This is a genomic window from Candidatus Galacturonatibacter soehngenii, from assembly GCF_008830185.1.
Lineage (GTDB): Bacteria > Bacillota > Clostridia > Lachnospirales > Lachnospiraceae > Lachnotalea > Lachnotalea soehngenii.
The window spans coordinates 403,701-518,072 of sequence record NZ_WAGX01000007.1; the positions used below are offsets into that span (position 1 = coordinate 403,701).

104 protein-coding genes, 4 pseudogenes and 1 riboswitch (1 of these 109 cut by a window edge) are annotated in these 114,372 nt (G+C 35.3%); of the genes and pseudogenes, 92 read left to right on the forward strand and 16 right to left on the reverse strand.

From position 1 onward, the window contains the following. On the reverse strand, nucleotides 1-568 hold the 5' portion of the coding sequence (locus F7O84_RS16615; RefSeq protein WP_151147856.1) for a ClC family H(+)/Cl(-) exchange transporter. It extends 977 nt beyond the left edge of the window; the window shows 568 of its 1,545 coding nt (coding positions 1-568); its start codon is at nucleotides 566-568; its stop codon lies beyond the left edge, outside the window. 237 nt (nucleotides 569-805) lie between these two features. On the opposite strand from F7O84_RS16615, the gene F7O84_RS16620 reads away from it, so the two are divergent. The 12 genes from F7O84_RS16620 (at nucleotide 806) to F7O84_RS16675 (ending at nucleotide 12,481) form a co-directional block, all read left to right on the forward strand. Next, nucleotides 806-1,264: a spore coat protein CotJB gene (locus F7O84_RS16620; protein ID WP_151148120.1), complete on the forward strand. Its 459-nt coding sequence runs from the start codon at nucleotides 806-808 to the stop codon at nucleotides 1,262-1,264. Beyond that, nucleotides 1,265-1,882 (forward strand): manganese catalase family protein, encoded by a 618-nt coding sequence (locus F7O84_RS16625; RefSeq protein WP_151147858.1) that lies wholly within the window; start codon nucleotides 1,265-1,267, stop codon nucleotides 1,880-1,882. A 196-nt stretch (nucleotides 1,883-2,078) separates the two neighbouring features. Continuing rightward, nucleotides 2,079-2,639: a hypothetical protein gene (locus F7O84_RS16630; RefSeq protein ID WP_151147861.1), complete on the forward strand. Its 561-nt coding sequence runs from the start codon at nucleotides 2,079-2,081 to the stop codon at nucleotides 2,637-2,639. A gap of 20 nt (nucleotides 2,640-2,659) precedes the next feature. After that, on the forward strand, nucleotides 2,660-2,881 hold the full coding sequence (locus F7O84_RS16635; protein ID WP_151147863.1) for a (2Fe-2S)-binding protein: 222 nt from the start codon (nucleotides 2,660-2,662) through the stop codon (nucleotides 2,879-2,881). Between the two features lie 149 nt (nucleotides 2,882-3,030). Beyond that, a complete protein-coding gene (locus tag F7O84_RS16640) occupies nucleotides 3,031-3,468 on the forward strand; it encodes a MarR family winged helix-turn-helix transcriptional regulator (protein WP_192451804.1) in 438 nt (145 codons plus the stop codon). Continuing rightward, nucleotides 3,465-3,737 carry a transporter suffix domain-containing protein gene (locus F7O84_RS16645; protein ID WP_151147869.1) on the forward strand — a complete coding sequence of 91 codons (273 nt, stop codon included), beginning with the start codon at nucleotides 3,465-3,467 and terminating at the stop codon, nucleotides 3,735-3,737. The genes F7O84_RS16640 and F7O84_RS16645 overlap by 4 nt, the downstream gene beginning before the upstream one ends. Before the next feature lies 1 nt (nucleotide 3,738). Continuing rightward, a complete protein-coding gene (locus tag F7O84_RS16650) occupies nucleotides 3,739-4,497 on the forward strand; it encodes an EFR1 family ferrodoxin (RefSeq protein ID WP_151147871.1) in 759 nt (252 codons plus the stop codon). 148 nt (nucleotides 4,498-4,645) lie between these two features. After that, nucleotides 4,646-5,347, forward strand: a complete 702-nt coding sequence (locus tag F7O84_RS16655; RefSeq protein ID WP_151147873.1) for a response regulator transcription factor — start codon at nucleotides 4,646-4,648, stop codon at nucleotides 5,345-5,347. Beyond that, on the forward strand, nucleotides 5,344-6,567 hold the full coding sequence (locus tag F7O84_RS16660; protein WP_151147875.1) for a sensor histidine kinase: 1,224 nt from the start codon (nucleotides 5,344-5,346) through the stop codon (nucleotides 6,565-6,567). Before F7O84_RS16655 ends, F7O84_RS16660 begins: the two co-directional genes overlap by 4 nt. A gap of 70 nt (nucleotides 6,568-6,637) precedes the next feature. Next, nucleotides 6,638-7,333 carry an ABC transporter ATP-binding protein gene (locus tag F7O84_RS16665; protein WP_151147877.1) on the forward strand — a complete coding sequence of 232 codons (696 nt, stop codon included), beginning with the start codon at nucleotides 6,638-6,640 and terminating at the stop codon, nucleotides 7,331-7,333. After that, nucleotides 7,317-9,674, forward strand: a complete 2,358-nt coding sequence (locus F7O84_RS16670; RefSeq protein ID WP_151147879.1) for an ABC transporter permease — start codon at nucleotides 7,317-7,319, stop codon at nucleotides 9,672-9,674. The genes F7O84_RS16665 and F7O84_RS16670 overlap by 17 nt, the downstream gene beginning before the upstream one ends. Nucleotides 9,675-9,814: 140 nt before the next feature. Further along, nucleotides 9,815-12,481: a MerR family transcriptional regulator gene (locus F7O84_RS16675; protein WP_151147881.1), complete on the forward strand. Its 2,667-nt coding sequence runs from the start codon at nucleotides 9,815-9,817 to the stop codon at nucleotides 12,479-12,481. 81 nt (nucleotides 12,482-12,562) lie between these two features. On the opposite strand, the gene F7O84_RS16680 is transcribed toward F7O84_RS16675, so the two are convergent. Beyond that, nucleotides 12,563-13,267: a formate/nitrite transporter family protein gene (locus F7O84_RS16680; RefSeq protein WP_151147883.1), complete on the reverse strand. Its 705-nt coding sequence runs from the start codon at nucleotides 13,265-13,267 to the stop codon at nucleotides 12,563-12,565. A gap of 359 nt (nucleotides 13,268-13,626) precedes the next feature. On the opposite strand from F7O84_RS16680, the gene F7O84_RS16685 reads away from it, so the two are divergent. Continuing rightward, nucleotides 13,627-15,042: a family 4 glycosyl hydrolase gene (locus F7O84_RS16685; protein ID WP_151147885.1), complete on the forward strand. Its 1,416-nt coding sequence runs from the start codon at nucleotides 13,627-13,629 to the stop codon at nucleotides 15,040-15,042. 26 nt (nucleotides 15,043-15,068) lie between these two features. Here F7O84_RS16685 and F7O84_RS16690 read toward each other — a convergent pair whose 3' ends face one another. Beyond that, nucleotides 15,069-15,932, reverse strand: a complete 864-nt coding sequence (locus F7O84_RS16690; protein ID WP_192451806.1) for an AraC family transcriptional regulator — start codon at nucleotides 15,930-15,932, stop codon at nucleotides 15,069-15,071. A gap of 280 nt (nucleotides 15,933-16,212) precedes the next feature. Between F7O84_RS16690 and F7O84_RS16695 the strand changes: the two genes are divergently transcribed. Together F7O84_RS16695 and F7O84_RS16700 are read left to right on the forward strand one after the other, a co-directional pair. Continuing rightward, on the forward strand, nucleotides 16,213-16,824 hold the full coding sequence (locus tag F7O84_RS16695) for a hypothetical protein (protein WP_192451807.1): 612 nt from the start codon (nucleotides 16,213-16,215) through the stop codon (nucleotides 16,822-16,824). A gap of 3 nt (nucleotides 16,825-16,827) precedes the next feature. Beyond that, nucleotides 16,828-17,385, forward strand: coding sequence for a hemerythrin domain-containing protein (locus tag F7O84_RS16700; RefSeq protein ID WP_151147888.1), 558 nt, complete (start codon nucleotides 16,828-16,830; stop codon nucleotides 17,383-17,385). Nucleotides 17,386-17,460: 75 nt separating this feature from the next. Here F7O84_RS16700 and F7O84_RS16705 read toward each other — a convergent pair whose 3' ends face one another. Together F7O84_RS16705 and F7O84_RS16710 are read right to left on the reverse strand one after the other, a co-directional pair. Then, nucleotides 17,461-18,636, reverse strand: coding sequence for a M28 family metallopeptidase (locus tag F7O84_RS16705; protein WP_151147890.1), 1,176 nt, complete (start codon nucleotides 18,634-18,636; stop codon nucleotides 17,461-17,463). 103 nt (nucleotides 18,637-18,739) lie between these two features. Beyond that, nucleotides 18,740-19,489 (reverse strand): MerR family transcriptional regulator, encoded by a 750-nt coding sequence (locus F7O84_RS16710; RefSeq protein WP_151147892.1) that lies wholly within the window; start codon nucleotides 19,487-19,489, stop codon nucleotides 18,740-18,742. Nucleotides 19,490-19,660: 171 nt separating this feature from the next. Between F7O84_RS16710 and yaaA the strand changes: the two genes are divergently transcribed. From yaaA to F7O84_RS16735, 5 genes are all read left to right on the forward strand, one after another. Continuing rightward, nucleotides 19,661-20,407, forward strand: a complete 747-nt coding sequence (gene yaaA, locus F7O84_RS16715) for a peroxide stress protein YaaA (RefSeq protein ID WP_151147894.1) — start codon at nucleotides 19,661-19,663, stop codon at nucleotides 20,405-20,407. A gap of 280 nt (nucleotides 20,408-20,687) precedes the next feature. Then, the gene (locus F7O84_RS16720; protein WP_151147896.1) at nucleotides 20,688-22,058 is read left to right on the forward strand and encodes an ABC transporter substrate-binding protein; all 1,371 of its coding nucleotides are present in this window, start codon (nucleotides 20,688-20,690) and stop codon (nucleotides 22,056-22,058) included. Between the two features lie 78 nt (nucleotides 22,059-22,136). After that, nucleotides 22,137-23,039: a carbohydrate ABC transporter permease gene (locus F7O84_RS16725; RefSeq protein ID WP_151147898.1), complete on the forward strand. Its 903-nt coding sequence runs from the start codon at nucleotides 22,137-22,139 to the stop codon at nucleotides 23,037-23,039. Between the two features lie 11 nt (nucleotides 23,040-23,050). After that, the gene (locus F7O84_RS16730) at nucleotides 23,051-23,902 is read left to right on the forward strand and encodes a carbohydrate ABC transporter permease (protein ID WP_151147900.1); all 852 of its coding nucleotides are present in this window, start codon (nucleotides 23,051-23,053) and stop codon (nucleotides 23,900-23,902) included. Between the two features lie 12 nt (nucleotides 23,903-23,914). After that, nucleotides 23,915-25,444, forward strand: a complete 1,530-nt coding sequence (locus F7O84_RS16735) for a glycoside hydrolase family 43 protein (protein WP_151147902.1) — start codon at nucleotides 23,915-23,917, stop codon at nucleotides 25,442-25,444. Between the two features lie 35 nt (nucleotides 25,445-25,479). Here the strand turns inward: F7O84_RS16735 and F7O84_RS16740 are convergent, their stop codons facing one another. Beyond that, nucleotides 25,480-27,243 carry a sensor histidine kinase gene (locus F7O84_RS16740; RefSeq protein ID WP_151147904.1) on the reverse strand — a complete coding sequence of 588 codons (1,764 nt, stop codon included), beginning with the start codon at nucleotides 27,241-27,243 and terminating at the stop codon, nucleotides 25,480-25,482. Further along, nucleotides 27,240-28,013 carry a response regulator transcription factor gene (locus tag F7O84_RS16745; protein ID WP_151147906.1) on the reverse strand — a complete coding sequence of 258 codons (774 nt, stop codon included), beginning with the start codon at nucleotides 28,011-28,013 and terminating at the stop codon, nucleotides 27,240-27,242. The genes F7O84_RS16740 and F7O84_RS16745 overlap by 4 nt, the downstream gene beginning before the upstream one ends. A gap of 230 nt (nucleotides 28,014-28,243) precedes the next feature. Here F7O84_RS16745 and F7O84_RS16750 point away from each other — a divergent pair, with 230 nt between their 5' ends. Then, nucleotides 28,244-28,948, forward strand: a complete 705-nt coding sequence (locus F7O84_RS16750) for a rhamnogalacturonan acetylesterase (protein WP_151147908.1) — start codon at nucleotides 28,244-28,246, stop codon at nucleotides 28,946-28,948. A gap of 74 nt (nucleotides 28,949-29,022) precedes the next feature. Here F7O84_RS16750 and F7O84_RS16755 read toward each other — a convergent pair whose 3' ends face one another. After that, on the reverse strand, nucleotides 29,023-29,661 hold the full coding sequence (locus F7O84_RS16755; RefSeq protein WP_151147909.1) for an ECF transporter S component: 639 nt from the start codon (nucleotides 29,659-29,661) through the stop codon (nucleotides 29,023-29,025). A 248-nt stretch (nucleotides 29,662-29,909) separates the two neighbouring features. Between F7O84_RS16755 and F7O84_RS16760 the strand changes: the two genes are divergently transcribed. The 5 genes from F7O84_RS16760 to F7O84_RS16780 all read left to right on the forward strand — a co-directional run bounded on the left by F7O84_RS16760 (nucleotide 29,910) and on the right by F7O84_RS16780 (nucleotide 36,662). After that, nucleotides 29,910-32,096 (forward strand): penicillin-binding transpeptidase domain-containing protein, encoded by a 2,187-nt coding sequence (locus tag F7O84_RS16760; protein ID WP_151147911.1) that lies wholly within the window; start codon nucleotides 29,910-29,912, stop codon nucleotides 32,094-32,096. Nucleotides 32,097-32,314: 218 nt separating this feature from the next. Beyond that, nucleotides 32,315-33,148, forward strand: coding sequence for a PRD domain-containing protein (locus F7O84_RS16765; protein WP_151147913.1), 834 nt, complete (start codon nucleotides 32,315-32,317; stop codon nucleotides 33,146-33,148). Nucleotides 33,149-33,304: 156 nt separating this feature from the next. After that, nucleotides 33,305-34,690 carry a PTS transporter subunit EIIC gene (locus F7O84_RS16770; protein ID WP_151147915.1) on the forward strand — a complete coding sequence of 462 codons (1,386 nt, stop codon included), beginning with the start codon at nucleotides 33,305-33,307 and terminating at the stop codon, nucleotides 34,688-34,690. A gap of 14 nt (nucleotides 34,691-34,704) precedes the next feature. Further along, nucleotides 34,705-36,147, forward strand: coding sequence for a glycoside hydrolase family 1 protein (locus tag F7O84_RS16775; protein WP_192451808.1), 1,443 nt, complete (start codon nucleotides 34,705-34,707; stop codon nucleotides 36,145-36,147). A gap of 26 nt (nucleotides 36,148-36,173) precedes the next feature. Next, nucleotides 36,174-36,662, forward strand: coding sequence for a PTS sugar transporter subunit IIA (locus F7O84_RS16780; RefSeq protein WP_151147919.1), 489 nt, complete (start codon nucleotides 36,174-36,176; stop codon nucleotides 36,660-36,662). A gap of 133 nt (nucleotides 36,663-36,795) precedes the next feature. Here F7O84_RS16780 and F7O84_RS16785 read toward each other — a convergent pair whose 3' ends face one another. Both F7O84_RS16785 and F7O84_RS16790 read right to left on the reverse strand, forming a co-directional pair. After that, on the reverse strand, nucleotides 36,796-37,398 hold the full coding sequence (locus F7O84_RS16785) for a hypothetical protein (RefSeq protein WP_151147921.1): 603 nt from the start codon (nucleotides 37,396-37,398) through the stop codon (nucleotides 36,796-36,798). A 111-nt stretch (nucleotides 37,399-37,509) separates the two neighbouring features. Continuing rightward, the gene (locus F7O84_RS16790; protein ID WP_151147923.1) at nucleotides 37,510-37,875 is read right to left on the reverse strand and encodes a helix-turn-helix domain-containing protein; all 366 of its coding nucleotides are present in this window, start codon (nucleotides 37,873-37,875) and stop codon (nucleotides 37,510-37,512) included. A gap of 385 nt (nucleotides 37,876-38,260) precedes the next feature. Between F7O84_RS16790 and F7O84_RS16795 the strand changes: the two genes are divergently transcribed. From F7O84_RS16795 to aspS, 33 genes are all read left to right on the forward strand, one after another. Further along, nucleotides 38,261-39,115, forward strand: coding sequence for a GGDEF domain-containing protein (locus F7O84_RS16795; RefSeq protein ID WP_151147925.1), 855 nt, complete (start codon nucleotides 38,261-38,263; stop codon nucleotides 39,113-39,115). 180 nt (nucleotides 39,116-39,295) lie between these two features. Further along, nucleotides 39,296-39,823 (forward strand): winged helix DNA-binding protein, encoded by a 528-nt coding sequence (locus tag F7O84_RS16800; protein WP_151147927.1) that lies wholly within the window; start codon nucleotides 39,296-39,298, stop codon nucleotides 39,821-39,823. Continuing rightward, entirely contained in the window at nucleotides 39,805-40,545 is a 741-nt protein-coding gene (sufC, locus tag F7O84_RS16805; protein WP_151147929.1) for a Fe-S cluster assembly ATPase SufC, read from the forward strand. The genes F7O84_RS16800 and sufC overlap by 19 nt, the downstream gene beginning before the upstream one ends. Before the next feature lie 22 nt (nucleotides 40,546-40,567). After that, nucleotides 40,568-41,974 (forward strand): Fe-S cluster assembly protein SufB, encoded by a 1,407-nt coding sequence (gene sufB / locus F7O84_RS16810; RefSeq protein ID WP_151147931.1) that lies wholly within the window; start codon nucleotides 40,568-40,570, stop codon nucleotides 41,972-41,974. A gap of 11 nt (nucleotides 41,975-41,985) precedes the next feature. Continuing rightward, a complete protein-coding gene (locus F7O84_RS16815) occupies nucleotides 41,986-43,095 on the forward strand; it encodes a SufD family Fe-S cluster assembly protein (RefSeq protein WP_151147933.1) in 1,110 nt (369 codons plus the stop codon). Continuing rightward, a complete protein-coding gene (locus F7O84_RS16820) occupies nucleotides 43,082-44,308 on the forward strand; it encodes a cysteine desulfurase (RefSeq protein ID WP_151147935.1) in 1,227 nt (408 codons plus the stop codon). Before F7O84_RS16815 ends, F7O84_RS16820 begins: the two co-directional genes overlap by 14 nt. Continuing rightward, entirely contained in the window at nucleotides 44,298-44,726 is a 429-nt protein-coding gene (gene sufU / locus F7O84_RS16825; RefSeq protein ID WP_151147937.1) for a Fe-S cluster assembly sulfur transfer protein SufU, read from the forward strand. Before F7O84_RS16820 ends, sufU begins: the two co-directional genes overlap by 11 nt. Before the next feature lie 30 nt (nucleotides 44,727-44,756). Further along, on the forward strand, nucleotides 44,757-45,209 hold the full coding sequence (gene bcp / locus F7O84_RS16830) for a thioredoxin-dependent thiol peroxidase (protein ID WP_151147939.1): 453 nt from the start codon (nucleotides 44,757-44,759) through the stop codon (nucleotides 45,207-45,209). A gap of 186 nt (nucleotides 45,210-45,395) precedes the next feature. Further along, nucleotides 45,396-45,635, forward strand: coding sequence for a single-stranded DNA-binding protein (locus tag F7O84_RS16835; protein WP_151147940.1), 240 nt, complete (start codon nucleotides 45,396-45,398; stop codon nucleotides 45,633-45,635). Nucleotides 45,636-45,674: 39 nt separating this feature from the next. Then, nucleotides 45,675-47,165: a DUF1538 domain-containing protein gene (locus F7O84_RS16840; protein WP_151147941.1), complete on the forward strand. Its 1,491-nt coding sequence runs from the start codon at nucleotides 45,675-45,677 to the stop codon at nucleotides 47,163-47,165. Next, on the forward strand, nucleotides 47,158-47,826 hold the full coding sequence (locus F7O84_RS16845) for a P-II family nitrogen regulator (protein ID WP_151147944.1): 669 nt from the start codon (nucleotides 47,158-47,160) through the stop codon (nucleotides 47,824-47,826). Before F7O84_RS16840 ends, F7O84_RS16845 begins: the two co-directional genes overlap by 8 nt. 248 nt (nucleotides 47,827-48,074) lie before the next feature. Continuing rightward, nucleotides 48,075-49,094, forward strand: a complete 1,020-nt coding sequence (locus F7O84_RS16850; protein WP_151147946.1) for a glutathione S-transferase family protein — start codon at nucleotides 48,075-48,077, stop codon at nucleotides 49,092-49,094. A gap of 16 nt (nucleotides 49,095-49,110) precedes the next feature. Then, nucleotides 49,111-50,055: a transporter substrate-binding domain-containing protein gene (locus F7O84_RS16855; protein WP_192451809.1), complete on the forward strand. Its 945-nt coding sequence runs from the start codon at nucleotides 49,111-49,113 to the stop codon at nucleotides 50,053-50,055. Between the two features lie 15 nt (nucleotides 50,056-50,070). Then, nucleotides 50,071-50,823, forward strand: a complete 753-nt coding sequence (locus F7O84_RS16860) for an amino acid ABC transporter permease (RefSeq protein WP_151147950.1) — start codon at nucleotides 50,071-50,073, stop codon at nucleotides 50,821-50,823. After that, the gene (locus F7O84_RS16865; protein ID WP_151147953.1) at nucleotides 50,820-51,584 is read left to right on the forward strand and encodes an amino acid ABC transporter ATP-binding protein; all 765 of its coding nucleotides are present in this window, start codon (nucleotides 50,820-50,822) and stop codon (nucleotides 51,582-51,584) included. The genes F7O84_RS16860 and F7O84_RS16865 overlap by 4 nt, the downstream gene beginning before the upstream one ends. Nucleotides 51,585-51,619: 35 nt before the next feature. Further along, complete coding sequence (locus tag F7O84_RS16870) at nucleotides 51,620-52,126, forward strand: GNAT family N-acetyltransferase (RefSeq protein ID WP_151147954.1); 507 nt, start codon at nucleotides 51,620-51,622, stop codon at nucleotides 52,124-52,126. Between the two features lie 20 nt (nucleotides 52,127-52,146). Next, on the forward strand, nucleotides 52,147-53,106 hold the full coding sequence (locus tag F7O84_RS16875) for a glutathione S-transferase family protein (protein WP_151147956.1): 960 nt from the start codon (nucleotides 52,147-52,149) through the stop codon (nucleotides 53,104-53,106). A 111-nt stretch (nucleotides 53,107-53,217) separates the two neighbouring features. Continuing rightward, nucleotides 53,218-54,231 carry a glutathione S-transferase C-terminal domain-containing protein gene (locus tag F7O84_RS16880; RefSeq protein WP_151147957.1) on the forward strand — a complete coding sequence of 338 codons (1,014 nt, stop codon included), beginning with the start codon at nucleotides 53,218-53,220 and terminating at the stop codon, nucleotides 54,229-54,231. A 25-nt stretch (nucleotides 54,232-54,256) separates the two neighbouring features. Then, nucleotides 54,257-55,405, forward strand: coding sequence for a trans-sulfuration enzyme family protein (locus F7O84_RS16885; protein ID WP_151147959.1), 1,149 nt, complete (start codon nucleotides 54,257-54,259; stop codon nucleotides 55,403-55,405). 51 nt (nucleotides 55,406-55,456) lie between these two features. Then, nucleotides 55,457-56,635: a MalY/PatB family protein gene (locus F7O84_RS16890; RefSeq protein WP_151147960.1), complete on the forward strand. Its 1,179-nt coding sequence runs from the start codon at nucleotides 55,457-55,459 to the stop codon at nucleotides 56,633-56,635. Nucleotides 56,636-56,879: 244 nt separating this feature from the next. Next, nucleotides 56,880-58,229: a citrate transporter gene (locus F7O84_RS16895; protein ID WP_151147961.1), complete on the forward strand. Its 1,350-nt coding sequence runs from the start codon at nucleotides 56,880-56,882 to the stop codon at nucleotides 58,227-58,229. A 121-nt stretch (nucleotides 58,230-58,350) separates the two neighbouring features. Beyond that, nucleotides 58,351-60,483 carry a hydantoinase/oxoprolinase family protein gene (locus F7O84_RS16900; protein ID WP_151147962.1) on the forward strand — a complete coding sequence of 711 codons (2,133 nt, stop codon included), beginning with the start codon at nucleotides 58,351-58,353 and terminating at the stop codon, nucleotides 60,481-60,483. Between the two features lie 45 nt (nucleotides 60,484-60,528). Continuing rightward, nucleotides 60,529-61,206, forward strand: coding sequence for a hypothetical protein (locus F7O84_RS16905; RefSeq protein WP_151147963.1), 678 nt, complete (start codon nucleotides 60,529-60,531; stop codon nucleotides 61,204-61,206). 218 nt (nucleotides 61,207-61,424) lie between these two features. Continuing rightward, nucleotides 61,425-62,330: a LysR family transcriptional regulator gene (locus F7O84_RS16910; RefSeq protein WP_151147964.1), complete on the forward strand. Its 906-nt coding sequence runs from the start codon at nucleotides 61,425-61,427 to the stop codon at nucleotides 62,328-62,330. Nucleotides 62,331-62,674: 344 nt separating this feature from the next. Beyond that, nucleotides 62,675-63,676: a methionine ABC transporter ATP-binding protein gene (locus F7O84_RS16915; RefSeq protein ID WP_151147966.1), complete on the forward strand. Its 1,002-nt coding sequence runs from the start codon at nucleotides 62,675-62,677 to the stop codon at nucleotides 63,674-63,676. After that, nucleotides 63,666-64,334 carry a methionine ABC transporter permease gene (locus F7O84_RS16920; RefSeq protein WP_151147968.1) on the forward strand — a complete coding sequence of 223 codons (669 nt, stop codon included), beginning with the start codon at nucleotides 63,666-63,668 and terminating at the stop codon, nucleotides 64,332-64,334. The genes F7O84_RS16915 and F7O84_RS16920 overlap by 11 nt, the downstream gene beginning before the upstream one ends. Nucleotides 64,335-64,390: 56 nt before the next feature. Then, complete coding sequence (locus F7O84_RS16925) at nucleotides 64,391-65,302, forward strand: MetQ/NlpA family ABC transporter substrate-binding protein (protein ID WP_151147970.1); 912 nt, start codon at nucleotides 64,391-64,393, stop codon at nucleotides 65,300-65,302. A gap of 128 nt (nucleotides 65,303-65,430) precedes the next feature. Next, nucleotides 65,431-65,976, forward strand: a complete 546-nt coding sequence (locus F7O84_RS16930; protein ID WP_151147972.1) for a hydrolase — start codon at nucleotides 65,431-65,433, stop codon at nucleotides 65,974-65,976. A 101-nt stretch (nucleotides 65,977-66,077) separates the two neighbouring features. Further along, nucleotides 66,078-67,238 (forward strand): PP-loop family protein, encoded by a 1,161-nt coding sequence (locus F7O84_RS16935; protein ID WP_151147974.1) that lies wholly within the window; start codon nucleotides 66,078-66,080, stop codon nucleotides 67,236-67,238. Between the two features lie 229 nt (nucleotides 67,239-67,467). Next, nucleotides 67,468-68,049: a manganese efflux pump gene (locus tag F7O84_RS16940; RefSeq protein WP_151147976.1), complete on the forward strand. Its 582-nt coding sequence runs from the start codon at nucleotides 67,468-67,470 to the stop codon at nucleotides 68,047-68,049. A gap of 94 nt (nucleotides 68,050-68,143) precedes the next feature. Then, nucleotides 68,144-68,947: a hypothetical protein gene (locus tag F7O84_RS16945; protein ID WP_151147978.1), complete on the forward strand. Its 804-nt coding sequence runs from the start codon at nucleotides 68,144-68,146 to the stop codon at nucleotides 68,945-68,947. 159 nt (nucleotides 68,948-69,106) lie between these two features. Then, complete coding sequence (locus F7O84_RS16950; RefSeq protein WP_151147980.1) at nucleotides 69,107-69,877, forward strand: hypothetical protein; 771 nt, start codon at nucleotides 69,107-69,109, stop codon at nucleotides 69,875-69,877. A 557-nt stretch (nucleotides 69,878-70,434) separates the two neighbouring features. Continuing rightward, nucleotides 70,435-72,186 carry an aspartate--tRNA ligase gene (gene aspS / locus F7O84_RS16955; RefSeq protein WP_151147982.1) on the forward strand — a complete coding sequence of 584 codons (1,752 nt, stop codon included), beginning with the start codon at nucleotides 70,435-70,437 and terminating at the stop codon, nucleotides 72,184-72,186. 82 nt (nucleotides 72,187-72,268) lie between these two features. Here aspS and F7O84_RS16960 read toward each other — a convergent pair whose 3' ends face one another. The 4 genes from F7O84_RS16960 to F7O84_RS16975 form a co-directional block, all read right to left on the reverse strand. Beyond that, nucleotides 72,269-74,932: an ABC transporter permease gene (locus F7O84_RS16960; protein WP_243140925.1), complete on the reverse strand. Its 2,664-nt coding sequence runs from the start codon at nucleotides 74,930-74,932 to the stop codon at nucleotides 72,269-72,271. After that, a complete protein-coding gene (locus tag F7O84_RS16965; RefSeq protein WP_151147984.1) occupies nucleotides 74,929-75,606 on the reverse strand; it encodes an ABC transporter ATP-binding protein in 678 nt (225 codons plus the stop codon). Before F7O84_RS16965 ends, F7O84_RS16960 begins: the two co-directional genes overlap by 4 nt. A 142-nt stretch (nucleotides 75,607-75,748) precedes the next feature. Beyond that, entirely contained in the window at nucleotides 75,749-76,669 is a 921-nt protein-coding gene (locus F7O84_RS16970) for a sensor histidine kinase (RefSeq protein ID WP_151147986.1), read from the reverse strand. Continuing rightward, on the reverse strand, nucleotides 76,666-77,349 hold the full coding sequence (locus tag F7O84_RS16975) for a response regulator transcription factor (RefSeq protein ID WP_151147988.1): 684 nt from the start codon (nucleotides 77,347-77,349) through the stop codon (nucleotides 76,666-76,668). The genes F7O84_RS16970 and F7O84_RS16975 overlap by 4 nt, the downstream gene beginning before the upstream one ends. Nucleotides 77,350-77,407: 58 nt before the next feature. Here F7O84_RS16975 and F7O84_RS19410 point away from each other — a divergent pair, with 58 nt between their 5' ends. The 13 genes from F7O84_RS19410 to F7O84_RS17035 all read left to right on the forward strand — a co-directional run bounded on the left by F7O84_RS19410 (nucleotide 77,408) and on the right by F7O84_RS17035 (nucleotide 92,267). Further along, a complete protein-coding gene (locus tag F7O84_RS19410) occupies nucleotides 77,408-77,536 on the forward strand; it encodes a hypothetical protein (protein ID WP_279238013.1) in 129 nt (42 codons plus the stop codon). Next, nucleotides 77,529-77,632: riboswitch (TPP riboswitch) on the forward strand. It overlaps the preceding gene by 8 nt. Nucleotides 77,633-77,744: 112 nt before the next feature. Then, complete coding sequence (thiW, locus tag F7O84_RS16980; protein WP_151147990.1) at nucleotides 77,745-78,245, forward strand: energy coupling factor transporter S component ThiW; 501 nt, start codon at nucleotides 77,745-77,747, stop codon at nucleotides 78,243-78,245. 208 nt (nucleotides 78,246-78,453) lie between these two features. Continuing rightward, complete coding sequence (locus F7O84_RS16985; RefSeq protein ID WP_151147991.1) at nucleotides 78,454-79,506, forward strand: C4-dicarboxylate TRAP transporter substrate-binding protein; 1,053 nt, start codon at nucleotides 78,454-78,456, stop codon at nucleotides 79,504-79,506. 17 nt (nucleotides 79,507-79,523) lie between these two features. After that, nucleotides 79,524-80,033 carry a TRAP transporter small permease gene (locus F7O84_RS16990; protein ID WP_151147993.1) on the forward strand — a complete coding sequence of 170 codons (510 nt, stop codon included), beginning with the start codon at nucleotides 79,524-79,526 and terminating at the stop codon, nucleotides 80,031-80,033. Then, nucleotides 80,030-81,310 (forward strand): TRAP transporter large permease, encoded by a 1,281-nt coding sequence (locus F7O84_RS16995; RefSeq protein WP_151147995.1) that lies wholly within the window; start codon nucleotides 80,030-80,032, stop codon nucleotides 81,308-81,310. Before F7O84_RS16990 ends, F7O84_RS16995 begins: the two co-directional genes overlap by 4 nt. Nucleotides 81,311-81,334: 24 nt before the next feature. Then, the gene (gene yiaK / locus F7O84_RS17000; protein WP_151147997.1) at nucleotides 81,335-82,345 is read left to right on the forward strand and encodes a 3-dehydro-L-gulonate 2-dehydrogenase; all 1,011 of its coding nucleotides are present in this window, start codon (nucleotides 81,335-81,337) and stop codon (nucleotides 82,343-82,345) included. Between the two features lie 29 nt (nucleotides 82,346-82,374). Next, the gene (locus F7O84_RS17005) at nucleotides 82,375-82,839 is read left to right on the forward strand and encodes a NanQ anomerase/TabA/YiaL family protein (protein ID WP_151147999.1); all 465 of its coding nucleotides are present in this window, start codon (nucleotides 82,375-82,377) and stop codon (nucleotides 82,837-82,839) included. A gap of 16 nt (nucleotides 82,840-82,855) precedes the next feature. Beyond that, entirely contained in the window at nucleotides 82,856-83,878 is a 1,023-nt protein-coding gene (locus F7O84_RS17010; RefSeq protein WP_151148001.1) for a zinc-binding alcohol dehydrogenase family protein, read from the forward strand. A gap of 97 nt (nucleotides 83,879-83,975) precedes the next feature. After that, nucleotides 83,976-84,668 carry a GntR family transcriptional regulator gene (locus F7O84_RS17015; protein ID WP_151148004.1) on the forward strand — a complete coding sequence of 231 codons (693 nt, stop codon included), beginning with the start codon at nucleotides 83,976-83,978 and terminating at the stop codon, nucleotides 84,666-84,668. A 131-nt stretch (nucleotides 84,669-84,799) separates the two neighbouring features. Then, nucleotides 84,800-85,807 (forward strand): patatin-like phospholipase family protein, encoded by a 1,008-nt coding sequence (locus F7O84_RS17020; protein ID WP_151148007.1) that lies wholly within the window; start codon nucleotides 84,800-84,802, stop codon nucleotides 85,805-85,807. A gap of 255 nt (nucleotides 85,808-86,062) precedes the next feature. Beyond that, nucleotides 86,063-89,155, forward strand: coding sequence for an EAL domain-containing protein (locus F7O84_RS17025; RefSeq protein ID WP_192451810.1), 3,093 nt, complete (start codon nucleotides 86,063-86,065; stop codon nucleotides 89,153-89,155). 97 nt (nucleotides 89,156-89,252) lie between these two features. Then, on the forward strand, nucleotides 89,253-91,229 hold the full coding sequence (locus tag F7O84_RS17030) for a methyl-accepting chemotaxis protein (protein ID WP_151148013.1): 1,977 nt from the start codon (nucleotides 89,253-89,255) through the stop codon (nucleotides 91,227-91,229). A 21-nt stretch (nucleotides 91,230-91,250) separates the two neighbouring features. Further along, nucleotides 91,251-92,267, forward strand: coding sequence for an asparaginase (locus F7O84_RS17035; RefSeq protein WP_151148016.1), 1,017 nt, complete (start codon nucleotides 91,251-91,253; stop codon nucleotides 92,265-92,267). Here the strand turns inward: F7O84_RS17035 and F7O84_RS17040 are convergent. Both F7O84_RS17040 and F7O84_RS17045 read right to left on the reverse strand, forming a co-directional pair. Then, nucleotides 92,242-93,147, reverse strand: a complete 906-nt coding sequence (locus F7O84_RS17040; protein WP_151148020.1) for a hypothetical protein — start codon at nucleotides 93,145-93,147, stop codon at nucleotides 92,242-92,244. The genes F7O84_RS17035 and F7O84_RS17040 overlap by 26 nt on opposite strands. Nucleotides 93,148-93,202: 55 nt before the next feature. Next, complete coding sequence (locus F7O84_RS17045) at nucleotides 93,203-94,096, reverse strand: metallophosphoesterase family protein (RefSeq protein WP_151148023.1); 894 nt, start codon at nucleotides 94,094-94,096, stop codon at nucleotides 93,203-93,205. Between the two features lie 215 nt (nucleotides 94,097-94,311). On the opposite strand from F7O84_RS17045, the gene F7O84_RS17050 reads away from it, so the two are divergent. From F7O84_RS17050 to F7O84_RS19075, 20 genes and pseudogenes are all read left to right on the forward strand, one after another. Next, the gene (locus F7O84_RS17050) at nucleotides 94,312-95,157 is read left to right on the forward strand and encodes a DUF368 domain-containing protein (protein WP_151148026.1); all 846 of its coding nucleotides are present in this window, start codon (nucleotides 94,312-94,314) and stop codon (nucleotides 95,155-95,157) included. A gap of 275 nt (nucleotides 95,158-95,432) precedes the next feature. Further along, nucleotides 95,433-95,567 (forward strand): annotated as a pseudogene (locus tag F7O84_RS19440) (LacI family DNA-binding transcriptional regulator); the annotation flags it as partial. Nucleotides 95,568-95,639: 72 nt separating this feature from the next. After that, on the forward strand, nucleotides 95,640-96,482 hold the full coding sequence (locus F7O84_RS17055) for a substrate-binding domain-containing protein (protein WP_320411235.1): 843 nt from the start codon (nucleotides 95,640-95,642) through the stop codon (nucleotides 96,480-96,482). 418 nt (nucleotides 96,483-96,900) lie between these two features. Beyond that, a complete protein-coding gene (locus tag F7O84_RS17060; RefSeq protein WP_320411233.1) occupies nucleotides 96,901-98,283 on the forward strand; it encodes an ABC transporter substrate-binding protein in 1,383 nt (460 codons plus the stop codon). 108 nt (nucleotides 98,284-98,391) lie between these two features. Further along, a complete protein-coding gene (locus tag F7O84_RS17065) occupies nucleotides 98,392-99,279 on the forward strand; it encodes a carbohydrate ABC transporter permease (RefSeq protein WP_151148032.1) in 888 nt (295 codons plus the stop codon). Next, a complete protein-coding gene (locus tag F7O84_RS17070) occupies nucleotides 99,280-100,125 on the forward strand; it encodes a carbohydrate ABC transporter permease (RefSeq protein ID WP_151148035.1) in 846 nt (281 codons plus the stop codon). A 125-nt stretch (nucleotides 100,126-100,250) separates the two neighbouring features. Continuing rightward, the gene (arfA, locus tag F7O84_RS17075; protein WP_243140926.1) at nucleotides 100,251-101,768 is read left to right on the forward strand and encodes an arabinosylfuranosidase ArfA; all 1,518 of its coding nucleotides are present in this window, start codon (nucleotides 100,251-100,253) and stop codon (nucleotides 101,766-101,768) included. 503 nt (nucleotides 101,769-102,271) lie between these two features. Then, the gene (locus tag F7O84_RS17080) at nucleotides 102,272-104,365 is read left to right on the forward strand and encodes an NAD(P)/FAD-dependent oxidoreductase (protein ID WP_151148038.1); all 2,094 of its coding nucleotides are present in this window, start codon (nucleotides 102,272-102,274) and stop codon (nucleotides 104,363-104,365) included. Next, on the forward strand, nucleotides 104,358-105,332 hold the full coding sequence (locus F7O84_RS17085; RefSeq protein WP_151148042.1) for a polyprenyl synthetase family protein: 975 nt from the start codon (nucleotides 104,358-104,360) through the stop codon (nucleotides 105,330-105,332). Before F7O84_RS17080 ends, F7O84_RS17085 begins: the two co-directional genes overlap by 8 nt. 51 nt (nucleotides 105,333-105,383) lie before the next feature. Beyond that, nucleotides 105,384-106,283, forward strand: a complete 900-nt coding sequence (locus tag F7O84_RS17090; RefSeq protein WP_151148044.1) for a UbiA family prenyltransferase — start codon at nucleotides 105,384-105,386, stop codon at nucleotides 106,281-106,283. 113 nt (nucleotides 106,284-106,396) lie between these two features. Beyond that, the gene (locus tag F7O84_RS17095) at nucleotides 106,397-107,515 is read left to right on the forward strand and encodes a hypothetical protein (RefSeq protein ID WP_151148047.1); all 1,119 of its coding nucleotides are present in this window, start codon (nucleotides 106,397-106,399) and stop codon (nucleotides 107,513-107,515) included. Between the two features lie 141 nt (nucleotides 107,516-107,656). Next, nucleotides 107,657-108,721 carry an FAD:protein FMN transferase gene (locus tag F7O84_RS17100; protein ID WP_151148050.1) on the forward strand — a complete coding sequence of 355 codons (1,065 nt, stop codon included), beginning with the start codon at nucleotides 107,657-107,659 and terminating at the stop codon, nucleotides 108,719-108,721. Between the two features lie 47 nt (nucleotides 108,722-108,768). Next, nucleotides 108,769-109,281, forward strand: coding sequence for a Gx transporter family protein (locus F7O84_RS17105; RefSeq protein WP_151148052.1), 513 nt, complete (start codon nucleotides 108,769-108,771; stop codon nucleotides 109,279-109,281). 319 nt (nucleotides 109,282-109,600) lie between these two features. Then, nucleotides 109,601-110,020 (forward strand): hypothetical protein, encoded by a 420-nt coding sequence (locus F7O84_RS19070; RefSeq protein WP_192451811.1) that lies wholly within the window; start codon nucleotides 109,601-109,603, stop codon nucleotides 110,018-110,020. An 86-nt stretch (nucleotides 110,021-110,106) separates the two neighbouring features. After that, entirely contained in the window at nucleotides 110,107-111,600 is a 1,494-nt protein-coding gene (locus F7O84_RS17115; protein WP_151148054.1) for a ParB/RepB/Spo0J family partition protein, read from the forward strand. Further along, nucleotides 111,578-113,023: pseudogene (locus F7O84_RS17120) on the forward strand (VirD4-like conjugal transfer protein, CD1115 family); the annotation flags it as partial. The gene F7O84_RS17115 and the pseudogene F7O84_RS17120, both read left to right, overlap by 23 nt. An 89-nt stretch (nucleotides 113,024-113,112) precedes the next feature. After that, nucleotides 113,113-113,325, forward strand: coding sequence for a Maff2 family mobile element protein (locus tag F7O84_RS17125; protein ID WP_151148057.1), 213 nt, complete (start codon nucleotides 113,113-113,115; stop codon nucleotides 113,323-113,325). Nucleotides 113,326-113,336: 11 nt separating this feature from the next. Continuing rightward, a pseudogene (locus F7O84_RS19670) lies at nucleotides 113,337-113,486 on the forward strand (VirB6/TrbL-like conjugal transfer protein, CD1112 family); the annotation flags it as partial. A gap of 81 nt (nucleotides 113,487-113,567) precedes the next feature. Then, a complete protein-coding gene (locus F7O84_RS17130; RefSeq protein ID WP_151148060.1) occupies nucleotides 113,568-113,861 on the forward strand; it encodes a transposase in 294 nt (97 codons plus the stop codon). A 158-nt stretch (nucleotides 113,862-114,019) separates the two neighbouring features. Continuing rightward, nucleotides 114,020-114,372: pseudogene (locus tag F7O84_RS19075) on the forward strand (IS3-like element ISRgn1 family transposase); the annotation flags it as partial.

Sequence of the window (114,372 nt, forward strand, 5' to 3'; positions counted from 1 at the left end):
AGGATCTGTGAACTTCTTCCAATGCAAATATTATACCAGATAAAGGAGCATTGAAAGCTGCAGAAAGTCCTGCAGAAGCACCTGCCGTAATTAAATAGTTTTTTTCGAGTTTATTACGACTTAACACTCCAGTTACTGTTTGACTTCCACAGGCACCAATTTGTATGGAAGGGCCTTCTCTTCCAAGAGAAACTCCAAAGAAGGAAGTTATGATACCAGCTACAAAACGAACAAAAAGGATAGTATACCACTTCATTTTCATTCCAAATAGAATAATTCCTTCCACTTGTGGAATACCACTTCCTTTTGCATAAGGTTCTAGCCTAATTAATTGGTGAATAAGAAAACCTACAATAGCGATTAGGAATAGCCATGGTAGGATATAGGTAGGATGATGTCTTAAAAAAGCGTATGCTTTTTTTGCAATTTCAGTTCCGTATTCAATTCCATATCGATAAATGGTTACTAAGATACCTGAAATAAAACCAATTATAATTCCTTTATAGACAACCTTCCATTTTAATTGATTTAAGTCTGAAAGTAGCTTTGATGTTCTAGAGTTTGACATTTTATGCCTCCGATAAATCATATTATAAGTATAACTAATATCGTTATCTTAATGTTTCGCTTCTTATTATTATAGCATAAAATGCGTTTACTCAATGTTTTTTAGAAAAACAATTGTATTAATTCAAGTCATTTCCAAAGTAGAAACTGTTTTTTTGCTAATACTAAAAATGTAACCTTTTATCGAAATAACTCGAATTTGATTACAAAAATAGTATTTACAAGAAAGGAGATTTTTATGTCGGGAAATCATTTAGCAATTTCAAATGTGCCTATCCAACAATGGGGTGAATTGTATTCGCAAGAAGAAGCGTTAAATATTGGTACAATATTTCATGATTTAAACATGCCTTTTTTTGCCACTGAATCTGTCTTAGGTACCACGAATCCGATTGCGAGTAATGTGGTTGATACCAATGTATCAAATGAACAAGCACAAAGAGAACAATTACTGACAAAAATCAATCAGGTCAGTTTTTTTCTCGATGACTTAACTCTTTATTTAGACACGCATGAAACAGACACACAGGCCCTTAAACTATTTCATGAAAAATCTTTAGAGTGTGCAGAGTTAAGAAAACAGTTTGCGGAGGAATTTTATCCATTAACGAAGCTATGTGTCCCAATGCGGGGAACTGGTGAAGCTAGTTTTTGTTTACAGGATGGTCCAATTCCTTGGGAAGGAGCGTGTGTATAAATGTGGATTTATGAAAAACGTCTACAATATCCAGTCAAAATTAATAAAACTTGTCCAAAGACAGCAAAATTGATTATCAGCCAATATGGTGGGCCAGACGGAGAATTATCGGCTTCTATGAGATATCTGTCGCAACGCTACACCATGCCAGTCAAAGAAGTTGGAGGTCTTCTTACCGATATTGGTACAGAAGAATTGGCGCATATGGAGATTATATGTGCAATGGTGTACCAGCTAACTAAAAATTTGACTATTGAACAAGCAAAGACGGAAGGATTTGATGCTTATTATATCGATCATACCACCGCTCTTTGGCCACAAGCAGCGGCAGGATTACCATTTACAGCAATTGAATTTCAGTCAAAAGGAGATGCCATTACAGATTTAACAGAGGATTTGGCAGCAGAGCAAAAAGCAAGAACGGTGTATGATAACTTGCTTCGTATGATTCCAGATCCAGAAGTTAGAGAACCACTTAAATTCCTTCGAGCAAGAGAAGTTGTTCATTTTCAGCGATTTGGAGAGGCGCTTGAAAAGACGAAGGATAAGTTAGATAGTAAGAATTTTTATTATTTTAATCCAGAGTTTGATAAAGATATGTTCCATGGTAAATTATAACAAGTCTAAAAAATTCATTTTTCTATCTTAAAGTAGTCACCCATAAGGTAAGATAAGAACTCTTATTTTTATGGGTGACGATTCATTTATTTATTGCGAAAAGAATCCAAACTATAGTAATATAAAATAGAATAGTACATAATTTGCAATCGTAAATAACTGACTTTACATACATTTGATAAATCAAGGTGATTAGATGAAAAAAGATAGTTTTATAGAGGATTATTGTCCATATTGTAAAAGGCATTGTTCACTCAATAATCCTCATTGCAATAAGGGGAAAAACCTAGCTAAGAAAAAGAGTGAATTAAAAAAGAAGGAAAATAAAAAGGATAAATTTGAAAATAAGAAAAAAGTAGGCCCCGCTGTGAGCGATGAGAAGTTATTATTCTTATTTTTGCAATGTTTAAACTATATAGAACCAAAGAAAGGGAGGAAAAAGAGAAAAAAGAGATATCGTATCATATCTTTATTATTGGAAAAGGGTTATATGACAAAAGAGGAATTAAAAGAAAAGACTGCATATGATGAAAAAGAGTTGGATAAAATATTGCATAAAATGAAAAAAAAGGGGTATATCAACTGGGAACAAGAAGAGTTAAGTGATAAGATATCAATTACAGATAGTGCTTTGTTGTCATGGCAATTAAAGCAAAGTAAACAAGATAACGTAAGCTTTTTGGGATTAGACCAAGGGGAAAAAGAATACTTAGAGAAGTTATTGAGTAAGCTATATACAAGCTGGAAACAAAATTAGAGGAAAGGAAGAAAGAAACAATGAGTGATATAAATCAAGATATAATAGACAAACATACCAAAGTTTGCATCTGCAAGGCAATCAATAAAAGTACGATGAAAAAGACAATTGCAGGCGGTGCTGATACGTTAGAGAAAGTTCAAAAAGCAACTGGTGCAGGAAGTGGTAGCTGTGGTGGTAGACGCTGTACTCCAAGGATTATAGAGCTTTTGGAGGAATTCCATAATCAAAAGGAAGAATAAACTAAATTATCTGAGACGACAGAAAGTACATCTGTCGTCTTTTTCTTGGAGTAAAATGACAGTGCCGATTGACAAAGACTTTAGTTTATGATATAAAATGGTTAAATAAATTTAATTAAATTATTTTAACAAATGAAAGAAGGTACATGATGGAAGAAAAATTCTCGATACTAATTAACTTATTATGGGAAAGATGCATAAAGAATTTAAATAATATCCTAACGGAAGACGAAGCCAATAAATTTTCCAACAATGATTATTATTATCTTCTAGTGATTCAGTCTTTACAAAAGCCCAATTTATCATTGATAGCGGAAAAATTATCCTTAACAAAGCCAGCTGTTTCAGTCATTGTAAGAAAGCTGATGAATATGAATCTGATTACTAAAGTTCAATCCGTTGAGGATAAGAGAGTGTTTATTGTTGAACTGACTGAAAAAGGAAGTAATATTTTAAGCGGTGATCGATCCATCTATAAATGGGTTACAGATAACATGGCAGATATTGTTGATAAGGAGGAGGATCTAAAGATAATCGAGAAAATAATCTTTGGACTTGTTGAACGATTGGAGGGAATGAACGAATGAAATGTATCAATTTTGATATGAAATTAAGCAGAAGTATTGCCATAGGTCTTATCATTTTATCCTTTGTACTTTATGCAATTATGCCATTTAATGTATGTTTGCCATTTTCTACATGCATTATAGTTGGTATTACTGGCTCTATGATGGTTCTAAGTGAAATTGTTTTTTGGATAGGAAGTCTTATGATTGGCAAAGAAGTAGCTACAAAATTTCGTAAAAAATTTAACATTTGTAATTTTATGAATAAAATAAAAAAGAAGGGGGATTAGAATGATTTTTTATTTTAGTGGTACGGGTAATTCTAGCCATGTAGCAAAAAGTATTGCAAGCATAACAGATGACAAGCTTATATCTATCTCCAAAGATTTGATAGAAGCAAAGGAAAGATATCAAATGGATGAAGGAGAGAATCTAGGTTTTGTTTTTCCTGTATATTGGTATAGCCTTCCAAGCATAGTAGAAAAGTTTCTTAAGCAGTTAAACATAGAAGGGTATCAAAATCAGTACGTGTATGCGATAGCAACCTATGGATTTGCTGGAGGAAATGTAATGAAACAATTAACTGGTATCTTAAAAGAACATAAGATACCGTTAAAAGGGAAATTCGGTGTAAAAATGGTTGATAATTATGTTGTTGGGTATTCTTTGGCAAACAGGAAAAAGCAAGAAATAATAAAAAAAGAAGCAAATGTAATGATAGAGGAGATTGGAAGAATCATTACAAAGAAAACACAAGCAGAAATGATACATAAGGGCAAGCTTGCTTTTGTATCCCCATTAACAGGATATGCCTATAAAAATGCAAAGCATACCCATAAATTTTATACTACAAAGGATTGTAATAGCTGTGGGCTATGCGAAAAAAACTGTCCTTGTAATGTGATACATTTGGTGGATGGAAAACCAAGCTGGGAGGGGGATTGTACATTCTGCTTAAGATGCCTTCATAGCTGTAACAAGACTGCGATACAGTATGGAAAGGCTACCTTAAAAAGAGAAAGATATACATACTCCTTGCCAATTAAGTAACTACTTATCTTTTGACTAGATATACAAACTTGTACATTTTGAAAAAAAGAAATATAATAAGAGCATTCCAGTTACTAGCTTATTATTGGGATTATAAAAAAATAAATCTCTTCACAGGAATACCTGAATAAGAAAAGGAAGATGAATAATGAATAACAAAATTTTACTTTTAGAAGATGATATTAGTTTAGTGGATGGATTGAAATACTCCTTAGAACGTAACGGCTTTGACGTTGATATAGCCCGTACCATTAAAGAAGCAATGAGTCTTATACCTAAAATCAGCACATATGACTTGTTAATTCTTGATGTAACTTTGCCAGATGGGACGGGATTTGAAGTCTGTGAAAAAGTGAGGAAACAAGGTAAGGAGATTCCTATTATATTTCTAACAGCTTCGGATGAAGAAGTAAATATCATTCGAGGGTTAGATAGTGGTGGAGATGATTATGTGACAAAGCCATTTAAACTAGGAGAACTATGCTCTAGAATTCGGGCTTTACTGCGTCGAACTAGCATATCAAATCCGAATCATAACACCGTTATTGAGTGTGGCGATGTTTCAATCGATCTTTTGGGAAGCCGTGTACAATTGCAAGGAAGAACACTTGAGTTAACAAGTGCAGAATATCGTCTACTATGCTTATTAGTAAGGAATGCTAACAAAGTAACAACGAGAAGTAGTATCTTAAATGAGCTATGGGATAGCATCGGCGACTATGTCGATGATAATACACTTTCCGTCTATGTACGGCGGCTTCGGGAAAAAGTTGAAGAGGATGCGTCTAACCCGAAGCATTTAATAACCATTCGTGGATTCGGATATCAATGGAATGAGGTATCGATATGAATTTCTTTGACGATAAACAGGTCAGATATTTTAGTGTTTTTCTTTTCTCTTTTTCTTTGCTGATTTTTCTTTCAGGTATGGGATTACATGTAATACAAAAAAAAGCAATACAGAATTTATTCTTATCACATGATAGTGCTGTCGTGACTTCTCTTTTTGAGCAGGGTGTATCAAAAGATGTGATTGCCAAAGCAATTACGAATACCTCTATTAGCCAAGAGGGAAGCAATTTGCTTGATAGTATTGGTATAACAGAGCATACTTCTATAAGATTTCTTCCTTTTCTTGCAAAGTTTCAGCGTATTTCAGTATACTACATGCTTTTGATAGGTGTATTTCTATCATTATTACTTTTGAGTGGGGCGTTTATTTTCATATGGAAAAGGGAGCAACTTTATCGGCAAGCTGCAAAGGTAATTACATGTTTTACGAAAGGCGATTTCTCCTGCCACATGCCTCAAGTAAGTGAGGGTACAATTTATTGCCTCTTTGCATCAATCGACCGACTTGCTACAATACTTCAGTCAAAAAATGAAGCCAGTCAGAAAACGAAGGAGTTCTTAAAAAGTACAATATCAGATATATCACATCAGTTAAAAACTCCACTTGCTGCGCTTACAATGTATCATGAAATTATTTCTGATGAGCCAGAGCATGTTGAAACTGTAATAGAATATTCAAAAAAGACAGGTTTGGCCTTAAAACGTATGGAGCAACTGATTCAAGCTATGCTTAAAATTACACGTTTGGATGCAGGTAGCATTGTCTTTGAAAAGGAAAGTTGTCATGTAGTAGAATTGATTGCAAGATCCACTCGTGAATTAACTACACGGGCTTTAAGTGAAGGAAAAAAAATCATAATAGAGGATTTAGCGGATGAAACAATTATCTGCGATATGCAATGGACGTGCGAAGCCATTGGAAATATTGTAAAAAATGCTTTGGATCATACAGACAGGGGAGGAGAAGTCCGCATCTCTTGGGAAAAAACACCAGCGATGCTTCGAATCTTGATATCGGATAATGGGAAAGGAATTCATCCTGAGGATTTGCATCATGTCTTTAAGCGTTTTTATCGTAGTAAAGGATCTTCGGATACGCAGGGAGTAGGGCTTGGACTGTCACTGACAAAATCCATTGTTGAAGGACAAGGTGGAAGTATTTGCGTACAAAGTACCTTGCATGAGGGAGCTTTATTTACTCTTTCCTTCCTTACATAATTGTAAGCTTTGATTCACCTGTTTGTAAGGTACATCTGTTATTCTTTACGTGAAGGGAGGTACTTAAATAATGGAAATTCTAAAGGTACAACATTTGTCTAAAACTTATGGAAACGGTGAAAATCAAGTAAATGCCCTAAAGGATGTTTCGTTTACATTAGAACAGGGAGAGTTTGCGGCTGTAGTTGGAGAATCTGGTTCGGGGAAAAGTACGCTATTAAATTGTATCGGAGCCTTGGATACACCAACCCTAGGAAACATCTATATTGATGGAAACGATTTGTTTTCTATGAAAGAGGAGCAACGCACTATTTTTAGGAGGCGTAATATTGGCTTTGTGTTTCAGTCTTTTCAGTTAGTTGCTGAGTTAAGCGTAGAACAAAATATCATGTTTCCAATTCTATTGGATTACAGACAGCCAGAGCAATCGGCGGTCAATGAGATTTTAGAAGTGCTAGGGCTAACAGATCGCCGTCACCACTTGCCAAGCCAATTATCGGGTGGACAGCAACAGCGTGTTGCAATTGGGCGCGCACTTATTACAAGGCCTAAATTAATACTAGCAGATGAACCGACGGGTAATCTAGACAGTAAAAACAGTCAAGATGTAATAGATTTACTGGTTAAGGCATCGCGCCACTACCAACAGACCATTTTAATGATTACGCATAATAATAATTTGACCACTTTTGTAGACCGTGTACTTCGTGTTTCGGACGGTGTGCTGACGAATTTGGGAGGGGAAGTAAATGAAAAGTTATCTTGACTTAGTTCCCATCTCTTTAAAAGTTCATAAGAGACAAAGTAGAATGTCTGTATTTTGTATCGTATTGGCAGTGTTTTTGGTTACCGCAATTTTTGGAATGGCAGATATGTTTATACGAAGTCAGATTCTCCAAGCCCGTATGGAGGATGGAAATTGGCATGTAGCAATGAGAGATATCAGTAACGAAGAGGCAAATCTTATTTCTGTACGTCCAGAAATAACGGCTTTTTCTTGGTATGGTGTTCTTAACTTTAGAGGAGATCAAGGTTATACGTTATCGGGTAAGAATGTGGGCATTTTTGGAACGGATAAAGACTTTATTACGAAAATCCAATCAAAAGAGATACAAGAGGGGGCTTTTCCTCAAAATGATAATGAGGCATTAATAACTGAAAACGCAAAAACAATGCTTGGGTTACAAATCGGTGATCAGATATCAGTAGATACGCCTGATAGAACAAGTCTTACCTATACAATTTCTGGCTTTATAAAGAATGTATCTAAAACAATGAGAGAAGATTCCTATGCTCTATGTTTGACAACCAAGGAATTTCGCTCCATTTATCCTGGAGTTACAAATGGAGAACCTGCCGATTACAACAGTATCTTTTATGTGCAGTTTTCATCCCAATGTAATATACAAAATACAATCAATGATATAAAGTTAAAGTTTGGATTATCAGATCAACAAGTTTCAGAAAACACGAAGCTTTTGGGCTTACTTGGTCAAAGTGGAAATTCTTTTATGCTTCAAATATATGGAGTTGCTGCAATTTTGTTTCTAATGGTTTTACTGGCGGGCATTATGATGATTACAAGTAGTCTAAACAGTAATGTCGCTTCGCGTACTGAATTTTTTGGTATGATGCGCTGTATTGGTGCAACTCCTAAGCAGATTATGCGATACGTTAGAAAGGAAGCTCTTACTTGGTGCAAATTTGCAATTTTAATAGGAATCTCAATCGGAATTGTTGTAATTTGGATTTTGTGTGCTTTATTACGTTTTTTAAGTCCTGAATACTTTATGGGGATGCCGATCTTTGGAATAAGTCTGCCAAGTATCATAGCTGGTATTGTAGTAGGCATCTTGACCGTTTTGCTTGCTGCTCGTTCTCCTGCAAAAAAAGCAGCCAAGGTTTCTGCGTTAGTAGCCGTATCAGGAAATGCAAATTCCATGCAGCCTGTCCGAAAAGCCGCTAATACTACATTACTTAAAATAGATACCGCCCTTGGTTTTCATCATGCAAAAGCAAGCAAAAAGAATTTTATTTTGATGGTAGGTTCTTTTTCCCTAAGTATTATACTTTTTCTTTCTTTTTCAGTCACGATTGATTTTATGAACCATACGCTTACACCTTTAAAGCCGTGGACACCAGATATATCCATTGTAAGTACTGATAACACTTGTTCTATTAGCAACGACTTGTTACAACAATTTGTGGAAAATCCAGTTGTAAAACAAGCATATGGACGAATGTTTGCTTATGGCGTGCCAATTACGGTAAACGGGGAAGAAAAGAAAGTTGATTTGATTTCTTATGAGGAAAAGCAATTCGAGTGGTCAAAGGACTATTTGCTAGAGGGTTCTTTGGATACAGTTCAAACAGAAAACAACACAGCACTGATTGTTTTTGAACAACAAAATACAATAAAAGTGGGAGATAGCGTCACGTTACACACGAAGAATTCTTCTGATATAAAAATTGTTGGTTCTCTTTCTTCCAGCCCTTTTAACAATGCCTATGATGTTGGAACCATTATTTGCTCGGAAGCGACCTTTCGAAAACTAACAGGTGAATCAGATTATACAATTATAGACTTGCAGTTATCAAAGAATGCGAGTGATGCTGACGTTGATGCAATTCATAGATTGGTTGGTACAAAGGTTACCTTTTCGGATGTGCGCTTAGGCAATCGTAGCGTAAAAGGTTCTTATTACTCCTTTGGATTGTTTATCTATGGCTTTATGGCATTGATTGCCTTGATTACTATATTTAATATCGTAAATAGCATTGCAATGAGCGTTGCAGCTCGTATGAAACAGTATGGTACATTTCGAGCTATTGGTTTAAGCAATCGTCAGCTAATAAAAATGATTATTGCAGAAGCTTGCACCTATGCAATTTGTGGAAGCATATGCGGTGTTGTTGTTGGCTTATTACTGAATAAATTTTTGTATGCAAAGCTTATCACCTTTCACTGGGGTGAACAATGGAATATTCCTTTTATAGAAATTACTATTATAATAGCAATTGTCTTTTTATCTGTTGTCCTAGCGGTAAAAGGCCCTGTAAAACAAATTCGTAAATTGTCTATTGTAGATAACATCAGTGCACAATAATCATGACTTAAAATGGCTCGCTTAAGCAGGGCCTTTTTTAGTGTTCAAAATGCATATGTCTTTTCGTTTTATTTCTTTTATTGACTTTGACGTTAGGTCAAGTGATATAATCATAGTATCATTAAGAGAGGGAGTTATATATGGAGCTGGTGAAAATTACGGAGCTAACGAATCAACTAGATATATCATCTAGAACATTACGTTACTACGAACAAATCGGTCTCATTCAAAGTGAGCGTCTGCAATTTGAAAAGTATCGATTTTACGATGCGTACAATATTGAGCGAATCAAGCAGATTCTTATACTTCGAAAAATGCAGATTTCGATTAAAGAGATTATAAAAATCTATGAAAGCAAAGATATGACTGCACTTGTAAATAGCTTTGTTGCCCGTATTGAAGCCATAGAAAATGAAATAGAAGCTTTAAGTGAATTAAAGCAGGTGATTCATCGATTTATGGATGCCATGCTAGAAAACGGAATCAAGCATATTTCTGCCTTGCCTTTGTTATACGAAACAATGGAAAAACAGATGGAAAGTATAAAGGATGAGGACAACTCTAAGGAAATAAGCTATGAGAGATTACTAGCACTAACGGAGCAAGTATCAGCACCTATCGATTTAAATATAGTGGATTTACCACCAATGAGGGTTATAACATCACAGCTTAAGGACACGTTAGAATCAGAGGTAGAGGGGTTTTGGGAATATCTTCTAACAAGGAAAATTTTGATTGGAACACCAGGAAGTCGCTGTCTTTTTGAATATCAAACTGAAAATGGAAGTCATGTAATGATGCAAAGAGTTGACTATGATTTGGTGAATGAAAGTCCATATGTAGATTATGAATTTGTTGGAGGTCTTTTTGCAGTAGGAAGCGTTTATGTAGATGATGACCTTGCCCTTTTTCATAATAAAATGATTCAAAGCTTTGATGATAATTCCAATTATGAAGTGGACTATCGACAAGATGGTCTCTTAAGACATGAAACTCTTGCCGAATCTGTTATTTCGATAGATAGCCAGCGAGAAAAACTAAACATATATGTTCCAGTAAAAAGACGTCTGCCACGTGCAAAGCATGATGATGGTATCAAGCAGATTTTTCATATCGAGCCTAGCGAAATCGAAAAAGCAAATCCTATATTAAAGGAATATAAGATTCCTTTAACAGAAATTACGCCGATTTATCATCCCGATTATAAAGTACTAGAAACGAATGAGGCAGAGTTTGTATGTTGGATTACGGCTCGCAGACTTTCTACTAATGTTTCTGTTAGGTTGCCGTTTCGTGTAGACATTGAATTTAAGGTGGACAAAGAAAGTGAACGTTTTGGATATGGCAGTGATGAAGGTAGTATTCGGTTTTACCATGGTAATCATATGTATGGGATTAATATGGAAAATAAAGCGGATGCCAGATTATCAAAAGAAGCCATATGTTTTGACCAGCCTCTTTTAGGAAATCACGTTATGTATCCTTACCTTGGTAAAATTAATTATAATGAATATAATACGTTATCTTGGATTGTAGGAGAAAAGCATTTCGCTATTATAATTAACGAGGAAGTTAGATACTGTGGAGTAAATTTTTCTTATATGAATGCAGACCTTTATCTTCAAAAACCAGAAACCATTGTAATTGGCTCGGATGGACAAGGGAAAAAGTATTTTCGTTCCATTAAAGTATCACAATTAAAAACAACGCCAAAAAGAATAATTAAAAGGGGAGAACTTACTATGGCAACAAAACAAAGCAATAATTTATTACCTGTGATTCATAGGGTGATAACACCTCATTATGGAGAAAATTACTGGTTCAACGGATGTGCAAAATACGTTATGGAATGCCTTGGGGAAACGGATTATGATTATCATTTTTTTGCAGGTCTGACAGGAGATAGTTTTGCACAAGTCTATTCCTATGACCATTTTCGAGGGGATGGTGCTACGGATTATTTTCTTAGTGAGAGAAATGATACAAATTTTATTGAAGAGATATTTGCAATGTGTGGATATGCTAGCACCTTTGTGACTTGGAATCAATTACATAATAATAAAGAGATGTATTTGCAAACCTTAATTGCATACATTGACAAGAAAATACCTGTTATTTTTAATTACTGGGGAAACAATCCAAGAGATAAATGGGGTTGGGGTGTCTTTGTTGGGTATAAAGATTATGGAAAAACCCTATTGTATATGACGTCTGATATAGAAAAACCAGAAGAGATAGAATGTGATGATTTATTTGCCAACGCACCAATGCCAGGGCAGGAAGCATGTAATGGATGGATTTTTGTAGGTGAAAAGAGAAAATCCATAGAGCTTTCAGAGATTTATCGAAAGCGTATTTTGACTCTTTCCAACCTTTTGAAGATAAAAACAAGAGGATATTGTTTTGGAGCGGAGGCGTTTAACGCTTGGGCAGCAGATATTGAGCAAGGAAAATATGATCACGTAAAACCAGAAGAGTTTGATGACTGGCCAATGCATACCATATATGTTTGTAATCTTGCAACGAACAGCAGTTGCTGTCATGAATTCTTAGAACGAGCACGAAAGCTTAATCCAGATTTGGAATTCATCAATGACATTCATGAATTGTATGATAGAATGCGTCATATGTGGAACGAAGAGAATGGTAAAGATTTGGAGGCAATAGGCGGAGGATTTAATATTACCTTAGAGGCATTGCAAAATAAGAAGAAACGAAGTAGGATTGTAGAAAAGCTTCGTGAGTTTGCAAGGACAACTGATAGGATTGTGGAAATATTAGAGGAAGGGATCAAAGAAAGTAATTAAAATGATATAGTCACCTACAAAAATCCCAAAGAAGTTTATTATCGTAAAAAACTTCTTTGGGATTTTTTATTATTTATAGTATTAATGACTCATGATACCTTCTTCGTGAAATGCTTTTAATGCACATGGAATCAATGCGCCTCCAACTAAATTACCGATTGAAATAACAATTATGTAAAGAAATGCCTTAGCACTCCAAGCACCAGCCATGGTAAAATAAAACATATCTGCTACACTATGTTCATAGCCCGATAAAATAAATACCATAATTGGAAGGATTAAAGCGAGATGTTTTCCAACGCTGTCTTTTATTGATTGGAAACCGACTACCGCGATGCACATCATAATACCACACATGATTGACATAATGAAAGTGCTAAAGAGAGTATCCGATAGCTTTAAAGCGACTACTTCAACGGTATGCTCTACAATCTTTGCCTGTTTTGTGTGCCTAAATATTAAACCAGTTGTTCCAGTTCCTACAAAATTCCCAATCCAAACAATTAGTACAGTGAATAGGTAAGATGGCTTTTCTAATGGAACATAGCATATTTTACCAGTATATAAATTAAGGCCAAAAGAATAAATGGTGAATAGCCCTATTGAAAATAAAAATGCCCCAGCGATATGATTTTCAAGAGTAAGATAAATGATTCCTCCAGTACTAATCGCAACACCAGCCATGATTGCTTTGACAAATGTTTTCATTTTACATAACTTCCTTTTCTTTGTTTTCTTACATAATCCATGATGATTCACTTTGATATTACATATTATGCAATGCATAACTAACCGATATTATACCACAGTGAATACAAAATACAAGAATATAACGATATTTTTCATTTTATTTTTTAGTACAATCAAATAAAGCGAGGGTTGATTTTAAAAGGTTAAATGATTCTAATGAGAGTAATTATGGACAAGGGGTTGCATTAACAAATTTAATCATGCAAAAGTCTATAGCATGCAAGGAATAAAGTAAAAAAGTCAATATCGTATTAAAATAAGATTAATTACACCAAAAATGGCTGAAATTAGCAGAGTTATTGACTCTTAGGAAGGCATATTATATAGTTACCTCACACGGTACCAGTGGAAAGAAACAATAGGCAGTTCATTGATTACAACAGTGGAGGAAAAGTATGATATATAATAACAAGAAGGTAAAGGATGTTAACATTGCTTATATCGGAGGCGGGTCTAGAGGTTGGGCGCGGTCTTTTATGACAGATTTGGCATTAGAGCCTGATATGAGCGGAACAATCCGCTTATACGACATAGACCATGAAGCGGCAAAAGCAAACGAAATCATTGGAAATAAGATTTCTAATATGGAAGGTGTAGTAGGAAAATGGAATTATACGACAGTGGATTCGTTGCAAGATGCATTGACAGACATTGACTTTATTATTATCTCAATATTACCTGGAACTTTTGACGAAATGGACTCTGATGTTCACTATCCAGAGCGTTATGGAATCTATCAGTCGGTAGGAGATACCGCAGGCCCAGGGGGAATGATTCGTGCCCTTCGTACCATTCCAATGTTTGTAGAGATTGCAAATGCAGTGAAAGAATATGCGCCAAAAGCATGGGTTATAAATTATACAAATCCAATGACGCTTTGTGTAAAGACTTTGTATCATGTATTTCCACAGATAAAAGCCTTCGGGTGTTGCCATGAAGTATTTGGTACACAAAAGGTATTAAAAACGATTTGTGAAGAAAAGCTTGGTATCAAGGATATCCCAAGAAATGAAATTAACGTTAATGTACTAGGAATCAATCACTTTACGTGGTTTGACAGTGCTTCTTATCAAGGACTTGATTTGTTTCCAATGTACCTTGAATATGTAGAAGAAAATTATGAAAATGGACTGGATGAAAAGGATGCAAACTGGCTTAATTACATGTTTGCATGTAAACATAGAGTGAAATTTGATTTATTCAAGCGATATGGTCTCATTGCGGCAGCAGGAGATCGACATTTAGCAGAGTTTATGCCAGGGGATGAATATTTAAAGAACCCTAAAACCGTAGAAGATTGGGAATTTGGACTTACAACGGTAGAATGGAGAAAGAAGGATTTACAGACTCGACTGGAGAAAAGCAAAAAACTAGTAGAAGGAGAAGAACTGGTAGAGTTAAAGGCATCAGGAGAAGAAGGAATTTTATTAATCAAAGCATTGTGCGGACTTAAACGAGTGGTTAGTAATGTAAATATACCAAACTCTTGCAGTCAGATTAACAATCTTTCTAATTCAGTTGTAGTTGAGACAAATGCTTTGTTTGAGAGAGACGCAATCAGACCGATATATGCTGGAAGTATCCCACAAGATGTACTTGAACTAATAAAGCCACATGTAGAAAATCATGAGCTTATATTAGAGGCAGCTCTTACTTGTAACATTGACTTAGTGAAGCAAGCTTTCTTAAATGATCCATTGATAAAGGGCAGAGTCAATGAAAAACAGGTAAAAGAAATGGTAAATACTATGATTCAAAATACCCTTCAGTATTTACCAAAGGGTTGGAAAAGTCAGATAAGTAACGAGTGATAGTATTGGTTAATGTATCGGTGATTTTAATAACCAGTGTCATTTCTATATTTTTTTCTATGTTTTAAAGGAGTCATTTCCGTATATTTTTTAAAAATACGTTCAAAGTAGGAGGCGGTTTCAAATCCTACTTTTTTTGCGATAGTATGGACAGAGTCATCGGATTCTTCCAACAATTTCTTTGCTTGTGTTACTCTGCAAATATGCAGATATTCATTTACAGTAAAACCAGTTACTTCTTTAAAAATACGACTTAGATAGGACTTGTTAATATATTGAGAATCTGCAATGTTATCTAGAGATAGTTTTTTATCATAGTTACTTTTAATATAGCTGGCAGCTTGGTTGACTCGATTGTGCTTTTCTGATTTGACGGGTATACCACGGCTGATTGGACCATTTGAATGTGCAATTCGATCTGCTATTAGAATAATTTCCATTAGATACATAGACACCAGAAAAAAAGAGTGCGAATCTTTGTTCTTTAACTCTTTATAAATACTTAATAATAAATACTGTACCTGTTTTTGAAGGTCTTTTGTTAGCGCAATTACACCATAAAAGTTTTGAAAGAAGGATTGAATATGAAAGTCAGATAAGGAAGCTACCTTTGCGATTACACTTTCAGGAAATCCTAATACGATGCGGTCGTGATAGGGATTTTCATAGATAGCTGTTTTATGAACTTGATTTTTATTAATGACAACAAGAGATCCTTCATCAACAAAATAAGTTTCATTTTCGATAAAGTAGTAACGCTGTCCCTTGATTAGATAATATAGTTCATACTCACTATGAAAATGCTTCGTATCCATAGAATAGTCATGATCTCTTATAACACGATCTATGGATAGTTGCTGTCTGGATTCCATAAAAACTACTTTTTCCATCCTATTATTCTCACTCTCCTTAAACTTCATGTAGTACAATTTTAGCATTGAAACAATACAAACGCAAGAAGGTGGTTGTGTTGCTATTGAATAAGTTGCATTGAAAAAAGCAAAAAAATAGCAACGATGTCACAATTGTTACGGAATAATAAATGCTATCATGATAAGATTACTTTAAATGAAACAATTAATCAATTCATCGTATTAGGATAAATAAAAGAAATGGAAAACTGATACAATGAGAACAGGGTTAAAATATTTAGATTTAAAGGAGAAGATTATGAGCGCATTTTTAGGACCAATACATTTTTGGCTTTACAACAAGATTCAGTTACAGGAGGAACTTATTCAAAATATTTTAGAGGCTTCCCAAAAAAACAACTGGGATGAATCGTTACAAGAAAAAGTGGACACTACCTGTGGAGAGGCGCAAAGACGTCCTCTTGAGGAAGTTATCGATGAAAGTAACATTCATGGCTGGCTACAATATCACATCTCAATTTCAGAAAGAAGATTGGCATATGTTGTAACAAGTTTAATCAAAGAAGATGCATCAAGATTAGAAGCATTAAAAGAAGTTGCTTATTCCTTTGGTACCAACCATCCAGTGGGAGAAGGAATCGGAGCGGATGAAGCATTTAAAGCGTTAAATGATAGCCTTTTAGATGGAATGCCTTGTGATAGAGTAAATGAGCCAATGGAACAAAGCAAAGAAATCGCACAGTGGAGACAAACTCAGTGTATTCATCAGGAATACTGGGATGAAGTAGAAGGAGATATTTCAGTATATTATGTACTTCGTTCACAGATAATAAAGGGAATGCTATCAAAGAGTAATCTTGTTTATGAAGAAAAAGAGCATGGAGTTCGAGCAATCAAACAGGAGGTATAACATATGTACAGTGTAGACATAATGGTTATGGAGCATGATAACATATTAAGGTTAATTCATGTCGTAAAAAAGGTATGTTGCCAGTTGATAGAAGGGGCAAAAGTTAATGATGAAGATTTTCGTAAGATGATTGAATTTATTAGAAAGTACGCTGACAAGCACCACCACGGCAAAGAAGAAGAAATCCTATTTGCTGAAATGACCAATCATTTAGGAGCTATGGGAACAAAGCTGATTCAGCATGGTATGTTAGTAGAACATGATTTAGGAAGAAGATTTATTATGGATTTAGAGACAGCTCTCAATCAATATAAAGAAAATCCAAATGTAAATGATAAGCTTGAGATTGTTGCCAATGCCGTAGGATATGCAAATCTATTGATTCGACATATTGAAAAAGAGAATCAGGTTATTTATCCTTTTGCTCAAAGAAGTTTAGAAAGTAGTATCTTAGAGTCAGTGGATGAGAGAGTAAAAGTATTTGAAGAAGATGCGACGACTCAAAAAGTGCAGGATAAGTATCTGGAAATTCTAAAAGAATTAGAAGAAAAATATAATTAAGTTGCTTTGCCAAATAAGGTGGTATGTCAAAAGATATACCACCTTATTTGGGTATTTTTTATAGAAAGAATGTCATTAATGAGCAAAAGAATCAATAACATCAAGAATGTATTGTGCAGTCGGTTTTATCAGTTCAAAATCAATTGTATCTAAAGTATCCTTTGGGGTATGCGTATGTTCTAATGCCCCATCAAAAAAATCTGAAGAGGTGATAGCCATACAAGGTATGTTACGAAAGACAAAAGGAACATGATCTCCTGCATACCACTCGTTTCCTTTTACAATTTGTGGACTTCGTGTAATAAGAGTTTCTACTAATTTAGTTGTTGAATTACTAAAATTATAAAATGAAACAGCCGTTTTAGATCCTTTATGACACACGGAGTCTATGTTTATCATGAGTAAAACCTTATTGGGATCATTTTCAAGAAGCCTTAGATATTTCAATTCTCCATTTGCACCATAATATTCTTCGCTGTTAAAAGGAACAAGGTCGATATCATATATCGATGAATTTAGCATAGATGCTATCTGCATTAACACAGCAACTCCTGTTGCATTATCAAGTGCACCTGGTGTGTTATACTTTGAATCCATATGAGCTCCAATTATAATTTTTCCTTTTGCATTTTTGACCTTTTTGGATGCAATAAGCTGACGGCTCTTTGCTTTTGTTTTATAAGAATTGATTTCGATATGAACCGACACATCTAAATGAGACAATTCATTTAACTCATCTAAATACTCTTTACCAATATTACCAGAAGGAATCAAAAAATTGCCATCTTCAAAAAGTGGAAATGGATTTTGCCCATTTAAGGTGTTCTTACCCGTAACACAAAGAATGGCTTTTGGTGATTTTGTTTCAAGAAGTGTAAGGAGGATTCTATGTTCAGCAGGATAGTAAAAGGGATAATCTTTTGGTTGCAATGCTTCCTTTGTCAGATCTCCTGCTAAGACTAAAATTTCATCCTTACAGTTAATTCCTTCTAATTCTTCTAATGTCTTCACAATATGTAACGTTCCACTTCCGCTAAATGGTTCTGAAAAAGGACTTGGCTCAATTGCAATACTATGCGTATTGGTACTAATTGCAGAATTGCTCCTATTCCATACCATACAATCAAATGGTAAGGATTGTATAAAGTAACCCATATCCCGTAAATAAGTCTCAATCATTTCAAGTAATTGTGCATTTTCTTTTGTCCCGACAGGTCTCTCTTTTGATAACAGTTTTAAAAATTCCTTCATGTAATCGTTCCTCCTAAACTTTTATAGATAAGTTAAAATAACCACCCTCTGCCAAAATCATAACATAATAGCTAGGGGGTGGTGTGCATATGTAAGGTTTGTTCTATAAAGTCATTAATTCTTCAAATATAGAAGGAATTGCTTTTGCAGCCTGTTTTAATCGGGTTAGCTCATAAATCCATCGATCTCCAACAGAAGTAAGTTCTTCATACTTTGGATGGTTTAAAGCCGTAATGATTTCGTTTTTATATCCATTCTCATACGTAACGAGACTTCGTTGTATTGAGGCGATACTAAAGCCAGCTTGTATTAACATATAGATAATACTAATTCTATTAAAATCAGAACTAGAATAAAGCCGTTCTCCTTTTTCTCCTTCTCTGACAGAATAAATGAGCCTATTTCGCTCCCAGTTTCTCACGGATTCAACGGTAGTATTAAAATAAGCGGCTACTTCTTTGCGAGATAGATAATCGCCACCTGCTAAGAATTGTTTCGGTTTTACCTCATTTGCCCAGCCATATAACAAAGAGGTCGTTTTAGTGGCAATATCAAGCTCTTGTTCGATTATTTGTATGTATTGCTTTGCGTTTTGTTTGCCAGTACGAAAATCTTGTTTGGAAGATGCCCACATAACCTCATTTCCAGCATTTCGAATGGTTTTATTGGTAAATGGATATCCAAAAATACAGCGACAAATCTTAACCTGCAAAACATGCAATTTGGTAAACACACGATAATTATTAGCAGACCTTTTTGATGGAGTAATATAGCCTAGTCGCTCATAAAGTCGTATGGTGTTTGGATGAATCTGATAGAGATTAGCTAATTCAGAGGAAGTGTATTTTTCCAAGGAAGCCTCCTTTTAATCAGGTATCTTGTTTTGGATTGTAAGGCAAAACAGTAACGAATGGTTACATTTTATCTATAATAGAATTATACTAGAATTTTTATCAAAAGATAGATATGATATAATAAAAAATAAAAGTTATCATATAAAACAATCGACAAGGATGAACATAAAATGAGAATAATCATTTCACCAGCTAAGAAAATGAAAATAAATACGGATATGCTTCCTTTTGAAGACATACCTTATTTTATAGAAGAAACAAAAGTGATACAAAAGACACTCCAAACGTTAAGCTATGAGGAGGCAAAAAATCTTTGGAAATGTAATGATAAGATTGCCACCTACCATTATGATAGATTAAAGGCTCTAGACCTTTATCATAATCTAACGCCAGCCATTCTTTCCTACGAAGGAATTCAATATCAATACATGTCTCCCTCTGTATTTCATACGCAAGAGTTGGAATATATAAAAGAGCATTTAAGAATACTTTCAGGGTTTTATGGACTATTAAAGACATTTGATGGAGTAGTTCCTTATCGTCTTGAGATGCAGGCAAAACTTTTTATAGAAGATAAAAAATCATTATATGATTATTGGAAGGATTTATTAGCAAAACAGCTATTTGCAGAAAGTAAACAGATTGTAAATCTTGCGTCTGTAGAGTATAGTAAATGTATTACGAAATATAGAAAAGAAGATGTCCACATAGTGACCTGTGTATTTGGGGAGTGGATCAATAATAAAGTGGTGGAAAAGGGTACCTATGCGAAAATGGCAAGAGGAGAAATGGTACGTTTTATGGCAGAAAAGAAAATAAAAGCGGTAGAGCAAATAAAGGAGTTTGATAGGTTGGGATATTTATTTTCAGAAGAACTTTCAGACGATAATATATATATTTTTCTTCGGGTAAAGTAAAGGCATCAACATTAGATGTGATACAATAACAAAACTAAGATATAAGGCTAAAGATAAACGTATGATTTGTCTTAGCCTTTATTTTATGAAAGAGTTTTATTAAGATTCATAAGTAAAAAAATGGTTCATTTTCACAAGACTTGATACCTTTTATGAAAAAAATAAGCTTTTAAAGTGCATAAATAGCAAGGCAGGTACCTCGAAAACCCAAGTTAAATTATTTATAATTGAGTTACCACAAATGATTATGTTTATAAAGTGAAATCAAGGGAGGAATTACATGAAGAAGTTAAAAAAAGTTACCGCAATACTTTTGGCCATTACAATGGTTGCAGGATTAACAGCTTGCGGTAAAACAAGCAATGAGACAACAGGAAAAGATTCAAGTGCAGATACGACCGCATCAAATGAAACAAGTGCAAGTAGCACAGCTCAAGATCAAATTAATCTACGTTTTATGTGGTGGGGCGGAGATGAAAGAGCACAAGCAACATTAGAAGTAATCAAGAAGTTTCAAGAAGCAAATCCAAACATTGTGATTGAAGCAGAAAGCTTAAGCTCAGATGGTTATCAAGAAAAATTAACCACACAGCTTACCTCAGGTACAGCAGCAGATATCATCCAGATAGATCCAGCCTGGATGCCTGGATATGTAAAATCAGGTGGAGAATATTTTGTAGATTATAACCAGTATAGCAACATTGTTGACCTTACTACATTTGATGCAAACTTCTTAAAGAACAATGGTAACTTTGATGGCAGTCAGTATGGTCTACCAACCGGTTTAGCTGGTTCTGCATTGATTTACAATACAGAGTTGGCAGAAAAAATCGGTCTTGAATTTACACAAGATTTAAGCTGGGATGACTTAATTGAAATGGGAAAGAAAGTACAAGCATATGATCCTAATATGTACTTACTAACAGTTGGTGAGACCTTATTAGTAAAAGCAATTCTAAAACCATATTTACAGCAGCTTACTGGAAACAAGTTCTTTATTGATGAAACAGGTGAAATGGGATTTACGCAAGAAGAGTTAGTACAGGCACTTGATTATATTAAGGCACTCTACGACAATAACGTAATTGCGCCAATATCAAGTATCATTTCTTATGGTGATGAATTACAAAACGATCCAAAATGGATTTCAGGTGATACTTATGTTGGAATGTTTTGTTTTTCTTCCACTGCAAAAGTTGCCACAGCAGCCGCACCAGAACAGACCTTTAAAGCCGCATATCTTCCAAAAATGGAAGGAGCAAAAGACGATGGATTCTATTGTAATTGCCCACAATACATGGCAGTAAATAGTAAATCAGCAAACGTTGAAGCAGCAATGAAATTCTTAGAGTATTTTTATAATGATCAAGAAGCTGCTGAAATACTTGGAACCGTTCGATCAATACCAGCAACCAGTGTTGGACAAAAGATTTGTCTTGCAACAGGACAAATTGAAGGGATAACGAAGGATACCGTAGATATCGCTCAACAGTTCAAAGGAACTCTAGATTTAGGACTTTCTACAGAAGAAGAAGCAATTACAATGCAAAAAGAGATGGCTGATCAAGTTGCTTATGGTGTAGCTACACCAGAAGATGCAGCAGCAAATTCCATAACCTTATTCCAAAACTATTTGGATTCAAAGAAATAAATATTTGGAGTTGCCGTATATAACCAAAGTTGTGTTAGAGCATGCGGCAACTCTTTTTATAAGCAAGGAGATATATATATGAAAACGAAAGTCAGAGAATACAAGAAAAGAGATTATATGGGGCTTATTTATATTGCACCATGGCTTGTTGGATTTTTACTATTACAACTTTATCCATTTATAGCATCACTTTTTTATTCCTTTACACAATATAACATAATGTCAGAACCAACTTTTGTAGGTCTTACAAATTATATAACTTTATTTAAGGTTGATAATGAATTTTGGAATTCATTAAAGGTTACGATTGTATATACAATATATACGGTACCAGGAAAATTAGTATTAGCGTTATTGGTTGCTCTCTTAATGAATAAACAAATGAAAGGAATCAATCTTTTCCGTACCATTTATTATATTCCATCTTTGTTTGGCGGAAGTGTTGCGGTGGCAATCCTTTGGAAATTAATGTTTATGGATGACGGTGTCATTAATGCACTATTAACAGCCCTTCATCTTCCACAGGTGCAATGGCTTGGAAATCCTGATATTGCATTAAGAACCATTTGTATGCTAGAAATTTGGCAATTTGGTTCTTCTATGGTTATGTTTTTAGCTGCCTTAAAACAGGTCCCACAATCTTTATATGAAGCCGCTCAAATTGATGGAGCCTCAAAGCTTCGTTGCTTTTTTAAGATTACGATACCACAGATAACACCGATTATCTTCTTTAACCTTATCATGCAGACAATCAACGCATTGCAAAGCTTTACCAGTGCCTTTGTAATAACCAAGGGAGGTCCTTTAAAATCCACTTATGTATTAGGAATGAAGCTGTACAATGAAGCCTTTAAAAACTATAAACTTGGCTATGCATCCGCGATATCCTGGGTTATATTCATTATTATAATGATTGTTACTCTATTACTGTTTCGATCCTCCACAGGCTGGGTTTACTATGAAGACAGTGACGAATTTTAGGAGGTTTGAAAATGAATAAAAAAACAAAAACAAAAATAAATCTTACACTTACTTACATTTTTATCATTGTAGTCGGGATTATTATGGTATATCCGATTATATGGATGTTTTTTACTACTTTTAAAGAAAACGCTGAGATTTTCGGATCAACAAAGTTATTACCAAGTTCCTATAGCTTATCAAGCTTTGTAGAAGGTTGGAAAAGTAATGGAGGAAATCAGACCTATACGAATTTCTTTATAAATACATTTGTCATGGTGATTCCAACTACATTATTAACCATTGCATCTTGTGCCGTTGTTGCATATGGCTTTGCGAGGTTTAAATTTCCTGGTAAAAAGGGATTGTTTATGCTGTTGATTGCTACCTTGATGTTACCAAATGCAGTAATTATCATTCCAAGATATAGTTTATATAATAGTTTTGGCTGGATTGATACCTATCTTCCATTTTATGTACCTGCACTCCTTGCAACCTATCCGTTTTTTATATTTATGTTGATTCAGTTTATGCGAGGATTACCAAGAGAGTTAGATGAATCTGCATATATGGATGGTTGTGGAACGTTTCGTGTATTTTGGAATATCTTATTGCCACTTATGAAACCAGCGTTATTTTCAGCAGGACTCTTTCAATTTATGTGGACCTATAATGATTATTTAAATTCACTTATATTTATCAACTCTACCAGCAGATACACGATTTCATTGGCACTTCGCCTATCGCTTGATTCAGAGTCTGTGGTACAATGGAATAAGGTGATGGCAATGGCATTTATTGCAGTTTTGCCACTGATAATTTTATTTTTCTTAGCACAAAAATATTTTGTAGAAGGCATTTCAACAACTGGATTAAAGGGATAAGGAGTATAATACATGAAAGAAAGAAGAGGACTTTGGGTAGCAGATTTAGGAGACGGAACGTATCAAAATCCAGTTCTTTATACGGATTATTCAGACCCAGATATTGTTCGACATGAAGATGATTATTATATGGTAGCTTCCAGTTTTTCAAACTCACCCGCACTACCAGTGTTGCATTCAAAGGATTTAGTCAATTGGAAAGTGGTTAGTTACGTAATGGAGAAAATACCGTTTTCTGATTATGATGAGCCTGCACATGGAAGAGGTGTCTGGGCACCAGCAATTCGTTTTCATGAAGGGTTATTTTATGTATATTTTCCAATGCCAGATGAAGGCATCTTTGTAAGTACAAGTGAAGATCCAAGAAAAGGTCTGTGGTCTAAGCCAATTTGTATCAAAGAAGGAAAAGGCTTTATTGATCCTTGTCCTTTCTGGGATGAGGATGGTAAGGCGTATTTAATCAATGCATTTGCAAAAAGTCGTATCGGATTCAAAAGCATCTTACATATTAGCCCAATGGCTTGGGATGGAAAAAGTCTGTTAGGAGAGGGGCAGCATGTCTTTGACGGACATGATACGCAGCCTACGATTGAAGGCCCCAAACTGTATAAACGTGGTGGTTATTATTACATATTTGCACCAGCAGGAGGTGTTAAAACAGGCTGGCAGTGTGTTCTTCGCTCAAAAAATATCTATGGTCCTTATGAAGAAAAAATAGTTATGCTTCAAGGAAATACAATGATCAATGGTCCACACCAAGGTGGATGGGTAGAGACACAAACGGGGCAGAGTTGGTTCATTCATTTTCAGGATGTAGGAAATGCTGGAAGAATTGTGCATTTACAGCCAATGATCTGGGAAAAGAATTGGCCAATTATTGGAGAAGACACAGGAGAAGGGTACGGTGAGCCAGTAACAACTTATCAAAAGCCAGATGTGGGGAAAAGCTATCCGATCACTACGCCAAATGACAGTGATACGTTTAAAGGCCACAAACTAGGCTTACAGTGGCAGTGGAATGCGAATTATAAAGAGGAGTGGTATCACCTTGACAAAAAAGGATTAACGCTTTATGCAACGCACAGTAAAAAACCTCTTTGTGATATCCCAAATCTATTACTTCAAAAGTGGACAGCACCAGTATTTTATGAAGATACCACCCTATCTTTGGATTGCTTAAAAGAAGGTGACGTAGCAGGAGTTATTTCCTTGGGGACTGCTTATACGGCTCTTGCAATTGAAGTAAAAGATGGATGCTATCATCTTGTACAGATAACGGGAGTTAGACAAGAGCAAGAAGAAGCAAGGCATATTTGTGTTTGGAATGCTTCAGATATCTTGATTCGAATGAAGGTAGATAGAAAAGGTATTGTAAGCTGGAGTGTAAAACAAGAGGGTAAATTAAAACGAGTAGGAGAAAGCATTCTCATGACACCAGGTCGTTGGGTAGGCGTAAAATGTGGAGTTTTCGCAGTCAATCGTAAAGACATGTTAGGTGGCAGCTTAAAAGTTTCTTCCTTTATATTTAGAAAAGCAAGGTAGAGAGATTCACTCTTTACCTTGTTTTATTGTAGCATTTAAAATTTATCAATTGAGTTGTTAATTAAGTCAGAGGTTGGGATAGAAAAGGTAATGCATGTCCCGAGTCCTTTTTTGCTTTGAATTCGTAATGCGCAGTCTGCACCGTATTTTAATATCAATCTTTGGTTGATATTGGATAAACCAATTCGTTTGCCTTGTTGATCGTTGATTTGATTGGATAGCTGTAGTCTTTCTTCCTTTGTCATACCAGCGCCAGTATCAATCACGGTAAAATAAAGCCTCTCATTTCGACAAAAGATTTTTAACTTAATAAAGCCCATCCGCCCAGAGGCCAAAATACCGTGTGTCATGCTGTTTTCAATCAGTGGTTGTAATAACAGTCGCATAATATAATAGCTTTTTAACTCTTCCTCAATTTCATAATACAATATAAATTGTTCACCAAAACGGTATTTTTGAATGGTTTCATATTTCTTTAAATATATAATCTCATCAAAAAGACTTACTAAGGAGTTAGGATTTGCAATCGAATATTTTAAGATATCGGAAAGCTGTTCAATAATTGTATTCATGGAGGTTGGAGTACCTGATAGTCGTAAGGCCTCTAAATTCAAGGTTTGTAATGTATTAAATAAAAAGTGAGGATTGATTTGTAATTGCAAAGCATAAAGCTGGGCTTTTTCTTCTTTGTATTTTTGCTCCACAAGCTGTGTGTTTAATAGTGTAGTGGTTAAGTACATATTAATTACATTATTCATAATCACATCATATTCATCACCAATCGTAGGAAGAGTGGCAGGTACGGTATGGTTATTTTCTGCTTCGCTAAAGACATTTATGACGTGCTCGATTTGCTGAAAATTTTTCTTTGTTGTTGTATAAGCAAGAAAAACAATGATAAACAAATCAAGGAGAATGGTCATGCAAAATAATAAAAGCGAAGATTTACACTGATCCCATATTTGTTTGATTGAAATAGAGGAGACCAAGGTAATATTAAAATCCTCATAATAGCGGCTGCTAAGAATAAAGGTGCCGTCCTTTGTTGGCATCCAATAATTTTGAAGTCCATTTTTATTTTTTTCAAAAAGGGTTGGAAAAGAGATGGTTTCAGACCCTTTTGTGTGTGCGAGAATTTCATAGTTTCCATTCAGTAAATAATAATTTTCGTTGGAGTTACTTACTAAAGTATCCATCATTTTTTCAAAATCCTCAATATCAATATTGATTACGATGACTCCTTTTAGCAAGGTCATTCTTTGATAAAAGGTAATAACAGGAGTCGCGTCTAAATACTTATTCTCTTTCACAAAACGTTTGTTGACCCATTGTGTAATGGAAGTATCTAAGCTTTGATAAGTGTCATTCCAGTTAGTATCATTGTAAGTGGAGAGAAAACAGATTCCTTCCTTGGAATTAAAAAAACGATCACATGCATCTAAGCTTAGATAAATTGAATCAATATATGAATGGGATTCCGTGATACTACGCAAGATTGAGCGAATACTATTATAAAAGATAGTATCTCCATAATCCATTTCATCATATAAAAGCATTTTTTGCAAAGAAATATTTAGCTGTGGATTGTTTGTCATTAAATCTTGTTGATACAAGGCATTATCTACAACCAGATTAATATTCGTCTCAATACTACTTAAGGAGTGGTTTTCTTTTGTTGAAATAGAATTGATCTCCTTATTGATAATAAAGAACAGCAACACGAGATAGAGGAGGATTGTAGGAAGTAACATAATCAAAAAATAATTTTTAAATCGTTTTAAAAAGAATTTTTTCATCATAATATAATTTTACCGTCCTCTTCCATAATGCCGTTATGATTACGAAACTCCTTTGGAGATATCCCGTAGTAGGTTTTAAAGGCACGGGAAAAATTCTTGGGATTATCGTAACCTACCCGATAAGCAATCTCATATTGTTTATAAGTAATATCGCCAAGTAATTCCTTCGCCTTTTCCATTCTAATTTTCATTAAGTAATCAGAAAAATTAAGTCCAACCTTTTCTTTAAACAAACGAGATAAGTAAGAAGAACTTAAATTAACTTGTCTGGCAGCATCTTCTAACGTAGCATCCCGATAGGATTCCTTTAAATATTTTGTAATGCGACTAATAATTGCTTCATAATAAGATGGTGAGATAAAGACTTCTTCTTTTGGCTGATTACTGATATTTGCCTCCTCATCTAAAAGCTGTTTAAGACGCTCAAAGCAACGAGTGAGTTCCTCGTATTTGATTGGCTTAACCAAATAATCTACAACACGATTTAAAATAGCACTTTTTGCATATTCAAAGGTATGATAACTGCTAAAATAGACTACTTTTGTGGAATAATTTGTAAGGTGAGAGGAGAGGGTTATTCCATCCATTCCAGGCATTTCAATATCCGTCATAACGACATCTACTTTATTTTCTTGCTTTAACCATTCTAAAGCATCATTTCCATTCGAAAAACTACCAACAATTTGAAAGCCTATGGACTCCCAAGGAAAAAGATTAACAATTCCTTCTCTTATCTTTTCCTCATCATCTACGACAATCACGTTATACATATGAATCACTCCCTATTATAATAGACTCAGTTTAACATAATAAACATAAAATGAAAACGCTCCAAATCGAAATCATAACGAATGAATAAAAAAGACAAAAAGTGATACTTTTATTTACGTATGTATCACTAAAACATTATTTTTAATTCAGTTAAGTTGTCAACATAATGAAAAACATGGTAAACTAAAAAAAAGATCAAAGAACAATGAATTAAGGGAAAGGAATCAAGATGGAACAAAGAATTTTATGGGCAGGCGATTCTACGGTAAAGAAAAATACAATAGAGACTTATCCACAAACTGGAATTGGTCAGGTTTTACCTTTGTATTTAAGACCTGAGATTCAGATACTAAATTATGCGGAGAATGGAAGAAGTACAAAAAGCTTTATTGAAGAGGGAAGATTGGACATGATTGAAAGGGAAATAAAGGAGAGGGATCTTTTATTCATCCAATTCGGCCATAACGATCAAAAGACAGACTTAGAAAGACATACGAAACCTTACGGTGAATACCAAGTAAATTTAAGGAAGTTTATTGAAGTTGCAAAAAGAAAAGGAGCAAAGCCAGTTCTAATTACTTCCTTGTACAGAAGACATTTTGATGAAAACGAAAACTTAAAGGATAACGTGCATGAAGACTATCCAGATGCAATGAAGGACGTAGCCAAAGTATGTGGTGTTGCTTGCATTGATTTATGTGAAAAAAGTAAACAGTTATTGCAACAGTATGGTGATGCAAAAACGAAAGAATGGTTTATGAATTTACCAGGCAATCGATATCAAGCTTATCCAGATGGATTAGTGGATAATACTCACTTAAGATACGAGGGAGCTGTCATAATGGCAGGACTTGTAGCGGAGGGATTGTATGAATTAGGTGGTGAGTACAAAAACTTATTATTAAATGAGGATAAGAAAAAAGTCTTATTATAAAGTATTGATACATAAAAATAATACGGGTGTATCCTTATTTCCTAACTTGGAGTGGATAGACCCGTATGATTATCTTAAGAAATCATATCTCTTATTTGCTTATTGCTCATGAGAGCCTTGCACAAAGCAGATGTAACGATTCCAGCAACGATGGCTTCTGGTATTCCGTTTCCAAAAATAATAGCAAGTACAGCCGAATATACTGTTTCTAATGGAATACTTCTAGCAGCAGCATAGGAATCTTTAAAGATAAAATAAATTCCGTTCATAACAAGTAATGTATTTGTTAAAGAACCAAGTATTCCTGAAACCGTAAAGGTTAAAATTTTCCATTTACTATGAAATAGCTTATCCAATAATTGATAAACATAATAAGGCACAATTCCTACCATGATTCGTGGAAGAAAGCATATGAAAAGTGCCATTGGACTTCCTTTGTCTGTTCCAAAAACAGGAATTAAGGGAGAAAAGGCAAAGGACATTAAAACAGGAGTAAAGGTATTGCTAATTAAGCTTGTCAAGCCAAATAAGAAGCCAAGAACGGCTCCTTTTTTAGGCCCTAGTAAGATAGAGCCTACGATAACTGGAATATGAATAATGGTGGCTTTAATTACTCCTAATTGAAGATATCCAATTGGAGTAAAGGCTAATATAAATATGATTGCAGCAAATAATGCCAGTAGTACCAAATTTGTTGTTTTTTTATTTTGCATAGATCATCTCATCCTTCTTATCAAAAGGTATTTACCTCTTATTTCTTTCATTCTTGCCAAAATATAATCCTAATTATACCAGAATCTTAAAAAAATGTGAATGCAAACTATTTTCTTATGATTATCTCATATAGAAAAATCATATTTCTCCAAAATACTGCTATTTGACATCAACAAATGAGTGGTTTAAGATAGAAAAGAAAAAAGACAACCAGACAGAACTAGATATTTCATATATAGGAGGAAATATGGCTAAAAGGAGACGAAGATATCAAAATCGACATGGAAATAGAAACAAAACAAAATATATAGTGATTGGTATTGTAGGCTTGGTAATTATGATAACTACCCTTGCCCTCACTTTGTTGGTAAAAAATCAAAAGATAACATTGAAAGCGCCTTGGACATTAGAAAAGTCAACGAGAATAAAAACACCAGAAGAAACACTTAGAACTTACTTTTCATATATAGAAACTAAAGAATATGATAAAATGTATGAACTTATAAATGAAGAAAGTAAGCAGTCTGTGACCAGTGAAGATTTTATTGCAAGAAATCAGAAAATCTATGAAGGAATAGAAGCATCAAACGTTCAAATACAAATAACACAAGTAGATGATAGCAGTGAACTGGGTGCGGCAATCTCCTATGATATGACACTTCAAACAGCAGCTGGAGAGATTTCCTTTCCAAACCAAGCAGTGTTAACGACAACGAAAGAAGGTAACTATCAATATCTAATTGCTTGGGAGGATGCTTTGATTTTTCCAAATCTTACAAAGACGGATAGAGTAAAAGTATCCATTTCTCAACCAGAAAGAGGTGCGATATTAGATAGAAATGGGAACCTTTTAGCAGGAAAAGGGGTTGCTTCTTCCGTAGGAATCGTACCAGGAAAATTAAATGAGGACCCTACGCAGGATTTGAATCAATTAGCAGAGCTTTTGAAGGTATCGGTAGAAAGTATTGAAAAAAAATTATCTGCAAAATGGGTCAAAGACGATTCTTTTGTACCTATTAAAACGATTTCAAAATTAACAGAATTAGAGCAAACCACGAGATATACAAGTGATGAAACATTAGAAAAAAGAGCTAGAAATGATGCCTTGTTATCCATACCAGGAGTGATGATAAGTGATACACAAGTTAGAAGTTATCCGCTTGGAAAGGCCGCATCACACTTAACTGGCTATATACAACAAGTAACTGCAGAGGATTTAGAAAAGCATCCAAATGAGGGATATTTGGAGACAAGTGTGATTGGCCGAAGTGGAATGGAAGCACTTTATGAAAAAGAGCTTAAGGGGATAAACGGCTGCGAAATCTCGATTGTAAATGAAGAGGGTAAAACCAAATTAGTACTTGCAAGTCTTGCAACACAAGATGGTAAGGATATTCAATTGACCATAGATGCATCTTTGCAGCAGGCATTATATGAAAGCTTCGCTGAGGATAAAAGCAGTTCGGTTGCTATGAATCCTTATACGGGAGAAGTTTTGGCATTGGTAAGTACACCTTCTTTTGATAGTAATGACTTTGTATTTGGTATGTCACAAGAACTTTGGGATTCCTTAAATGAAGACGAGCGAATGCCTCTTTACAATCGTTTTAGGCAAAAATTAGTACCTGGTTCCTCTTTTAAACCAATCATAGCAGCAGTAGGACTTGAAACAGGAGATATTAACCCAGAAGAGGATTATGGCAATGCAGGGCTTAGCTGGCAAAAGGATGCAAGTTGGGGTAACTACAAGGTAACTACTTTACATGAAACTAGTCCAGCTAATTTAGAAAATGCAATTATTAATTCAGATAATATCTATTTTGCCAAGACGGCTCTAAAAATTGGCAGTGAAAAATTACAAAGTGAATTGGATCAGTTAGGATTTAATACAGACATTCCGTTTGAGATTGGTTTAAGTAAATCACAGTATGCCAATGAAGGAGATATATCAACAGAGATTTTGCTGGCTGACAGTGGTTATGGGCAGGGACAGATTTTAGTAAATCCCGTTCATCTTGCAGCACTATACAGTGGATTTGCTAACGATGGAAATGTAATCAAACCATATCTATTGTATCAAAAGCAAGTACAGCCACAAATATGGCTTGCAAATGCTTTTCAAATGGAGAATGCAAACCTTATTAAATCGGCCATGGAACAAGTAGTAAGTTCAGAGCATGGAACAGGGCATGCTGCTTATCGCGAAGATATTGTATTGGCAGGAAAGACAGGTACGGCTGAAATTAAGGCCTCCAAAGAAGACAAGAGTGGTACAGAGCTTGGTTGGTTTGGTATTTTTACATCGGATAAAGAGGTAGATAAGCCAATTCTTCTTATGAATATGGTAGAGGATGTAAAAGAAAGAGGCGGTAGTGGTTACGTGGTAAGAAAAGATAAGGAGATATTAGACCAGTATTTTGGTACGCAGCAATAAAATACATTTTTAATACAAGTATAGTAAAAGTCACTTCATTGTTTATTTTGTATAAAAAGACGAGGTGATTTTAGGTGATTTTCAATCATTGACATAATGTTTCGAATCATCTATACTAAGTAATATAGTAAGGATTGTAACTCTTCGAGGCATTACCTGTTTTTTTTGGTATACTTGAAGAGTTTTTTATTTTTATGAAAATCATGTGGGGGATGATCATGAAGGCAATTAAAAAAATCAATAACAATGTTGTAATATGTGTAGATGATAATAAAAAAGAGTTAATTGCCTTTGGAAAAGGAATTGGTTTTCCGGCAGTGCCGTACGAGATAACTGATTTGAGTTTGATCTCAATGACTTTTTATAAGATGGATCGAAGCTATTACAGATTATTGGAAGAGATTCCAGAGGAAATTTTTGAGGTATCGGCACTCATTGTAAAAAAGGCACAAAGAACATTAGATTGTAATCTCAATCCAAACTTATTACCTGGGCTTGCAGATCATATTAATTTTGCATTGACAAGGTTGAAGAAGTTTAAGAAAATGAAGATGTTATTTTCTTATGATATTGAGCAGTTATATCCACAAGAAACAGAGCTTGCTAGATATGCAGTTAAGATGATTCAAAAAAAACTATTTGTCAAATTACCAGATAGTGAGATTACCAATATAGCAATGCATTTTGTCAATGCACAGGAAGAAAATACAATGGCATCTTCGCATCGAAGTACAGATGAAATAATTCAGGAGATTACCAAAGAAATTGAATCTGATTTCGAAGTAATGATTGATCGAAATGGATTTAATTATAATCGCTTTGTGATGCATTTAAGGTATTATATGAAGCGAATCGAAGAAAAGAAGCAATTTATTGATGATAACAGTGTCTTATTTAAAGCTGTAAAAGAGGAAAGTCCTAAGATTTATGAATGCGCGAAGCGTATTGCATCAATGATTGATGAACGTCTTGGAGCACAAAGCACAGAAGATGAAATATTATATCTGATGATTCATATTGGACGTATTTTAAAAAATAATATAGCAGTCTAAGGATTGTAACTCGTAATGGAGGCATAACCGAGGAAAAACGTACAAGCTTTGTACGTTTCCTCGGTTTTTTATTTTTTAAGAGAAATTGCTTCGTAACTTAATTAAGCAAAAGCAATGTTGATAAACATTGTTGCAATAAAAAAAAGGAGAATGATTATGTCAAAAAAAGAAAAATATGAAGAACTCTCAGTAAAAGTATTAGAGTTAGTTGGAGGAAAGGATAATATTAGTTATTTTGGACATTGTATGACACGTCTTAGATTTGAATTAAAGGATAAAAGTGCAGTAGATTTATCTCAAATTCAAAAAATAGAGGGCGTTGTTGGTGCACAGTGGTCAAATGAACAACTACAAATTATCATTGGACAATCAGTTGGAGAAGTATATGGACTTGTTGCAGCAAAAGCAGGACTTGAGAAAGAAAAAGCGATTGAAGAGAACTTAGATGGTAAGAAGAAAAAATTTAGCATTGGAGCAATTATTGATGGAATTACAGGAAGCTTAATGCCATTGATTCCTGCCATTATTGGTGCTGGTATGTTGAAGGTTATTATTATCTTATGTGAATTAGCAGGCGTGTTAACTCCAGAGATGCCAACACATGCAGTGCTTACTTTTGCAGCAGATGCAGGATTTTATTTCCTTCCAGTATTCTTAGGTGCAACAGCAGCCAACAAATTTAAAGCAAACATGGGGCTAGGTATGCTTCTTGGAGCAATTATGATACATCCTACCATGGTAGCTAATGTAGCAGGTGCTGTTTCCATGAGTATTTTTGGAGTGCCAGTATATGCAGCTAACTATTCAAGTACGATTTTTCCTGTAATCATGGCAGTTTTTGTGATGTCACATGTGGAAAAATTCTTCAAAAAAATAGCACCAGATTCTATTAAAGCAATTGTAGTTCCGCTTGGAACCATATTAGTGATGCTTCCATTGACATTAGGATTAATTGGACCAGCAGGAGCCTTTCTTGGTAACTATTTAGCAGCAGCGATTATGTGGTTATATAATACAACTGGTTTCTTTGGAGTAGCAGTATTAGCAACTGTTTATCCGCTTTTAATTCTTACAGGTATGCATGGTGCATTGTTTCCATACATGTTCCAATCATTGGTTAGCTTTGGTTATGAACCAATTGTTGCGACTGCAAATGTTTTATCAAACATTAACCAAGGTGCAGCAGCAGCTGCTGTTGCATTCAAATGTAAAGATAAAGCAACAAAATCAACTGCAGGTTCTAGTGCGATTACAGCAGTTTTTGGTGGTGTAACGGAACCAGCTATGTTTGGTATTAATATGAAACTAAAAAAACCATTATATGCTGCCATGTTTGGTAATTTTTGCTCAGCAGCTTTTGCAGGCTTAATGAAAGTATACATGTATAGTTTAGGTGGAAGTGCAGGTATTCTTGGTATTGCAGGATTTGTAGGACCAACGAGTTCAAACTTTATATTCATGATTATCAGTATTTTGATTGGTATCGTGGTAACTTTTATAACTACGCTATTTCTTTATAAAGGCGAGAGTATTTATCAATAACAGGAGGAATGAGAATGAGTTTTCCAAAGAATTTTTTGTGGGGTGGAGCCACAGCGGCCAATCAATTTGAAGGTGGTTGGAAAGAAGATGGGAAAGGTGATAGCGTATGTGATCATATCACAGCAGGCACGGTAAGCACACCACGTTATTTTACAAATGAGATAAAAGAGGATCTAAATTATCCTTCACATGAAGCGATTGATTTTTATCATAGATACAAAGAAGACATTGCTTTGTTTGCAGAAATGGGATTTAAAGTATTTCGTTTGTCTCTTAATTGGACCAGAATTTTTCCAAAAGGAGATGAGGTAAAACCAAATCAAAAAGGTCTTGATTTTTACAGAAATGTTTTTATGGAGTGTAAAAAATATGGAATCGAGCCATTGGTAACCATTTCTCATTACGAAATCCCATATTATCTCATGAATCAATATGGTGGATGGTTAAATCGTGATTGTATTGATTTTTATTTGAATTTTTGTAAGGTTGTATTTAACGAATACAAGGATTTGGTAAAGTATTGGCTTACCTTTAATGAAATAAATTGCCTAATGATGGGCGTTGGTGACATCTTGTCTGGCGGAATTCAAAGTGAAGACGGACCAATGCAAGATTTTAACCAAATACCAACAAGAAAACAGCAACAAAACAGATTTCAGGCATTGCACCATCAGTTTTTGGCAAGTGCAAAGGCAGTTGTGTTAGGTCATGAGATAAATCCAGAGTATCAAATTGGCTGTATGGTTGCAGGTGGAGCAATATACCCATATACTTGTAATCCAGATGACATTGTATTGGCACAGCAGGAAATGAGAATGAACTATTTTTGCGGTGACGTACAAGTAAGAGGAGAATATCCTTACTTTACAAAGCGTATGTTTGAAGATATGGGTATCGTTGTTACCATGAAAGAGGGAGATTTGGAAGTACTTAAAAAGGGTACGGTAGATTTCTACAGCTTTAGCTATTACATGAGCACATGTGCAACAACAGATGAAGATGCGAAAAAAGCAAGTGGTAATGTGATTATGGGTGTAAAAAACCCTTACTTAAAAGCAAGTGATTGGGGATGGCAAATTGACTCAAAGGGGCTTCGCTACCTACTCAATGATTTGTATGGTCGTTATCAGATTCCAATGATGATAGTGGAAAATGGGCTTGGTGCAGTTGATGTATTGGAAGATAATACGGTCCATGATTCTTACCGAATTGATTATCTAAGAGAGCATATCAAACAGATGGAGGAAGCCATCAAAGACGGTGTTGACTTAATCGGTTTCACCCCTTGGGGCTGTATTGATCTAGTGAGCATTTCAACAGGTGAAATGAAGAAAAGATATGGTTTTATTTATGTTGATAAGGATAACGAAGGAAACGGAAGTCTTGATAGATTTCGCAAAGATTCTTTCTATTGGTACAAGAAGGTAATTGCATCCAATGGGAAGGACCTTGATTGAGATAGGAAGAGATTTAAGGAGGTATCATGGAACTTTTAGATAAATTAAGAAATAAATTAAATCGTACTCACGAAATTTATATGCCAGTGGTAGGAAAGTTAATATCATTAAAGGAGATTGCAGATGGTGTATTTTCTGAAGGGATTCTTGGAATGGGTGCTGGTATTGACCCAGAAGAAGGTGTAGTTTATGCTCCTTTTGATGGAAAAGTTATACAGGTCGCAGATACGAAACATGCGATTGGTTTGGAAAGTTCAAAAGGCATTGAATTGTTAGTACACGTAGGTATGGATACAGTTGAAATGAAAGGTGAGGGCTTTGATGTATTGGTAAAGGAGGGAGAACGTGTTGTACGTGGACAAAAGCTTATGTCATTTTCAATAGATGCAATTAAAAAAGCAGGACACCCCACAACAACTGCTGTTATTGTTACCAATAGTGCTCAGTTTGAATCTGTTCTTGTCTTAGAAGAAGGAAACAAACAAAAAGAAGATGTTATGATGCGAGTGGTATAAGCCACGAGACTTACTATTCTATCCATTTTTTCAGGTCTTGGAAGTTTAGTTAACTTGTACAAAGAAAGATAACAACATCAAAATCAAAATTAGCCAAAAAACCTCTATCTTTTGAAAAGACAGAGGTTTTTTATTAGGCTGATAGAACTTGAATTCGAAAAGCGGTGGTCTGTGGAGGGATACTTAATGTTTGAAAAGAGGCATGTTCTACTCGTACAAGTTGACCAGGCTTTATATGGCTTAAGGAGATTCGCTCTCCATTTCTATTTAAAATAATGGTCGCTTGGGAAATAACAAAGCGCATTTGTTCAATCATTTCATATGGATTTCCTGTTAATAAAAAACTATTTCTTACATCTACGCTTACCACACGGTCTGTTGTTACAACAACTTCAGGCATTCTTAAGCGAACAATCATTTGAAAGGCCCTTGCCTGAGGGGGGATACTCATAGTCATTGCTGAAGAAAAAGAGGCATCAAGATACATTCCCTTTTTTAGGTCACAAAGATTCAATGGTTCTGCAAATTCATTTATAATTTCAGTATTTGGGTTTACGATTAATTTTAATAATTCATTTTGAAGCACGTTGTTTGAAGTTTCTACACGAAAGGATATTAAAACAGACCCTGTTTTTCCATCTGTGGTAGATACTTCTTCTATCAGAGCATGCTCAACGTACAAGACGGGGCTGTTCATCTTGTGCGATGTGTTTGATGTAGGACTAAAATGTGCCATAGTGATATGAATTCCTATTTATTTTCTATAGTATATGTCTAATTTAAAATAATGTGTTAGGTAAAGATAATCTGAACCAGCCAAAAGAAGTTATTATGGCTGGTTCAAGTATTATAACCCAAGATGGGCTACTCTTTCCTTTAGTTTTTGCAGTTCAATGTACTCTAATACTGCACGTCTTCCAGAGTTATTTAGAGAGAGTACATCAGTAATTAGCTGACCAGATGTGTATTCTCCCACAACGGTTTCATTTAAGGATTGAATTCCCCCTTTACAGGCAGTTCTTCCTAACAAATAATCTGTTGATACATCATAAAAGTTTGCAAGAGCAATCACAGCACGAGTCTGTAAATCACTGTCGCCTTGTTCACATCTTGAATAATGCTGTTGTGTGGTTCCTATTATCTTTGCAATATCTGACTGCCTCAAATCTTTGTCTTCTCGAAGTCCGCGGATAATTTCATATGGTTCCTTCATAACCTCATTTCTCTACTCCTTTTACATTTTATTTGTGTATAAAATAGTATCACACACGATATTGATGTATTGACATTAACTTATAATTAATGTACAATGACAAATAATACATTTAGCATGTGTATAATTGGATTTTTTTATCCAAAGAACTTTCATTAGCTTATATTTCGGTATTTTATTTATTATTTTAAGAAGAAGGTGTCAGCGTAAGCTGATAGTTGATATAACTTTATACAAATAAGTGTACTTTATGAACCGATTAGGAATTTGCAATTTTAACTACAAAAGCAAAACGCGTCAAGCGAGTGTTTTTTACAAAGGAAACACCTTCTTATGACCAAGGAATATTCGATACTCGTATATTCTTAAAGAGAGGTGAGTGAAAATGATTTTTAATAATTTAGGGGAGATATTTTATATCATTCACGCGCTGGAATCAACAAATACATCAGTTTGCATTACTGATGCCAATCAAAAGATTATTTACGAAAGTTCGCATAAGGATTATAAATATGATGCAACAATAGAAGATATGAATTCGTTTGTTGAGCGTTTGCGACAAGAACAAAATGCAATTTTTAGAATTCAGCTCATTGATTGTGTATTAACAGCGATTACAACGGTTCCCGTCTTAATTGGTAAAAGTCAATATTTTATGGAATTAAAACAACATGTCTCAAGAATCAAGCAATATAGCTTGGTTTCTTCCTCGTTTGATAATTTATCCATACACCAGATTAAAGAAATGGCGATTACGGATGCTTTAACAAAACTTTATAATAGAAGATATATTGATGAACGACTACCAATTGATATGCAAAGTTCTTTTGAACTTGGTGAACCGATTAGCATTTTGTTTATTGACATTGATTGCTTTAAAGAAATCAATGACACATATGGTCATGCAGTGGGAGATCAGGTACTTTGTGAAGTGGCGCTTTTATTACAAAAGCAATTTAATAAAGGAAATGGATGGGTAGCAAGATACGGAGGCGATGAGATTCTAGTTTGTTTGCCAGGCTGTGTAAAGCATTCTGCAAAAAGAATAGCCAATCGTTTGAGAAAGACAATTGAATCCAATACCTTTAGGGCATTAGGAAAAGAGATTCAAATAACCTGTAGCATTGGAGTTCAAACAACACTAAGAGATTCAGGGATAAAAAGTATATCAGAGTTAATAAGGATGGCAGATAAGAATCTATACCGTGCAAAAAGTGAAGGACGTAATAAAGTAATATAATAGCTAGCATTTAGATAGATGAATCAGGGAAAAACAACTCTGGTTCTTTTTTTATATAAAGGAAACTTCGAGAGAGAATTCTTTGCTTAAAAAGGGTTGTTTCATTAAAAAAAATGTTTAGTTACTAAAAAATATTGCAATTTTTGTTTAGTTACTATAAAATAAATTTGAGGTGACGATATGAATTCAAAAAACGAATTAATACAAAAGTTTCATCAGGCTGCAAATATTATGTTATGCGATGCCAGAACTTCAAGATGTTATGGAACAGAATATGCTTTAACTTACTCTGATCTTTCCTTTCTTAAATGTATTCAAAGAAATGAAAATAACAAAGCGGGGGATATCTCTCAATACCTAGGGATTACAAATGGAGCAGTGGTACAACTAGCTAAGAAGCTGGAAGGAAAGGGTTATTTAGAGTCCTATCGTATGGAAGGAAATAAAAAAGAAGTGTATTATCGCTTAACGAAAAGTGGACAGACTGCCTGTGAAGGCTATGACAAATACAATGATGATATAAATGCATTAATCGAAGCTTATATTATAGATTTGGACGAGGATACACTAGGTACCATAAAAGGCTTATTTGAAGCTGTCATCACAGGAATTGAAAAAAAAGACTGCTATATCAAATATTCCAGTAAAACAAAACAACTGGAAAGTAAAAAAGATGGAAGGTGCGAAAAATGCAAAAGAACTTATTAGAAATAAAAGATTTAAAGGCAACCGTAGAAGGAAAATTAATTTTAAATGGTGTAGATCTTACCATTCGTCCAGGAGAAGTACATGTTTTAATGGGGCCAAACGGTGCGGGTAAATCAACACTTGCCAATGTCATAATGGGAGATCCAAGGTTTGAGGTAGAAGAAGGTAATATTGTATTTGAAGGAGAAGATATCTCTAAAGAGAAACCAGATGCAAGAGCAAGAAAAGGAATCTTTTTATCCTTTCAGGCGCCAGAAGAAATCCCAGGTGTGACTTTGGAAAACTTCCTAAGAGCTTCTAGAGCTGCCTGTTCTGGAAAACCGGTTAAAATATTTGCTTTTAAAGATGAGCTTTCAGAGAATATGAAGGCACTAGGCATGGATGAAGCCTATGCAAAACGTTATTTAAACGTTGGTTTTTCTGGTGGTGAAAAGAAAAAAAGTGAAATTCTTCAATTGGCAATGATGAATCCCAAATTAGCGATTCTTGATGAAACGGATTCAGGGCTTGATGTAGATGCAGTAAAGCTTATTTCTGAAAACATAGCACGCTTTAGAAATGAAAACAATGCAATCTTAATTATTACCCATATTACTAAAATATTGCAAAACCTACCAATTGATTATGTTCATGTATTGGCAGATGGGAAAATAGTAAAAACAGGAGATGCCTCCATTGTTGATACAATAGTACAGGAAGGATTTTCATCCGTTTTGGGATGAGATTAGATTGGAGGTAATAGAAATGGAAAAACAAAAGACCATGATTGAGGATATCTCACGTGAGCTTTATGATATAAAAAATGCAGATGTTGCTCGCTATAAAACCCAAAAAGGTTTAACGCCAGATATTGTCTGTGAGATTTCAAAACAAAAGAATGAACCAGACTGGATGCTTGCGCATCGTTTGAAATCGTTAGAACATTATAACAAAATAAAAATGCCAGCATGGGGGCCTTCTCTTGACGAGCTAGACATGAGCCAAATTGTTACTTATGTAAGACCAAATACAGATATGAAAAATAGCTGGAATGACATTCCAGAGGATATCAAAGAAACATTTGATCGACTTGGAATACCAAAGGCAGAAAAAGAATCATTAGCAGGTGTTGGTGCACAATATGATTCAGAGGTTGTGTATCATAATGTAAAGCAAGACTTGTTAAATCAAGGAGTTATTTATACGGATATGGAAAGCGCGGTGCAAGAACATGAAGATATTGTAAGAGAGTTATTCATGAAACTAGTACCACCAACCGATCACAAATTTGCAGCGCTGCATGGTGCAGTTTGGTCGGGAGGCTCCTTTGTATATGTTCCAGAAGGAGTACACGTATCCATACCACTTCAGTCTTATTTTCGCTTGAATGCACCAGGGGCAGGACAATTTGAGCATACACTCATTGTAGTAGAAAAGAACGCAAGTCTTCACTTTATTGAAGGATGTTCTGCACCCAAATATAACCAGCTTAATCTTCATGCTGGCTGTGTAGAGTTATATGTAAGAGAAAATGCAAAATTAAGATATTCGACCATAGAAAATTGGTCAAAGAATATGATGAATTTGAATACAAAGAGAGCGTCTGTTGAGAAAAACGGAACCATTGAATGGATATCTGGAACTTTTGGTTCTCACATTACCATGTTGTATCCATCCAGTATGTTAAAAGGAGAAGGAGCCAAATCAGAATTCACTGGTATTACTTTTGCGTCCAGTGGACAACATCTTGATACTGGAACAAAGGTATTTCATATGGCACCAAATACCTCCTCAACCATTAATTCTCGTTCCATTTCAAAGGATGGAGGAAAGTCAATTTATCGTAGCTCTGTAACCATAACACCAAAGGCAACAGGAAGCAAATCGTCTGTTATATGTGAATCGTTGATGCTTGACAATGAATCAAGAGCAGATACCATACCAGTTATGGATATTCAAAACGATCAGGTGGATATTGGACATGAAGCAAAAATAGGAAGAATCAGTGATGAAGCCGTCTTTTATTTGATGACAAGAGGACTTTCAGAGGAAGAAGCAAAAGCTATGATTGTACGAGGATTCGTAGAGCCAATTGCAAAGGAGCTGCCACTTGAATATGCAGTAGAAATGAATCGACTGATTACTCTTGAATTAGAAGGGACCATTGGCTAGGAGGTGACAAAATGATTACACATGCAAAGAAAATTGATCGAATGCCTGAAAGGACTTGGTCGTGGTTAAAGGTAAATACCGCAGATATTTTTTTATACGCACCTGAGGATAAAAAAGAGGAATCCGTTTTGATTCAGGCGTCAGATAAGATAGAAGTGAGAAAAGATTTTACTGGTGTTACGTTTAAGACGGATCCCTCCAAGCATTTGATGAATGAAGAAATTGAGAGCTTTATAGAGCAAAACAGTAATATTCGCTATTACATTCGAATCCCAAAGAACCACAAAGAAGAAGAGCCGATTCGAATTACCCTTGAAATAACGGATGAATACAACGTAATTGGAGAAGATATTGTAATTGAGGCAGAAGAAAACAGTGAAAGCACTATTATTGTAGAGTATCGCTCCAAAGGAAAAGAAGAAGGCTATCATAGTGGACGAACTAGAGTGCTTGTACATGAAAAGGCTTGTTTAAAACTTGTTAGAGCGCAATTGTTTCATGATGAGGTGAAACACAATGATATCTTAGGAGCGCAGGTACAAAAAGAAGGAAAGCTTACAATGATACAAGCTGAGATGGGGTCAAGTGGTTCTACAGCAGGCTGGAATGTTTTACTATCTGGAGAGGAAAGTGAAGTAAATTTAGACCTTGTATATGTGGGAGAAAAAGAAAAGAAGCTTGATTTTACAAGTCGTATCGAATACCAAGCGGCAAAGACCAATGGACAGGTAAGAGCAAGAGGTGTTTTACTTGGAAAAAGTAAAAAGATACTTCGAGATACGCTTGATTTTGTCAGTGGTTCTAAGGAAGCAAAAGGAAGAGAAGAAGAAGATGTACTCATGCTTAGCAAAAATGTAAGAAACATTTCAGTTCCTCTTTTATTTTGTGGAGAAGACGACGTACAAGGTGAGCATGCAGCGTCCTCAGGCCGACCAAGTGACAGTACTTTATTTTATTTAATGAGCCGAGGACTAAGTGAAGCAGAGGCTAAGAAGTTACTAGCAGAATCAAAGTTTGCCGCTATTTTGGAGGAAATGAAGGAAGAAGCATTGAAGGAAGAAATCTTATCCTACCTTCGAGTAGCCATTGAAGAGGGAGGATACATGAGTGAAGGATTTTAGAAAGGATTTTCCTCTTTTTACAAACATAGATAAACAAGGAAGAAGCATTGCGTATCTTGACAATGCAGCAACGACACAAAAACCTTACGCAGTGCTACAAGCACAAGAAGAGTATTATAAGAATAAAAATGCCAATCCTCATCGCGGGGCTTACGATTTGAGCATCGAAGCAACAAAAGTTCTTGATGACGTCAGAGAGAAAACAAAAAGATGGCTACATGTACCAATAGACGGAGAAATAATTTTTACAAAAAATGCCTCCGAGAGCTTAAACCTTGTAGCCTATAGCTATGGAATGACTTATATAAAAGAAGGAGATGAAATCGTTTTGGCGGTTTCGGAACATCATAGTAATCTTGTTCCATGGCAGATGGTTGCAAAAGCAAAAGGCGCTCATCTAACTTATTTGTATTTAAACGAAGAGGGAAGAATCACATTAGAGGAAGCAAATCGTAAGATAACGAGTAAAACAAAGCTAGTAGCGATTGCTCAAGTATCAAATGTTACAGGTCTTGTCAGTCCAATCGAAGAAATCATAGGACTGGCTCATTCAAAGGGTGCGGTTGTGGTAGTTGATGGAACACAAGGGGCTGCGCATTTGGCGGTTGATTTAGAAAACATGGACGCTGATTTTTATGCATTTTCAGGGCATAAGATGCTTGGACCAATGGGGATTGGCGTATTATATGGAAAGAAAAAATATCTAAATGAAATGCCTCCATTTCTATATGGTGGAGATATGATTGAATATGTAGAAGAACAGTCAACTACCTATGCTCCAGTTCCGCAAAAGTTTGAGGCAGGAACACAAAATATGGGAAGTATTGCAGGATTTGGGGCTGCAATTGATTATTTGGAGCAGATTGGGATGAGTCAAATTCAAAGGATAGAAGAGGACCTTACCAGATATTTACTAGAACGCCTTAGTAGCGTTTCCCATGTAAATATTATCGGTTCTTCCTCCTTAGAAAATCGCATTGGCGTTGTGCCTTTTGTAGTAGACGGAGTACATCCTCACGATGTGGTAACCATTTTAAATAAAGATTTGGTAGCGATTCGTTCAGGCAATCACTGTGCACAGCCACTTCATAGTTTCTTGAAGGTTCCAGCAACGTGTCGTGCTAGTGTGTATCTTTATAATACAAAAGAAGACATTGACAGACTAGCAGATAGCTTAAAAGGAGTTAGGAGGTGGCTCGGTTATGGAGCTTGATGAATTATATACAGATTTAATACTTGAGTATAGCCAATCGAGTGCTTACAAAAAGCCACTGATTCAGCCAAACCGTAAGATGAGAGGCGTGAATCCAAGCTGTGGTGATAACATCGAATTGGAATTAAAGGTAGACAATGATATCATACAAGAAATTGGATTATTAGGAAATGGATGCGCCATATCACAAGCATCCGCCTCTATGATGGCGGAGCTAATCGAAGGAAAAACAGTAAAAGAGGCAAAAGAGTTAGCAAAGACCTTCATTGGTATGATTCAAAAGACAGTTACCAATGGGGAAGAATTAAAGATATTAGAAGAAGCCAGAGCGTTTCAAAATATTTCAAATATGCCTGCTAGAGTAAAATGTGCGGTACTTTCTTGGCATACACTAGAAGAGGCATTAGGCGAAGATTAATTAAAGTAAAAAGAAAGGAGGTATATTATTATGTTAGAAAAAGGATGTAAGGCTCCAGATTTTACATTACTGGATAAAGAAGGAAATGCAGTAACTCTGTCTGATTTTAAGGGGAAAAAGGTTGTTCTTTATTTTTACCCAAAAGATAATACTCCTGGCTGTACCAAACAAGCTTGCAACTTTGCTGACAATTACAATGCTTTTTTAGAAAAAGGAGTAGTTGTTCTTGGTATTAGTAAAGATAGCGTGACATCACATGAAAAATTTGCAGCGAAGTACAATCTGCCATTTCCAATTCTTTCTGACCCCGAATTAATTGCAATTAAAGCATATGATGTGTGGCAGGAAAAAACGTCCTATGGGAAAACGAGCATGGGAGTTGTTCGTACTACTTATATCATTGATGAGGATGGAATGATTGAGACTGTTATGACCAAAGTAAAGGCAGATAGTAATGCAATCGATGTTTTGGAACAGTTATAAATGAAAAAGAAAACGACTCTTTTTGTAAAAAGAGAGTCGTTTTTTGATTTTTTATAACGAAAAATATAAAATAATTTTAGGGGTCATGTCATTTTGTAATCAGGAAAATAGAGGGGTTGACAAAGAGTGATAATTTGATTACAATGTTCATAACAATGTTGTTGACAATAGGAGGAGAGGTACTTTATGATTGATGTAAATGATTTATTAAAGCAAGCAATCAAAGAGACGAAAAATCTTCAGGAAGGTGAGATTTTTTTGGTTAAGGATTTGTTCAAGGGTTATATCTGGAACAGAATAGCAGTAAAAGACAGACTTTTACTTGGGACTTTGTTTTTAAATCACGTGCAAAAGGAAAAGAGTGGTTTAATACCAGTTGAAAAGACCTCCTCACATCAACAAAGGTATCAAAAAATGCAGGCTTAAGTATAGTTTGTAGAAAGATAAGGAAAGGAAGAGAGCTATTTGAGTGTAATTATATCTAAATTAAAAGAGGTATTGTATTCAATACTACCAATCACAGTAATGGTGATTATTTTAAACTTTACATTGACCCCAATTGATGGTGTTTTAATGGCAAGATTCTTAATTGGAGCTGTGTTAATTACGTTAGGTTTAACTATATTTTTAATCGGAGTTGACATCGGAGTTACTCCAATCGGTAATATAATGGGATCAATGATGGCAAAGTCGAATAAAGTCTGGGTGGTAGTTGTTGTTGGTTTGATTCTTGGTTTTTTTGTTTCCATTGCTGAGCCAGATCTTCATATTCTGGCAAATCAGGTAGATGATGTATCTTTAGGTCTAATTTCTAAACTCAGTATTGTTGTAGTTGTGTCTATTGGAATTGCAGTCTTACTTGTTCTAGGGCTTCTTAGAATTGTTTATAATTTTCCACTATATAAGATATTAACTGGTTTATATGCTGTTATTTTTGTATTAGCATTATTTACCTCAAAAGAGTTTATGGCTATTGCCTTTGATGCATCCGGAGCTACCACAGGAGCTTTAACCGTACCCTTTATCTTGGCATTGGCAATTGGTGTATCAAAGTTAAAGAAAGATAGTAAATCATCCGAAAAAGATAGTTTTGGGTTGGTTGCAATTGCTTCCATTGGTGCAATCATATCCGTTATGATTATGAGTATTATCAAGAATACAAATGAAATCACAGGTTCACTTGAGGAAGCTGAAGCAGTATCTACTTCAATCCTAGAGCCATTTATACATGAATTGCCTAGGTTATCTAAAGAAGCATTAATCGCTTTAGCTCCTATCGTTATTATTTTCTTAGTATTTCAAAAATTATCGTTTCATTTATCTAAGACAGCCGTTCGAAAAATATTATTTGGAATGTTGTTTGCCTTTATTGGACTAGTATTATTTTTGTTGGGTGTGAATGCTGGATTTATGGAAGTGGGTAGTGTAGTTGGTTATAGTATTGCTTCTTTGGATAACAAGGTCTACGTAGTAATCATTGGATTTATCCTAGGAGTTGTTACCATTCTTGCAGAACCAGCGGTATATGTATTGACTCATCAGATTGAAGACGTAACAAGTGGCTACGTAAAACGTAATGCTGTAATGATAACACTTTCTATTGGTGTAGGTTTTGCAGTTGCATTATCTATGGTACGAATTTTAATTCCTTCTTTGCAGCTTTGGCAGTATTTACTACCAGGGTATGTGATTGCAATTGCAATGACTTATTTTGTGCCAAAACTATTTGTTGGTATTGCTTTTGACTCAGGTGGAGTTGCTTCAGGTCCTATGACGGCAACCTTCATTCTTGCATATGCACAAGGGGCTGCACAGGCAATTGAAGGAGCTGATGTATTAGTGGACGGATTTGGAATGATTGCAATGGTTGCCATGACTCCATTAATTGCCTTGCAAATTCTTGGATTAGTGTTTAAAATAAAGTCAAGAAAAGGAGGGATGAACGAAGATGTTTAATGAATCAACAGCAGGTGATATTGAATTAATCTGTGTTATTATAGATTTTGGTTTGGGTAGTAAAATAATCAAGTCAGCAAAACGTCATGGTGTGTCTGGGGCCACGGTAACACTTGGGAAAGGTACCGTAAGTAAAAGTATCTGGGATTATATGGGATTGTCTGAAATTAGAAAAGAGATTGTCTTTATGGCGGCGAAAAAAGAAACAGCCTATGTTGCCTTAGAGGAATTAAATAAAGAATTTAAGTTTTGTAAACCAAATCATGGAATTGCGTTTACGACATCAATCAAAACCCTAATCGGATGCAAAAAAATAAAAGCAAGTAATGAAGAGAATGAAGGAGGGGTAGAACAATCTATGTATCAGTCTATCACAGTCATTGTAGAAAAAGGAAATGCCGAAAATGTTATTGACGCGGCAGTAAAGGTTGGAGCTAAGGGCGGTACAATCATGAATGGAAGAGGATCTGGCATTCATGAAACAACCAAATTATTTTCAATCGAAATTGAACCAGAAAAAGAGATTGTTATGATTATTTCTGAAGTAGAAAAGACGGATGAAATTGTAAACTCTATCCGAGAGGAACTTAAAATAGATGAGCCAGGGAATGGAATTATTTATATTCAGAATGTAAATAAAACATATGGCATCTATAAATAAATGATACACATCTAAATAAAATACTCTGTTTTACTAAAATTTCTTAGTAAGACAGAGTATTTTTATGTCATCAGGAAAGTTCTTCAAACTATTTTCTTCTTTTTTACTGTATTAGAAATTTTTTCAAACATATTTTGAATGCCGTCTTAGTTATAGGTAATAGGTATAACCCATATTCACTTTTTGGTATTGTACATATTCATATCGGAATGGTATGATATGAAAAACAAAGAGCAAAGGAGTAAAAAATGGCGAGTGAAAAAAAGTTAACTAATATAGATGATAAAGAGCAATTTTTTGGCAAAGTAGCAACAGCAGAAGAAGTTAATGAACTTTCAAAGACAGGTGCATTTGTCAGACAAGAAAATCGTTTTATTACACCATTTGGAACGAAGGAAGGCGAACTTCCAATTGAAGCAGGTCGATATCGACTGATTTGGACACCTCTTTGCCCTTGGGCAACTAGACAGGTGATTGCATTTAAGCTTCTTGGACTTGAAGATGTTATCAGTGTTGGAACGGTTGCACCGATTCGAACAGAAAAGGGATGGGAATTTTCTTTGGATAAAGATGGTGTTGATCCCGAGCTAAAGATTCGTTATCTACCAGAAATTTATGCAGCAACGGATCCACAATATACAGGAAGAGCAACTGTTCCAGCAGTAATTGACCTAAAGACCAAACAGGTTGTCAACAACGATTATCATCATTTAAGCAAATACTGGGAGACGGTTTGGGAGCCATTTCATAAAAAGGGTGCACCTGATTTGTATCCAAAAGAGTTAAGAGATGAGATTGATGCACTCAATGACATCTTATTTCATGAAGTGAATAATGGAGTTTACAAGGCAGGATTTGCACAATCGCAAGAGGCTTATGAAAATGCTTATGATTTAGTCTTTCAGCGACTCGATTGGTTAGAAGAAAGACTTTCAAAAGGTAGATATCTATTTGGAGATCAGTTGACCGATTCAGATATTCGTTTATATGTTACACTGGCAAGATTTGACATTGCATATTATTTTGCATTTCGCACCAATCGAAATCGTATTGCAGATTATGATAATTTATGGAATTATGCAAAGGATTTATACAGCATCCCTGCATTTAAAGAAGCAACCGATTTTGATGCCATTAAGAGAGGGTATTTGTTAGGAAATCATGCCCACAATCCTTATGGACTCTTACCAAAAGGCCCAGATCTTTCGATTTGGGAGGAACCAAATAACAGAGAAGAAAAATTTGGAAAAAATAAATTCACATATTAAAAAAGAGGAGAATTGTATGAAGAAAAATATCTTAAAAAAATTAGTAACAGGAATCATGGTAACAACATTAGCAGCTGGAGTCTTAACTGGATGTGCAAAAAAAGCAGAGAGTGATTCAAATGCCAATGCAAGCAATCAAGAGGCATCAGATGAAAAAGCAACAGATGCAAGCACTGATAATGCGAATACAGAGGATGCAAAAAACACAGACCTAGAAGAAGTAACCACGATTTATGCAGCAACGGGCGGAGCTCCAAAGCCTTTTACCTTTGTGGACGATAGCAACGAATTAACAGGGCATAACATTGATTTAATCAAAGCGGTATTTGAACGATTGCCACAATATAAACTGGAAATTGAAGTAACAGATTTTCCATCTATTTTTGCAGGACTAGATTCTGATCGCTATCAAATTGGCGTAAACAATTTTGCCATGAACGAAGAGAGAAAAGAAAAATACTTATTTAGCGATCCTATCTTTGCAAATGAATATGTAGCAATCTTTGCAAAAGACAGTGATAAGGCCGAATCCGTTGAGAGTTGGGAGGACTTGGCAGGCTTAAAGACCATTTCACAGGCAGGAATTAATATTACAACCGCATTAGAAAACTATAATACGGCAAATCCAGATAATGCAATTCAAATCGAATACAGTGAAGCAGACCTTGTGCTACAGATTCAAGATGTAGAAGCAGGTAAATATGATTTTGTACTAATGGATAAACCAATGTTTGAGTATTACCAAAAGGAATTTAACTTTAATGTAGTTGGAGCTGAGATTAGCAATGACGTATCACAGGATTTACTACCACAACCGTTTAGCTATTTATTAATTAGCAAAGGAAATGAGCAATTGGTAGAAGACATTAATAAGGCACTCAAAGAAGTAATACAAGATGGCAAGAGTAAAGAGATTAATGAAAATTGGTTTGGTTCTGATTATTCTCCATCTTACAATTAAACCTGGAGGAATGATATGAGCAAATTGTTTGATGGAAAATTAGTATTTACCCAGATTCCCACTTTACTTGAATATTTACCAATTACAATTGAATTAACTTTGGTTGCGCTCATAATTGGCTGGATCATAGGACTTTTATTAGCCATGATCAAAATAAAAAGAATACCTGTTTTATCACAGTTAGCTGCTTTATTTGTTTCGATTGTAAGAGGAACGCCTGTTATTGTACAGTTATATTTGACTTATTTTGGAATACCGATTGCGTTAAAATATTTTAATTACTACAATGGGACTTCATATAACGTAAATACCGTACCGCCGATTCTTTTCGCAATTATTGCGTTAGGTCTTAATCAGTCAGCATTTGACTCAGAAACCATTCGCGCAGCAATCCAATCTGTAGATAAGGGACAGGTGGAAGCAGCGAAAGCTTTAGGAATGACAGGTAAACAAATTCTTAGAAGAGTTCTCCTTCCACAGGCAGTGACAGTCGCGCTGCCTTCCCTTGGTAACTCGTTGATTGCATTAATCAAAGGAACTTCCTTGGCATTTACCTGTTCTGTGGTAGAAATGACTGCAAGGGGTAAGATTATAGCAGGAAACAATTATCGTTATTTTGAAGTTTATTGTTCCCTTGCAATTATTTACTGGTTACTGACTATTATAATTGAGTGGGTATTTAAATATATAGAAAAGAAAATGAGTGTACCAGAGGATGTACCAATCATAAAAGAAGACCAGTTACAGGAGAGGAGGCTTAACCTATGAGCTTTGTTGAAATTAGAGGACTTAGTAAGAAGTTTGGACAAAACGTTGTTTTAAACGATATCAATCTAGACATCCGCAAAGGTGATGTAGTAGCAATCATAGGACCTTCTGGAACTGGTAAATCCACTTTACTTAGAGCTTTAAACTTATTAGAAAAACCTGAAAAAGGTGAAGTAAGTATAGAAGGAAACGTATATGATCTAACGACTAAGTCAGCAAAAAAGAAATTAGAACTTAGGAAAAGCACCGAAATGGTATTTCAGCAATTTAATCTATTTAAAAACAAGACAGCACTAGAAAACGTAATGGAAGGTTTACTAATTGTGAAAAGGATGAAAAAAGAGGAGGCGAGAAAGCGAGCCATTAACCAGCTTGAAAAAGTAGGAATGGGTGATCGCCTCAATCATTATCCAAGGCATCTATCAGGAGGGCAACAACAACGAGTTGCCATCGCAAGAGCACTTGCAATGGAACCTAAAATGCTTTTAATGGATGAACCTACTTCGGCACTTGATCCAGAGTTAGTAAGTGAGGTTTTACTAACGGTAAAGAAGGTTGCGCAAGAAGGAAATACGATTTTACTGGTGACTCACGAGATGAATTTTGTAAAAAAGGTAGCCAATCGTGTCATCTTTTTAGAAAATGGAAAAGTGGTTGCAGATGGAACACCAAAAGAAATTTTTGAAAATCCAAGTAATGACAGGTTAAAAGAATTCTTAGTAAAAATCCATATGTTGGAGGGGTTAGAGTATACCATTTAATGGTGATAGATTGATTAGAAACAAGGTGAATGATAATGAATATTACTTATAAGACAAATAAAGAAGATGTTAACTGGCAAGAAGTATCAGAAGTTTTAAAACGTTTGGGACTTTCCAATCATCCTGCGTGGGAACAAGAAATCATATTTAAAAATAGCTATGCGGTCGTATTTGCATATGATGACGAAAGAATTGTTGGTGTAGCCAGAGCTTTATCAGACGGTGTATGCCAGGCTGCGATATACAATGTAGCCCTAGATGATGAATATCAAGGACATGGAATTGGAAGAACTTTAATTGAGACTCTTCTAGAACAAGTCAAAGGTCAAAATGTAATATTATATACACATCCAAGGACTGTTCATTTATATGAAAAGTTTGGATTTCGTCGAAGTAAAACCGCTATGTGTATGTTTCAAGGATCAGAAGAAAAGTTAGAATGGATGAGTGAACAAGGCTTTCTTCTTCCAAAAGATTTTCGATTTGCAGATGAATATGGAAGAAAAGATATGCAGTATCAAGCGCCAGAACGTGGAGAGTAAAGAAAGTAAGGTGAATTCGCATGTCAACAAAATATATAAAAGAAGAAATACAAGCAAATGGTAAGTTTGAACGACAAAAAAATCGTTTCACAACGCCATTTGGAACAAAAGAGGGGCAATTACCAGTGGAAGCAGGCAGATATCGACTCTTTTGGTCACCCGTTTGCCCTTGGGCTCATCGAAGCATCATTGTTCGAAGACTCCTTGGATTAGAAAATGTAATTAGTGTGGGTACACTTGACCCGATTCGTCCAGATATTGAAAGAACGGACTGGGCATTTACCTTAGATGAACACCATGAAGATCCTGTGTTAAAGATTAAATATCTAAGTGATATTTATTTATCCACAGACCCAGAATATACAGGTCGATTTACCGTTCCTTGTGTCGTTGACTTGAAAACAAAAAAAATAGTAAATAATGACTATTTTAATTTGACAAAGTATTTCGAGATAGAATGGAGCAAGTTTCATAAGGAGGGAGCTCCTGATTTATATCCAAGCGAACTTAGAGAAGAAATCGATGCGTTAAACAACCTTTTGTTTCATGATATCAACAATGGAGTCTACAAAGCAGGGTTTGCAAGAAGCCAAGAAGCTTACGAAGAAGCTTATGAGCTAGTATTTAATCGATTGGATTGGTTAGAGGAACGCCTTTCACATCAAAGGTATTTATTTGGTGATAAGATTACAGAGTCAGATATTCGCTTATATGTGACACTTGCTAGGTTTGATGTGGCATATCATAATGGTTTCTGGCTTAATCGAAATAAATTAGTAGATTTTCCAAATCTATGGGGGTATGCAAGAGATTTATATCAACAGAGAGGATTTGGAGATACGACAGACTTTGATGCCATCAAAAAGCATTACCATTTATGCTGTTTGTCAACCAATCCATTTCATATTTTACCAAAAGGCCCTGATTTATCCATTTGGGATACGCCTCACAATAGAGATAGAGCTTATGGAACTGTGTAAAAATAGTTTCTATAGTTACAGATTGGTTATAGGTAAAACTTATAACCAATTTTCATTATAAAGTATTACCACTCAATTTGCTTAAAAGGTATAATAAAGGAGGATATAAACATGTCAAATGAAGGAATAAATAAGAAATTACGACCAAAAGAAATAGAGAATGAAATCGATGAACGAGGTGCTTTTGTCCGTCAAAAGAATCATTTTGTTACTCCCTTTGGTGAGGGAGAGAAGGATTTAAAGGCCCAAAAAGGAAGGTATCGTTTAATCTGGGCAAAGGGATGTCACTGGTCAAATCGTGCCTCCATTGTAAGAGAATTATTAGGTCTAGAAGAAGCAATTGGAATCAATTTGGTTGGTCATAGTAAAGAGAATGCGGCCTATGGATGGGAATTTGTATACAATGAAGATAGAATGGATCCCGTACTTCAAATTCAATTCCTAAGCGAGGCATATTACAATGCAGATCCTGATTACACAGGAAGATGTACGGTACCAGCATTAGTTGATGTCACAACAAAAAAGGTCGTAAATAATGACTATCATCGTTTGACGAATTATTTGGAAACCGCATTTCGGCCATTCCAAAAAGAGAATGCTCCAGATCTTTATCCAGTAGAACTTAGAGAGGAAATCGATGCGTTCAATGACTGGCTCTTTCCAAATGTAAACAATGCCACCTATCGAATGATGTTTGCACAATCCCTTATTGCCTATGAAGAAGCATTTGAAGATTTTTATCATGCACTTGATACGATTGAAGAACGGCTTTCAAACAATCGATTTTTATTCGGGGATTATGTAACGGATAGTGATATCCGATTATTTGTTACCTTGGCAAGGTTTGATACACATTATTATAGAAATATAGGCCCTATCAAACAAAGGGTGCAAGATTATAAAAATATATGGGACTATTGCAAAGACCTATATGAAATTGAAGCATTTAAAAACAATACTTACTTTAAAAGTTTCTCAAAGCCAATTGATATTAGAGAAGGAATCTTTCAGCCTTACGCCACAAGATTTTATGATCAGATTGATTATGATAAGCTTTGGTCAACACCACAATCACGTAAGATACTTAGTAAGACTCCCGATGAGAAATTTTTGAGACAGAAATAAATGAGCAAAGCAAAGGAGATATGCTATGGGAAAATCCATTGACACAGTGTGTATACACGGAAAAGATGTAAGGAGATTTGTTGATAATACAGGTTCAATCAGCTTTCCAATTTATCAGACAGCGGCCTATGCACATCCAGCGGTAGGAGAGAGTACTGGTTTTGATTATACCAGACTACAAAATCCAACCAGGGAAGAGGTAGAACGAATTGTGGCTGATTTAGAAGATGGAATAGATGCATTAGCATTTTCTTCTGGCATGGCTGCAATTACAACATTGTTTGAGCTATTTAAACCAGGTGATCACATCATTGTTACGGATGACTTATACGGCGGAACGATTCGATTATTAGATCATGTAAATAAAAAAAATGGCTTGCAAATCACCTATGTTGATACCAGTGATTTAGAGCAAATTACTAGTAACATAAAAGAGAATACCGTTGCCATTTACATTGAAACACCTACCAATCCGATGATGAAAGTAACAGATATTGAGAAAGTAGCAAAAGAAGCACACGAAAAGGATATTATACTTATTGTTGATAATACCTTTTTATCTCCTTATTATCAAAAGCCACTATTACTAGGTGCAGATGTGGTGATTCATAGTGGAACAAAATATTTAAGCGGTCATAACGATACGATAGCAGGTTTCTTGGTAACAAGTCGTGAAGATTTGAGTGAAAAATTACGATTTTTAATTAAGACAACGGGAGCAGGGCTTTCTCCCTTTGATAGCTGGCTGTTACTTCGTGGAATAAAAACATTGGCACTTCGCATGGATAAGCATCAGGCAAATGCAATTGAAATCGCAAACTTTTTACAAGAACACAAAAAGGTAGAGCAAGTGTATTATATTGGATTGCCCAAGCACCCATCGTATGACATAATTAAAAAGCAGTGTACTGGTTTTGGAGGAATGATTTCATTTACTGTTGATAGTGAGGAAACAGCAAAAAACGTCTTACAAAAGGTAAAATTAATACAATTTGCAGAAAGCCTTGGTGGTGTGGAAAGTTTGATTACCTATCCAATTTATCAGACGCATGCAGATGTTCCAATTGAAAAACGATTGGCACAAGGTATTGATGAACGCCTTCTTCGCATATCGGTAGGAATTGAAAATGCGAAGGATTTAATCGCAGATTTAGCGCAGGCACTGGAAGGCTAATTGATTAGAATAATAGGTAATATGGAATACACAATTAAAAGGAGAAAATGTATGGGCTGTAAGTATGATTTTGATTCAGTCATAGACAGAAGAAATACAAGTAGTTTAAAATATGACTTTGCTAAGGAGCGAAAAAATAGAGAGGATCTATTACCTTTGTGGGTTGCTGATATGGATTTTTCGCTACCAAGTGAAGTGCTAAATGATATTACAAAGAGAGTAAATCATGGAATCTTTGGTTATACAGATCCTATGGATGATTATTATAAGATTATTCAAAACTGGTATAAGGACCAGTATGGCTTTGAGATACAAAAAGACTGGATATTGGTTACTCCTGGTGTCGTATTTGCATTAGTTTTAGCAATTAGAGCATATACGAAGGAAGGTGATGCAGTCTTAATTCAACAACCTGTTTACTATCCTTTTGCGGAATGTATTGTAGATAATAACCGTAAGCTGATTAATAATCAACTACATTATGAATGTGGGAAGTATACCATTGATTTTGAAGACTTTGAAAAGAAGATTGTAGAAAACAAGGTAAAGCTATTTTTATTATGCAACCCTCATAACCCGGTTGGAAGAGTTTGGACAAAACAAGAGTTACTGCAGTTAGGGAAAATTTGCATCAAGCATGGAGTCAAGATTGTTGCGGATGAGATTCATGCAGATTTTGTGTATGGTGATAGAAAGCATCTGGTTTTTGCTTCCTTAAGTGATGAAATAAAAGAAAATTGTATAATTTGCAGTTCTCCTAGTAAAACATTTAATATAGCGGGATTGCAGATATCAAATATTTTGATACCGAATAAAGAATTGCATCATTTATTCCAGCAAGAGATAGGTAAAGTAGGATATAGCCAAATAAATACGCTTGGTTTAATAGCAACCAAATCCGTATATACCAAAGGATATGAGTGGTATATAGAATTAAAAGAGTATTTATGGAACAATTATATATTCGCAAAGAAGTTTATTGATGAAAATATTCCAGGCATCAAAGTGGTAGAGCCAGAGGGGACTTATTTACTATGGCTAGATTGTAGTGGGCTTGGTTTGACAGAAGAAGAGTTAGAAGATGTAATTACGAATAAAGCAAAGCTATGGCTAGATGGAGGAGCGATATTTGGAAAGGAAACAGGACTTTTCCAAAGAATCAATTATGCATGTCCAAGAAGTATTTTAGAACAAGCATTGATCCAATTAAAGAGTGCAATCAAGCAATAGAGTTAAGAATAGAGGCTGTGAAAGGGCTTCTATTTTTTTGTTTTCTCATAAAGACATATCGTATAAGTAACTTTAAAATGATACAAGAAGATAAAAAACAATAAATATAAAAAATAAGTAGAAATAAATTAATAATATTATAAAAATCATACAAAATAGTAAGGATAGATATTCATTGACAAGTTAGCAGCAAATTATCAATCTAACAAATCAGTGAAATTAAACTTATTTAGGAGGGTATTATATGCAAGCTGTTAATGTAATCATAGGTATCATAATGGTCTTATCGTTTTTTGGATTGGTATGGTACTGTGTAAAGGGCTACAACCTTTTGGTGGGATTTTTTGTGATGTCAGTATTATGGACAACGATTTCACTGATTGGTAATTCAATTACCCCTAACTCAGCTATGGAAGGAGCAACAATAATTGATGTACTTACCAATGTTTTTCAAACAGGACCAGAAAACTATGGAAAATCAATTCTAGTTAATATTTTCTTTGGCGCGTTCTTTGGCAGAGTATTAATTGACACTGGTATTGCGGCAACTTTGATTCGTAAGGTAGTTGAACTAGGAGGCGACAAACCAAGAATTACCATGTCTTTGCTGTGTATTGTCACAACCATTATTTTTACATCAATGACAGGGATTGGTCCTGTTATCTCGATTGCCGTTATTGTATTACCTATCATGCTTTCGCTTGGAATACCAGCACCAATTGCAATGTTTTCGTTTATGGGTTCTATCATGGCAGGAATATTTGGTAATATCGTTAACTTTAAGCAGTATCAGGCGATATTTGCAACGGCAAATGAAAGTTATGGCACCTACGATTACAATACCTATTTTCCATTTGGAATGATAGCTTTGGTAGTTGCTCTTATCGTTGTACTTGTAGTAAGTAATGTATTTTTAAGTAAGAAAAAAGTATCTTATGCGTGGGCAGTAACAGCGGATTCCTCGAATTCGGCTGATGCACCAATCATTTCATGGATTTGTGTTGTGTTACCTGTAATCGGTGTTATTTTATTTAAAATCCCTATTATTCTTGCGTTTATTATTTCAGGTCTGTTTGCACTTATAACATGTGGGAAATTACGAGGGGGATTTACCGCGGTATGTCGAATGCTTGCAAAGCAGTTTGCAGATGGGGCAATCGATGTAGCACCAATGATAGGATTTTTATTAACCTTATCCATGTTTAATAATGCGGCTAATTATGCTTCACCATATTTTAAGGTTTTACTTGGAGGGGTTATTCCAGAAAGTGCACTTTTGTTAAGTATTTTGTTTGCAGTATTGACACCACTAGGGTTCTTTCGAGGTCCAATGAATCTTGTAGGATGTGGAGCAGCAATTTTAGCTGTTGTGGTTTCCGTTGCAGCTTGGCCAGTACAATTTTTATTCCCTTTGTTTGCGATTACAACAATTGCACCACAGCATTTAGATGTTACACAATCTTGGGTTGCTTGGGGATTTGGCTATACAAAAGTAGCAACCAAAGACTATTTGAAGATGTCCATTCCAACTGGTTGGATTATTGGAATTATTCTTTGTATTGTCGTTTATGTCTTATATGGTGGATTCGTTTAACTTATACGTATCTTGGTAACCGGCTAATGTATTGCGCAGGAGTCGGTTATTAAAATTAGTTCAAATACGGAGTATTTAGATAGAACGTGTAAGACAATATAGGTAGAAATGGAGGAGCAACATGGCTAGAATGGTTAGAATGGGAATTGATGTGGGAGGCACGCATACAAAAGCAGTGGCAATCAATAATGAGACCCATGAGATAATTGGTAAATCGTCGGTAAAGACAACACATGATGATAAACGAGGAGTTGCGGCTGGTGTTGTAACATGTTTTCAAAACTGTATGAGGGAAAATGACATTAGTCCAGATTCAGTTGTTTTTGTGGCTCATAGCACAACTCAGGCAACCAATGCATTAATAGAAGGTGATGTTGCACAAGTTGGTATCATTGGGATGTCAAAGGGTGGTTTGGAAGGATTTTTAGCAAAGAGGCAGACTAAGCTTGAAAACATTGATTTAGGAAATGGAAAAGAAATTATAATACGAAACCGCTATATGAATGTAAAGAAGATGACAGAAGATTCGGTTAATAAGGAGTTGCATGCTTTAGTGCAGGAGGGAGCGCAAGTAATTGTTCCTTCCATGGCATTTGGAGTTGACAATGAAGAGCCTGAAAAAATGGTAGCCAAAGCGGCAGAGAAAGAAAAAATAGCAACGGCAATGGCATCAGATATTACAAAACTTTACGGTTTAACAAGAAGAACAAGAACAGCGGCAATCAATGCAAGTATACTACCCAAAATGCTAGAAACAGCAAATTCAACAGAACAATCGGTTCGTGAAGCAGGGGTACAGGTTCCTCTTATGATTATGAGAGGTGACGGTGGTGTCATGGAGATTACGGAGATGAAAAAACGACCAGTACTTACTATGCTTTCAGGCCCTGCTGCATCGGTTATGGGCTCTTTGATGTATTTGAGAGCATCAAATGGAGTGTATTTTGAAGTGGGTGGGACAACTACAAATATTGGAGTAATTAAAAATGGCCGTCCAGCCATTGATTATTCCATTGTTGGTGGTCACCCAACCTATATTAGTTCTTTGGATGTGCGTGTACTTGGAGTGGCTGGTGGCTCGATGGTGCGTGCAAACAAAAATGGTATTGTTGATGTTGGACCTAGATCTGCCCATATAGCAGGACTTGACTATTCAGTCTTTACAGACGAAGAAAAGATTCAAAATCCACAGGTAGAGTTTTTTTCTCCCAAACAAGGAGATCCTGCTGATTATGTTGCAATCAAAATGGAGAATGGTGATAGGGTTACAATTACAAATTCTTGTGCAGCAAACGTACTAGGGCTTGTAAAACCCACTCATTTTTCATACGGAAAGGTGGAGTCTGCAAGAAAGGCAATGCAAGCGTTGGCAGATTATTGTGGGACAACGGTGGAGGATATTGCAAAACAAATTATGGAAAAGGCGTATGCAAAGATAGAACCTGTGATACTTTATTTGGCAGAAAAATATAAATTGGAAAAAGACCAGATTTCCTTAGTTGGTGTTGGAGGAGGAGCTGCCTCGTTAATCATTTATTTTGCTGAGAAAATGGGAGTGAAATATAGCATTCCAGAAAATGCAGAGGTGATTTCCTCCATTGGAGTGGCTTTATCTATGGTACGAGATGTAGTGGAACGTATCATACCATCACCAACAAAAGAAGATATAAGCTCCATTAAAATGGAGGCAATGAATAAAGCCATACAAAGTGGTGCGACTGCAGAAAGTGTGGAAATTCATATTGATATTGATCCACAAACCTCAAAAGTAACTGCAATTGCGACAGGTTCAACAGAAGTAAAGACAACGGATTTACTAAAAGAATGTAGTGAAGAAGAGTTAAGGAAGTTAGCAGCCGCCGATATGCGTATTGATATAGAAGAGGCGATCCTTCTTGAAAAAACAAAATTCATTTCTGTTTTTGGAACAAAGTCGCAGCAAAATGGAGAGGCTGATGCGATTCGTATTCTAGATTCAAAAGGTTTTATAAAGGTTCAACGAGGTTTTGCACAAGCGCTAAAAACAACAGCTAGTAAGTATTTGGAAGTAGTACAAAGACTGTGGGATGCAATGGCGGTATATCAAACAGAATTAATTGCAAGACCAGATTTTTATTTATGCGTTGGAGCACGAGTCATTGATTTTAGTGCTTCTGATTTTGAACAGCTAAAACTTCTGATGGATATTGAAATATCGACGCTAGAGCCAGATATGGAAATTATTGTAGTGGCAGCAAATATAAAGCAAAGTTAAATAGTGAGTGAAATGTAGTAGAAAGTAAAACTAGGTGGAAAAAGTATGCAAGAAGTCACTCAGTTATATAAGTTAGTATCAAATTTATTATTGGTAAAAGAAAATGAGTGGGGGTTATATGCATTTTCCAAAGAGCCATTGCATAAAAAAATCACGAAAGAAGAGAAAAAAGAAATGATTGATATGGCTATCAATTGTGGGATTGAATATGCAAAGCGTATTAAGATGCAATATAAAAGTGCAAGAGTAAAAGAATTAGCGGAGGTTTTTCAGATAAAAGTATTCCAACAGGATAGCTCTATGATTGGAAAAAGAATTGTTTTTGCTCTTTACACCCCGCCGAATCGGATTGAAATTATGAATGAGCCAATTCAAAAAGCATGTGATATTTTAGAGAAGGATTCTTTTTTGGTTGAACATTTCACACAAGAGGTTATAATAAATACAATATTAGGACATGAGATATTTCATTTTTTGGAGGAACAATTCGAGCAAGAAATCTATACAAGAACTAAGAAAATTCTATTGTGGAGTTGTCTTGGTATAAAAAATTATTCTACAATACGTACCTTAAGTGAGATTGGAGCAATGGCCTTTACAAAGGAGCTAAATCAGCTTACATTCTCACCATATATACTGGATATCATCTTGTATTACAGTTATGATTCATGCAGTACGAAAAAAATATATCATGATATTATGAAAATAAGTGCAAGAAGATAGGAAGCACCAGTACTTGATGTTAATGGAAAATACGGACTCTTTTGGGTCCGTATTTATTAAAATCATAGGTACGTTACACTTTAAAAAAAGCACTATATTTAATTGACAAAATAAAAAAATAATGATATTCTCTATTAAACATATCAATTTAATAGGAAATGAATTTTTCTAGACAGTAGATTTAAAATCATTTCTCATCGACACAAAGAGGTGAAGGTATGACATTACAACAATTAAGATATGCTATCATGATTGCGGATTGTGGTTCTATGAATGAAGCGGCAAAGCGATTGTTTATTTCACAACCAAGTCTTTCAGGCACTATGAAGGAACTAGAAGAAGAAATTGGAGCCGATATTTTCTTTCGCTCAAACAGAGGAATCATTATTACTCCAGAAGGGGAAGAGTTCTTAGGCTATGCAAGACAGGTAGTAGATCAATATCGTTTGTTGGAAAATAGATATATCGAAAAGAATTCAAAGAAAAAATTTAGTGTATCCATGCAGCATTATACCTTTGCGGTCAAGGCATTTGTAGAAGTGGTGAAAAAGGTTGGTATGGAGCAATACGAATTTGCAGTACACGAAACGAAGACGTATGAAGTGATTGAGAATGTAAAAAACTTTAAAAGTGAGCTTGGTGTACTCTACTTAAATGATTTTAATGAGCAGGTGCTCACCAAAATACTGCGAGAAAACAGTCTTGAATTTCAAGAACTATTTCAATGTGATACGTATGTGTATTTATGGGGGGAACACCCATTGGCAAAGCAGGAATTAATCTCCATGGAAGAACTAGAAGAATATCCTTGTCTGGCATTTGAACAAGGGAAGAATAATTCATTTTATCTGGCAGAAGAAGTAATGAGTACGTATGAATACAAAAGAATTATTAAAGCAGATGATAGAGCAACCTTGTTAAATCTTATGGTAGGGTTAAATGGATATACACTATGTTCGGGAATCATTTGTGAGGAATTAAATGGAGATGATTATAAGGCAGTACCACTGGTGGAAAGTCAGAAAATGAGGATTGGTTATATCAAAAGAAAAGGATCAAACATTAGTAGCTTAGGTGAATTATATATAAAAGAATTGCAAAAATATCAAGACAGAGTGTTATAGGTTTTTCCTATATCTAACTATTAAATTTGTGTATTTGCGCATAATTTTATTATCTGCTATGATGTTACATATTAATATTGAGAGGAGAAATCGGATATGAGAAGTTACATGAGAGCTTATAATCAAATGATGTGTTGCTGTTGCAGGTACATTTGTGGTATTATGCTTTATGGAGTGCGCTTCAAACCGGTTTTATATCTGTTATAATCAAGAGCCTACAATGATGAAACCAAAACAGCGCATCCGTAGGATCGCTGTTCTTTTTTGTTTTAACTAAAAAGTTCGAAGAATCCTAACTCTAAGAGGAAATGCCTCTATTAATTTAAACCGAAAGGAGTAAGCAGATGATTCGAATTGATAATGTCAGTAAAGTATTTCGTACTAGCACAGATGAAATCAAGGCTGTAAACAATATTAATCTTACGATAGAAGATGGAAGTATATTCGGAATCATCGGATTATCCGGAGCAGGTAAGTCTACTCTGGTACGATGTATTAATCTGTTAGAAAGACCGACAGCAGGAAGAATTTATTTAAATGAGGTAGAACTTACTTCATTGAATCCAAAACAATTAAGAAAAGAAAGAGAAAAAATCGGTATGATATTCCAACAATTTAATCTGTTGGAACAAAGAACTGCATTAAGAAATGTATGCTATCCGCTAGAAATTGCAGGAGTTAAGTCATCTGAGGCGAAAGAAAAGGCTAAAAAATTATTAGATCTAGTAGGGCTTTCCGATCGTCTGAATAATTATCCTTCTCAGTTATCAGGAGGACAAAAGCAAAGAGTTGCAATTGCAAGGGCACTAGCAACAGATCCACAAGTACTGTTGTGTGATGAAGCAACGAGTGCACTTGATCCAAATACAACTAGATCGATTTTAGATTTATTAAAAAATATCAATGAAAAGCTGGGTGTTACGATTGTTGTAATTACCCATGAAATGAAAGTTGTGGAGCAAATTTGTGATCAGGTTGCTGTACTTGACAATGGAATGGTAGCAGAAACTGGTGCAGTGAAAGATATTTTTCTTTCACCAAAGTCAAAGATTGCACAAGAATTGATATTTCCAAAAAATAAAGGAATTGCAAGTCTACAAAACAAACGAATTCTTCGACTTGCATTCGATGGTCAATCCTCTTTTGAACCAGTTATATCTAATTTGGTATTAAAATGCCAAACTATGGTTAATATACTTGGTGCTAGTACTGAAGATATTGGAGGTAAGGCATTTGGGCAGATGATTCTTCAATTACCTGAGGATGAACTTGCTATTGCCAGAGCTAAAAATTACTTAGATTCAATCGGAATTCATTATGAGGAGAGTGATGTAGATGGAAATTAATCAATTAATTACGCTAATGATTCAAGGTACAAAAGAAACACTATATATGACATTGATATCCACTGCCTTTTCCTATTTGCTTGGAATTCCAGTTGGAGTACTTTTATTCATAACAGATAAATTTGGAATATGGGAGTGTAAGCCATTAAATGCCGTTTTAGGTATTGTTGTAAATATTATGCGCTCCGTTCCATTTATTATATTATTAGTAGCCATTTTGCCTTTTACAAGAGCTGTCGTTGGAACGACCATTGGTTCTACGGCTACCATTGTTCCGCTTGTTGTAGCAGCAGCTCCATTTGTAGCAAGAATGGTTGAATCATCTTTAAAAGAAGTCGATGCAGGTATCATTGAAGCAGCTTTGGCGATGGGGTCTAGTCCCTTACAGATTATCTATAAAGTGCTTCTACCAGAATCAAAACCATCATTATTGATTGGGGCTACGATTACAACAACAACAATCTTAGGATATTCTGCTATGGCAGGATTTACTGGTGGTGGTGGACTTGGAGCGATTGCTGTAAATTATGGTTATTATCGCTACCAGACCAATATTATGTTTATCACAGTGATTTTACTAGTCATCGTTGTGCAAATATTCCAAGAAATTGGAATGAGATTTGCCAATAGGACTGATAAAAGAATAAAGAATTTGTAATTGTTTGGAGCTTGTCTTTAAATGATTGCATGAATTAAGAAAAGGAGAGAAGTATTATGAAAAAAAGAATTACATCATTTATGTTAGCATTTACATTAGCAGCAGGAGCATTGGCAGGCTGTGCAACAAAAGCAGAGCCAGAAGCAACCAATTCTGAAACAACAAAAGATTCATCAACTGAGACAAAAGATGATTCAACAGATACAACAGATGCAAAAGCTGAGGAAGCTACAACAGAAGATAAAACAATTAAAGTAGGAGCATCTCCAACACCTCATGCAGAAATTCTAGAACAGGCAAAGGCTATTCTTGAAAAAGATGGCTATACACTTGAAATCGTAGAGTACAATGATTATGTATTACCAAATACTGCACTTGATACTGGAGAGTTAGATGCGAATTACTTCCAACATAAGCCATACTTAGATGACTTTAACAAAGAAAATGGAACTGATATCGTTTCAGCAGGAGCGATTCATTTTGAGCCATTTGGAATTTATGCAGGAAAAACAAAGTCCATCGAAGAATTAAAAGAAGGAGCAACTATTGCAGTTCCTAACGATGCAACAAATGAAGCAAGAGCACTTCTTTTATTAGAAGCACAAGGTCTTATTAAATTAAAAGCAGATGCAGGACTTAGCGCAACCAAATTAGACATTGAAGAAAATAAACTAAATTTAAACATTGAAGAAATTGAAGCAGCTCAGATTGCACGTGCTTTACCAGATGTTGATCTTGCTGCAATCAATGGTAACTATGCAATTCAAGGTGGTCTTAGTGTATCAGATGCACTAGCAACAGAAGAAGCTAGTTCACTAGCAGCTACTACTTATGCAAATATTATTGCTGTAAATGCAGGAAATGAAAACAGTGAAAAGGTTCAGGCACTTTTAAAGGCTCTTCAAAGTGAAGAAATTCGTAAATTTATTGAAGAAAAATACACTGGAGCTGTAGTTCCAACCTTTTAATTAAATAGTTTTTAGACAAATACGCCACTTATGACATGTGGCGTATTTGCATATAAAATGTTATTACAACATAAATACATTAATTTAGTGAATAAGTAATTTAGTTTAAGAAAAGGAGTGGATATTTCATGACAAGAGAAGCAGCGTGGGAGCTACTAACACAATACAACAAAGAACCATTTCATTTAGAACATGCACAAGTGGTTGAGCAAACCATGAAGTATTTTGCACGTAAATTAGGATATGAGAAGGAGGAAGAGTTCTGGGGGATTGTAGGGCTCCTTCATGATCTTGATTTTGAACAATATCCCAATGAACATTGTATCAAAAGTCAAGAAATTATGAGAGAACATGGTATAGAAGAGAGTATCATTCATGCAACGGCCAGTCATGGATATGATATCACCGTTGATATAAAGCCAGAACATGAGATGGAGAAAGTACTCTATGCAGTAGATGAGCTGACTGGACTAATTGGAGCAGCAGTGTTAATGCGCCCATCTAAGAGTGTTCAGGATTTGGAACTAAAGTCTGTTAAGAAAAAGTATAAGAGCAAGGGATTTGCGGCGGGATGTTCCAGAGAAGTTATTGAAAAAGGTGCCAATATGCTTGGGTGGACACTTGATGAGTTAATCTTGCAAACCATAGAGGCGTTGAAGACGTTTCAAGATTAAGCAAAAGTAAAATTTACCATGTAAAACACCTTATTGCGTTCATTCTCATTTCCTAGTATAATCAATCCGTATCGATTAACAACAAATGATGGAGTGATAAAATGAAATCAATAGATTTAACCATAGACCAATTAAAACAGTTACAAGAAAATGAGTACCAGCTCATCGATATGAGGGATAATATAGCTTATCAGCATGGATATATTCCAGGTGCAATCAACTTAAGTGAGTGTGAGTTTTGGAACAACATTAATCAACTAGATAAGAGTAAGAAAATTATTTTGTACTGTATGAAAGGCATCATCAGTAAGGATGTTGCAATTGAATTAACCGAACAAGGGTATGAGGCATATAATCTTGATGGAGGATATGGAAAATGGCTCATAGATACCTTTAAAAAAGAAGAAGTTCGTTATAAAGAGATTGAAAAGAGCATTCAAAAGAAATATCACAAAGAGATTATGAGTAAATTTACCAAGGCAGTAAAAGAATATGAACTGGTAAAAGAAGGAGATAAGATAGCAGTTTGTATCTCTGGTGGAAAAGACTCCATGTTGATGGCAAAATTATTTCAGGAATTGCAGCGCTATAAAAAGGTAAACTTTGAGCTTGTATTTCTTGTGATGGATCCAGGTTACAATGAAACAAATAGACAGGTTATTGAGAAAAATGCGAAATTGCTTAATATACCAATCACGGTATTTGAGTCAACTATATTTGAAGCAGTCTATGAAGTTGAAAAGTCACCATGTTACTTATGTGCCAGAATGAGAAGAGGCTATTTATACAGCAAGGCAAAAGAGCTTGGCTGCAATAAGATTGCACTTGGACATCATTATGATGATGTAATTGAAACAATCTTAATGGGTATGATGTATGGAGCACAGATTCAGACCATGATGCCAAAGCTACACAGTACAAACTTTGAAGGCATGGAGTTAATACGACCTATGTATCTGATTCGAGAAGAAGATATCAAAAGTTGGAGAGACTATAACGACCTTCATTTTATTCAGTGCGCTTGTCGTTTTACCGATACATGTACAACCTGTCGTGTGGATGGAAGTACAGGATCGAAACGAGTTGAAATAAAGAATTTAATCGCCAAGTTAAAGGAAACAAATCCATACATTGAAGGAAATATATTTAGAAGCGTAGAAAACGTAAATTTAAGTACAGTTATTGCCTATAAGGAACAAGGTGTGAAACATCATTTCTTAGAAAATTATGATAAGAATCTTAATGGGGATGACAACGAATAAAAGAGCGTAATAATTATATTTACAGTCAAGAAAGAACACAGATTTTGTGTTCTTTTTCTAATGGAAAACATGAATAATGTAGAAGGATTTATGTACTAGTATTATTAATAAAATCATATTATGATTGTTTGAGATAAAGACAAAGGAGAGAGTAAAAAGAACAATGAAAATTAACTATTTTGGGGTTTTATCATAATATATATTTTGAATAAAAGTATGGCGGTAAATTATGTATCTGATTATGCTGATACTCATTACATTCGCATCCACGGCGGATAGTTTTATTATAGGCTTTAACTATGGATTAAAAAAGGTTTCGATTAATAACACCTCTAATTTTTATATAGCAATGGTTACTTGTGTTGGAACATTTTTATCCATGCATTTTGGTAAAATCCTAGGCGATTTAATGTCAGTTAAGGCTGCAAATATGATTGGAGGAATGCTACTGATTCTTCTTGGCATGTACATGTTAAAAATGTCGGTTTTGCCAAAAAGAAATAAAATACTTGAAATGAGCGAAGATCCAACAATCGTAGATGAGGATAAATCACAGGTTATTGAATTAAAAGAGGCAATATTAATTGGTGTAATTCTTAGTGTAAATAATATTGGTATGGGAGTCGGAGCTGGAATTACAGGTATGCCCGTATTTATTACACCATTAATATGTGGAATTGCAAGTTTTCTTTTTGTGAAAAGTGGCAGTCTACTAGGTGGGCTATTAAAAAGCCGAAGGCTCTCAGGATATTTTGAAATAGTATCATCCGTGTTTGTTTTAATACTTGGAATTTTAGGTTTTTTTAATTAAGTGTTTATAAATTTAATTGACTAAAAACATTTATTTGACTATATTATTAAGGTAGTACATTAGTACTAAAATACTTATGAAAAGGGGTTATTAAATGAAGATTATTAAGAAACTATTCACAGCATTCCTTGCACTCACACTTGTTATAGGTGTATTATTGGTGCCATCAACACAGGCAAAAGCTGATAGCTATGGAGCAGTACCTAAAAAAGTTAGAATCTATGCAATGACATCAAAACAAACATTAAGTTTTGATTTACCAGGGTATGGTTACACAATTGCAAACTTAAAGTCTAGTAATAGTAAATTGAAGGTGAAACAAACTTTTTATAGAACCGAAGAAGGTTACACGGAAAATAGTAATTTTGCAACCATTTCTTTGTATGCTAGTAAAGAAGGAACTTATAAAGTGTCTTTTGACATTTTAGATGCGCAGGGAAAGAAAGTAAGCTCTAAAAAGATTACTGTTTATGCACGCAACGATAGTCCATTAAAAACTTTGAAGTTAGGAAAAAATACCATTACTTCTACTACTGTTAATGATGCAAATATGAAAACTACCGATAATTACTTATTAAAAGGTAATTCAGGTAAAGTTAAAGTAACTTTAGCAAAAGGTTATAAATTGAAAAAGATAGAATATGGTATCTATGATAAAGCAAAAAAAGAAATAGTATATACTACAGTTAAGAATAATAAAAAGATTACTTATGGTAAAGATTCTTCAGAGTATTCTTCAAAAGATGAATATTTTGATGAAGACGAAGGTAAATATATCAGAAGAAAATACTGGACAAAAAGTGCAGTGGCAGGTACATTTATTCGTGTATCTTATCTAGATAAATATACAAAGCAAGAGAACACACTTTCTTATAGCTTCTATAAATTGTTATATTAACTAGCTTAGTCCTTTCGATTAAATAGAAAATCGAAAGGACTTTTTTTGAAAGAAACAGCGTTAGCTTAAACGTAATCTTCCTATTGACAGAAAATACCAATTAATTATATTATTAGAATAGTATAAAAGTACTATAAAACTTATGAAGAGGGGAAACATATGAAAATCTCAAAGAAAATAACATCCATTTTACTTGCATTAACATTTGTAATTGGTTTGTTTGCTATGCCATCTAATGCGGTAAAAGCACAATCCTACGGATCAGTACCTAAAAAGGTAAGAATGTATTCCGATTCCACTTATCAAACGTTTAGTTTTGATTTAGGTGGATATGGATATTCAATCAAAGGATTAAAGTCAAATAGTAGCAAGTTGAAAGTAAAGCAAACGTATCAACGTACAGAACAAGGAACCTCAACAAACCAAAACTACGCAACGATCACACTCTTAGCAAATAAAGAAGGGAATTATAAAGTTAGCTTTAACATTGTAGATGCAGCTGGAAAAAAGGTGAGTGCACATACTGTTAAAGTTTATGCAAAAAACGATAGCGTGCTAAAAACCCTTAAGGTTGGGAAAAATGATGTTTTTAGTGCAAATAATCTTAATTATAGCTTATTAAAGGGAAACTCAGGTAAAGTAAAGGTTGCTATGTCTAAAGGCTATAAGTTGAAAAAAATAGAGTATGGCGTTTATGATAAGAGTAAATCAGAATATGTATATACAACAATAAAAAATAATAAAAAGATTACTTATGGAAAACAGGTTTCAGAATATAGTTATAGCTATGAGTCAGCATATTCATCTTATAAATATAATTATTGGAGCAAAAGTGCAATGGCAACTACTTATATTCGAATAACCTACATTGATAAATATACAAAAACACAAGATACCATATCCTACGCATTTTATCGTTGGGTGGATTAAGGAATTCTTTGTCAAGAAGACTTTAGAATAAAACCAATTCAAAAGTCTTCTTGGTATTTATATACTCATAAGAATAGCCGTTGACAACTTCATACCAGTATTATATAATTTGAAAATAGCAATGACGAAGAGAAGTAGCATAAATTATCGTTTCCAGTGAGTGGAGGACAGTGAAAACTCCATAAAGTGAATTTATGTGAATAACACTTTACCAGCTGCAATCTGAACCTCACTACATAGATAGCGATTAGTAGGTGCGCCGTAGGCTGTGCGACAAACAGCAAGGTTTATGAGTTATGGCAAGTGAAACAGTTTAACGTTTCAGCCTGTAGAACCGTTGAGTGACTGTATTACAGTAAATCAGGTGGTACCGCGGACATATAATGTTCGTCCTGAACGACAATTCGTTTTGGATGGGCATTTTTTAGTATTAAAATTTATGATACAAATCTATAAATTGCCAGTATTATTGAACTTTTCATTGAACTGAACTGAATCGTTATCGCTATTTTAGTATAATGAAGGTTCGCGTATTTATTATCATTTGGAGGAGAAATATGAACACATCGAATATGTATCGTAACAAAACAATGAATCAAATTGGCGAAGGAGACATCGGCCAGACACTAAAAATTGCTGGTTGGGTGGAAAATATCCGTGATCATGGTGGTGTATCTTTTATTGATTTAAGGGATATGTATGGAGTAATGCAAGTAGTTATGCGTGATACCACTCTTTTAGAAGGAGTTAATAAAGAAGATTGTATCAGCATTGAAGGACCAGTACAACTTCGTGATGAAGAAACCTTTAACCCAAAGATACCAACAGGAACAATTGAATTAGAAGCACAAAAAGTAGAAGTATTAGGAAAAGTATATAAGCAGCTTCCTTTTGAAGTAATGACATCAAAAGAAATTCGTGAAGATTTACGATTAAAGCATCGATACCTTGATTTACGTAATAAAAAAGTAAAAGACAATATTGTTTTTAGATCTGAGGTTATTACTTTCTTAAGACAAAAGATGACCGACATGGGATTTTTAGAAATTCAGACCCCAATTCTTTGCGCATCCTCACCAGAAGGTGCAAGAGATTATATTGTTCCTTCACGTAAATTCAAAGGAAAATTTTATGCGTTGCCACAAGCTCCACAGCAGTACAAACAATTACTTATGGTATCAGGCTTTGATAAATATTTTCAGATTGCACCATGTTTTCGTGATGAAGATGCAAGAGCAGATCGTTCACCAGGAGAATTCTATCAATTGGATTTTGAGATGAGCTTTGCAACTCAAGAAGATGTTTTTAGAGCAGGGGAAGAAGTGTTATCAGCAACCTTTGAAAAGTTTGCACCAGAAGGCTTTGAAGTAACAAAAGCACCATATCCAGTCATTAGTTACAAACAAGCGATGTTAGAGTTTGGTAGTGATAAACCAGACCTTCGTAATCCACTGCGTATTGTAGATGTAACAGACTTTTTCCAAAGATGTACCTTTAAGCCATTTCACGGTAAGACCATTCGTGCCATTAAGGTTCATGCGGATATGTCAAAGGGCTTCCATGAAAAATTATTAAAATTTGCAACATCAATTGGTATGGGCGGTCTTGGATATTTGGAAGTATTAGAAGATAAATCCTACAAAGGACCAATTGACAAATTCATCCCCGATGAAATGAAGCAAGAAATTGCAGAAATTGCTAAGTTAGAAGCAGGAGATACCATTTTCTTTATCGCGGATAAAGAAGAAAAAGCTGCATTGTATGCAGGACAGCTTCGTACAGAGTTAGCAAATCGCTTGGATCTATTAGAAAAGAATGCATACCGCTTTTGCTTTGTCAATGACTTTCCAATGTTTGAGTATGACAAAGAAGCAAAACAGGTTATCTTTACGCATAATCCATTCTCTATGCCACAAGGCGGCTTAGAGGCGTTAAATACCAAAGATCCTCTTGATATATTAGCATATCAATATGATATTGTATGTAACGGTGTAGAATTATCCTCAGGTGCAGTTCGAAATCATAATCTTGATATTATGGTTAAGGCATTTGAAATAGCAGGATATACAGAGGAAGATTTAAAAGAGAAATTTGGAGCTTTATATAATGCATTCCAATACGGGGCACCACCTCATGCAGGAATGGCACCAGGTGTTGATCGTATGATTATGCTTCTTCGAAATGAAGAAAATATTCGTGAAATTATTCCATTCCCAATGAATGGTAATGCGCAAGACTTAATGTGCGGAGCACCAGGTGAAGTAACAGAACAACAGCTTCGAGAAGTTCATATAAAAGTAAGACAATAAGAAATAAAGTGTAATTTTTTAGTATGATAGAAAAAAGGTAACGGAAGAAAATCTCCGTTACCTTTTTCGTGTTCAATTTAATCTACTCTGATTTTCTTAAACGCTCTACAATGGTATGATTAGAGCTAAAACGATAAGAAACCAAAGGTAATACAATTCCTAGCAATATGAATATTGGAGTCACAACAATGATTGGAAGTAAAGTAAAGCGATACGTAAAAAACCAAAGTATACTTTCTAATACCTTACGAAACATCGGCCCCATAATCAGACTAAGAATCAGGGAGATACCAATTACAAATGCGGTATAAATAAGTCCTTCAAAAACAAGCATTTGGTTTAATTGCTTTCCTGTCATTCCTATGGATTGTAGCATTGCAAATTCTCGTTGTCGTGCCATAATAGAGGTTAGTATCGCATTTAAAAAGTTAAGGATACCAACGAACCCTACAATCGCACTCAATACGCTTCCAAGTAAAAGAAACATATTTTTAAATTCCTTGAATTCATCCATATACGACTGTTTCGACTCGTAATCTAGGGTAGGTTCAATATTTTCTGTGTAGTCTTTTAAAAATGCTTCCATAGCAGCATTTGTCTCTTTTGTAGTGTCATATAGATAAGTCATAATACCAGACGTATTGCTATCTTTTTGAAACACCTTGGCGTTTAAAACAAAAGCATCCGTCCCATAGTAGCGATAGGACATGGAATGACGCATAGTTACACAGGCAGCTACAGTATACGTGATATCACGATAAGTAGAAGGTCGAAGTGCCAAGCTGGCTTCATCTACATTTGTTATGTCTGTCACGACTTCTCCTGTTTGTGGATCGTAGTATTCCATTGTATCAACGTAGCGCAGGGTAACTTGATCTCCCACCTTAGCCCAGTGACTATCAGGTTCCAATACATTGTAATCATCCGTATGATATACTGCAGCAATAGCATTTTGTGAGGAATCATAAAGAGCAGAAAGATCGCCCTCCACCACCGTTAACTGATCCAGTGGATATTTTTCCATTCCATATAATTGTGCATCATCGGTAACCAATCCCTCTTTCGTATCTTCACCTTCAAGCATTTGAGTTACGGTATCCTTATCATTATACTTTCCATGAAGCTGATAGTACCAATCCTTTTCTGTGAACTCCTTAATATTGCTTGTAGCGCCATAGATACGACCAGAATCAGTAAAGGTGCCTTGTTCTTCAAGGTCTTTTATAACTTCTTCAGGTAAGGCAGTTTCTTGGCTAAAGAAATCTGCGTTGGTCTGAAAATAAGAGGCGTTTGCCACAATAAAATCTGATACAACATTTTTTTGCAAATATTTTTCCATGTCAAATCCATTTGTGAATAGGACTGTTAATTGGAGAAGAACAACGGCTAAAGAAAGTGAGATTACCACTAATACTGTTTTTGAAATATTACGAGATAAATTTGCAAAGGCCATTTGAAACAGATTTAAGTGCTCCTTGTTCTTTCTATTTGTTTTTTTTACGTTCGTACGTTCTGTATAGCGGACAGCTTCAATGGGAGATACCTTTGAAGCGATTTTTCCTGGTTTTTTGCAAGATATAAAAACAGTAACCAAAGAAAAGAGAATAGCTCCAGCAAAAATCAACGGATTTGTTGTTACAAAAACATTCTTATAGGAGAGTGTAGACATAATAACTGGAGCCAGAATATTACCGCATAGGTATCCTAAAAGAAGGCCAATTGGAATACCCAAGGTAGATAAAAGTAAGGCTTGTTGAAGGATAAGCTTTTTCATTTGTTTTCCTGTCGTTCCAATAGTCTTTAGGAGACCATAAAAACGAATATCATTTGAAACAGAGATTTGAAAAATATTATAAATTATCAAATACCCAGTAAATATAATGAGTAAGAGCAACAAAAGTATTAAAATAAAAGTTCCAGCGTCAATATTTTGTGACAACTGTGCGCCAACATACGCCCAATTTATGCCGATTCCTATGTAGTTATTTGTGCTTTGATCCTTTGATTGATAACCATTTCGTTCCAGTATGGTATTTAAATCGTCTTCAATGTGTGCTGCATTTTTTAAATAAACATTTAAAGTCCAGCTACCCGTTTTATCCTTTTCATGTATCTTTTCATAACTTGCTAAGGTATTGTTAGCATAGGATAAAGGAACAATGATATGGCTGGCATAAGATGCCGCATCGTAGTTCCACCAGCCTGACAGTGTAAAAGTATCTGTCACGGACTTAGCAGAGTTTGTATCAAGACCTAGGCGATATGTAATGGTAATTTGCTGTCCTATCTTTGGCTCTATGCCAAGAAGCTTAAGGACTCTAGTATCACAAGCCATTTCATTTGTACCTTCTTTTGGTAAAGAACCAACATCAGGTATGCAAAAAGAAGATTTTACACATACTTCATCCATATAACTAACTTCAACATGAGCCTTATGAAAAGGAACATCAGCAGGCATTCCAAGTATAAGTCTTGCACCAGATTCTTTTATAAGTGGATCTTTTGAAAGAGTATCTAATATCTCCTTTGTAATGTATTTAAAACCTCCATGGAAATCCCCTCCTACTTGTCGAAATGTAGCCTGTTGATAGGAATGTAAAATCGTTCCCGTTATGGTAAATAAGGTGGTAAATAACATGGTAGTCAAAGCAATTGCAAAGATGGCAATACAATTACGTGTAGGATTGGATTGAAAGCTTCTTTTGGCAAGATTTGCAATTACTTTGTTATTCTTTACTTTAATCAAGCCAAAGCACCCCCTACAATTTTTCCATCTTCAATATGGATGATGCGATCGGCAAGCTGAGCAATCTCTTCATTATGAGTAATCATAACTATGGTTTGACCAAATTTTTGACTGGTTACCTTCAAAAGCGAAAGCACGTCTTGGCTAGTCTTACTATCTAAGTTCCCAGTTGGCTCATCTGCAAGAATGATTGCAGGTTTAAAAGCCAATGCACGTGCTATGGCGACTCTTTGTTGCTGACCGCCAGAAAGATTATTGGAAAGATTGTTAAGCTTTTGTTCTAGACCAAGCGTATGAATGATTTGGTCTAAATATGCTTTGTCAGGAATATTGCCGTCAAGTTGTATTGGTAAAACTATATTTTCATATACAGTAAGAATAGGGACTAAATTATAATTTTGAAATACAAAACCGATTTTCCTACGTCGAAAGATAGTAAGTTGTTCTTCATTTAGCTGAAAGATTTCTTTTCCATCGACATGTACACTTCCTTTTGTAGGACGATCAAGACCACCAAGCATATGAAGTAAAGTGGATTTACCACTTCCAGACATTCCAACGACTGCGACAAATTCTCCTCTTTTTATTTCTAGATTTACATCATCAAGCGCATGTACCATTGTTTCACCAGAACCATAGATTTTAGTTAGAGATTGCGTTTCTAGGATATTCATTTGCTATTACCTCCATTTTAAGCATTTGGTTTCACTACTTGTGTGATACCATAAAAAAACTATAACAAGAAAATCTTTCCACAATCTTTCTGTACCAAATGAAAATGTGACAGAATGGAAAGATTTTAAGGTCCTAGAAATACTAGTTGGGTTTTTGCTTTAATAAAAAGGTTGAAAATGTACTTCCTTTTCCTATTACGGAAGATAATTTTATGTATCCCCCTTCTTTGCTAATAATTTGCCTAGATAAATACAATCCAATTCCAACACCCTCCATCGTACTTACGTTAGGAGAACGATAAAAACGCTTAAATATTTTCGATTGTTCCTCCACAGCAATCCCAATTCCATTATCCTCAATATCAATGCGACAAAAAAATTCATAAGAAATAACGCGGATAAGAATGGAAGTACCACTAGAGGAGTATTTTATGGCATTGTCAAGAATATTAAGGATTGCTTCACTTGTCCATTTGTAGTCAAAGTATGCACATTCCTTTGTAGGACTTATCACTAATTTAATTTCCTTTTCCAAAGCTTTATGTTCAACCTGTTTACAGATATCTTTTAACATAGGAATAATTTCATTTATAGTAGGATGCAAAGTGAAGATATCTGTTTCTAAACGTGATGTTTTTACAAGTGAATCAATTAAAAAATTAAGTTTTAAGGCTTGCTTATTTAAGGTGTTTACACAGGCTTCACATTCTGGTGAAAGTGTTTGCTCGCTTAAAAGCTGTGAATATAACATAATATTTGAAATAGGCGTTTTGGTTTGATGAGAGATATCGGATATCAATTCTTTGATTTTATCCTTATCCTTAGCTAATTTTTTTGAGGCAGTTTCCATTCCTCTTAGATATTGTGCAAACCTGGCTTCCACCGAGGAGAGTAGACTCTCATCATAGGTATTTTCGGTAAAGGTTCCAGATATTGCAGCATCAATCATACGATTAAGGGTCACTAGTGTACGACGCTGCTTTCTACGGCTCATTAGCATAACGACTACAGCACTTACGGTACAAATGAGTAAGAGGATTACTATTATGTGTGAAAGGTTCATGTTCGATTCACCACCCATGTATACCCTACTCCGTAAATGGTTTTTATATATTCAGGTTTTGAGGGATTTTCTTCCAACTTATTACGAAGTCGCTTAATCGAGACAGAGAGTGCATTTTCATCTACATATTCGACTGCATCGGTCCAGATTCGATCAATGCACGTTTCTCTTGGAAGGATTCGTCCTTTGTTCTCGACTAAGAGCCGTAGAAGCTTTTGTTCTGTCCTACTAAGTTCAATGGGAGTATTCTTTTTAAAAAACTCGATTCGTTCAAAATCAAAACAAAAGTCGTCTAGTTCTATTTTTGTGCTAGGATATGTCACTTGTTTTCGAAGCTGAGTATGGATTCTGGCTCTTAAAATAGCCAGACTAAATGGTTTTGTAATATAATCATCTGCCCCAAGTTCAAGGCCCATTACAACATCGGTTTCCATATCGTTGGCAGTGAGCAAAATGATAGGAGTAGTATCCTTACTTTTCAATTCTTTTAGAAATTGAAGTCCATTTCCATCTGGAAGATTGATGTCTAATAGGATTAAATCATATTGCAAAGAACAAATCTGTTCTTTTGCAAAATGCAGATTCAAACATGGTGTAACTGCAATTTCATTGGTGGAAAGAGCAAGTATAATTCCATCACTTAAGGATTTATCATCTTCAATTAATAATATATTTTTCATAACAGCCTCCATAGATTAATTGAAATACGTTTGGTTGTTAGTATCATATTACTAGCCTTTGTATCGGAATGCAAATATTAAAATAAAAGAAAAGGATGAGAAATCAAAACCAACGTCTCCTAGCATAGAAGAAAACTATGACTTGACAGCACAAAGAATCAGACCTATAATAACAGCAATTAAATAGTATCGGGAGCTTGTGAGACAGGCTGAGAGGAAACTATAGTTTCGACCGTACCTGATTTGGATAATGCCAACGTAGGGATTACAATGCTATAAATTATTATATGTATTCGTATGAGATATACCTATGGGTGTATCTCATTTTTGCGTTGTAGAGGAATTCATTCCATCCATTCATATTTAATTAATTAAAAGCAGAAGGAGAGATTTGTATGAAAGTAAAGAAACTAGCATTAGCAGGTGTATTGGTGGCGATGGGGGTAGTGTGTTCTGCCTTTTATATTCCTATTGGCGTGGCAAAGGCATTTCCAGTGCAACATTTTGTAAATGTGATAGCGGCAGTTGTTTTAGGACCTGTTTATGGTGTGGGAATGGCATTTGCCACATCCTTGCTTCGTAATGTGATGGGAACTGGTAGTTTGCTAGCTTTTCCGGGTAGTATGTGCGGAGCCCTGTTAAGTGGTCTTATGTATCGTTATAGCAAAAATATTTATGGAGCGGTATTAGGAGAGATATTTGGAACGGGAATAGTAGGTGCAATTTTGGCTTATCCGATAGCAGCTTTGTTTTTATCGAGTACAGTCGCTATCTATGGTTTTATTCTTCCCTTCCTTATAAGTACTGTGGTTGGATCAAGTCTTTCGTTACTTCTATTAATTACTTTGAAAAGAAGTAGTGTATTGTTTCGGTTGCAACATGGGGAAGAAATATAAGAACATGTAAAAGTTTAATAATAGAATTAATAAGAGAATTCTAAGTCAATATTTTGGCTTAAGAATTCTCTTTTTATATAAATGTTTTGAATAAAAAAAACTAGTACAAATTCATAAAAAGCACGTTTGATTTATAGTAATTTATACATGATTGACAATAACATATTAACATGTTAACATATTATTATAAAAAGGAGGTAAATGAAGTATGAAAAAACTATTATCAATTGTTTTGGCGGGAGTGTTAACCGTATCTTTAACAGCATGTGCAGGCAAAGGAAGTTCAAGCGAAGTAGAGTCTAACTCAAATGAAACTACAAAAACAGATTCTAAGGCAGAGGTTGCCGCTACGCAAGGGAAGTATACCTTAAAGATTGGAACTGCATTAAGTGAGAACGACCCTTTGTATCAAGCCTTGGAGAATGTATTTGAAAAAAATGTAGAAGAACAAACAAATGGTGAAGTTCAGGTTGAGATTTACTCTAGCTCACAGCTTGGAAGTGATGAAGATGTTTTGGAACAGGCGCTTGTAGGGGCAGGCGTTGGTATTATTACAGATCCAGGCCGTTTAAGCAACTATGTGTATGACTTTGGTGTATTACAGGCGCCATATATTGCCGATAGCTATGAAGAGGTGCTAAAGCTATTTGCAACGGATGTATATAAAGACTTGTGTAGCCAGATTGAGCAACAAGGGTTCAATATTTTATCCTTTAATTATTATCAGGGAGAAAGAGAACTGTTTACAAAAAAACCAATTGTAGAGCCAAGTGATTTAAAAGGACAAAGAATTCGTTCTTCAGGATCACAGGTTGTAACAGCAACTTTGGAGGCTATGGGTGCGAATACAACTGTTTTAGCTTGGTCAGAGGCATATCAGGCATTACAGCAACAAGTAATTGAAGGGGTTGAGGTACATCTTTCAGCAGCAGTAGGTTCTTCTATGCAAGAGGTTACGAAATACTTATCATTTACAGGACACCAGCAGTTACTTACAGCATTAGTAATATCGGATGCTTGGATGAAGAGTTTACCAGAAGAATATCAAACAATTTTAATTGATCAGTCTTATAAGGCTGGAACTGCAGCTTCAGAAGCGGTATTAGCGAAAAACGAAGAGTACCTTCGCACATTAAAAGAAGGTGGTATTGAAGTGATTGAATGTAATAAAGAAGCTTTTAAGGAAGCATGTAATATAGCTTATGAAACACTAGGATATACACAAATTAAAGCCAAACTAGATGCTGAATTAGGTAGATAAATGTAAGGAGAGATTTGATGGTTAAGAAGTTTGAAGAGCTACTTTCTAAAATAGAAATCAGTATCGTGTGTCTGGGTTTGGGTCTGCTCATTATAACTGTGTTTGCAGCTGCAATCTTACGCTTTTTTGGTATTGACATGTCGATATCAACCGATTTGGCACAGTTGACATTTGCTTGGGTTAGTTTTATTGGTGCTGATTTAGCAATGAGGCAAAATAAACACATGGGTGTTGATATGCTAGTAAATCGATTTCCTGTAAAACTTAGAAATGCCATATTTTTATTTAATTCTTTGTTAATGTTAGCGTTTCTTTTGTTTGCAGTATATTATGGAGTTAATTTATGTATTATAAATGCAGCAAGAAAATATAATACACTTTATATCAGTTATTCCTTTGCGACTGCTAGCTGTCCTGTTGGATGTGCATTGATGTGTCTAACCGTTGTAAAAAACATTGTCACATATGTGAAAAATTTTGTGAAAAACGATTATTCTAGTATTGAGAAGGGAGAAATCATAGCATGATATGGTTAGGATTAACATTTATTATACTTCTCGCAATCGGTATGCCAATTGCTTTAACAGTAGGAATATCAGCACTTGTTTTCTTTGTGATTGAGAATGTACCAGTGCAAATTGTAGTTCAAAAAATGGTAAGTAGTACACAATCCTTCTCATTATTAGCAGTACCGTTCTTTGTATTGGCAGGAAATCTTATGAATGAAACGGGTATTACATCGAGACTGATTAAGTTTGCAACATTGGTAACAGGACATATGCGTGGTGGACTTGCCCAGGTATCAGTTGTATTATCTTGCTTGATGGGTGGAATATCTGGGTCTGCCACAGCAGATGCCGCAATGGAAAGTCGAATTTTGGGTCCTGATATGGAGAAAAGAGGATACTCAAAAGGGTTTACTGCGGCGATACTAGCCATGGGAGGATTAATTACTTCCACTATCCCACCTAGCCTTGGACTGATTTTATATGGAGTAACTGGTGAGGTATCAATCGGTAGATTGTTTATGGGAGGAATAATACCAGGGTTTTTAATGACAGTTGCGTTGATGTTTGCCGTAGCCAAAATTTCTAAAAAGCGAAGTTATGTGAAGGAACACGAGCATTTTCCAACGATAAAAGAGGTATTAAAAGGTTTATTAGATAACATTTGGGCTCTTATATTTCCAGTGATTTTAATTGTTGGAATACGATTTGGTGTATTTACCCCATCGGAGGCAGGAGCTTTTGCAGTAGTATATGCAATATTCGTAGGAGTATTTGTATATAAGGAACTTACATTTAAAGTTATGGTAGAATGCTTAAAGCAAACAGCAGTTGATTTGGCAGTAATTATGTTTATTATCATATGTTCCAATGCATTTGGCTATGCAATTGTTACAGGGCGTTTACCTCAAACATTAGCCAACTTAATTATACAAACATCAAATAATAAATACATTGTACTAACAATTATTATGATTTTTGTTTTTATAGTAGGAATGTTTATGGAAGCAACAGCAAATGTTTTGTTATTAACGCCAATATTCTTACCAATTATAACGCAATATGGAATTGATCCTGTTCATTTTGGAGTTATGTATATGATCTTAATCACCATGGGAGGTATGACTCCGCCAATTGGAGTTACGATGTATACCACTTGTTCCATACTAGAGTGCCCTGTTGAGAAATATACAAAAGAATCCATTCCTTTTGTAGGAGCGATTGTAGTACTACTTGTCATTCTAGCAGTATTTCCACAGTTAGTATTATTTTTACCAAATTTAATTTATGGAGCTTAAATTAATGTATAAAGGAGAACACTTATGAGATTAACATTCGAAGAAATTCAATCAGAAATTAAACGTGTATTTATAAAATACGGGCTTTCAGAGGAAAAAGCAGATATCTGTGCGAGAATCCACACAGAATCAACCTATGATGGGATTTATTCCCATGGAACGAATCGAGTAGCAAGGTTTGTAGATTATATAAAAAAGGGTTGGGTAGATGTAAATGCAGACCCGACACTTGAAAAAGATTGTGGTGCCATTAAAGTATATAATGGAAATATGGGGCCGGGAATACTAAATGCATTGTTTGCATGCGACCGTGCTATGGAAATGGCAGACCAGTATGGAATTGGTATGATTGGACTTAAAAATACCACTCATTGGATGAGAGGTGGCACTTATGGTTTATATGCAGCAAGGAAGGGGTATGTTGCCATTATGTGGACAAATACTGAAGCTTGTATGCCACCATGGGGAGCAAAAGAATGCCGTTTAGGAAACAACCCTTTTGTTATGGCTCTTCCTGGAAATGACAATCAACCTGTACTTCAACTTGACATGGCAATATCACAATACGCCTATGGAAAACTTCAGGTAACAAGATTAGCGGGCAAAAAGCTTCCTTTCCCGGGTGGATTCGATAATGATGGCAATTTAACAGATGATCCAGGAGCAATTGAAGAGTCCATGAGAATTTTACCAATAGGCTATTGGAAGGGTTCAAGCTTTTCCTTTATGTTAGATGTATTAGGTGCTGTGTTAACAGATGGAGTTGGTGCGGCTGATTTGGATGCAGCTACAAAAGGAAGCTGTGGCGGATGTTCACAGGTTATGATTCTGATTGATCCTAAAAAAATTACGGACGGTGATAGTATGACAAATACCATTACCCGTGCAATTGAATATTTAAAAAGTGCAGAGCTTGCAGAAAATTCAAAAGGAATTATGGCTCCTGGAGAAGATTATATTCAGTTTAACAAAGATCACGATGAAAATGGAATATTTGTAGACGATGGTGTTTGGGAAGAAATCAAATCGCTATAGTTAACAGATATAAAAGGAGAGGAGCGCCTATGATATTTGATCAAATAAAACATGCACCTCGATATTATCAAACCAATCATAATATTAAGACTGCATTGGAATTTATAGAAAAGAATGCAAAAGGTGATACGTTAGCAGATGGAAAATATGAATTGGTGCCTGGAGAAGTAACTGCCTTCGTCATAACAAAGGAAACAGTTAAACAAAGCCAAGCAAAGATGGAGATTCATAAAAAATATATGGATATTCATTATGTCATCAATGGTTGTGAAGTATGTGGAATTGCACCGATTATGGATAATCCTGAAGGTGTAATTCCATATGACGAGCAAAGTGATAATGGTTTTTTTGAATGTGAGAATTCATTTCAGGTAAAGGTAGGTGAGGGAGAATTCTATGCTGTATGGCCAATGGAACCCCACAGACCACTATGCAATGTATTTGAAGAAAGCATAGTTGTACGAAAAATCATATGTAAAGTTAAAGTAGATTAGAAAGAAGTGGTTAACGATGAAAGGGATTCAAATCGAGCATCCAAATAAATTAAAAATAATTGATATGAATATGCCTGTTCTAACTAAAAAGAACAATGTGTTGATAAAAATAAAGGCAGCTGGAATCTGTGGATCAGATATTTCCATTTATCATGGAACCAATGCAGCTGCCACCTATCCAAGAGTGATTGGTCATGAAATGGTAGGAGAAGTCGTTGAGATTGGAGAAAATGTAAAAAAGCTACACGTTGGGGATAGGGTAATTATTGACCAAGTTACAAACTGCGGCAAATGTTATGCTTGCAAGGCAGGAAGAGGAAATGTGTGTGCAGACTTACAAGTTAGAGGTGTTCATATTGATGGAGGATATAGAGAGTATATGTCTGTTGCGGAGAGTGATTGCTATATTATCCCAGATAAATTGTCATATGAAGATGCTGTCTTAATTGAACCAACTACAATAGCAATTCAAAGTTGCTCAAGAGCAGAGCTTACTGCAGATGATACCTTGTTAATTTTAGGATATGGAGCCCTTGGAAGTAGCATATTAAGAATTGCAAAAATATCAGGAGCAAAGATTATTGTAGCTGATGTAGTCGGTTCAAAATTAAAAGAAGCGTTAGACAATGGAGCGGATTATATCATTAACCTTTCAAAAGAAGATATCGTAAGTAAAACAAAGGAATACAGCGACGGATATGGTGCTACGGTTTGCATAGACGCTGCATGCACAAAAGATTCTTTGGCAACATTACTAGATGTGGTTGGAAATGCAGGAAGGGTAATAACAATGGGCTTTTCTGAGCAGCCAACTTCAATTACTCAATATAAGATCACTTCGAAAGAAATTGATGTACGTGGATCAAGGCTTCAAAACAAGAAGTTTCAAAAAGCAATTGATTATATAAATGAAAATCAATTGGATATAACCGGAAGTATATCACATAGGTTTTATTTTGAAGATGCACAAAAAGCATTTGACTTTATTGATACGAAAGACTCTTCCATTAGAAAAGTTATTCTTTATTTTGAAAAATAATATAAAACAGAAATTACTTTTCTAATGGATTTGACAAACATAAAAAACTTTGATATAAAAAACATAAACATAAAAATTTGAATATAGGGGTTTAAGAATGCATCTATTAAAAAGGTTTTCAAATGAAACAGCTCGTGAGTATGCATATAGGATGTTAAGAGACAATATCATATCTCTTGAATTAGTCCCAGGGAGTACTGCAAGCGTATATGAGTTATCTGAAAAGTTAGGAATTAGCAGAACGCCAGTTAGAGAAGCCTTATTGGAACTAAATAGGACTGGAATTATTGAGGTTTACCCCCAAAAAGGCAATGTAATATCATATATTGACTTTGAAGCTGCAAACGAAGCAAGATTTCTTCGTTTGGCAATTGAGCGAGCTATATTAGAAGAGGTATGTGATTTGGTTACAGAAAAGGATTTTGAAGAGTTAGAATTTAATATTCAACTGCAAAAAGTAGCATTACAAAATCATCATACGGATAAATTATTAGAATTAGATAATGAATTTCATTTGAAACTATTCCAGATTGCAAATAAGGAACGTTTGTTTTATATCAAAGATTCTTTATATATTCATTTTGACCGAATAAGAAGTATAAGACTTGCTGCGATAAATGATGATAGAATTGTATGTGAACATAAAAAAATAATTAAGGCTCTAAAAGATAAAAACAAAGAAGAACTAAGACATGCAATTGATAGTCATTTAAGTGGATATTCAAAAGAGGAGCAAGATACTATACGAAAGGCCTATCCTGAATATTTCTTGGAAAACCAAATTAAATAATAAGCTATATTCAACATTATATATGAATCAATAAACTGCCTATTATAAGGCAGTTTTATTATATAAAAAGATAATTACTCTTTATTTAAAAGACATCTTTCACCATTTTAACGACAGGTGCGTATACTACAATGGGGGTGATTATTCTGAATAAGCGAATCAATGCTGTATTTGAAGGCGGAGGTATGCGAGGAATTGGTCACGTAGGTGCAGCCTGCATTTTTGAAAAAAAGGGATATGAATTCGTTAATTTAGCAGGGTCTTCTGCGGGAGCAATTGTTGCGTCACTTTTAGCTGCAGGTTATACTTGTGAAGAAATAAGAAAAGAGATGGATCATGTTAATTACATGAAGTTTAAGCAAGAATCCTTATTAGATCGGATCGGAACCATAGGAAAAGTAATCAGCATTCTTTATCATTATGGGATTTATAGTGCAGATTATTTTGAAGAGTGGTTAAATGACTTACTAAAAAAGAAAGGAAAAGTTACATTTAAAGATATAAAGACAGAAATAAATCCTTGCGGTGATGTGCCTTATCGCCTGCAGATTACAGCTTCTGATCTTACTGAACAAAAGCTTTTGATTTTGCCAAATGATTTGAAGGATTTTTGCATTGATCCTGATACTTTCCCGATTGCAAAGGCAGTACGTATGAGTATGAGTATACCCATTTTTTATGAGCCGTATCGATTAATGGATTGTAACGGTAAAGAACATTACATAGTAGATGGTGGACTACTTAGCAACTATCCGATATGGATCTTTGATAAGGTAAAAGCTTATCCACCTTGCCACACAATAGGATTTAAATTTATTGATGAAGCACAAGAGACAAAACGAGAAGTTAAAGATATGAAAATGAATATTATAGAATATATTTGGTCTTTGGCCTCGACAGGTTTAAATGCAAAAGATAAGCAATACATTTCTGCGTCAAAAGGTGATTATCAAAGAACAGTTACGATTCCAACTATCATACAATTAGACGGAAAAGAGAAAAATATTGGTGCAACTGATTTTGGAATATCGGATAAGGAAAGTGATGCTTTGTTTTATAATGGGAGTAAGGCAGCAAGGCATTTCTTGGATGTATGGAATTATGATCAGTGGAAAAAAACATATCAAAGTTCAGATTAACCTTAAAAGTGAATATTGATATAGATGAAAAGAAGCACTGATTTACATAGTGCTTCTTTCTGTGAAAAAAATGTTGAAATATAAATCCATCTAAAGTACTATGTTTACTGGGATTGCTATTTGTTATTGTGCAATAATAGCACTATATTCTGGAAAAATGATTGACTTGTTATATGGAATAAGTTAAATTGTTAATATCAGATTCGATAAAATTCAACATATTATGTTGAAATTATAGTTAGGATGAGGAAGTATATGAATAATTTATCTGTTTTAATCTATGGGATATATTTTGTAGCGGCATCGTTTAGTATTGGAATGGGAGTCTATTTTCTGTACAAGAATATTAATACAAGTTTAAATAAACTAGCTTTTTTGTTTTGTACGTCCTTAAGCTGTTGGTGTTTTGGAGCAGCACTTTCTTTGGTAGCTAAAAGTGATGAGATAAGTTTTCTATGGGTTAGATTCTCTGCAATTGGAATGGCAACATTTTATGCGTTTTTAATCCATTATATTTTGATTTTAACCAATCAAGAAAAATTTTTAAAAAAGAAAGGATCAAAGTTCCTTCTTTATTTACCATGTGCAATTGCTGTTTATATAGTAGCCATTTCAGAACCTATTACAAAACAACTCTATACCTTGATTAAGACTCCGATTGGCTATGTATTTGTTATCGAAAATGGAATGTGGAATTACCTTTTTGATTTATATTCACTTAGCTCAATGGTACTTGGAATACTACTGGTTTATTTCTGGAAAAAACAATGTAATGATATGAATCAGAGAAAACAAGCATATTTACTTTTATTAACCTATTATATCGCTTTTTGTTCGATTGCAGTAACGAAATTGTTGGATATATTTTTAGAGCATCATTATTTTTATATTATTACACCGTTGATTTTTATCTTCCCTATTTTTGGTATTTTTTATTCCATACGAAATTATAACTTGATGAAAGCAGATTCTTGGATTGAGGACAATGTATTTGTTGAACAGTTTCGAACAAAGATTATCAGATACTTGGCACAAGCATTTGTTTTTGGAGGAATGCTATATCTGTTAACACAATTTATATATCATAAACAAGCTAATTTGTTTCAAGTCATTGGATTTACATTTATTTTAGTTTTATTTGGTGCTGGCATATATTTGGTACATCGATACATACCAAAAAAAGAGTTGAAGATAATATTGTATTCGGTAATACTTTCTTTTGCAATACCAGTTATCACCTTAAGATTTGCTGATGATGGAGCTATTACAGTATGGGCGTTTTCGTTTATAATTATAATAGCAACACTTCTTTTTAACAATGCAACAATACTTACCATGGTATCTACATCGATCATGTTTACGCAGTTTTATCTGTGGATATTTGCTCCTTACAAAGAGGTTGCTTTGGATAACTCCGATTTTTTTGCACGAGTTGGTTTAATCGGAATTACAATTATGTTAATTCAACACATAAATAGGATTTACTTGCTAAGGCTTAATCAGCTGTCAGAAAAAGTACAGGCCCATGATCTCTTGTTTTTGGTATCCTCTCATGTGATTCAAGTCAACAATGAAAATACAAAGGAAAAGATGAAAGAGGTATTGAATTTAATCTGTGATTATGTTCAGGCAGATAGAGCCCACATCTATTTTAGAGAAACACAAGAATTAGCAGAGGATGAAGCTTATTACTTCTGGTGCAACGAAGGAAACAATAATGTAGATAGATACTCATTGCAAGATATTAATATAGTTAGATTTCCATGGATTAAACAACAACTAAAAGACAATGGAGTGGTTTTAGTATCAAATGTAGACGAATTAGCCAAAGAAGCAGAAGCAGAAAAAATATTCTTGCTGAATCAGCAGGTAAAATCTGTATTGATAATACCCCTGAAAAGGCAAGAGCATAACATTGGTTTTTTAAGAATCGATTACGTATCAAATAAAAAGAAGTTCGACGAATCCTTTACAAAGATATTAATGACGATTGGAAATATTTTGGGAGAAGCTCATATAAAAATCTGCTCTGAGAAAAAAATGGAAAAAATGGCATATTATGATCAGCTAACCAATATTCCAAATAGACAGATGTTTTCGAAATGCATCAATCAAGTAATTGAAAAGTCTCATCAAAACGGAGGTTTGTTTGGCATTATTTTTCTTGATCTTGATTCATTTAAAATTGTAAATGACACACTCGGTCACCATTACGGAGATAAAATACTGATTATGATTGCGGACAGGCTTGCTAAATGTATTCGTAAGACCGATACAGTTTGTCGTTTTGGTGGAGATGAATTTTTAATTATGCTAAATGATGTTACCTGCAAAGCGGATATCGAAACCGTTGCAGCCAAAATCATCAAACAACTAGAACAACCTTTATATATTGAAGAACAAGAATTTAATATTACTGCAAGTGTTGGTATTTCAATTTTCCCAGTAGATGGTATGGATAATGATACCCTAATTAAGAATGCAGATATTGCTATGTATAAAGCAAAAACGAGTGGAAGAAATCAATTTGTTTTTTGCTCACCAGAGATGAAAGAAGAGATTGAGCAGTCACTTATTCTTACGAACAATTTATATCATGCGCAAGAAAGAAGTGAGTTTTCAATTGTGTATCAACCGCAGGTTGCAATCGAAACAGGAGAAATTATTGCAGTGGAAGCACTAGCTAGATGGTATCATCCAGAACTTGGAATGATATCACCAGGAATCTTCATTCCGATTGCGGAACATACGAGCTTGATTAATTCTATTGGAGAATGGGTTCTTAAAACGGCTTGTGCGCAGAATAAGAAATGGCAAGAACAAGGCCTAAAGCCAGTGAGGATGGCAGTTAATGTTTCTGTAAACCAACTTCTTAATTCTAATTTTACAAATATTGTTATGAAGGTTTTGGAAGAGACAGGTCTGGAAGCAAGGTACTTAGAGCTAGAAATTACTGAAAATGTTGCAATGCAAGAGTCGGAATATATCATTGAAGTACTAACAAAACTAAAGACTTTAGGGGTTTCTTTAGCTATTGACGATTTTGGTATTGAATATTCTTCCTTAAACCGTATTAAGATGTTACCAATCGATCGTTTAAAGATTGATATGCATTTCATAAAAGGTATCTTAACTTGTGACAAGGATAAAGTAATCGTTGATGTAATTATAAAGCTTGCCAAGGACTTAAAACTAAAAGTCATTGCAGAAGGCGTTGAAACCATTGAACAACTAGACTACCTAATTGAGAAAAAGTGTGATGAAGTACAAGGGTATTATTTTTACAAACCATTATCCGATGATGAAATAACCAAAGTATTGACAAATTTGACCAATAATAGACAGTAAAATAAAAGATATTTTGCGAATTTTTGTATTTTTTTCTTTTCCTTTGATATGTTATGATAGTATAGTATTTACGAATTAGCATATTGGAGGAATTTTTATGAAATTACGAACATTACTTACTCTTGCATTTACCTGCATCATTATTAGTGCAATCTCGGTTTTGGCTATTTACGCAGATTATGTAGTTCAAAATCAAACAGAAGCTAAAATTGAAGAGAAATTGTCTTCAACAGTAACACATTTGGAAGATAGTATTGAAGGCTGGCTTATGAGCAAGGTGCAGATTGTAGAAGCTCTCGCAGCATTACAAAGTGAGGAAATCGGAAGTGAAGTTACTCCAAATTATTTAAACCAAATTCTTCAAACAGCTAGTAACAAAGGAATTGTTTCAGATATATACATTGGGACAGAAGAAGGAAGAATGATTGTTGGCTCGTTATGGGAGGTGCCACCTGATTTTGATCCCAAGCAAAGACCTTGGTATCAGGAAGCGCAAAACAGTGATGGCATTATCTTTACGGATACTTATGTAGATGCTCAAACACAGCAAATTACCATTTCAATTGCATCCGCAATTCGTTCTAAAACAGGAGATATGCTTGGCGTTATTTCTATCGACTTACGACTTGATGCAATAACGAATCAGGTAAATGCCCAAAAGATTGGTGAATCAGGGTATGCGTTTTTAATAGATGAAAACGGTGTGTTTTTGGCACATCCTGACAAAACTCTTTTAAACACAAATATTTTGGAGGTACCAGGATTAGAGAAACTAGGACAAAAACTTCTTTCTAAGGATTCAGGTAATGAAAAATATACATTAAATAATGAGAACAAAGTAGTTACATTTAAAAAACTAGAAGGAACTTCTTGGATAATTGGTGCTACCATACCGGAGAAGGAAGTTTATCAAGAACTTACAACCGTTCGTGTCTCCTTTGTTGGTATTTCAATTATACTATTAGCAATCATTCTAGTTGTTGCAATTGTTACTTCTAATATTTTAACGAGACCTATTAAGAATATGACAAATGCAGCGATACAGGTTGCAAATGGACAACTTAACATACAGATAAAGGAAGATGGTGCAAAGGAAATTCGTGAATTAGCCAATGCCTTTAACCGTATGTCTCATAATATCAGAAATCTGGTATTAGAAATTTCTGAAGTAGCAACTATGGTAGATTCTTCCTCCAATGAAGTGAATGAATTGATTGCAAGCACAAAGAATATATCTGATGATATATCAAATACTACAAATGAGTTAGCAAAAGGCGCGCAAGAACAATCTCAATCCGTAACAATTGGAGCAGAGATGGTGAATCAGATTACGGAGTCAATTAATCGAATTACAAAGGATAGTGAAGAATCCTATGAAAAGATTAATGATGTAAATAATTCTGTTATGAATGGTTTAAGGGTAATAGATAACCAAGCTGACTTAATGAAAAATAATAAAAAGTCAACCTATAAGATGAAAGATGCAATTAATCAATTAGAAGAAAAATCACATGTCATTAAAGAAATTGCCGAAGTAATAGGAGAAATTGCGAATCAGACGAATTTGCTATCCTTAAATGCTGCAATTGAAGCTGCTAGAGCAGGAGAAAATGGTAAAGGCTTTGCAGTTGTAGCAGATGAAGTGAGAAAGCTTGCAGAACAATCAGCTAAATTCAGTGGTGAAATAGGAGCGTTATTAAAAGATATTCAGGAAAAGACCTTGCAAAGTGTTGATGAAGTAGCACAGGTGCAAAAAATAGTGGATGAGCAGGAGATATCATTAGAAGAAACCAGAAAACTTTATATCGATATCGAAAATAAAATGCATGATGTAGTAGAAAGAACGGTTCGTATTACGGAAGAGACAAAGCAAATACAAGAGCAGTCAGAGCAAGCTTCAAATTCAATTGAAGAAGTAGCAGCCGTAACACAGCAAAGTGCCGCAGCAACCCAAGAAGTTGCAAGTTCTACACAAGAACAAAATGATGCGGTTATGAAAATAAATGATGAAGTTGAAGTGCTTGTAAAAAAAGCAAATGAACTACTAGACGTCATTCAACAGTTTCATATCTAGAATAGCTTAAAGGATGAAATTATGAAAAAAATATTATTAATCGCAACGGGTGGTACCATTGCTTCTTCTGAAAGTGAAGCGGGGTTGCTACCAACAATTGATGCAAAACAAATTCTAGAATATATACCAGATATTGAATCGATTTGTCATTTGACAGGTATATCTATTATGAGTATAGACAGTACCAATATGAATCCAAAACGAATGGTTCGAATTGCAGAAGCAATCAATGATAACTATAAGGATTATGATGGGTTCGTAGTTACTCATGGAACGGATACGATGGGATATACGGCGGCGGCATTGACGTATATGCTTGAGAATGTCAATAAGCCAGTTGTTTTAACTGGCTCTCAAATTGCTATTGAAGCAATGAATACAGATGCAAAGAAAAATTTATCAGATGCCATTCGCTTTTCCTGCGAGGAACTTAGAGGTGTTTTTGTTGCCTTTGATGGAAAAATGATAAGTGGTACACATGCTGTCAAGATGAAAACAAGGAGTATGGACTCTTTTAAAAGTATTAATTTTCCAGCCGTTGCAGACATTATGCTTGGAAAAATAACCGTTAACAGTGCTTTAAACTATGGAAACCATTGGGAAAAGCTTGAGGATAGTAACACAAATACGTTTCAAATAAAAACAAATTTATGTGAAAACATCTTTATATTAAAGCTATTTCCTGGTATGAAGCCTTCCATATTTTCTTTTATTAAAGAAAATTATAAAGGAGTCATCATTGAAAGTTTTGGTATCGGCGGTATTCCAAGTGAGGAATATGACATAGTTTTGGAAGTGTCAAAGTTAATTGAAGCAGGAATTGCAGTGGTAATCACAACACAATGCCTTTATGAAGGAATTGATTTAAATATTTATGCGGTTGGTAAAAGACTTGCAAAACAAGAGGTAATCTATGCAGCAGATATGACTACCGAAGCCCTTTCCATGAAACTGATGTGGGCTCTTGGAAATTATCAAAATCTAAAAGACGTCAAACAATTTATTGAGACACCTATTTTTGCAGACCGAAATTACTAAAATTTAAATTCAAATCAGGATTTAAAATGGATAATTTAAGCTGTTGATCTTGTGGTTTAAGGAGATTCATTTTTTGAAAAGTACCCTTAATACAAACATTTTCATGAAGTAGAATATCATAACCATTGGTGATACGTATAAAATCAAAGCGATAGCTTGCTTTGGGATTAGAAGCATAAACATATACTATATTACCCTCATGCTTTACTTGGTCGATTTGTGTTATTAACTCATACCAATCTTTGTAGACAAAAGTTACTAAACTAGTCGCAGAATAAATCCATCCATGATCAGGCGCGCAAAGAAAATCCTCTGGAAGACTGCTAATTTTACTAATCTTCCAGCCTGATACAGCGTTAAACGTAGTTGAAATAATACCATAATGGTATACAAAGTAACTGCCTATTCTTAATGTAGTAAGCTGTTCTAAAGCAGAGGGACCTGTAATTGATTCTATTTCAAACATATAATAACAGGTGTTAAAATTTGTTGTTCCAGGATGAAATGCTTTATGTAAATTTAATAGTGTAATATGCCCAATGCCCTGAAAAGAATGTATAAATTCTTCCAAGGGCATTTGTGCTTGCAGACTAGGCGTAAGCAATTCATAGGCGTAGGGATAAGGCAAAAGAGAATCACCAATTGACCCGCACCCACCAAGATAACCAGGCATGTTTGAAGCATTTGCTAAAATCCCAAAGTAAGCTAAGATTACATCCTTACCATTTTTAAAAATTTTGTTAATAAAAGGAGGAGCATCATAGTCTTTTACAAAATCAGCAAACACATAAGGATTATCAACTGGCGGGCATTTGGAAGGCCTTCGAAATCGTTTTGTAGAGTATTCATTTAAATTTGAATTATAATATAAACATGTCATAGTTTATCACCCCTTTTAAAAGGTATATGAAGGAGGAGACATGATTATAACATGTTTATCGCAAATCGTAGGTTTCAATTGGTTCTGGACCGCGGATAACGTAACGTTCAATGTGTAATACTCCTTTTGGATCACAGCGTACTCTCCAGTCAACCATCATGATTTGATTATCTTTGATTTCGATTCCCGTAATGCCTTTTGAGTGAATGCAGCAACCTGAGTTAAAATAAGGCAGCGTATTTTTTTTAGGAAATCTTGGTCGGTGAGTATGTCCGCAAATCAGCATTATTTTGTGATTGCGAATCCATTCTTTATAGGTTCTTTCTACCTTATGTCTCGTAAATTGATTCCTTGCAGGACTAGCTGGGTTGTGAAAGCCTACAACATGTAGATAGCGCCAGAAATAACGTAAGGTAAACATAGATATCATCCATAGTTGATCGTTCATTAAATCACCTTGATGCCCGTGTACTACAAATATTTCTTGTTTTGTTTTTTTGTGTTTCAAAATCAATGCCTCACAAGGCTTGATTCCAGTTAGAAGCTCTTTTGTGTTGCGATTGTATTCATCGTGATAGTAATAATATGTTTTCTCTACAAACTTTTTGTTTCTTAAAAAAATATTATGATTTCCATATAAAAGAATGAATCGATTATCGTCATAAAACTTTTTGATTTCCAAAAAGATATCGCTGTGTGCGAGTCGTATTAATTTAAAATCTGGATACTCCCACATTTCATCTCCGTCACCTACCTCAACATAGGTATAGCCATGATTATAATAATAATTGAGTGCATGTAAAAGTAAAATTTGATTTCTTGCAAATTCATCTGAAACACTGTCATCACCACGATGACAATCACTAAAAAAGATATATTTGGAGTGTTTATCGAAATATTCAATTTTTGCATTTTGATATGCCTTTGATAACCTTTTATCTGTAAACATAAGTTCTCCTTACTGCTCTTGTTATTAGAACGCCAACCTTTTCTTATTACTTTATTCTTAGTATATAAGATACTAGCAATATTATTCGAAGTACAAAAAACTTACAACTTTCTTTCTTATTCTTAGTATTGTTGCGAACGGACTTATCATATGATAGAATAGGCAATATTTGAAAGGAGAAGATATTACTTTAGGCATAAGTGTATCATACGAAAATGAGAAGTAGTTTAATTATTATGTTAAAAGGGTTTATTATAGGTTCCTCAATGAGTGTTCCAGGAGTGAGTGGTGGAACAATGGCTATATTATTAGGAATTTATGATAAATTGATAAGCTCCATTAGTAACTTTTTAAAAGATATAAAAGGAAATACAATTTTTCTTGTTAAATTTTGTTTGGGTGCAGGGGTTGGAATCGGATCCTTGGCGTTTGTTATCCAGTGGTTATTGGAGAAATTTCCTTTTATGGTTTCTTTTTTCTTTCTTGGAGCTGTTATTGGTGGAATTCCTGCACTTTATGTGAAAACAAAAGAGAAAAAGTTTGGTATCTCTTCTTTTATTTATTTTGCACTAGGACTTGGTATTGTTATTTCGATTGGATTTATTCCGATAGGAAACTTAGATATAGCAAGTGGTTCTGGTACTTTGTATTACCTAATGATGTTAGTAACAGGTATTATCATAGCTCTTGCATTGGTTTTGCCTGGTATTAGTACTTCGCATATGCTATTAGTATTGGGAATGTATGATTCCATGTTGGCTGCTATTACGAACTTTGATCTTGTATATGTTGGAATATTAGGTGTTTCAACGTTAATTGGAGTTTTTTTAATTACGAAACCACTAGAGTATCTGATGAATCATTTTCCTCATCAAACCTATTGCATGATAATTGGGTTTGTCATTGGTTCTACATCAGAAATATTTAGTGAAAAGATAATACCAGCGATACCAGATTATGCAACATTAACTTGGTGGATACCATCACTTTTGATGGCGGTGGCTGCATTGGTGCTTGGTTACATCGCAATATTATCCTTGTCTAAATTTTCAAATGATTAATAAGTTAATAATAAAATTTAAACGGAGCTTGGTGCATTTTAAAGGCTGTCGGCAATGTCGACAGCCTTTAAAATACCGATTTTCTCGCACAAGAATGGTGAAAACTACATGGACATGATTTGATTCTGAACTTATAAGCCTCACTAGTAAAATGCAATAGTTTGGATTATAATAATATGAGATATCTCATATTTAAAAAGAAAAAAGTAGTATAAAGAAGTAATAGCCATAGATGAATGTAAAGGGGAATAGAGGGATAAAAAGAAAGGGAGGAGAAAATGGCAACTATCAAAGAGATTGCAAAAGCCTGCAATGTATCGGTTGCAACGGTTTCAAACATCTTAAATGGTAAACCAGGAGCCAGTGAAAAAACTAAGGAATTAGTGGAGAAGGCGATTAAGGACTTGGATTACACGCCTAATTATGTGGCGAAGCATTTAAAAATGAAGAACACAAGAAGTATTGGAGTCATTGCAGAAGATATGACGATTTTTAGTATTCCAGATATTATTGATGGAATTACAAAGCATTGCGAAGAAGAGGATTATCAGATATTATTGACAAATCTGCGTTTATATAAAAAGTACGAGGATCGGTATTATAATCGAGATGATTATTTTGAGCTGGTACAAAAAGAAATTCGAAAGTTAATGGCAAAGCAAGTAGAGGGTATTATATATGTATCTGCGCATGAACGTGTCATACAATGCATTCCAGATAATCTTACCATTCCGGCTGTGATGGCTTATGGATATACGAAAAGTGCAAAAGTGCCATCGATTGTAGTAGATGAAATACACGGATCTTATCAAATGATTCAATATTTGATTGAAAATGGGCATAAAAAAATTGGTCTTATTACTGGCAAGCCAGATAGTATTCACGCACAAGAGCGCTTAAAGGGCTATCAAAAAGCATTGTTTGATTATCAGATATTATTTGATCCAGAACTAGTTTACGAAGGAGATTGGACAAGAAAATCAGGCTATCAAAAAACAGACGAATTGTTGCAAAAAAAGGTGACAGCTATTTTTTGTATGAATGATATCATGGCTGGAGGGGTCTATGATCGACTCGGTGAACTTGGTTTGGAGGTAGGCAAGGATGTTTCGATTGTGGGATATGATAATAGAGAGGTTTCAAGCTATTATCAGCCACCTTTGACTACGATTAACCTACCCCTTCATGATATAGGATATCGAGCAAGTGAGTTGATGATACAAATGTTAGAAGGGAAAGAATTCCTAAGTGAAAGAGAGAGTATTTTTTTAGTAGAATGCCAAAGACAAATTCGAAAATCGGTTAGAAGACTTAATTCGTATTGATTTATTTTTTTAGAGATAAATACAAAAAAATGAAACAAGCTATTCAGAGGAAAAATAGTTTGTTTTATTTTTTTACTTATATTGTACAATGTGCACTTGTTAAACGTTTTAAAAAATATATTATATAGTAAAAAATACTTTACAACATATGGAAATTATGTTATAAAAGTATTAATAAATAAAATATTTGCCATAATACTAAACTAAATTAAGAAAAATTATTATAAAATGATAGGAGATAAATTTTTTGCAATAGAAACCAATAAGTTTATATTAAACGTTTAACATAATGGAGAGGGAGAAGTATATATTAAAAAGTAATATTTCAGTAAATGTTAGTTTGGCTACTAATACAAGATAATAATATGAGGTATTAAGGCAGAAAGAAATCTCTGCTTGATATAAGGAGTTAAGTAAAATGAAAAAAATGGAGGAAGGTAAAATGAAAAAGAAGGTATTATCAGTGGTTCTTAGTTTGGCAATGACGGCGACGCTTTTTGGATGCGGTAATTCCAGTACGAATACGTCCACAAAAGGACCAGGAGCAGCTGGCACCACCGAAATGGAGGTGGAAGGGGAGGATGTTACCACCCTTAATGTTTGGACGTTTATAGAACTACACCAAAAGTTTTATACTGATATGGCAGAAAAATGGAACGAGGAACACCCAGATCAAAAGGTAAAATTAGTACTTAGCAACATGGCATATGATGATATGCATAACAAGCTATCACTCGCATTAGAATCTGGTGAGGGAGCACCAGATATCGTTGATATTGAACTTGGTAAATTCCCTTCTTTTTTACAAGGAGATATTGGACTTAGAGATTTGACAGATGTGATGGCTCCTTATAAGGATAAGGTGGTTCAGGCAAGACTTGATATTTACTCTAAAGATGGTAAGTACTATGGACTACCAACTCACGTTGGAGCAACGGTTGCTTTTTATAATACCGAATTATTAGAAGCAGCAGGAATCAATTATGAAGAGATTAAGACTTGGGATGATTTTAAGAATGCTGGTGTGAAATACTTTGAAGCAACAGGAAAGTACTTTGCAACCATAGAAACTACTGCACAGTGGATGATTAATTTGATGTTAGCTCAAAAGGGCGGGGGATATCTGGATGCAAGCGGTAATTTAGATATCAACAATGATAAAATGGTAGAAGTATTAACTTACATAAAAGGAATGCAAGATACAGGTGCGTTTAGTGTGGTTCCAGGCGGTCAGCCAGATAACGAAGAAGCTTATCCATCCTATAACACTGGAGAATATGCGGTACAGATTATGCCATTTTGGCAGACTTCACGTTTTCTAAATTATATGACTGATTTATCAGGCAAAGTAGCAATTGCACCAACACCTGTATGGAATACTTCTGATAACGAGTTTAAATCAATTGGTGGTGGTGGAACCGGTACAGCTATTATAGCATCTGGTGAAAATGCAGATCTTGCGGCGCAGGTAATGGCCTATATTAAATTATCTGCAGAAGCAAATGAAGAAGTTTGGAATGTACTTGGCTTTGATCCAGTAAATACTGAAGTTTGGGCGAATACACAATTGACTCAAAATCCTGAAAACCAATTCGTAAAATATTTTAAAAATTATCCTTTTGATTCTTTGAATGCAATCAAAGATAACATTGGAACCATTGGTGATATGTCGAATGAAAAATGGCCATCGATTAACAATGAGTTTTGTACCGTTACACTTAACAATATTTTTGAAAATGGAATGGATGTAAAAGAAGCACTTGATGAATCACAAGCTACCTTGGAAAATGAATTTCAATAAAAGTAATCAAGTCAGAAGTAATGTAAACAATCGTTACCACTTGTTACAGTTTGGTATGACCAAACTGTAACAAGCTTTTTATGAAAGCCATGAAAGGAGTCTAAGAGCATGTTAAAAAAGTTTTTTTACTCACAAAAGATTGCTCCTTATGTATTTATATTACCATTTGTTATCACGGTATTATTATTTTGGGTTGCACCAATTAGTAATGGCGTTTTATTAAGTTTTCAGGATGTATTAAAGGATGAATGGGTTGGAACTAAAAATTATAGTAGACTTTTAAGCGATAAAAATTTTTTTAAAGCAATTTTTAACAGTGTGAAATATATGATTGGTACATTAGTACTTTTAATACCTTTTCCTATGTTATTTGCAAGTCTTCTCAATAGTAAATTGATGAAGCGTTCGGGATTATTCAAATCAATTTATTTTCTTCCAGCGCTTACATCTGTCGTAGTAGCTGGTACTATCTTTCGATTGATGTTTGGGGAAGCATCGAGTTCATTGGCTAACCAAGTGATTGGGTTATTTGGTGCCTCACCAATTAAATGGCTAAAAGGAGTTAATACAAGTTACTTTGCATTGCTATTAATTGCCTGCTGGAGATGGACTGGAGTTAATATACTTTATTTTCTGGCTGGACTTCAAAGTATCCCTACGGATTTGTATGAAGCGGCTTCGATTGACGGAGCAAGTAAATGGCAACAATTCAAAAAAATATCCGTACCTTTAATAAAACCAACTACGGTTTATGTGCTAACCATTAGTATTTATGCGGGACTTTCCATGTTTTTGGAAAGCTATATGGTATTTAAAGGAAATAACTCACCAAACAATATTGGATTGACAATTGTGGGTTATTTATATCGACAAGGAATAGAAAAGAGAGCAATGGGCTATGCCTGTGCAGTTGGATTAATACTTTTAGTTGTTGTAATGTTAATTAATTTAGTCCAATTAAAGATTACAGGAACCTTCGATAAGGAGGAAAAGTAAATGAAATCAAAAAAAATTCATGATAGATATGCCACAATCGCCATGACAATACTATTTATAATACTTGCTATTATGATTATCTTGCCAATCTATGCACTTTTTATAGCTAGTTTTAAGCCTGGGGGAGATTTGTTGCAATATGGACTAAATTTGAATTTGAATTTAGAAAGATGGAGTCTTGATAATTACATATTGCTGTTTGCTGGAAAGCACGAATATTGGTTATGGTTTTTAAATAGCATTATTCTTACTGTAATATCAGTACTTTCTACTTTAGCGGTTAGTGCGTTTGTTGGATACGGCTTCGCGGCGTATTCATTTAAAGGCCAAAACGTAATGTTTGTCATTGTGTTAATTATTTTATCCATTCCGCTTGAAGTAGTCATGCTTCCATTGTATAAACAAATGTCTACCTGGGGACTAATGGATAACTATCTATCTGTTATTCTTCCATTTATGGCAAATGCGAGTACTATTTTTTTCTTTCGTCAATACTTACTTGGAATTCCAAAGTCTCTTTTGGAGGCTGGAAGAATTGATGGTGCAACGGAGTATGGAATCTTTTTTCGTTTGGTTGTGCCGATTATGAAACCAGCGTTTGCTGCTATGGCTATTTTAAATGGAATGAGTGCTTGGAATAATTATCTATGGCCACTTTTGGTAATTCGCTCTTCAAGCAAATATACTCTAACGCTGGGGTTGAATACACTTATTAATCCTTATGGAGATAACTATAGCTTATTGATTGTTGGTTCCTTCTTCTCTATCATACCAATCTTTATACTTTTTGTTTGTTTCCAAAAATATTTTATTGAAGGAATGACAGCAGGAGCAGTAAAAGGTTAAAGTATAATAATGTAAAGCAAACTTATTATTATAACTTTACATAAAGTAAAAAACATGCTATAAATAAGTAAAGTATTTTAGAATAAACTAAAACAGATAAGGAAGTACAGCAAAGGAGAAGAAAAATGGCAGAAAAAAAGGCAAAAATGATAATTGATAAAGACTTTTCGATTGCTTCGATTGATAAGAGAATCTATGGTTCTTTTATCGAGCATTTGGGGCGCGCAGTTTATGATGGGATTTATTGTCCAGAGCATGAAAGTGCCAATGAATTTGGATTTCGAACGGATATCATTGAATTAGTAAAAGAATTAAATGTACCAATTATTCGTTACCCAGGAGGAAATTTTGTCTCTAACTTTTACTGGGAAGATAGTGTTGGTCCTGTAAATGAGAGGCCAAAACGTTTGGAGCTTGCATGGAGAAGTCTAGAGGAGAACAAAGTTGGTTTAAATGAATTCGCGAAATGGGCAAAAGATGCAAATTCAGAGGTTATGATGGCAATTAACCTTGGTACAAGAGGAGTTTCAGATGCTTGCAATCTTTTAGAGTATTGTAATCATAAAAGTGGAACCTACTACAGCGACCTACGTATGAAACATGGCGTAAAAGAACCACATCGCATCAAGACGTGGTGTCTTGGCAATGAAATGGATGGACCTTGGCAGATTGGACACAAGACAATGAAGGAATATGGACGTCTAGCAGAAGAGACAGCAAGAGCAATGAAGCTGATTGATCCAGAGATTGAGTTGGTATCTTGCGGAAGCTCTTCTCTACAGATGCCAACATTTCCAAAGTGGGAGTCCACCACCCTTGAACATACTTATGAACATGTGGACTATATTTCTTTACATCAGTACTATGGTAATCAAGAAAATGACGCGGCTGACTTTTTGGCAAAATCAGATGACATGGACAAATTTATACGTACGGTAATTGCTACTTGTGACTATGTAAAAGCAAAAAAACGTGGTAAAAAAGATATCAATCTTAGTTTTGATGAGTGGAATGTATGGTATCACTCAAATGCCGCAGATGATGATATTACGAAGAATCATCCGTGGCAAGTGGCTCCACCGATGCTTGAAGATATTTATACGTTTGAAGATGCACTTTTGGTTGGTTTAATGCTAATTACATTAATAAAACATGCAGATCGTGTAAAGATGGCTTGCCTTGCACAGCTTGTTAACGTAATTGCGCCAATTATGACGGATGCAAACGGAGGGGGCGCATGGAAGCAGACGATATATTATCCGTTTATGCATGCTTCCAAATATGGACGAGGAACCGCTCTTTTACCAGTAATTAATACTCCTAAGCATGATACAGCAACGCATGAGGATGTAACAGATATTGAATCGGTTGCTGTGTATAACGAAGAAAAAGAAGAAGTAACCATTTTTGCAGTGAATCGAAACATCCATGAAGATATCCAATTAGTAACAGATGTTAGAAGCTTTGAAGGCTATCGTGTTGCAGAACATATTGTTTTAGAAAATGAAGATTTAAAATGTGCCAATGGTTTTGCCAATGAAAAGGTATTTCCTGTTTCAACAAGTCAATCCACGTTGGATCAAGGTACGTTAAACAGTTTGCTTCACAAAGCATCTTGGAATGTAATACGTTTAGTAAAATAAAAAGGACGGGTACTCGAATTAGGGAGTGCCCGTTTTCTATATACCTTTGACAGGTCTTTCACAAATATATTTTTTTTAACAAAGTAATTGGCCGATCAAACGCTTTGGATATATTTTTGTATAAAATATTTTTTTGCAAAAACATCAAGTGTATTTTGACGAAAAATGGTGAGAATAGAAAATAGATTTTATATATAAGTTCTTGTTTTTTTAAAGTTAGAAAAATATTTTTTACTATCTTTTTTATACTATTACACTTAAAAGTGCCTACTTGATTATTTGCGCTATATTTGTTAATATTAGGTGCAAAAAACATACAAGATTGCTAGGATTTAATGTTAATATTTTGACAAAATAAATCTTATTTATTTAAATTGTTACAGATATGGCAAACAAATGTACTGTGCACTAACATACCATACGGATAAAACAAGTACTTTACGACCGTGTGGCACAAAGAGTCAAACGACCTTTGTATTTTACAAATTTTAAGGAGAAGAAATATGGAAAAAAAGATCGTTATTGTTGGAGCTGGTTATGCTGGTATTCTAACAGCTAAAAAATTAGCAAAAAGATTGAAAAAATACGATGATGTTAGCATTACCATCATTGATAAAAATCCATTTCATACCATGTTAACTGAACTTCATGAAGTGGCAGCAAACCGTGTAGACGAAGATAGTATTAAGATCAGCCTTAAAAAGGTATTTGCAGGAAGAAAAGTAGATGTTAAGTTAGATACTGTAACTTCTATTGATTTTGAAAAGAAAACAGTAAAAGGACAGTTATCATCTTATCCGTATGACTACATAGTACTTGCGGCTGGCTCTAAACCAACGTTTTATGGTACGCCTGGTGCAGAAGAGTTTACTTATAAGCTTTGGTCATATGATGATGCTATTATTTTAAAAGAACGTATTTTAAATATGTTTCGTGAAGCTACATGTGAAACCAATCCAGAGATTAGAAGAAGACTTTTAACTTTCTATGTAGTAGGGGCAGGTTTTACTGGTGTAGAAATGATTGGTGAATTAGCAGAATATGTTCCGTTTCTTTGTGAAAAATTTGAAATTGCAAGAAACGAAGTGACATTAGTAAATGTAGATGGTCTTAGTAGACCAATTCCAAACATGCCAGAGAAGTTATCTGCAAAGGTAACAAGACGTCTGGAAAAAATGGGTGTAAAGCTTTCTCTAAATACTTTTGTATCCAGTGTTGGCGAAGACTATATTGAACTTAAAAAGAATGATAAATTAGAACGACATACTGCAGGAACTGTAATATGGGCGGCAGGAATTCAATGTTGTGATATTACTGCAGAAGCAGGAAAGTCTTTGGAAGCACAACGTGGTGGAAGAATCCAAGTAGATGAATTCTTAAAATCAACAAAGGGTGAAAATGTTTATGTAATTGGCGATAATATGTTTTACATAGCAGAAGGTGAGGAATGTCCAGTACCACAGATGGTTGAAAACTGTGAGCAAAGTGCAGAAACAGCAGCTCATAATATTGTTTGTGAAGTGACTGGAAAAGGTGAAAGAAAAGCGTACAAACCTGCTTTCCATGGCGTTATGGTTAGTATCGGTGGACGTTATGCAGTAGCTCATGTTGGACTACCAAATCGTTTCTTTAGTTTACCTTCCTTCTTAGCAATGTTTGCAAAGCACTTTATCAATATCGTTTATTTTGTTCAGGTGTTAGGTTGGAACAAAGTATTTAGTTATATTAAACATGAATTTTTTACAATACGTAATTGTAGAAGTTTTGTTGGAGGACACTTCTCAAACCGTACACCAAGTTTCTTATTGGCACCTTTAAGAGTTTGGCTAGGTGCTGTTTGGGTGTTTGAAGGAGTTATGAAGGTAGTTGAGGGGTGGTTTGTTAACCCGATGCTAACTGGTTTCTTTGGAGGAGCGAACAGTTGGTATAATAGCATATTAAATCCAACAGCAGGAGCAGCAGATGCTGTATCAGCAGCAACAGGTGCGGCAACACAAGCAGCAGATGCTGTATCAGCAGCAACAGGCGTAGCAGCACAGGCAGCAGACGCTGTATCAGCAGCAACAGGCGTAGCAGCACAGGCAGCAGACGCTGTATCAGCAGCAACGGGCGTAGCAGAAGCAGCAGGTGGGGCAGCTAGTGCAGTTGGGCAAGTATTGATGAATTTTGATATATTAGGCTTAGTGAAAGTGATTTTTGTAACTGGAAAAGACTTGGCAACTTCTTCTATCAGTGATTATGCATTTAAACTTGATATTCCTGTTATGAATTGGTTCCTAGATAAATTTATTTTACCAAATGATGGTGTTCAAATTGCTATGCAAATATTTATTGTTATAGCAGAAATTTTAATCGGACTTGCATTAATGGGTGGTCTATTTACTTCACCAGCAGCAGCATTTTCACTTGTTTTACAATTTATGTTTGTATGCACAACAGGATTATATCTTGGTACATTCTGGATGATATTTGCGGGAATTGCCGTTTTAATTGGAGCAGGAAGAACACTAGGTTTAGATTATTATGCTATGCCAGCATTAAAGAAGGCATGGAAAAAACTACCATTGATTAGAAGGTTGTATATTTACAATGATTAATAAGATTACTTTGGATGAAAATATAGAAATGCTTAGTTATGAGGAAGCCATAAGTCTTGTAAAACAAGAGGTTGAGCGTGCTTTGGTAAAATCTCCACATTTAATTCGAGATTATTTAAAGCATTTGGCTTCCTCGCAAGGGAAATACATTAGAGCAGTTTCAGTCATTGTTGCGGCGTTGGATGACGAAGGAAAAGTTCATCCTGATGCAATCAAGGCAGCAGGTGCAATTGAAATCATTCACCTTGCCTCCTTGGTGCACGATGATATCATTGATAATGCAGATTTACGTAGAGGAAAATTAACGCTGCAAAAGAAGTATGGAAAAAGAACTGCGGTTATTTGTGGAGACTATCTTCTTAGTCTGGCACTAAAAATGGTTTCTGAGACTTCAGACAAAAAAAGATATTCGCAGCTTGACCTTCCAGACTACATTAGCAGACTCTGCCTTGGTGAATTAGAACAACATATAAATAATTACAACCTTAACTTATCCATTTATCAGTATTTAAAAATTATATCAGGAAAGACCGCTGCATTATTTGAAGCATCCTTTTTTGCAGGAGCAATGGTTTTAAATGTTAGTGAAGAGCAACTAAGAAAATACAGGCAGATTGGATATTATATCGGAATGATTTTTCAATTATCTGATGATTGTATCGATTTTGACACGACCAAAGAGGTGGCCAATAAGCCAGTTCAATCTGATTACGAACAAGGAGTTATTACGCTTCCATTGATTCATGCTTTTAAAAACTTAAATCATTTCAAGAAAAAAGCGGTTGATGAACAAGTAACACGTGAAGAAATCAATCAGGCGGTTATGAAAACAGGCGGTCTTGATTTTACACAAGGATTGATTAAAAAGTATTATAACAAATCCATAAAACGTCTTGACGAATTGATGATCACAGATGATAAAAAGGAAAAGATTTTATTGATATTAAACAAGGCATCACGAATTTAGTTAATGTTGTTAAGACTTTTGAATTTGTCTTAGTATAAGACGGAGGAAATTTTGATAAAGAAGTTTTTAAACTATGTAGAAATTAGAACAAAGATCACAAGTACATTTACCTTTGCAATGACCATTGGATTTTTGTTATATCAAAAACAAAAGATAAATTGGATCGCTAGTATTATTTTCTTTTTATCTATGTTTTTATTTGATTTAACAACGACTGCAATTAATAATTATATTGATTCAAAAGAAAATGACCAAATTCTTGATTTTGAGAGAAAAAAATCACTTTATATTATATATGCATTGTTTATAATAAGCGTAGTGCTTGGTTTATATTTGGTATCTTTAACAGATATAGTTATTTTAGCAGCAGGAGGCGCATGCTTTTTATGCGGCGTTTTCTATACATATGGACCAATACCTATATCAAGACAGCCTCTTGGTGAATTGTTTTCAGGTTTTTTCTACGGTGTAATGATACCATTTATATTAATGTATATTAATACACCAGCTGGCACATTTTTATCTTATCAGATAAGCTTTGAATCTATCCGTTTAGAGTTTCAAATCATACCTATTCTTCAATTACTTTTATTTGCAATTACACCATTTTGTGTTACTGCTAATATTATGCTTGCGAATAATATTTGTGATTTGGAAAAGGATATTAAAGTACGTCGATTTACGTTGCCTTATTATATCGGGGAAAAAGCATTGCCTTTATTTGCAGGCCTGTATTACACAACCTATGTTGCAACAATTGGTATGGTTATTTTAAAAATATTATCACCGATATGTCTGATTTCTATCATTTCAATTATATTGGTGCAAAAAAATATAAATCAGTTTAAAAAGGAGCAAGATAAAACAAAAACATTTATTTGCTCCATCAAAAATTTTATACTAATCATGGGAATTAATACATTAGTCATATTCTTAAGTTTATTCTTCTAATCCATTGGATTAGATTGAAATAAAAATAAAATAATTAAGGAACATAAGACCTAAGGGGAGTGTAAGACACACCTGGTCTTTAGACCGCTAGCGCGGTGGAATGGAGGTAATTTATGAAAAAGGTAGCATCATTATTACTTAGCTCAGTATTAGTAGTTTCTTTACTTGCTGGATGTGGAAGTAAAAAAGCAGAGGAACCATCTACAACTGATCAATCAGCAACTAAGACAGAAGAAGCTGCAACAGACACAAAGGAAACAGAAACAGCAACTGACGAAACAACAACTGAAACAGCAACAGAAGGTACTGGAGCAAAAACTGGTATCGCAATTAATACTTCAATTGAGAAATCAACAGCAGCAGGTGCTGAAGATGGTCTTGCTCAAATTGACTCTACTGTTGTAGCAGTATTAGTTGATGCAGATGGTAAAATCTTAGATTGTAAAATCGATGCAGCTCAAACAAAAATTAATTTTTCAGCAGAAGGTAAAATCACAACTGATTTAGCTTCAGAAATTAAATCAAAACAGGAACTTGGCGCTGACTATGGTATGGCAAAAGCTTCTTCAATCCAAAAAGAATGGAATGAACAAGCTAATGCATTTGCAGCTTATGTAGTTGGTAAAACTGTAGATGAAGTAAAAGGTATTGCAGTAAATGACGAAGGTGTTGCAACAGACGCTGATTTAGCAGCTTCTGTAACCATTAAACTTGGTGGCTATATTGCTACAATTGAAAAAGCAGTTGCTAACGCAAAAGAGCTTGGTGCATCAAATGAAGATAAGTTAGGCCTTGGTGTAAATACTACAATTAATAAATCAACAGATGCAACTGCAGAAGCTGAAGGATTGGCTCAGGCTTATTCTTTCTATGAAGCAGTGACTGTAGATGCAAGTGGAAAAATTACAAGTGCAGTTGTTGACTCAACTCAAGGAAATGTAAACTTTGATACAAAAGGTGCCATTACTTCTGACTTAACAGCAGCAGTTCAAACAAAACAAGAGTTAAAAGAAAACTATGGTATGAAAAAAGCTTCTGCTATTGGTAAAGAGTGGTATGAACAAGCAGATGCATTTGCTGCTTATGTAACAGGAAAAACTATAGATGAAGTAAAAGGTATCACAGTTAATGCTGAAGGTTATGCAGAAGATGCAGATTTAACAAGTTCAGTAACAGTACACATTGGACCATTTATCACTGTTACAGAAAAAGCTGTTGCTAGTGCAAAATAATAGAACACAATAACATATATAGTAAGAAATAGGTTCTATTTCTAGCACCCACAAGTGGGGATGCATTTCATTTCCTAAAATGATGCATCCCCATCTTAATTCTAGTAGGTTGCTCTACAAGCTAGATAGAATTTATTAGAGGTGAAGGTTTTGACAAAACGTGTATTAAGTGTCCTTTTAGTATTGGTTATGTTATGCAATGTTACAGGATGTGCAAATAGCAGACAAACACGCTATGAAGCCAGTTTTTTAGAATTATTTGATACTGTGACCAAGATAGTAGGATATGCAAAAAATAAAGAAGAGTTTACTGAATATACACAGCTTATCTATGATGAGTTAAAAGTGTACCACGAATTATATGATATCTATCATGATTATGATGGAATTAATAATATAAAGACTATCAATGACAACGCTGGTATTAAGCCAGTCAAAGTAGACCAAAAGATAATTGATTTGATCAAGTTGTCGAAAGAGGCCTATGAGCTCACAGAGGGTAAAATGAATATTGCCTTAGGAGCTGTGTTAACGTTGTGGCATGACTATAGGGAGAGAGGGACACAAGATCCAGAAAATGCAGCGCTTCCGCCAATGGAGGAACTAAAAGAACGAGCAGAGCATACCAATATTGAGGATGTCATTTTGAATGAAGAAGAATCAACAGTATTCTTAAAAGATCCTAAGATGAGTCTGGATGTTGGGTCTGTAGGAAAAGGGTATGCAACAGAACAAGTTAGTAAGACTTTGAAAGAAAGAGGCTATTTACATGTTATGCTGTCTGTTGGAGGTAATCTAAAAGCAATTGGAACAAAACTAACAGATAATAATAAGGAAATACCGTGGAGCGCAGGAGTTCAAAATCCTGATATGGAAAGTGAAAATACCAATCTTTATATACTAAACCTAGAAGATTACAGTCTTGTCACAAGTGGAGTCTATCAAAGATACTATACTGTAGATGGAAAGCAATATCATCATATTATAGATCCTAATACCCTAATGCCTTCGGATTATTTTCTGTCAGTATCGATTGTGTGCAAGGATTCAGGAATGGCGGACGTACTAACAACAGCCTTATTTAATATGTCTTATGAAGATGGATTAAAATTTATTGAGAAATTTGATGAAACACAAGCCTTATGGGTATTTAAAGACGGTTCAATAGAGTATACGGCTGGATTTGAACATATGATTAAGAAGTAAGGCAGAAGAAAAGGTTAAATAAAACCTACGGATAATATGTAGTTAGAATGGATGGAGCAACAATGAAAGCAAAACGAATTGCAGTATACGGTATGCTGATAGCATTAGCCTTTATATTAAGTTATATTGAAAGTATGATTCCGATTCCAATACCAATCCCAGGAGTTAAGATTGGTTTGGCAAATCTAGTTGTTCTTGCAGGATTATACACGATGGGAGCAAAAGAAGCATTTGTATTATCCATGATTCGTATCATTTTAGTTGGATTTACATTTGGTAATTTATCTACTATGATGTTTAGCTTTGCAGGTGGAATATTAAGCTGGATATTGATGGCGTCTTTTTGCAAATCTAAAAAATTTAGTATAAGTGGAGTAAGTATAATAGGTGGGGTGTCTCATAATGTTGGACAAATACTAGCAGCCATGTGGGTAGTCGATAGTTCAGCACTTTTATATTATCTTCCATTTCTACTAGTATCAGGAGCAGCAATGGGAATTATAATTGGATTGGTTGGCTCCATTCTGATAAAACGAATTAAGAATGCACATATAGAATAGCAAAGAAAGTTTGAAAATACGATATTGTATAGATATCGTATTTTATTATTGAGATATTTGAATTAAAAATGAAAAAAATAAAACATAATAATTGCGTTGACAATACCATATAATGTCAGTTATTTGCCATTATTTACGGACTTAGTTAGGGCTATACTTATATAATAAGCGTAAGCTTACAAAAGCATAAACCTCCTAAAACTTTGATGAATTGTGCATGCAAAAGGTAACGCTTAGTATATGCCAATCATACTATATATCAGAATAATTTTAGTTATTTTTAATATTATTCTAGAAGTTTTAAACAAAGGGGTTAAACATGAAGAATTTTAATAACGACAAAGATATGACTCAACAAAGTTGTTTTAATGGTTGTAATTCAGGTTGTGATTCTTCAGGCTGGAGACCTGGTTCTGCGGGACCAACAGGACCAAGAGGATGCCAAGGTCCGACAGGCCCACGTGGCCCACAAGGTCCACAAGGCCCACAAGGTCCAACAGGTCCACGTGGTTTGCAAGGGCCACAAGGTCCACAAGGTCCACAAGGTCTGCAAGGTCCATTAGGGCCACAAGGTCCAGTAGCACCGTATATAATAGGAAACTACAAAATAGCCCGTTATAAGGGCAAAAAAATAAAATATGAGCTATCACATTACACAGGATACCGCCCTATTGGACAAGATGGGCGGTATTTTTGTGTCTGGATAGCGGAACTTCGGGTCAAGTTGGCCCGAAGTTGAAAGGAGGGATTGCAAATATCCCGTTGGGCTTGATTGAAAGATCAGGTCCTTTTTTGATGCCATAAAACAGACAAGGAGGAAAACGCATGGCAAAAAATGAGCCAAATAAGCCGGAGGAAGCGAAAACTGCCCCGGCACAGGAAACCACAGCAGGAGAAAAAAGCACTCCCGCACCCATGCCGGAGATTGACGGCGAAGCTCCTGCCCTAGAAAAGACTGCCGAAGAAACAGCGGCACTTCCCCATGAGAATGGAGCCACCCCGGATAAAACCGATACGGACAGGCCGGAAGAACCTAACCTCATTGGCATTCCTGCCCCCGGTGATGTGGTGGTTTCCTTTGACAAAATCAATGAGATTGTTTCCGGGAAACAGGCGGCAGTAAAGGAAGCGGAGCAGATCGCCCCCGAAAAACAGGACGTGGAAAAATCAGTGCCCGTCGGAAAAAAGGCAGAGCCAGAGAAACCCGGTACGGATAAGGGAACGGAAAACGAGCCAAAAACGGCTGACAGCAAGCCCAAATCCCACCTGCAAAAAACCACTGAAAAAGCAGACAAAAAGCCCTCTCGCCCTGCCAAACAGGAAAAAACCCAAAAGGCTGTAAAACCCGAAAAGCCGGATAAACCGAAACAAGCCGCAGAAATTGGCGGCAGGGCTTCTGATTCCCCGCAAGCTACGGAACAGGCACAGCAGAAAACGCCTCCCTCTGCTCCGGAACTGCCGCCCGAACCGAAGGAAACACCCCGCCCCGGCGAACAAGAGCAGATTGTTTATCTGAACCTTTCCGAGCTTCACGCTTTCAAAGACCACCCGTTCCAAGTCCGCAATGACGAGGAAATGCGGGCTATGGTGGAGAGCGTCAAGGACAAGGGCGTTACCCAGCCTGCCATTGTCAGACCCCGTGAGGATGGCGGGTATGAAATCGTATCGGGCCACCGCCGCCAGAAAGCCAGCGAATTAGCGGGATTTGCGGATATGCCTTGTATTGTCCGTAACATGACGGACGAACAGGCTATCACACAGATGGTGGAGGACAACACCAACCAGCGTGAAAATATCCTTCCCAGCGAACGCGCCAAAGCCTTAAAAATGCAGTTGGAGGCCATCAAGCGGCAAGGAGCGCGTGAGGATTTGACTTCGGGACAAAATGGCCCGAAGTCGGAAAAGGGACAACGTTCCAATGAGGTTGTTGCCGAGCGCAACAAAATGACGGTCAAGCAAGTTCAGCGGTATATCAAGCTGAATGAACTTGTTCCCGACCTTATGAAGATGGTGGACGAAAAGAAAATTGCGTTTACTCCCGCTGTGGAGTTGGCCTTTATCAAGCCAAAAAATCAGAGGTATATCGCTATCGCCATTGAAGGTCAGCAGTCCTCTCCCTCTCTGTCACAAGCGCAGCGCATGAGGGAGCTTGACGGAAAAGGCATGTTAAATGCCGATGTGATTGACGGTATTATGTTAGAAGAAAAAAAGGAGGCAGACAAAGTGATTATTTCAAGTCAGGAATTAAGCCAGTATTTCGGCAAGGAGAAAACCCCGCGCGAAATGAAGGATAAATCCCGCCAATGCCCGAAATCTTAACTGCTGTATCATTGGTTCGTCCGGCTCCGGCAAAACAAGGTTCTGGCTTACCCCGCAACTGCTTCAAGCACATTCGTCATACCTGTGCGTAGACCCAAAAGGCAGTATCTTGGGGCAGGTTGGCTCATTCCTACAAAAGCAGGGATATAAAATCAAGGTGTTTAACAGCATAGATTTTTCAAAATCTATGCACTATAACCCGCTGGCCTACATCAAGACGGAAAGCGATATTCTAAAGTTTGTCAATGCCCTGATTGAGAATACAAAGGGCGACGGCAAGGAGGGCGACCCGTTCTGGACGAAAGCGGAAACGCTTTTGTGCTGCGCTTTAATCGGGTATATCGTCTTTGAGGGGCCGGAGGAAGAACGCAATATCAATACCCTTGTGGATATGCTCAACAGCATGGAAACACGGGAAGATGATGAAAACTTCAAGAACGCTGTAGACTATATGTTCATGGGCTTGGAGAAGCGGAACCCCAATCATTTTGCGGTACGGCAGTACAAAAAATACAAGCTCGCCAGCGGCAAAACTTCCAAAAGTATCCTGATTTCCTGCGGAGCCAGATTGGCTCCGTTTGATATTGGGCAGCTTCGGGAGATTATGAGCTATGACGAGATGGAGCTTGACCGCATGGGCGATAGGAAAACCGCGACATTCTTCATCATCAGCGACACCGACACAACGTACAACTTTATTGTTGCCCTCGCCTTTTCACAGATGTTCAATCTTTTGTGTGAACGGGCCGACAACAAACACGGTGGCAGACTGCCCCATCATGTGCGCGTCCTTTGGGACGAGGCCGCGAACACGGGACAGGTTCCACAGCTCGAAAAACTCTGTGCAGTCATTCGCTCGCGTGAAATTTCCCTCTGTCTGTTTTTGCAGGCACAGAGCCAGTTAAAAGCCCTGTATAAAGACCATGCGGAAACCATTATGGGAAATATGGATTCGGTCATTTTCTTGGGAGGCCGGGAACATAGCACCATCAAGGAGCTTTCGGAGGTTTTGGGGAAAGAAACCATTTCCATGCAGACAGAAAGCCGGACGCGGGGCCAATCGGAAAGCTATGGGCAAAACCTGCAACGGCTTGGGAAAGAACTTATGACAATGGACGAATTGACTACCATGCCCGGCGATAAGTGCATTTTACAGCTTCGGGGCTTGCGTCCGTTTCTTTCCCCCAAATATGACTTAAAAAAGCACCCCAATTACAGGCATACCGCCGAAGCCGACAAGCGCAACGCTTTTGATGCTTCAAGGCTGGTAAACCGCCGCATAAAGAAGCTCAATCCCAATGAGCAGTATACCGTTTATGAAGTAGACGCTGACGAGGAAGCCGCCGCCATAGACGAGAACAATTCCAATAACATGGATATTCTCAACTATGATGATGTGGACGACCCGGAAGCGTTTGCATAACTTCGGGCCAACTTGACCCGAAGTCCCGCCGCCAGAAAGGGCGGTTTTTTTGTATCCAAAAATAAAACGAAAAAATGGAGGTAATTTCTATGCAATTCTTTACAAGTGCAGTTAGTACCCTACAAACCCTTGTTGTAGCTCTTGGCGCTGGCCTTGCCGTATGGGGCGTTATCAACCTTTTGGAAGGTTATGGCTCCGACAATCCCGGTGCGAAATCACAGGGCATTAAACAGCTCATGGCTGGGGGCGGTGTTATCCTTTTGGGGACGACCCTGGTTCCGCTGCTGTCCGGCTTGTTTTAAGGTAAGACGATATGGATTTTCTCACCGACTGGATTAACGAATGGATAAAAGGCTTGCTGGTTGACGGTATCATGGGCAATTTGAGCGGGCTTTTCGAGAACGTGAACGACCAGATCGGAGAGATTGCAACACAGGTGGGAACTACTCCGGGGAATTGGAACCCCTGAGATGCTAAACTAAAGTTGTAACAGTAACACTGATATTTATGATAAAATAATTCATATGAAAGTGAGGCTATTACAATGGCAGGAATCAAAAAAACTTATACCCCAGAGTTTAAGAAAAAAGTAGTGAGATTAGTCCTTGAAGAAGGACGCCAAATGAAAAGCGTAAATCAGGAATACAATTTAGGAGAAGGTAGCTTGCGCAAGTGGATACGCGAGTACAGTGAAGAATGCGAATCAAATCCAGAGTTAAATAATGAGAAAGATTTAATGGCAGAAAATTTAAGACTTCGTAAGGAACTTGCTGAATCCAAAAAGGAAAATGATTTCTTAAAAAAAGCGGCCGCATTCTTCGCAAAGGAACTAGATTAGAACAATACCATTTCATTGATTTCTACCATGAAAATTATGGTGTACGTTGGCTCTTATCGAGATTTAATATAAAGCCAAATGCCTATTATAATTACAAAAAACATAGAAAAGCTGACTATTATAAGAAAAAGGAAGAAATCAAAGCAACCATTGAAGAGATTTATCATGAGTATGCGGGGCGACCAGGATATCGAATGATGCGTATCTTTCTTAATAGAAAATCTATAAGCTTAAGTAATCCAACCGTTCATAAATATATGAATGAGCTTGGACTTAGGTCAATTGTGGTACCCAAAAAACCAAAGTACAAAAAGGGCGATTGCTATAAAAAATTTGATAACCTATTGAATCAAAACTTTAAAGTAGATGAACCCAATAAGATTTGGTGTACGGATTTTACGTATATGTGGAGAGAGGATGGAGCGAAAAGATATAATTGTACTATTATTGATTTATATGATCGTTCACCAGTGGCAACTTTAAATAGTAATCGTATTAATGCAGAATTAGC

Coding starts and splice junctions, on each gene's coding strand:
- F7O84_RS16620 (WP_151148120.1), top strand. CDS start 806: ATGTCGGGAAATCATTTAGCAATTTCAAATGTGCCTATCCAACAATGG.
- F7O84_RS16625 (WP_151147858.1), top strand. CDS start 1,265: ATGTGGATTTATGAAAAACGTCTACAATATCCAGTCAAAATTAATAAA.
- F7O84_RS16630 (WP_151147861.1), top strand. CDS start 2,079: ATGAAAAAAGATAGTTTTATAGAGGATTATTGTCCATATTGTAAAAGG.
- F7O84_RS16635 (WP_151147863.1), top strand. CDS start 2,660: ATGAGTGATATAAATCAAGATATAATAGACAAACATACCAAAGTTTGC.
- F7O84_RS16640 (WP_192451804.1), top strand. CDS start 3,031: ATGGAAGAAAAATTCTCGATACTAATTAACTTATTATGGGAAAGATGC.
- F7O84_RS16645 (WP_151147869.1), top strand. CDS start 3,465: ATGAAATGTATCAATTTTGATATGAAATTAAGCAGAAGTATTGCCATA.
- F7O84_RS16650 (WP_151147871.1), top strand. CDS start 3,739: ATGATTTTTTATTTTAGTGGTACGGGTAATTCTAGCCATGTAGCAAAA.
- F7O84_RS16655 (WP_151147873.1), top strand. CDS start 4,646: ATGAATAACAAAATTTTACTTTTAGAAGATGATATTAGTTTAGTGGAT.
- F7O84_RS16660 (WP_151147875.1), top strand. CDS start 5,344: ATGAATTTCTTTGACGATAAACAGGTCAGATATTTTAGTGTTTTTCTT.
- F7O84_RS16665 (WP_151147877.1), top strand. CDS start 6,638: ATGGAAATTCTAAAGGTACAACATTTGTCTAAAACTTATGGAAACGGT.
- F7O84_RS16670 (WP_151147879.1), top strand. CDS start 7,317: ATGAAAAGTTATCTTGACTTAGTTCCCATCTCTTTAAAAGTTCATAAG.
- F7O84_RS16675 (WP_151147881.1), top strand. CDS start 9,815: ATGGAGCTGGTGAAAATTACGGAGCTAACGAATCAACTAGATATATCA.
- F7O84_RS16680 (WP_151147883.1), bottom strand. CDS start 13,267: ATGCATTGCATAATATGTAATATCAAAGTGAATCATCATGGATTATGT.
- F7O84_RS16685 (WP_151147885.1), top strand. CDS start 13,627: ATGATATATAATAACAAGAAGGTAAAGGATGTTAACATTGCTTATATC.
- F7O84_RS16690 (WP_192451806.1), bottom strand. CDS start 15,932: ATGGAAAAAGTAGTTTTTATGGAATCCAGACAGCAACTATCCATAGAT.
- F7O84_RS16695 (WP_192451807.1), top strand. CDS start 16,213: ATGAGCGCATTTTTAGGACCAATACATTTTTGGCTTTACAACAAGATT.
- F7O84_RS16700 (WP_151147888.1), top strand. CDS start 16,828: ATGTACAGTGTAGACATAATGGTTATGGAGCATGATAACATATTAAGG.
- F7O84_RS16705 (WP_151147890.1), bottom strand. CDS start 18,636: ATGAAGGAATTTTTAAAACTGTTATCAAAAGAGAGACCTGTCGGGACA.
- yaaA (WP_151147894.1), top strand. CDS start 19,661: ATGAGAATAATCATTTCACCAGCTAAGAAAATGAAAATAAATACGGAT.
- F7O84_RS16720 (WP_151147896.1), top strand. CDS start 20,688: ATGAAGAAGTTAAAAAAAGTTACCGCAATACTTTTGGCCATTACAATG.
- F7O84_RS16725 (WP_151147898.1), top strand. CDS start 22,137: ATGAAAACGAAAGTCAGAGAATACAAGAAAAGAGATTATATGGGGCTT.
- F7O84_RS16730 (WP_151147900.1), top strand. CDS start 23,051: ATGAATAAAAAAACAAAAACAAAAATAAATCTTACACTTACTTACATT.
- F7O84_RS16735 (WP_151147902.1), top strand. CDS start 23,915: ATGAAAGAAAGAAGAGGACTTTGGGTAGCAGATTTAGGAGACGGAACG.
- F7O84_RS16740 (WP_151147904.1), bottom strand. CDS start 27,243: ATGATGAAAAAATTCTTTTTAAAACGATTTAAAAATTATTTTTTGATT.
- F7O84_RS16745 (WP_151147906.1), bottom strand. CDS start 28,013: ATGTATAACGTGATTGTCGTAGATGATGAGGAAAAGATAAGAGAAGGA.
- F7O84_RS16750 (WP_151147908.1), top strand. CDS start 28,244: ATGGAACAAAGAATTTTATGGGCAGGCGATTCTACGGTAAAGAAAAAT.
- F7O84_RS16755 (WP_151147909.1), bottom strand. CDS start 29,661: ATGCAAAATAAAAAAACAACAAATTTGGTACTACTGGCATTATTTGCT.
- F7O84_RS16760 (WP_151147911.1), top strand. CDS start 29,910: ATGGCTAAAAGGAGACGAAGATATCAAAATCGACATGGAAATAGAAAC.
- F7O84_RS16765 (WP_151147913.1), top strand. CDS start 32,315: ATGAAGGCAATTAAAAAAATCAATAACAATGTTGTAATATGTGTAGAT.
- F7O84_RS16770 (WP_151147915.1), top strand. CDS start 33,305: ATGTCAAAAAAAGAAAAATATGAAGAACTCTCAGTAAAAGTATTAGAG.
- F7O84_RS16775 (WP_192451808.1), top strand. CDS start 34,705: ATGAGTTTTCCAAAGAATTTTTTGTGGGGTGGAGCCACAGCGGCCAAT.
- F7O84_RS16780 (WP_151147919.1), top strand. CDS start 36,174: ATGGAACTTTTAGATAAATTAAGAAATAAATTAAATCGTACTCACGAA.
- F7O84_RS16785 (WP_151147921.1), bottom strand. CDS start 37,398: ATGGCACATTTTAGTCCTACATCAAACACATCGCACAAGATGAACAGC.
- F7O84_RS16790 (WP_151147923.1), bottom strand. CDS start 37,875: ATGAAGGAACCATATGAAATTATCCGCGGACTTCGAGAAGACAAAGAT.
- F7O84_RS16795 (WP_151147925.1), top strand. CDS start 38,261: ATGATTTTTAATAATTTAGGGGAGATATTTTATATCATTCACGCGCTG.
- F7O84_RS16800 (WP_151147927.1), top strand. CDS start 39,296: ATGAATTCAAAAAACGAATTAATACAAAAGTTTCATCAGGCTGCAAAT.
- sufC (WP_151147929.1), top strand. CDS start 39,805: ATGCAAAAGAACTTATTAGAAATAAAAGATTTAAAGGCAACCGTAGAA.
- sufB (WP_151147931.1), top strand. CDS start 40,568: ATGGAAAAACAAAAGACCATGATTGAGGATATCTCACGTGAGCTTTAT.
- F7O84_RS16815 (WP_151147933.1), top strand. CDS start 41,986: ATGATTACACATGCAAAGAAAATTGATCGAATGCCTGAAAGGACTTGG.
- sufU (WP_151147937.1), top strand. CDS start 44,298: ATGGAGCTTGATGAATTATATACAGATTTAATACTTGAGTATAGCCAA.
- bcp (WP_151147939.1), top strand. CDS start 44,757: ATGTTAGAAAAAGGATGTAAGGCTCCAGATTTTACATTACTGGATAAA.
- F7O84_RS16835 (WP_151147940.1), top strand. CDS start 45,396: ATGATTGATGTAAATGATTTATTAAAGCAAGCAATCAAAGAGACGAAA.
- F7O84_RS16845 (WP_151147944.1), top strand. CDS start 47,158: ATGTTTAATGAATCAACAGCAGGTGATATTGAATTAATCTGTGTTATT.
- F7O84_RS16850 (WP_151147946.1), top strand. CDS start 48,075: ATGGCGAGTGAAAAAAAGTTAACTAATATAGATGATAAAGAGCAATTT.
- F7O84_RS16855 (WP_192451809.1), top strand. CDS start 49,111: ATGAAGAAAAATATCTTAAAAAAATTAGTAACAGGAATCATGGTAACA.
- F7O84_RS16860 (WP_151147950.1), top strand. CDS start 50,071: ATGAGCAAATTGTTTGATGGAAAATTAGTATTTACCCAGATTCCCACT.
- F7O84_RS16865 (WP_151147953.1), top strand. CDS start 50,820: ATGAGCTTTGTTGAAATTAGAGGACTTAGTAAGAAGTTTGGACAAAAC.
- F7O84_RS16870 (WP_151147954.1), top strand. CDS start 51,620: ATGAATATTACTTATAAGACAAATAAAGAAGATGTTAACTGGCAAGAA.
- F7O84_RS16875 (WP_151147956.1), top strand. CDS start 52,147: ATGTCAACAAAATATATAAAAGAAGAAATACAAGCAAATGGTAAGTTT.
- F7O84_RS16880 (WP_151147957.1), top strand. CDS start 53,218: ATGTCAAATGAAGGAATAAATAAGAAATTACGACCAAAAGAAATAGAG.
- F7O84_RS16885 (WP_151147959.1), top strand. CDS start 54,257: ATGGGAAAATCCATTGACACAGTGTGTATACACGGAAAAGATGTAAGG.
- F7O84_RS16890 (WP_151147960.1), top strand. CDS start 55,457: ATGGGCTGTAAGTATGATTTTGATTCAGTCATAGACAGAAGAAATACA.
- F7O84_RS16895 (WP_151147961.1), top strand. CDS start 56,880: ATGCAAGCTGTTAATGTAATCATAGGTATCATAATGGTCTTATCGTTT.
- F7O84_RS16900 (WP_151147962.1), top strand. CDS start 58,351: ATGGCTAGAATGGTTAGAATGGGAATTGATGTGGGAGGCACGCATACA.
- F7O84_RS16905 (WP_151147963.1), top strand. CDS start 60,529: ATGCAAGAAGTCACTCAGTTATATAAGTTAGTATCAAATTTATTATTG.
- F7O84_RS16910 (WP_151147964.1), top strand. CDS start 61,425: ATGACATTACAACAATTAAGATATGCTATCATGATTGCGGATTGTGGT.
- F7O84_RS16915 (WP_151147966.1), top strand. CDS start 62,675: ATGATTCGAATTGATAATGTCAGTAAAGTATTTCGTACTAGCACAGAT.
- F7O84_RS16920 (WP_151147968.1), top strand. CDS start 63,666: ATGGAAATTAATCAATTAATTACGCTAATGATTCAAGGTACAAAAGAA.
- F7O84_RS16925 (WP_151147970.1), top strand. CDS start 64,391: ATGAAAAAAAGAATTACATCATTTATGTTAGCATTTACATTAGCAGCA.
- F7O84_RS16930 (WP_151147972.1), top strand. CDS start 65,431: ATGACAAGAGAAGCAGCGTGGGAGCTACTAACACAATACAACAAAGAA.
- F7O84_RS16935 (WP_151147974.1), top strand. CDS start 66,078: ATGAAATCAATAGATTTAACCATAGACCAATTAAAACAGTTACAAGAA.
- F7O84_RS16940 (WP_151147976.1), top strand. CDS start 67,468: ATGTATCTGATTATGCTGATACTCATTACATTCGCATCCACGGCGGAT.
- F7O84_RS16945 (WP_151147978.1), top strand. CDS start 68,144: ATGAAGATTATTAAGAAACTATTCACAGCATTCCTTGCACTCACACTT.
- F7O84_RS16950 (WP_151147980.1), top strand. CDS start 69,107: ATGAAAATCTCAAAGAAAATAACATCCATTTTACTTGCATTAACATTT.
- aspS (WP_151147982.1), top strand. CDS start 70,435: ATGAACACATCGAATATGTATCGTAACAAAACAATGAATCAAATTGGC.
- F7O84_RS16965 (WP_151147984.1), bottom strand. CDS start 75,606: ATGAATATCCTAGAAACGCAATCTCTAACTAAAATCTATGGTTCTGGT.
- F7O84_RS16970 (WP_151147986.1), bottom strand. CDS start 76,669: ATGAACCTTTCACACATAATAGTAATCCTCTTACTCATTTGTACCGTA.
- F7O84_RS16975 (WP_151147988.1), bottom strand. CDS start 77,349: ATGAAAAATATATTATTAATTGAAGATGATAAATCCTTAAGTGATGGA.
- thiW (WP_151147990.1), top strand. CDS start 77,745: ATGAAAGTAAAGAAACTAGCATTAGCAGGTGTATTGGTGGCGATGGGG.
- F7O84_RS16985 (WP_151147991.1), top strand. CDS start 78,454: ATGAAAAAACTATTATCAATTGTTTTGGCGGGAGTGTTAACCGTATCT.
- F7O84_RS16990 (WP_151147993.1), top strand. CDS start 79,524: ATGGTTAAGAAGTTTGAAGAGCTACTTTCTAAAATAGAAATCAGTATC.
- F7O84_RS16995 (WP_151147995.1), top strand. CDS start 80,030: ATGATATGGTTAGGATTAACATTTATTATACTTCTCGCAATCGGTATG.
- yiaK (WP_151147997.1), top strand. CDS start 81,335: ATGAGATTAACATTCGAAGAAATTCAATCAGAAATTAAACGTGTATTT.
- F7O84_RS17005 (WP_151147999.1), top strand. CDS start 82,375: ATGATATTTGATCAAATAAAACATGCACCTCGATATTATCAAACCAAT.
- F7O84_RS17010 (WP_151148001.1), top strand. CDS start 82,856: ATGAAAGGGATTCAAATCGAGCATCCAAATAAATTAAAAATAATTGAT.
- F7O84_RS17015 (WP_151148004.1), top strand. CDS start 83,976: ATGCATCTATTAAAAAGGTTTTCAAATGAAACAGCTCGTGAGTATGCA.
- F7O84_RS17020 (WP_151148007.1), top strand. CDS start 84,800: ATGGGGGTGATTATTCTGAATAAGCGAATCAATGCTGTATTTGAAGGC.
- F7O84_RS17025 (WP_192451810.1), top strand. CDS start 86,063: ATGAATAATTTATCTGTTTTAATCTATGGGATATATTTTGTAGCGGCA.
- F7O84_RS17030 (WP_151148013.1), top strand. CDS start 89,253: ATGAAATTACGAACATTACTTACTCTTGCATTTACCTGCATCATTATT.
- F7O84_RS17035 (WP_151148016.1), top strand. CDS start 91,251: ATGAAAAAAATATTATTAATCGCAACGGGTGGTACCATTGCTTCTTCT.
- F7O84_RS17040 (WP_151148020.1), bottom strand. CDS start 93,147: ATGACATGTTTATATTATAATTCAAATTTAAATGAATACTCTACAAAA.
- F7O84_RS17045 (WP_151148023.1), bottom strand. CDS start 94,096: ATGTTTACAGATAAAAGGTTATCAAAGGCATATCAAAATGCAAAAATT.
- F7O84_RS17050 (WP_151148026.1), top strand. CDS start 94,312: ATGAGAAGTAGTTTAATTATTATGTTAAAAGGGTTTATTATAGGTTCC.
- F7O84_RS17055 (WP_320411235.1), top strand. CDS start 95,640: ATGACGATTTTTAGTATTCCAGATATTATTGATGGAATTACAAAGCAT.
- F7O84_RS17060 (WP_320411233.1), top strand. CDS start 96,901: ATGAAAAAAATGGAGGAAGGTAAAATGAAAAAGAAGGTATTATCAGTG.
- F7O84_RS17065 (WP_151148032.1), top strand. CDS start 98,392: ATGTTAAAAAAGTTTTTTTACTCACAAAAGATTGCTCCTTATGTATTT.
- F7O84_RS17070 (WP_151148035.1), top strand. CDS start 99,280: ATGAAATCAAAAAAAATTCATGATAGATATGCCACAATCGCCATGACA.
- arfA (WP_243140926.1), top strand. CDS start 100,251: ATGGCAGAAAAAAAGGCAAAAATGATAATTGATAAAGACTTTTCGATT.
- F7O84_RS17080 (WP_151148038.1), top strand. CDS start 102,272: ATGGAAAAAAAGATCGTTATTGTTGGAGCTGGTTATGCTGGTATTCTA.
- F7O84_RS17085 (WP_151148042.1), top strand. CDS start 104,358: ATGATTAATAAGATTACTTTGGATGAAAATATAGAAATGCTTAGTTAT.
- F7O84_RS17095 (WP_151148047.1), top strand. CDS start 106,397: ATGAAAAAGGTAGCATCATTATTACTTAGCTCAGTATTAGTAGTTTCT.
- F7O84_RS17105 (WP_151148052.1), top strand. CDS start 108,769: ATGGATGGAGCAACAATGAAAGCAAAACGAATTGCAGTATACGGTATG.
- F7O84_RS19070 (WP_192451811.1), top strand. CDS start 109,601: ATGAAGAATTTTAATAACGACAAAGATATGACTCAACAAAGTTGTTTT.
- F7O84_RS17115 (WP_151148054.1), top strand. CDS start 110,107: ATGGCAAAAAATGAGCCAAATAAGCCGGAGGAAGCGAAAACTGCCCCG.
- F7O84_RS17125 (WP_151148057.1), top strand. CDS start 113,113: ATGCAATTCTTTACAAGTGCAGTTAGTACCCTACAAACCCTTGTTGTA.
- F7O84_RS17130 (WP_151148060.1), top strand. CDS start 113,568: ATGGCAGGAATCAAAAAAACTTATACCCCAGAGTTTAAGAAAAAAGTA.